Genomic DNA, 115,343 nt, shown 5'->3' on the forward strand with positions numbered 1-115,343 from the left:
GGTGAAAAAATCAAAACCGACTGGAAAGAAAAACTGGAGGAGATGATCCCAAGCTATGGCAAAAAATTAGCTGAGAATCCAGAATTAATCCAGCAAATCAGAGATTATTCTAAAGATAAATTACAATTAGAATACTAATGGAAACGATCGTTAAACCCATAATTGCAGAGGAACTACTGGAACAACTGCAATCTCAAACCGTGGTGGAGAAACAGGTGATTTTGCATTGCTGTTTCAAATCCGATTACATTACAGAAGAAAAAATCAGAATCTGGTCTTCCACCTATCTTGTTGATCGGAAATCTGAGCATATTTCCAAGCTTGTTCATTTCGAAAACATTAGTCTTTTTCCCAATTGGACAGATGTTCCGGTGGCAAAAGAATATTGGTTCACGCTTGTATTTGCCGGTCTTCCGGATGACTGCAAAGTTTTTGATTTTATAGAGTTGATTCCGCAGGCAGGCGGATTCTACGAAGAAGGAATCGTAAGAAACTCTTCCGATGTTTACAGAATTACTTTGGATGTATAAAAAAAGAAAGGTTCAGAAAACTCTGAACCTTTTTTAATGTTTTAAGAAAGTTTTTGCATTTCTGCTTTTATCTTTTCCTGAAGTCCTTCTGAAGCTGCTACCAGCGGAAGTCTCAAATAATTTTTAATCAATCCTTTCTCTGCAAGAATCGTTTTGATACCACAAGGATTTCCTTCTGCGAAAATCAATCTTGTAATTTCTACCAAAGCGTTGTGAATCTTGTATGCTTCGTCCACTTCACGATTTCTTGCCAGTTTTACCATTGTAGAAAATTCCTTAGGATAAGCTTGCCCAATGACAGATATTACGCCATCGCCACCAGCTAAGGTTACAGGCAAAGTATATTCGTCATCGCCAGACATTAGAGAAAAGTTGTCCGGTTTTTGTCTTAGAATATCAAAGTATTGAAGAATGTTTGGAGCGGCTTCTTTGATCATAAAAAGATTCGGAAATTCCTTGGCTAAGCGCAAAGTTGTAGAAGCTTCCACGTTTTGCCCCGTTCTTCCTGGAACATTATAAATGATGATTTTTTCTCCAGTCTCTGCCAACGCTTTGTAATGCTGATACAGACCTTCCTGATTTGGTTTGTTGTAATAAGGAGAAACCGACAATATTGCATCGAAATCGGACAAGTCAGATTCTTTGATCTGTTGCACTACTTCTGCCGTATTGTTCCCGCCTATTCCCAGAACCAAAGGCAATCTGTTGTTGTTGATTTTGGTAATGTGTGCAACCACTCTGTCTTTTTCGTCCTTAGAAAGTGTTGCAGCTTCCGCCGTTGTTCCCAGAACTACAAGAAAACTGGTTCCGTTGTCTATATTATAATCGATTAATCTCGTGATAGCATCGAAATCTATTGAAAGATCCTCGTTGAAGGGTGTTACCAATGCAACACCAACGCCTTTTAACTGACCCATTTTGATTTGAAATATTAAATTTCTCAAAGTTAATTTATTTTGATTAATCGGCAAGAATTATAATTGATAGGCACAATCAATCATTTGAACTTAAGTCTATTAAAATTAATAAAACAATAACTTTTCAAATTGTTATTCAGTTAGTTTTAAATCCCGAAAATCATTAGATTTGTATCCATATTATTTTTAAATGAAATCGTAGATTCACGAATTTCAATAATTAAAATAAAAATAGATGACTATAAATAAATTATTAGGTCTTGGTATCGTTGGTTTTCTATTGATTGGTTGCAAAACGCCGCTCAATATTGCGAACATCCATTCTGAAAAAAATATTACCATTTCAGATGCTTTGCCGGCAGATAAAGCTATGGAAGCGGTAATCCAGCCCTATAAACTAGAATTGGAGGGGAAAATGAACACTAAAATTTCTCATACCAATACAGAACTCAACAAGTCCGGTGACAACAGCAACCTGGGAAATTTACTCGCAGATTATACTTTTGAAGGTGCCGAAGAATGGGCAAAAAAAAATAATATTCCATCAATCGATGCTGCGGTTATCAACATTGGCGGCATCCGAACCATCATTCCAAAAGGAGATATTCTTACCAAGCAAATCTATGAAGTGATGCCTTTTGAAAATGAAATTGTCATCATCAAAATGAATGGTAAAGATGTGGAAGGTTTGTTTGATTATTACCTGAAAACTCAGAAGAACAATCCAGTTTCTCATTTATTCATCGAAACGGATGAGAATGATGTGATATCGAAGAAGTTAATCAATGGGAAATCAATTGACTATAATAAAATTTATTACATCGCAACCTCGGATTATTTGGCTTTAGGAGGCGACAATATGTCTTTCTTCAGCAAAGGCGAAGTGATTTCTACGGGACTTAAAATGCGTGATCTTTTCTTAGAGAAATTCAAACAGAATCCAGAGATTACTTCACCAGACGACATAAGATTGATTTTCAAAAATAAAAAAGTAAAAGAATAATGAAAAGGAAAGAGTTTCTAAAATACGTTGGAGGCGGAAGTCTTGCTTTGACGCTTGCTCCCAATCTTTTGCTTGCAGAACAATTTGATGTTTTAAATAAAAATTCAGCTCATAAACTGACCATTCTACATACGAATGATCAGCATAGTAGGATAGAACCATTCGATGTTTCTTACACAAAAAATCCGAACCAAGGCGGTTTTGCGAGAAGAGCGTCGTTGGTAAATAAGATCCGAAGTGAGGAAAAAAATGTTTTGCTTTTGGATTCCGGAGACATTTTCCAAGGGACACCTTATTTCAATTTCTTTGGTGGAGAGTTGGAATTTAGATTGATGAGCATGATGAAGTATGATGCTTCTACAATGGGAAATCACGATTTTGACAACGGTTTGGAAGGTTTCCAAAAAGTACTTCCGAATGCAAAATTTCCATTCATCTGTTCCAACTATGATTTTAAAAATACAATTCTGGACGGAAAAACCGAGCAATATAAAGTCTTCAACAAAAACGGAATCCGAATCGGAATTTTCGGAATCGGGATTGAGCTGAATGGATTGGTAGGTAAAAAAAGTTATGGCGAAACCATCTATCAAAACCCGATAGAAATGGCGCAGCATTACGCCGATTTTTTGAGAAATGAGAAAAAATGTGATTTGGTAATTTGTCTTTCCCACATTGGATTCGATTACAAAGATGATCCGAAGAAAATGTCCGATAAGCATTTGGCGGCAAAAACTTCCGGTATCGATTTGATTTTAGGAGGACACACGCACACTTTCCTTAAAGAACCTTTGAATTTCCAAAACAAAGATGGCAAGAATGTGATTGTGAACCAAGTAGGTTGGGCAGGGATTTTATTGGGAAGATTGGATTTTTATTTTGATAAAAGTAAGAATGTAAAAAATATTTCTTGGAATAATCAGTTAATAGATGAAAACATAATAGTTTAGAATGAAGAAAATTTTATTAATTATATCAATTTTTACAGCATTCGTTTCCCAAGCTCAGTCGAGCAAATGGAGCGATTTGTTCTCTTATAACAATGTTTTGGCCATTCGGGAAGATGGCGACAGACTGATTGCTGCTACTGAAAATGGTGTTTTCTATTATAATCCAAGCTCTGGCGAAATCAAGAAATTATCAAAAGCCAATGGTTTACACGAGGTGAAAATTTCAGCTTTCGATTATGATGCCACAACCCAAACTGGAATCGTAGGTTACCAAAACGGTTCTATGGACGTCATCACACCAAATGGTATTTTTTTGATTGTAGATATTCCGCTGGCAACAGGATACAATGGAAGTAAGAAAATCAATCATATTTCTATGAATGGCGATCGAGCGATAATCTCTGTAGGCTATGGCGTTTCTATTTTCAATGTTTCCCGCCGTGAGTTTGGTGATACAGCTTTTTCCAAGTATAAAGATCCTATTACTAATCAAGATAGAACAGATGTGGTATACTCTGCAGTAATAAAAGATAATATTGTGTATGCCGCAACAAGTTCAGGCGTGAAATATCATGAGATCAATGCCACATTTGCACTTTATTCTGAATGGAATTTTCCATCCAATATTATTGAATCAGGGGAGTTTACAAAAATTGATATCGGGAATACCATTGTGTATGCTAAAAAAATTATTACCAAGGCAGCAACACAAACAACTCCTGAAGAGTTCTATTACGAAGTGAAGTATAAATCTGGAAATTCGTTTAATACTATTAATAGACAATTTGTAAATGTCCAAGATTTGAAAATTACAGATAATCAAATCATTATTTCAGATAAGACTGATGTGTATATTTATGGAATTAATGGTGTTCAGCAGAGAGTTTTGAATATAGGCGAGAATATCAACACTGCTTTTGTTTATAACAATCAAGTTTTTACAGGAACAAAATTATCCGGAATTTATAACGAACAGAAAAATTCTTTGAAGCCTGATGGGCCTTATAATAATGCGTCTTATAAAATGTCTCTTCTTAATAATCAGATATGGGTTTCTACTGGAGGAAGAGAGAGTTATAATAATCCCGCAAATCGAGGCTTAGGGTATTATCATTATGATGGATCAAAATGGATCTATCCAGATTATTTTAAATCAAATCCCAATTTTAACATTCTAGATGTTGTACCAAATCCGTCTAACCCATCGGAGATTTTTTTTACTAATTTTGTTTTTTCTGGTCAAAAGGGGATTTATAAGATGACTAATAATGAGTTTTCAAAATCATATTTAACGGGTTCTCCTGCAGTAGTTTATGATAGACCTATTGGATTGATTTATGATGACCAGAATAGATTGTTCTGTAGTGTAATGACTTTAAATGGAGGTAATGGAACGGTTGGATATTACTTATATAATGCTACTTCGGACAACTTTTCATTAAAACCAATTTTGAATATTGGTGGAGCTCAAAAACCTATTGCTAAAAACGGTGTTTTGTATATTGGAGCGCCTTTCCCAAGTGATGGTGGTGTTTTGATGTATGATTATAACAATACGCCAGACAATACTTCTGATGACAAGGTGAAAGTTCTTAAAACAACTAATAATCTTCCTAGCAACGGCGTAGTTTCCTTAAGTGTAGATAATAACGAAGATCTTTGGATAGGAAGCAGAGAAGGCCTTAGAATTCTTTCAAATCCAAAATCTGCAATTTTAGAAGACAATCCGCAGGCAGATGAGATTATTATTGAGCAAAATGGATTGGCGGAAGAACTATTCAGAAATGCTAATATTCTCCAAATTGCCACAGACACAGGAAATCAAAAATGGGTTTCTGTAGATGGAGGAGGCGTTTTTTATATGAGCTCAAACGGAGATAGGACGATTTATCAATTTACAAGAGCCAATTCCCCGTTGCCAAATGACAGTGTCACAGACATCCAAATTGATAATAAAACAGGGAAAGTTTATTTTGCAACTTTAGATGGAATTATGGTTTATCAGGGTGATGTTGCCGAGGTGACTTCTACATTTGGAAATGTGTTGGTTTATCCGAATCCAGTAGTTTATGCTCAATACAAAGGCAATGTAAGAATCCGTGGTTTGGCTTCTAAAACGAATATCAGAATCACAGATGCCGCAGGAAACTTGGTGCATTCGGCAGTCGCAAATGGCGGTTATTTCGAATGGAATCTTGCCAACCAAAGAGGCGTGAGAGTAGCTTCCGGAATCTACTATGTTTTGATGACCAACGAAGACGGAACAGATACAGCAACAGCAAAAATTGCTGTAGTAAATTAAAACAATTCTTAATCTAACTTCTAAAATCTAATGTCTAACATCTGATTGATTTAATGACACAAGAAGTTTTTTTACTGTCTTACACAAAATATGGAGATCACGATGCTGTTCTCCATTGTTTTTGTAGGGAGAATGGCTTCGAAAGTTTCTTTGCAAAAGGCATCTACGCACCAAAGAATAAAAAGAAGGCTTTCCTTTTTCCATTGAATGAATTATTGCTTTTTACTTCCGACAAGAAAAAAAACATTCAAAATGTTCAAAAAATCGAGCAGAAAAATGTAGATTTTTTCAGTTCTGATATTCGGAAAAATTCGATTTTGTTTTTTATATCGGATTTGCTGAATCAAGTTTTGAGGAATGAAAATCAGAATGTTGGGATTTATTCTGAGATCTCTATTTTCTTGAGGCAGTTGCAGTTGGATAATTTCCAATCGCATTTGATTTTTATATTTAGATTGCTAAAACAACAAGGTTTGCAACCCTTATTCTCGGACAAAATGTTCCTCAATCCCGAAACTGGAAATTTCGAAGATGTAGAATCTCACCATTTTTTTGACAAAGATATTTCTGCCATTTGGAAAGAATTAATAGTTTCTCAAAATCCTTATGACATCAAACTAAGCCGATTTGGAAAACAGAATTTTTTGGATTCTATTTTAGTTTATTATCATTATCACTTCACCGATTTTCGTGAGCCAAGATCTTTGGAGATTATCAAAGAGATTTTTTAAATCTTTGTTAATTAATGTAAGAAAGCAACGAAGTTGCGACATCTCGGTAGAAAAATAAAAACATTAAAGTAAAAGGTGCGAAGCACCGATATGTTGGTTTAATTAATATTAAAACTTTAAAATGATAATTTCCAAAGCAACAGAAACAAATATTCCAGTCATTCAAGATTTGGCAAATAAGTCTTGGAACTCCGCTTACGCACATATTTTAGAGCAAAAACAAATTGATTATATGTTAGGTTTAATGTATTCTGAATCGACATTGAAAACCCATTTCGAAAACCCAAATTATCAATATTATTTAATTAATGAAGATGAGGTTTTCTTAGGATTTATCGGTTTCGAATTTCATAATGAGCCAGACACGACAAAACTTCACCGAATCTATTTTCTGAAGGAAGCACAAGGAAAAGGATTAGGAAAGAAAGCTTTAGAATTTGTAAAAAGTGAAACCGAAAAATCAGGCGACAAAAGATTGACTTTAACCGTCAATAAAAACAATAATGCCAAAAGATTCTACGAATCACAAGGTTTCAAAGTCTATGACGAAGCGATTTTTGATATTGGAAACGGTTATGTGATGGATGATTATCTAATGGAATTCATCATCGATAAATAACTTTTAAAGCATTTGCAACCCTCGCAGATGCTTTTTTTGGGATTGATTTTCTTCTTGATTTAATGTCAAAAATGAATGGATGATGAACAAATTCGAAACTTCAAATTTTAGTTTGTCAACTAAAAAAAATTCTGTTTTGATTTAAATCCTGATTTTAAGTTCATTAATAAAATCAAAAATATTCTAAAAATCAATATTTCAAAACAATGTTATGGCGATATTAATTCTCGTTGAAACTTCCCTGAATTGATTCTTAAGTATTATTAACAAAGGGATAATGATTCATTAAAGTTTGATATCAGGTATAATTTTAGATTTGTCGCAGAATGAAATCAAGCAAATGCCTGATAGTAATTTTTCTTCATATACTATTTTTAAATTTAAGAAGTCTGTTATCCGTAGCAGACTTTTTTTATTTTTCCCAAGGGAATTTTTCTATTAATCACAGTTGAGGCAATCCTCCGCCGTGATATTCGGAATTTGGATATTCTAAAATCCATTTTGCCGAATTTTCATCAACATAATATGTATACCAACCATCTTCGCTCACGCCAACCTTAGTTAGATGTTTTTGTTTTTCAATTAAATCTTTTCCAACTAAAATAGTATTCATAATATTTTGATTTCGATTTAAACCTAACTAATCTGCGACCACTTATTCTTCCCCTTATATTGCTTGATGTAATATTGCTTCATCATCTGATTGTCGGGACGCGTCAGTAGTGCATCTTGTTCCAATATCTTTTCCACAGCCAGTTTTGAAGCTTTGATGATGGCAGAATCCTCTATCAAACTCAATTTTTTAAAATCCACAACACCACTTTGCTGAGTTCCGAGAATATCGCCTGGTCCACGCAATTCCATATCGACCTCAGAGATTTTGAAACCGTCAGTCGTCGCTACCATCGTTTTGATTCTCGTTCGGCTTTCCTTGCTGAGTTTATCGCCCGTCATCAGAATACAATAACTCTGTTCTGCGCCTCTACCAACACGTCCCCGCAACTGATGAAGCTGAGACAATCCGAATCTCTCCGAACTTTCGATGACCATTACAGAAGCATTTGGAACATTCACACCAACTTCGATTACAGTTGTTGCTACCATAATTTGTGCTTGTCCGGAAGCGAAATATTGCATATTGGCATCTTTCTCCGCAGGTTTCATTCGGCCGTGAACCATCGTCACATTGTAGCTTTTGAAGAAGTTCATTACGCTTTCCAAACCTTCCATCAAGTTTTTGTAATCCAAAGTTTCAGATTCTTCGATTAATGGATAAACAAAATAGATTTGTCTGCCTTTTTCAATCTCTTCTCGACAGAAATTATAAACCGAAAGTCGGTCTTTTTCTCGTCTGTGAGCGGTGATGATTGGTTTTCTTCCAACCGGCATTTCATCGATTACAGAAACATCCAAATCGGAATAAAAACTCATCGCCAAAGTCCTCGGAATCGGCGTTGCGGTCATTACCAAAATATGTGGCGGAATATTATTTTTTGCCCAGAGTTTTGCCCTTTGTGCTACTCCGAATCTGTGCTGTTCATCAATAATTGCCAAACCAAGATTCTGGAATTTCACTTTGTCTTCCAAAAGCGCGTGCGTCCCAATCAGGATAGAAAGTTGTCCGTTTTCCAATTCTTCGTGGATGATTTTACGCTCGGCAGTTTTGGAAGAACCCGTCAAAAGTCGAACGTTGATATTCGTATTTTGAAGTAATTCTTTGATGGAATTAAAATGTTGTTGTGCGAGAATTTCTGTCGGTGCCATCAGACAAGATTGAAAACCATTGTCCATCGCAATTAGCATTGTCAAAAGTGCAACCATCGTTTTCCCCGAACCAACATCGCCTTGAAGCAACCGGTTCATTTGGGTCGAGCGTTTCATATCAATTCTGATTTCTTTCAGAACGCGTTTCTGTGCATTTGTAAGTTCGAACGGAAGATTATTTTCATAAAAACTGGTGAAATATTCGCCGACAATTGGAAACGGATTTCCGAATGATTTTGTTTTTTGATGAAGTTTCTTCAAGCCGTAACCAAGTTGGAAAAAGAAAGCTTCCTCGAACTTCAAGCGCCTGTTGGCTTCATCAAATTGTTTTAAATCTTTTGGGAAATGAATGAAATAAAAGGAATTAAGTCTTCCAATCAACTTCATCGATTTCATCAAATAATCCGGCAGATTTTCCTGAATTAAGTTTTGTAAATCTTTCAGCAGATTGAAAATTACGGTTTGAAATGATTTATTTGTAATGCCTCGTTTAGTCAGCTTTTCACTTCCAGGATAAACCGGGAGAAGCGTTCCCTGCAAAGCTTTTTTCTCATCAACCTCGATTTCCGGATGAGGCATCGAGAAGTTTCCATTAAAGAAATTGACCTTTCCAAAAATGAAAATTTCCTGATTCAATGGAATCGCATCTTTCATCCAATTCGTATATCGGAACCAGACCAAATCCATCGTTCCGGTCTCGTCCCGGAATTTCGCAGACAGGCGTTTTCCCTTCTCATAAACCACTTCTTGTATGTCCGTAATTTTTCCTTTCAACTGAATGTCAGCTTCAGAGTCTTTAGCTATATTCCCAATTTTGTGGATTTTACTTTTATCGATGTATCGGATTGGGTAAAAAGTGAGCAAATCTTCCACAGTCGAAATCCCCAACACGTTTCTGATGAGTTTTGCGCGTTCGGTGCCGATGCCTTTGAGAAATTCTATGGAAGTTTCTAATGTCAAGAAAGGAAAATTTGTTCCGACGAATTTCGGGAATTAAAATCTAACCACAAAAGTCACAAAAGAAAAACGCAATATTGTTATTCTGAAGGAATCTAATTTTACTTTTCTTTTGAAATAGTTTTAAAAAAAATATTAATCCTTAATCTTCGACTTAAACTTCTTCTGATAACCTTCCCATTCTCGTCGGGATTTGATGGTTTTGTAATCGTTGGACGCAATCATCGAGAAATAAGGCTCCACTTCTTTCGCTTTCAGAAATCCGGAAAGACTAGTAATCGGGTCGGTTTTTTCATCAAGGAAGACCATCGTCGGAATCATATTGATGTTCATATATTTGGAAAACTGATGAAGCGTTGATTTTCCTTTTTTTCCTTTGTATTCTGGATTTGTAAACTTGTGTCCAAGAAAATTAACGGTGGAATTTCCGTCGCTTTCAAACTTCACAGCGTAGAAATTTTCATTGATGATTTTTGCAATCTCGGGATGGTTGTAAGTGTTTTTGTCCATTTCTTTGCACGGCTCGCACCAATCTGCGTAGAAATCGATAAGGATTTTCTTCGGGTTGCTTTTCTGAGCTTCCAACGCTTGTGAAATCGTCATCCATTGGACTTGCGCCATTCCAGCAGTTGGAATCACGAAGAGAATCATTAAAATTAATATTTTTTTCATCTGTGTTTGGATTGTTGAAAAGGACTTTAGTTAAATCATTATCTCACTTCTTGCATTAGTTTTTTTACGAGAGGAGAAATCAAAATTAGCACAACGCCGGCAATTAAGGCGTATAAACCCAATTGTTTGTATCCATCGGTGTAAGTGATGAGGGCGTCGTAATTGTTGGCGCCGGTTTTTACTTTTGCCATTCCTGCACCGATTTGTCCTGCTACATATTGCCCGTAAGCAGAGGCCAAAAACCACATTCCCATCATCATTCCCTGCAGTTTTTCGGTGGAAAGTTTTGTCATAATCGATAATCCGATGGGAGAGAGGCACAATTCCCCGAAAGTGATGACCAGCAATGCGATTGTAAAAATATTTAGTGAAGTGATTCCTTGTAAAGTTGCAAAGAATTTGGTTGCAAAAAGCACGTAATATCCTAAACCAAGGAAGATGAATCCTAAACCGAATTTTATTAATGTATTTGGTTCCAATTTTCTTTTGCTCAGCCAAATCCACAGCAAACCAACGATTGGTGCCAGGAAAATAATAAAGAATGCACCTCCGGAATTGTTCACGCCATTCGGGTCTAATCCCAATAAATCTTTGTTCAGATTGTTCGCTGCGAAAATACTTAATGAACCTCCAGATTGCTCATAAATTCCCCAGAAAACGATTGAGAAAATGATGAAAACCAAGGCTGCCCAAAGTTTGTTTCTTTCGGATGAGCTTACTTTTGTCATTTCATAAAATAGATAAATCAGCGTCAAAGGGCCGACTGTCCACATAAAATAATCTGTATATTCTGGAACAGAAACCATTATCATAATTAATGGAATAAAGACGAGAGATAAAATATAAACGCTGTACTCATTCCATTTTGCTAAGGCTGAGAAAGTGCCGTCTGCATTTAGCCTTTGAGGTTGAAGTCCTATTGGACCTAATTGTCTTTGAGTGAAAATAAAATTAACCAAACTAATGACCATCACGATGGCCGCCAAACCGAAAGCCACATTCCATCTTTTGTGTTCTGGGATTAAGTGTGATAACATTTCGCCTTTTCCGATGGCAATGCAAAGATAACCACCCAAAAGTGCTCCCAAATTGATTCCTGCATAGAAAAGTGAAAAACCTGCATCGGTTCTGGTGTCTCCGGATTTATATAATTTTCCAACCATTGTGGAAATATTCGGCTTGAAGAAACCAGTTCCTACAACAGTAAATGAAATTCCGAGGAAGAAATATTCGTGTGGGTTAACAGCGAGAATCAAACTCCCAATAATCATTAAAATACCGCCCCAAAATAAAGATTTCCTGAATCCTAAAATTTTATCGGCAAAAAGTCCACCCACAAACGTAAATGCATAAACAAATGCTTGAATTGCAGCATATTGCAAATTGGCCAGTTCATCTTTTTCTGCAGGTTTTAAAGTGGAATTTTCAAAAATTACATTTATAATAAAGAATGTTAACATTCCACGCATTCCATAAAAGCAGAAACGTTCCCACATTTCGGAGAAAAAGAGTGACCAGATTTGTTTTGGATATTTTCCTTTGAAGTTTTGAATTTCTTCGAGAGTTAAGTTCATATTGATAAATGGTAATTGAGAATTAATTCAATTGTTGATTTAATGCGTTAACAATTGAGATTTACACCATACGAATTTAACAAAAAAAACCTCTGAAAAAATCAGAGGTTCGGATATTATTTTTAAAAATGTCTTTAGCTTACGCCGTGCATCATTTTCTTCAATCTTGGTGATAAAATCGCAAGAATCACAGCTGCAATTCCACAAAGTACAACGAATACCATAAAGAACTCAAACAAGTTATGAATTTCAACGCCAGCGAAAGTAGTGTTAGCGATTGGCAATTGTTCTTTTTCAAATAAAGCAACTTGCTCGGGTGTCAAGGTTACTTTTTTGTCCAAAACGTCTTGAAGATTTACGCCCAATTTTTCGGCTTTTACAAATTTGTCGCCTGTTGCAGGAATGATTGCTCCCAATGAACCAGCCAGTGCATAACCAGCCGCATTTGAAATAAAGAATACACCATATAATAAAGAAGCAAATCTTTTTGGCGCTAATTTCCCTACCAAAGATAATCCGATTGGAGATAAACAAAGTTCACCCATTGTTTGGATTAAGTATAATAACATCAACCATTTGATAGCCAATAATCCTGTGTTTCCAAGGTCTTTTACGTTGTAAGCGATAATGAAATAGGATAGAGCGATCAATGCTAGTCCCATTGCTTGCTTCATTGGAGAAACGGGTTCTTTTCCTTCTGCTCTCAATTTATCCCAAAGCAAACTGAATGGTAAAGCCAATGCAACTACGAATAAACCGTTAAAGATTTGAACCATTGATGGTGGCATATTCCAACCAAAAATATCTCTATCGGTTTGATTATCAGCGATGAAAGTTAATGATGAACCAGCTTGTTCAAAAGCCGCCCAGAAGAAGATAATAAAGAAAGAAACGATGTAGATCACCCAGATTCTTTGTCTTTCGATCTTATTTTCGGCAGAACTCATTATCAGAAATGCTAATGAAATCCCTGCAGCGTAGATGAATGGATAAATAATCCCTTTGATCAATTGTCCCATTCCTACAGAACTGAATCCAACCTCGCTTACCAAAATATATCTGAACACAAAGAATAGCGCAACGAACAACAAACCTGCGATTCCCATATTTTTTCCAGAGAATTGAGCTGTTTGTGTTTCGCCTTCTTCGAAATCTTCGCTCGTGTTGTTTTTTGGCAATCCACCAATTGGTCGGCCTTCCGGCGTTACTACATATTTGTTTTTAAGGATGAAGAAAGTGACAGTTCCTATCAACATTGCGATAGAAGCGGCCAAGAATCCCCATTTGAAAGCGAAGATATCTCTCACACCACCAGCATCTTTCACATCACCTAAATATGGGCAAATGAATTGTCCCAAGAACGCTCCGATGTTGATTCCCATATAGAAAATCGTAAAAGCAGAATCCAGTTTTGACTTCTCTTGCTTCGGATAGAGACTTCCAACCATTGATGAAATGTTCGGTTTGAAGAATCCGTTTCCGAAAATAATGATGAATAATGCCAACCACATCAATCCTTTTGCTGTACCAAGATCTGCTGAAAACGTTGAAGCACTGAAGAACAAAAGCAATTGTCCAATTGCCATCAAACTTCCACCCACCAAAATCGCATTTCTATTTCCAATGTATTTGTCAGCGATGAAACCGCCTAAAAGTGGGGTCAAATAACACAAGGCGAGAAATCCTCCATAGATGATTGCGGCATCTGCTTCCTTGATCAGGAGAGAGTTTACCATAAACAAAGTAAGCAAAGCTCGCATTCCGTAGAAATTGAAACGCTCCCACATTTCTGTTCCGAAAAGTACCCATAAACCTTTTGGGTGTTTGGTTTTCGCTTGAACGGCTGTATCCATATTTTAATTGTTAATTTTTAAAGATTAGCAAATATAGTTTTTTTTCCGAAACACAACGATAATTCCTGCTTTCTTGGAGCTTTAAGTTTGTTATTTTTGTAATAATTAATTCTACTAAAATGGAAATTAGAAAAGCAAAAGCCGACGAAATAGATTCTTTGATGGAAATGATAAACCATTCCCGAGAGTTGATGCGCCAAAGTGGAAACACAATTCAATGGACAAATGGCTATCCTCAGAGAGAATTAATCCTAAATGATATCAAGGACAATCAACAATTTGTAATCGAAGAAAATGGAGAATTGGTGGGCACTTTTTGTCTCATTATTGGCGAAGACCCAAATTATAAAATCATAGAAAAAGGAAATTGGCTGAATGACGAAAAATACGGAGTCATCCACAGATTGGCATCCAACGGAAAGGCAAAAGGCTTAGCCAAATTCTGCTTCGAATGGAGCATCCAACAAATTCCAAACATCAGAATAGACACCCACGAATCCAACATCGCAATGCAAAAAGTCTTAGAGAAACTTGGCTACGAAAAGTGTGGAATTATCTACGTTTCAGACGGAACTGCGAGATTGGCTTTTCAGAAAATAGATGATAATAGATAAATGATAATCGATTAGCTTTAAATCAATTATCATTTATCAACCATCAATTATAATTAATGTCCGCTTTCCTTCATTATTTTGTTCAGTCTCTTCAACATAGATACGCCTAACAAAGTAGCGAAAATCAGAAGTCCGAAATTAACTAAGAAATAATTGGCTTTGTTTTCATAATTGTACCAAGTGCTCGCAAGAATTCCAGATAATTTATTTCCCACGGAATTTGCTAAGAAAAATCCGCCCATCATCAAGGCTGTCAATCTTGCAGGAGATAATTTGGAGACGAATGACAATCCCATTGGCGAAAGACAAAGTTCACCAATCGTTACAACACCATAACCGGCTACAAGCCAAAGTGCGGAGACTTTTTCAGCGCCGTTGTTTCCGGCGTAAACTGCTCCAACCATTACCAAACAAGACAAACTGGTGATGAATAATCCTAAAACAATCTTCGAAGGCGTGAGAGGTTCTTTGCCTTTTCTTCTTAATAATGCCCAAAAACCTACAACAACCGGCGTGAGTGCAATCACCCAAAATGGATTGATAGATTGGAAAAGTTCTGTGTTATAAAGAAAAACAGGCTTGTCAATTTTAGCTTCCAGTTCTGCTTTTCTCTCAGCGGAAACATTTCTAAAGTAAATATCTTTTCCTGTCTCTTTCAAAGTTTTTCCATCAGCATCTTTTTGAGAACGGAATTGTTCATCAAAAACGGGAGTTTCTTTATTCGCATAACTTTTTTCTTCCACGAGATAAAGTGAAGCTAAAGGTTTTTCTACCGATTCGGAAACGCTTCTATCAGTGTAATAATTTGCCCAACGCGTCAGCGCAGTTCCATTTTGCTTGAAAACTGCCCAGAAAAACATACTGATCAAAAATATCGAAAGCAAAGCGCCAATCGCAGGTTTCTCCAAAGGATTGGATTTGAAATAAAGAGAAACATAAAAATAAATTACAGGAACACAAGCGAAGATAAATGCGTCTGTATTTGTACTACCGAAAATATTAGTTCCCAAAATCATTGTTGGAACAAACCAACCAATAACGCCTGCCACAATCGCTGGAACGAACACTTTCATCAAAATTTCAGACAGTTTCGTATCGCCTTCCTGACTTGGTTTCATAATCGCTGCGTGTCTGTAATGTTTGAGTCCAATTGTGAAAATTACCAATCCAAGCAACATCCCAACGCCGGCTGTGATAAAAGCCTCGCCCCAACCAAATTTGTTACGCATAAACGCCGCGATAATATTACAGATAAACGCACCAATATTGATTCCCATATAGAAAATATTGTAGCCGGAATCTTTGTTAGCCTTGTAAGGTTCTTCGGAATAAAGATTTCCCAAAAGTGTGGAAATCGTAGGTTTGAAGAATCCATTTCCGATGATAATCAATGCGAGTGAGCCATAAAAAAATGGCAACTCTTTGAATACACCAACGCCGATGTAACCCAACGCCATCAGAATTCCGCCAAGATAAATGGATTTGATATAACCCAAAACTCTATCTGCCAAAAATCCGCCAAGAAATGGTGTCAAATATGTAAGTGCAATGAAAGTCCCGAAAATATCGTCAGCATCTTTATCAGGAAATCCCAATCCTCCGGCGATTCCTTGTGGTTCAATCAAATAAAGAACAAAAATCCCGAGAATCAAATAATAACCGAAACGTTCCCACATCTCGGTAAAAAACAAATAAGGTAAACCTTTTGGATGTTTAGTTTTCATAAGTAGCTGTTTTCTGAATTCGTAAAAATAGGTTTTTATGTTCAATTGATGTAACAAAAATGTATTTCGGATTGTCTATTTCTTAAAGTTTAGCGGAATTTGACTTAAACCACAAAAGTCACAAAAGAAAAACTTGAGTAAGAGAAAAAAAAGCAAGCCTTTAAAAGTATGATTCTTTTTGAACTTTTCAAGATTGAAAAAAGGTCCTAACTATTGTGACTTTTGTGGTTTTAAAAAAATTAAATGAACATCAGTAACATTTTTTTTCTTGCTCATACTTATCAGCAAATTCTGAAAAGGATTGATAAAATAAATTAAAAACTAAAAGGTGATGAAAAAACTACTTTTTCTTTTGGCAATCGTACTTTCCACGATAACTTTTGCCCAGAATTCTCTGACTGGGAAAATCCTTGGGAAAGACAATTTGCCAATTCCGGATGTTCAGGTTTTGCTCATCAATGCTTCTAATGAGGAAACTTTGAAAGTTGTCATTACTGATAAAGAAGGAAAATTCGAAATCGAAAATGTAAAGTTTGATGAAGCTAAAATCGTTATCGAACAATCGGATTATGAGAAATATACATCAGATTTAATCAAACCTTCCGAAGCGAATATTAATCTTCCCGATATTAATTTGAAAAGCGGAACCAAATCTATTGAAGCTGTAACTATTGTGGCGAAAAAACCTTTTGTGACGCAGAAAATCGATAGAGTGGTCATCAATCCAGATGCTTTGATTAGCAATGCTGGGACAACGGCTTTGGATGTTTTGGGAAAATCGCCGTCGGTGAATGTGGATTTTAATGATAATGTTTCGCTTCGTGGGAAAAGTGGCGTTCAGATTTTCATTGATGACAAACCGACGTATCTCGCAGGTTCGGATTTGGCGGATTATCTCCGTTCGATTCCGTCGTCCAATATAGAAAGTATCGAGGTTATCCCAAATCCGCCAGCGAAATATGATGCTTCCGGAAATGCGGGAATCATCAATATTAGACTCAAAAAAACTTTGGCAAAAGGTTTCAACGGTGGTTTCAATTTGGCTTATGGACAAGGAAAATATATGAGAAGTGTGAACAGCGCCAATTTCAATTATAGAATTCAGAAATGGAATTTCTTTACCAATCTCAGTGTCAATAAAACCAGAAGTTATCAGGATTTGACAATTAAAAGAGAATATTTCACGCCAGAAGGCGAACGAACTTCCATTTTTACGCAAAATTCCTACATCACGCCAACCAACAGAACCAATTCTATGAAAATTGGCGCAGATTTCTATGCGAATGACAAAACGACTTTTGGAATTGTGCTGAATGGTTTCATCAATCCATCGGAAAGAAATACGATGAACAATGCGGTAATTCAGGATAATAATTTGCAGACAATCAATAAAATCGAGGCTAATATTCCAATGGATGTAATGTTCAAAAATGGTTCTGTTAATTTGAATATGACTCGGAAAATCAAAGATAAACAAGAGTTGAGCATCAATGCAGATTATATTAAATATGATTCGAAAATCGAGCAAAGTCAATTCAACAAAACTTTGAATCCGGATAATTCTGTTTTTGCAGATACGAGAATCGATTCCAAATTGCCTTCGGATGTGACGATTAAAGTTTTGAAAGCCGATTATAGTGGAATCAATTTATTTGGAGGAAGTTTCGACTTAGGCGCAAAATCAAGTTTTGTGAAAACAGGAAACGTCGCCGATTTCCGAGATGTGAAAGATGGAATTGAAACGCCCAATTACACTTTCTCCAACAATTTCGATTACAAAGAAAATATCCACGCCGTTTACACCAATTACGCCAAGGAATTTGATAAAATCTCGATTCAGCTTGGTTTGAGGATGGAATATTCTGACATCAAAGGTTATCAAAAAGGAAATCCAGTGGTGAAAGATTCTGCATTTACCAAAAGATATGCAAGCCTTTTCCCAACGTTTTTCATTCAATATCGTGCAGATTCTTTGCAAAATCACGTTGTAGGATTATCGCTTGGAAGAAGGATTGACAGACCAAATTACAAGGATATGAATCCGTTTACGTATCCGATGGATAACTATACTTTCTACGGCGGAAATCCGTTTTTGGAACCTACTTTTTCCTATAATGCAGATTTGAATTATACCTTCAAAAAGAATTATACGTTAGGCTTCAATTACAGTTATATCGACAATTTGATTTCCGAAACCAATGAGCAAAGAAACGGCATCTACTACAGCCGACCGGGAAATTTTGACAGACAGATTTCGTACGGATTTACTTTTAACAGTTCTACAAATATTACGAAATGGTGGACTTTTCAACTTTATACAGAGCTGATACACAACGCTTTCAAAAGTGATGTCTATACAGAAAAGCTGAATGATTCCAAATGGAATTGGTTTGTGATGCCGACCAATCAATTTACGATTAGCAAAAAATGGAGCGCAGAATTGGCTGGGCAATATCAAACCTCAATACTTTCTGGGCAATTCTTGATTTCGCCAATTGGTTCCATCCGCGCAGGAATCTCGACCAAAATCCTGAAAGACCAAGGAACGCTGAAACTGAATGTTTCCGATATGTTCTACACCAATCAAGTAGAAGGCGAAATCCGAAATATCCAGAATGCAAAAGCCGGCTGGTTCAGTTATATGGATTCCAGAGTCGTGACTTTGTCTTTCTCTTACCGCTTTAGCAAAGGAAATACTTTGAAAATTAGACAATCCGGAGGTTCTGAGACTGAGCAGAGTAGGGTGAAGATTTAGAAATTATCTATAATTTAGCTAAGCATAAAAAATCCGCAAAAGAAAACATCTTCTGCGGATTTTTAACTTCCGTCCTCGGACTTCCATCTTCCAACTTTCCTACAAATTCTCCAAAATAAAATTCGTCATTTTCTCATAAAGCTGAGGTCTGGTTTGTCCACCATAAATGCCGTGATTTTTGTCTGGATAAGCCATAAATTCGAACTGTTTTTTGTTTTGAATCAACGCTTCAGAAAACTCCATTGAGTTTTGGAAATGTACATTGTCGTCAGCTGTTCCGTGAATTAATAGGAATTTTCCTTTCAATAATTGCGCAAAAGTCGTTGGTGAGTTTTGGTCGTAACCTTCTGGATTTTCTTGTGGTGTTTGCAGGAATTTTTCTGTGTAAACGCTGTCATAATATCTCCAGTTTGTCACCGGTGCAACAGCAATTCCCAATTTGAAAACATCTGCACCTTTTGTCATCGCCAATGAACTCATATATCCACCATAGCTCCATCCAAAAATCCCGATTCTGGACTTGTCGATATAAGATTGATTGCCAAACCATTGTGCAGAAGAAATTTGGTCTTCGATTTCATATTTCCCCAATTGTTTGTAAATCACTTTTTTGAATTTCGCACCTTTAAAACCAGTTCCACGTCCGTCCACACAAGCTACAACGTAACCTTTTTGAGCCAGCATTTCGAACCAGATTGCGTTTCCGCCGTCCCAAGAATTTGAAACTTGTTGAGAACCCGGACCAGAATATTGGAACATAAATAATGGATATTTTTTGTTCGGGTCAAAGTTTTTCGGTTTAATAATCCAGGCATTCAGTTGGTCGCCTGCTGAATTTGGGATTTTGATGAATTCCTTTGTTACAAAACTGTCTTTCTGAAGTTTGGAAAGCAATTCATTATTGTTTTGAAGTTCCTTGATTTCCTTTCCAGAAGCATCTTTCAAGACATATTTATAAGGTGTTCCTGCGGTAGAATTTGTATTAATGAAATAATTAAAAGTCTTGCTGAAACTTGCCGAGTTATTTCCTTCAGGATAAGAAATCAAGGTTGTTTTTCCAGAATTGATATTCAGTTTTGAAACCACTTTGTTCAAGCTTCCTTTTTCTGTAGTTTGGATGTAAGCTTCTTTGGTTTTCGGGTTGTAACCATAGTAATCTGTGATTTCCCAATTGCCTTTAGCTACTTGTTTTTTCAGTTTTCCGGATTTGTCGTACCAATATAATTGTCTGTATCCATCACGTTCCGAAGCCCAAAGGAAAGAATTGTCATCCAAAAACTCCAATGTCAGGTTGTCTGTTTCTATCCAAGCGTTGTCTGTTTCTGAGAATAATTTGGTTAAGTTTCCTGATTTTGTATCCACTTTAATCAAATCAACTTTGCTGTGATGTCTGTTGCTTGTTGCAATGACGATTTCATTGGCGTCGTTCGTTTGCCAAAGTTGTGGAATGTAATGATTCTCAAAACTTCCAAGATTCAATGCTGTTGTTTTTGCTGAATTTAATTGATATAATTGAGCAGAAACCGTTGAGTTGGTTTCTCCGGCTTTTGGATATTTGTATCGCATTTCGGTTGGATAAAGCGATTTTCCGTAGATTGGAATATAGATTTCCGGAACTTTTGATTCGTCAAATTTTACGAAAACAATTGCGTCGCCCGCTTTGTTCCATTGATAATAATCTGCGTGACCAAATTCCTCTTCATAAACCCAATCGCCAAGTCCGTTGATGATAGAATTTTTCTTTCCGTCGTTTGTGATTTGAGTGATTTTTCCAGAAGTCAAATCTTGATAAAACAAATTATTTTCAACAATAAAAGCGACTTTGCTTCCGTCCGGAGAGAATTTTGGTTCTTGGATGTAGTTGCCATTATTAAGAGGCATTACTTTGTTTGATTTCAAATCCTTTACATCAAATTTCCCCAAAAATGAATGTCTGTAAATAGACTCACTTTCTTTTTGCAACAAGATTTTAGATTCATCGGCAGAGAAAATGTACGATTCGAATTTCCCATCCACGATGTTTCCGGATTTTTGAGACGTTTTGTAATTGTATTTTGCAATGCCATCTTTCTCGATGGTTGCGTAGTTTTCGCCGTCATTTAAGGATGCAATTCCTGCGATTCCTTTTCCGCGGTAGTAGCCGGAATAGATTTTATCGAGTGTAATTTCTTGAGCATAAGTATTTTGTGAGAAAACTGCTGTCATCAAAACAACAGATAAGAAAACTTTCTTCATTTTTAAGATTTTAATGACGTAAATATAATAAAGATATATCGTTTTGAACCTAATTATTGAAACGTGGAATTGCTAATGCGTGAGGGATAGTAGTGGAAATCCTTTTTTGCTGGGAATTGGTGTGGGGAAAAGATTGTAGCGGATAGCCCGACCCGAGCGGTGGCATTAGGGTTGGCGAGGGGCACGCCCAAATACTGATAACTGTCAACCGAAAACTTTCGACCAAATTTCTTATCTTTGCGCCATTATTTTTCTCACTTAAAACGTTTATAGCATGCAACTGTACAACACCTTGAGCGCAGAAGAAAGAGCCAGACTTATTGATGAAGCTGGTAAGGAACGCCTTACATTGTCTTTCTATGCGTATGCCAAAATTGAAAACCCAAAGAAATTTCGCGACGATTTATTTATAGCTTGGAACGCCCTGGATGCGCTCGGGCGAATCTATGTGGCGCACGAAGGAATCAATGCTCAGATGAGTGTTCCTGCGGACCAATTTGAGGCTTTTCGTGAAACTTTGGAAGCTTATGATTTTATGAAAGGCATTCGTTTGAATGTGGCTGTAGAGCAGGATAATCACTCTTTTTTGAAGTTGACGATTAAAGTTCGAAACAAAATTGTTGCGGATGGTTTGAATGACGAGACTTTTGATGTGACTAATAAAGGGATTCACTTGAAAGCTCAGGAATTCAATGATTTGCTGGCGAATCCGGATACGATTGTAGTGGATTTCAGGAATCATTACGAGAGTGAAGTGGGGCATTTTGAAGGTGCGATAACGCCGGATGTTGAGAATTTTCGAGAAAGTTTGCCGATTATCAATGAGCAATTACAGGATTTCAAAGAAGATAAAAACCTCTTAATGTATTGTACTGGCGGAATCCGGTGTGAAAAGGCAAGTGCGTATTTTAAACATCAGGGTTTCAAAAATGTTTACCAATTGGAAGGCGGAATTATCGAATATGCGCGTCAGGTAAAGGAAGAAGGTGTTGAAAGTAAGTTTGTTGGGAAAAACTTTGTGTTTGACCACAGATTAGGCGAAAGAATTACGGACGATATTATAGCACAATGTCATCAATGCGGAAAACCTTGTGATAATCATACAAATTGTGCGAATGATGCTTGTCATTTGCTTTTTATTCAATGTGATGATTGTAAAGCTGTGATGGAAAATACCTGTTCTTCAGAATGTCTTGAAATCATTCATTTGCCCGTAGAAGAACAATTGGCGTTGAGAAAAGGACTTCAGGTTGGTAATAAAGTATTTCGAAAAGGAAAGTCTGAAGCTTTGAAATTCAAAAATTCTGGCGATTTGACAGATAAACCTTTGGCTAAAGCAAATGATATTCGTCAGAAGATAAAATTGAAGAAAAGCTTGATTGGAAAAGCGGAACATTATTATACGAGGTCAAAGATTGCTCAGTTTTTACTTTCAAATGAACTTTTTGTTGGTGATAAAGTTTTGATTTCTGGGCCTACGACTGGAGAGCAAGAGATTGTTATTAATGAAATGGTTGTTGAAGGAAATTCGGTTCAAACTGCGAAAGCTGAAGACCAAATTACTTTTGAGCTTCCATTCAGAGTGAGATTGTCTGACAAATTATATAAAATCTTATAAAAATAAAGATGAATCTTAGTCTCACAAAAAGCGAACTTAGAACACTTTATAAAGCAAAAAGAATGGCCTTGTCTCAAGATGAGGTCAATTTTTTGTCTCAAAAACTGCTGAAAAACTTTATTTTACAATTTAATCCTATTGAAAATCAAAAGGTTAATGTTTTTATGTCGATTGAAAAGTTTAAAGAAGTCAATACTCAAGTTTTCATTAATTATTTTTTTCAGAATAAAATCAGAGTTTTTGTGCCGAAGATCCAAGGTGAAAAAATCATTTCAGTAGAGATTTTTACCAATTCTGAATTTGAAATTAACAGATGGGGAATCAAAGAACCTATTTCAAATATCGCTTCAAATGTAGAACTGGACTGTGTTTTGACGCCTTTGCTTTATTGTGATAAATTTGGAAATAGGGTTGGCTACGGAAAAGGTTTCTACGATCAGTTCTTTTCTGATTATCGAAATATTGAAAAAAAAGTAGGACTAAATTTCTTTCAACCCAATGAAATTATCACTGATGTTTATGAAAAAGATGTGCAATTAAATGCTTTGATCACGCCGGATCAAATTTTGAAATTTTAATTAAATATCTGATTTTCAATTATATTAATTTGTAAAATAATTTTACAGAGCTATTACAAGTTATTTTTTAATGATTTTTGTCAGACGGTGCTACTTTTGTCTTGTAATTATTACACAATAATTAATGAAACAATTCAATAATAATAATTAATTTAAAATTTTAGAACATGAAAAAGTCATTATTTGTAGCTGCTTTCGCTGCTATCGCTCTTGTAGCTTGTAAAAAAACTGATAACGTAGAAGCTGCTGCTGTTGACTCTGTTGACGCTACTGCTGATTCTGCTGTTGCTGCTATCGATTCTACAGCTACTGCTACAGTTGATTCTGTAAAAGCTACTGCTGATTCTGCTAAAGCTGAAGTAAAAGCTGAAGAAAAAGCTGTAAAAGAAGAAATCAAAAAATAATTAAATCCCAGATTTAATTAAAACAAAACCCGCTAATTAGCGGGTTTTGTTGTTTTTGTAGTATCAGATTCTTTTTTGTAAAAGCTATCAAAATAAAACTTAAACTCTTTCTTGAATTTTACCGGAGATGCTTTCAACATATATTGTGCTTTACGCTGGACTGTTGTAAGATAAGTTCTCTTTTTGTCATAATATTCAACATCAAAGTTGGCAAAATCCAAAGTGTCTTTTTCCACTACAGATTTCGAGGTGCTAAGATTGCTAACCTTTGCATAACGAACGTTCAGGCTGTCCATCTCTTTTAATAGTGGTTTCAGATTGTTGGAATCCTTTGTCAGAAAGTGCGCCTGCATCTGCGTATAAATCACGGAATCAATCTCTGTATCTTTGTTACCAGAGGTGTAGAGTGTAGAAAGATCCAACAAATCCTGAACTTTTTGAGACGTAATAAGATTAATGGCTTGCAAACTGTCAAGTTTTGATTTTGAGTAAGTTACGTTATTGTTGGCATTCCGGATAGTCTCCAAAGAATTGTCATCGCCTTCATATTTTTTATTGCAGGAGTGCATTCCTACTATTATCATTGGAAAAGATAATAGCCACCAAATATTTTTATTTAATTTTTTCATCTTCTGTTATTTTAAATTTAATCATTACAATTTTTCCGTTTTCCATTTGAGAGTCAATCACTTCTAGGTTCTCAAGAGAAGTCGTCGGAAGCGTAACCAGCGAGATGTATTTTTGCTTGTCCAAAGTTTCGATGCCGTAGATGTCGCTATCTACCACTTGATAAATCAAAGCTTTGTCACTTATCAATCGATTCAGTTGGTCTGTTTTTTTCTTAAAGTCTTTAATCGATTTTGAATAATAGAATAACTGAATAGCGTAGTCATTCGGTTTTAGCTCTATATTTTCGGATTCCGGTGCAGACTTAAGATCTCGCGTTACGGTGTCGGTTCTATAAAATGGTGATGAGATGACCATTTTCAAACTTTTACTTTTCGTTTCATACACAAACGGTGAATTTGGTTTTACTTTGAAAAGAATAGGCGATTCGTTTTGTCGAATGATTTTTACATCCAATTCCCCTTTGATAGATGAGTTTCTGTCTGCATCTGTAAAGGCGTAAGTGTATTTTTTATAGAATAAATTGTCATAAAAAACAAGGATCAAAACCGTTGCAAAAAGAAAGACCGAAATGCCCAACCAAAGATATCTACGCAGAAAACTCGGCTTCGTATTATCAAGGTCAATGTTTTGATTGATTTCGTCAAAAGCCTGGTTGTCTATGGATATTTGAGTCTTTTCGCTTTCTTTCTCAGTCGTTTTTTCTAGATCTACAGCTGGTTCTGTAGGAGTGTTGTCAAGAGTTTGGTGTCTCTTTTCTTCTGTAGTCTGCGGTATTTCCGCTTTCTCTTCCAACTCGATTTCGATTGGATTTTTCTTTTTAAATTCTGACCACGAGTTGTATCCTATGTAGATGGTTAGAATATTAAGCATATCAATTCTAGGAATTTTCTCCTGCGAATTGTTTTTGAAGTAGGTGTAAAACGTTTTTTCGCTGATGTTGCCTTTAGCCTTTTGCCGTAGATCTTCTTGGAAATAGATAATATCAATTCCTTTCCATTTAGAAATATCACTGTAAGACGGGGAATGAGTCTCAAGATATTTTTCCTGAACCGCTTTTTTTAAGGACTGAAAATGTAAAAATTCGATCTCGCTCAAAGTTGTGAAAATTCTTAATTTATTGATTTACAGTGATTCTTAATTGTAAATCTCGTTTTACAAATATATTACAATTAATATTCAAATGCAAGATTAATTTATCGGTGTACTTTTGTCCCGTTCAATTGAGAACAAATCTATTAACTAACAATTTTAAATTTAATTATTATGAAAAAGTCATTATTTGTAGCTGCTATCGCCGCTTTTGCTCTTGTAGCTTGTAAAAAAACTGAAACTGTAGATACTGCTTCTGCTGATTCTGCAAACGTTGATTCTGCTGTTGCTGTAGTTGATTCTGCTGCTACTGCTGGTGTTGATTCAGTTAAAGCTGCTGCTGATTCAGCTGTTGCAAAAGTTGATTCTGCTGCTACTGCTAAAAAATAATCTTAACCTAGTTAAGAATTTGAAACCGTTTCTTTCGAGAAGCGGTTTTTTTATTTCTCTAATTTCTGTCTAAGGATTTCGTAGCAAGTAATGGCCGCCGCATTACTAAGATTCAAAGAGTCGATGGTTCCTGCCATTGGAATCAGAACGTTTTCTCCTTTTTGTTTCCAGAAGTCACTCAAACCGGAGTGTTCTGTTCCGAATAAAATCGCCGATTTACTTTTCAAATCCTTTTCTTGAATATGTTTTGCATCGTCACTCATAAAAGTGGTGAAGATTTGATACTCATTGATTTTTAGGAATTCCAAAGTTTCTTCGTTCGAAGCTTGAAAGATATTCATTCCGAAAAGACAGCCAACACTCGAGCGAATCACATTTGGATTGTAGAAATCTGTTTTTGGGTCGGTGACAATTAGCGCATTGATTCCGAAAGCTTCGCAACTTCTGAGGATAGCGCCAAGATTTCCTGGTTTTTCTACACTTTCTAGAATAATAATTGCTGAATCTTTTTTCGGTTTGAAATCTTCTAAAGTTCTGGATTCCAATTTGTAAATCCCGATTATTCCTTCTGTCGTTCCGCGATACGCGATTTTTTCGTATAATTTTTCCGAAACGTAATGGATTTTTGTCGTTGGTAATTTTCCTTTGAAGATGTTTTCGCAGATGTAATATTCCTCTGGCAGATTTCCAAATTCCAAAGCGCGCTCGTTTTCCTGCTGACCTTCCACGATGAAAACGCCGGCTTTTCTTCTTTCCTGATTTTTGGTGAGAAGTCTGGTCAGTCTTTTGATTTTTTCGTTTTGAAGGCTTTCTATCAGCATTTTTGGAAATTTTTCACAAATGTACAATGTATAAAGTATAATGTAAAATGTATAATGTAAAAAGTACAATGTAGAAAGTATAATGTAAAATGTCCGTTGTTAAATGTTGTATGTTCAATCGGGGCGAAGCGCGTGAGGGATTGCAGTGGAAAGCCCGGAGCGAGGCAACGAGTGAGGACTTGCAACGGAAAGCCTGACCCGAGCGGTGGCCTTAGTGCTGGCGAGGGGCACGCCCAAATTTTTGTCATCATCGAAATATTTTCTTACAGTCTGTTAAAAAGTATGGAGATGAACTTCCAGCTTCCCTACTTCCAGCAAAAAATATATATCTTTGTTTTATGATTTTACGAGGAGAAAATTTAATCAAAGAATACGGACCGAAAAAGGTAGTGAAAGGCGTATCATTGGAAGTACAGCAAGGCGAAATCGTCGGACTTTTGGGACCAAATGGTGCGGGAAAAACAACTTCGTTTTATATGATTGTTGGATTGGTGAAACCGACTTTAGGAAACGTTTTCCTTGATAATCAAAATATTACGAAGGACGCGATGTACAAACGTGCGCAAAATGGCATCGGCTATCTGGCGCAGGAAGCATCGGTTTTCAGGAAGTTGTCTGTGGAAGATAATATTCTTGGTGTTTTGCAACTGACGAAGCTTTCCAAAAAAGAACAGCAGAAAAAATGTGACGAATTGATTGAGGAATTCCATCTGGAACACGTTCGTAAAAACCGTGGCGATTTGCTTTCCGGAGGTGAAAGACGTCGGACGGAAATCGCGCGTTGTTTGGCGACAAGTCCGAATTTTATCCTTTTGGATGAGCCGTTTGCGGGTGTTGACCCGATTGCGGTGGAGGATATTCAAAAAATCGTGAGGTCTCTGGTGGAGAAAAATATCGGGATATTGATTACCGACCACAACGTTCAGCAGACTTTGGCGATTACCAACAAAACCTATATTATGTTCGAAGGGAAAATCCTGAAAGAGGGAATTCCTGAGGATTTGGCGAATGACCCCGAAGTGAGACAGGCTTATCTTGGGGAGAATTTTAGGTTTGAGAAGATTTAGGTTTTATATATGGAAGATATTAAAGTTTGTCCAAATTGTTCCACAAAAGTAAAAGGTTTTTTTGCTAATGGACATATGTTGTCTCAAAATCAAATTGATTTTATAAATAAATATCATCAAGATAAAAAAGAGAGCTATTGTTCAGTTTGCTCTACTCCTATTCTGCAAAAAATAAATTCTACATTAATTGAGAGCAAAAATGACCTTAATAATAGATTAAAGACTTTAATTAAGTTCTTACCTATTATATCTTCCGAAGCACCAACGAATTGGGAATATGAAGTAATTGAAATGGTCTCTACTCAGCAAACTTCAGGAACTGGTTTTGCTACAGAATTGTCTAGAAGTTGGAACGATTTTTTTGGAACAGGTTCTAATGCAACAAATAAGAAAATTTATAACGCAACCGAACTTTGTAAAACTGATTTAAGAATTCAATGTGCAATGCTAGGTGGAAATGCAGTAATTTCAACAGATATTGATTTTAATGAAATTGGAGCAGGTTCGACTAATATGTTAATGGTATGTATGGCAGGAACTGCAGTGCAAATAAAGAATTTAGAAAAATCAAATATTCGAAACTATGAATATTTATCAGAAATTATTGAAATATCTGAACAACTAGATATTATAAATAATAAAGTAAAAGAAAAGAATGTTGCTTTAAATTCGTAAATAAAAATTTCTACTGACAAACAGCTGTCACAACCTCGCTGTACATTTGTATCAAATAAAACAAACTATTATGAATGCAACAGCCACAGTCCTCAGCTCACAACAACTGTTAATCCATTGGCAAGGTCACAGAAATCTGACAAGAAGAGTCATCGAAGCTTTTCCTGAAAAAGATTTATTCGAATTTTCAATCGGTGGAATGAGACCATTTTCGAAATTGGTTTTGGAAATGATTGCCATCGGCGGACCAGCTTTGAAATCTATTGTAGATGGAACAATCAATGAATTTGATGAGAAAGCTTTCCGGCCAACTACAAAAGCTGAAATCCTTACAAAATGGGATGAGCAGACAGAAATCATCAATGAATATTTCAGTCAGATTTCGGAAGAACGTTTTCAGGAGACTTTCAATTTGTTTGGTCAATATGAATTTCCGGTTTATCAGAATATTCTTTATTTTGTTGATAATGAGATTCATCACCGTGGTCAAGGTTACGTTTACCTGAGAGCATTGGGAATCGAGCCACCTTTTTTCTGGGAAAGAGAGAGATAAGATATAAGAGTAAAGTAAAAAGAATCAAGGAAGATTCAAGATTTAGCTTTGTCAAAGTTCTGAACTTTGACAAAGCTTTTTATTTTAATTTCTTTGTAATGTTGCCGATTAAAGTACTCATCGTATCCTTGAGATATTCCGGTTCAATAATCTCCGCATAATCCGCAAAGGTAATCAGCCAGCGCGGAAAACCCTCATCTATCCAGCTCGTTTCGAAGGTGATGAGCATTCCGTTTTCCGTTTCTTCATCGGCAGTCCAACCGTAATATTTCAGCGAGTGCATAATGTGAGGCATTACTTTCTTTTCGACCAAAAGCTTGACTTGGACTTTTTCCGTATTCGATTTTTGCTTGTAATCGGCGACCTTTCCATATTCCTGATGAAAAGGATTTTCGGTTTTAATGATTTTTAAAATACGGTCAACACGGAATTGTCAGTAATCTTTCCGCATCGTACAAAACGCCATCACATACCAATAATTGAATTCATAAAAAATCCCGACCGCTTCAATTATCCGTTCCGAAGCTTCGGTTTTTGCACTTTCATAATTGATTTTCAGTTGCGTTTTATCAGAAATACTTTCCAGAATGGTCGGAATAATATTTTTTATCGAATCCGTTTTTTCCGGTTGATAAGAATAGATGTTGATTTGATTTTCAATATCAGTCACGAGATTTTTCTCTGAACTTCGAAGGACAGATTTCACTTTTTCCATCGCTGAATTATAATGAGAACCGAGACTTTCGTGCGAGAAATTCTGCATCAGTTTTTCGGCCGTGATGAAACTGAGAACTTCCTCTTTCGTAAACATCACAGGCGGAAGTTTGTAACCATCCACCAAAGAATAGCCAGAACCAGCTTCTCCAAAAATCGGAATGCCAGCATTTTCTAAAGTTTTGATATCTCTGTAAATTGTTCTGACACTCACTTCGAATTTATCCGCCAAATCCTGCGCACGAACAATCGGTTTACTTTGCAATTGCACAAGAATCGAAGTGACGCGGTCTATTTTTTTTATGTAATGGTCTTCATTCATCTGTTTTAGTTTCTGTTAAATTGTTTCTCTCGCAGATTTAGCCGATAATGCAAATTTGTTTATCCGAAAATCTGCTGAATTTGTTAAATCTGCGAGAATGAAATTTATCAAGAAAATTTGTCTAATTTTCATCTTTATAAGTTTTCACCAATCTATCAAGATTCAAACTTCTTGCAGACGCATCGAAGATTTCACGGTAAGTTCCGTCTTTTTCATACAATTCTTCGTGTGTTCCGTTTTCCACTACTGCACCTTTTTTCATCACATAAATCATATCCGAATCCAAAATCTGCGACAAAGAATGTGAGATAATAACAACAGTTCTCCCTTGTTTTATGGCATCGAGAGAATTTTTAATTTGTTCCGTAGCAATGGCGTCCAAACTTGCAGTTGGTTCATCAAGGAAGATAATTGGTGGATTTTTTAGGAATAATCTGGCGATGGCAATTCTTTGTTGCTGACCGCCGGAAAGTTGCGTGGCGTCGTGGTTGTACGCTTCCGGTAAATCCATAATCTGCTCGTGGAGATAGGCTTTTGTGGAAGCTTCTTTTATCTCGTCAAATGTGGCGTGCAGATTTCCGTAACGGATATTATCCTCGATACTTCCTTTGAAAATATGATTTTTTTGAAGCACCAATCCAAGGTCATCACGCAGAAAGTCGTTATCAAAATCATTAAGATTGTTGCCATCCAAAAGGATTTCGCCGGAATCTGGTTCGTAGAATTTACAAAGCAAATTGATGATTGTCGATTTTCCCGCGCCACTGAGTCCAACCAAAGCGGTCGTTTTTCCATTTTCGATTTTCAGGGAAACGTTGTGAAGCGCTTTCATCCCGTTTGGATAAGTGAAATCCACATTTTTGATTTCGAAATTTCCTTTGATGGGAATGTTGTTGATGGTTCCGCTTGGTTCGGTTTCTTCGTCGGCATTCAGGATTTCAAAATAACCTTCGGCATAAATAAAGGCGTCATTCATATCATCATAAATCCTGTGAAGCTGGCGAATAGGCGCAGAAACGTTGTTGAACAGCATAATGTGAAGCATAATCGCACCAATCGTCATCTGCTGGTCGAGCACAAGGTAAACCGTCAAAAGGATAATCAAAACGACACCGAATTGCTCGATGAAAGTCTTTAAACCATCATAAATAAAACTGGTTCGTCTTGTGTACAATTGACTTTCCATCAGCTTCATTTGAAGATTGTACTGTTTGCTTCCCTCAAATTTTTCACGGACAAAACTTTTGATAACCATTATCGAATTAATCAAATTCAAAAGTCCGGAAGTTTTCTGCTCCCGTTGATTTCTGAGTGTTCGTCTTACATTTCCTAATTTTTTCGCCTGTCTTGATGTAACATAAAAGTAAATAGGAATTACAAAAGTAGAGACCAAACCAACGTAAATATTCTGCATATACATCACAATCAGCGCAATAATCGCCGTTGAAAAAAGCGGAAGAATATCGATGAAGAAATTTTGAACGAGTTTTGTTAAGCTCTCAATTCCTCGGTCGATTCGGATTTGAAGTTTTCCAGATTCGTGATTTTCGTCATTGTAATAGGCAATTCGGTAAGTTAGTATTTTGTTGATGGCTTCTTGTGCGAGTTCGGAACTGACATTAATTCTAATTTTTTCACCATAAAATTTCTGTCCAAACTGAATGAAAATATTCGCCAATTCTTTTCCCAAAAGGATGATTGAAATAAGCGTCAAAACGTGGATTCCTTGTTCCATTGGATTTGGAAGTTGGGTCAGTTTTGTCACTTCGTCCACCGTGTATTTCAAAACCAAAGGATTGACTTGGGCAAATAAAGCACCGATAAAAGTCAACAGCAATGTTACGAAAATCATCATTCGGTAAGGCTTGATGAAGCGTCGCAACTGCTGATAAATATGAATGAGATTGGTGGTTTTTTGAAATGGCTTTTTCATTTGTACAATTTAAGAAAAATATGAAAGCGATATAAATCTTAACCATTCAGTTTTAGATTAATTAACCACAAAAGGCACAAAAAATTTTTTGAGAGAAAAAAAAGATAATCTTGCAAACATTTTTCTTTTTTGCTCTTTTGAATTAATAAAAAGAGTGACTGCTTTTGTGACTTTTGTGGTTCAAAAATCTACGCGTTCAAAAATAAAAACCTTAATTTTAAACTTTCATAAAAACTAAAAATGAAAATATACACAAAAACCGGCGACAAAGGCGAAACCGGACTTTACGGCGGAAGTAGAATCTCCAAAGCCAGCGCAAGAGTAGAATCTTACGGCAACATCGATGAGCTGAATGCAAACATTGGCGTTGCAAAATCTCATATTAAAGATGAAGAAGTTATTTCTCAACTTAAGAAAATCCAATTTGATTTGTTTACAGTTGGTTCCGAAGCTTCAACACCGATTGATAAATTGTTTTTGGCGAATGGAAAAGCCAGATTACCATTGGTGATTTCAGACAAAGAAATCGAAGAATTGGAAACTTGGATGGATGCGATGGAAGAGAAAGTGGAACCTTTGCAATATTTCATTTTGCCGGGCGGTGGAAAAGCGTCAACGTTTCTTCACGTGGCGAGAACCGTTTGCAGACGCGCAGAACGCAGTTTGGTTTTCCTGAATCAGTCGGAAGAAGTGCGAGCGGAATTAATCAAATATCTGAATCGTTTGTCGGATTATCTTTTTGTTTTGGCGAGATATGTTTCAAAATTGAATAATGAGCCGGAGGAATATTGGAATCCGAATGATAGAAGTTAGATTGAAATATAGTCTATCAATGAAGAAATTTTTTCTGTTAATTATTTTACTTTGTTCAAATTTTATTTTTTCTCAGAAAGCTGACACAGAAAGTCTTGTCAACTCTTTCACAAAGGATTTTGTTTCTAAAGATTTTGAATATTATAATTTGTTAGATGAAAGTTTCAGTATTAATTTTGACGTTGATAATTTAAATGAAGCAATTGAAAGTTATGGACTTGAAAAAGAAATTTCATTTAAAAAACAAGATTTTATAATCTCAAAATCTAAAATAAATTGGAACGAATTTAATCTTAACAAAGCAAAAGTTTATTCCGATGATAAAATTCCAAAATTTAAAAGTTCATTTTATGAATATATTTTAGTTGATAAGAAAATGAGTCAAAAGAAATTTGATAGTATCATCAGTAATAAAAAATATAATCAGATTTTTGTGAGAGTCAATCCTAAATGGAATGAAGAAAAGAAAAGAAAGGAATGTCATATAGAATTAAAAAAGCAAGAGGGTAATATTAAAAAAGAAGACCAAGATTTTTATTCAATATCAACACCTATTTTTTCTGTAGACAAAAAATTTGCAATAATTTCTTTCAGAGATTGTTGTCATACTGTGGGATACTTGTATTTTTATTCAAATAAGAATTGGCAACAATATTTTGAATTTTATAGACTAGTAAGCAATTGAAAAAAGCACTTTTATTCATCAACGGCGAACCACCAAAAGAATTTCCAAATCTGTCAGATTATGAGTTAATTGCTTGTACAGATGGTGCTTTTCATTATTTGAAAGATTTGAATTTTCCATTAGATAAATTGGATTTTATTTCCGGCGATTTTGATTCTTACACAGAGTCCTTCGACTCCGCTCAGGATGACAGACAGTACGATTTTGAAATCATAGAGACGCCTGACCAGAACAAAACCGATTTTCATAAAGCAATAGAAATTATTCTTGAGAAAGGTTTTGAAAACATTGATGTTTACGGCGCAAGTGGAGGTGAGCAAGACCATTTTCTTGGGAACTTGAGTGTCGCTTTTGCTTTTAAAGATAAAGCAAATCTTCAGTTTTTTGATGATTATTCGTCATATTACTTTATCCCGAAAAAATTCACAATTTCTGATGTCAAAGGAAAAATGATTTCCTTAATGCCTTTTCCAATTGCCAAAAACATCGAAACCAAAGGATTGAAATGGCCTTTGTACAAAGAAGATTTGATTCTCGGAGAAAGAATCGGAACTCGAAATATTGCTGAAAATAAAGAGGTTGTGATTAAATATAAAAAAGGCGATTTGCTGATTTTTGTCGGGAATTAATTCATTAATTTTTATAGAATTATTAACGTATATATTCAGTTTTTTTAATCATTTTTGTACCGTAAAACAATTAAATTTTTTTAGCCAGAAATGAAAATAAAATATTCTGAACTAATTGACCAAACGCTCTATTTTCCTACAGAAGAATTCAATGTAGAAGAGAATAGTCTGAAATTTCACGACATCAACCTGATGGAAGTTGTGGAAAAATTCGGAACTCCTTTGAAGTTCAATTATTTACCAAAAATTTCTCAGAATATTGAAAGGGCAAAATTCTGGTTCAAGGAAGCTTTTGAAAAGAACGATTACCAAAAAACTTACAGATATTGCTACTGCACGAAGTCCAGCCATTTTGCTTTTGTAGTAGAAGAAGCGTTGAAAAATGACATCAGTCTGGAAACATCTTCCGCTTACGATATGGACATCGTGAAATCCCTTTATGACAAAGGAAAAGTGACGAAAGATATCGAAGTAATTTGCAATGGTTTTAAAACCGACGATTATTTGGTGAAAATTTCTGATTTGATTAATAGCGGTTTCGAAAATATCACACCGATTCTTGATAATTATAGAGAACTGGATAAGCTGACAGAAAGCATCGACAGAACTTTTAACATCGGAATCAGAATCGCAGCGGAGGAAGAACCGAAGTTCGAATTTTACACCTCAAGATTAGGAATAGGATACAAAGATATCATCCCATATTACAGTCAGAAAATCGCTGAACATCCGAATGCAAGGTTGAAAATGCTTCACTTTTTCATCAACACAGGAATCAAAGATACGGCGTACTATTGGAACGAATTGTACAAATGTCTCCGCGTCTATGCAAGATTGAAAAAAATTGCGCCGGAAGTTGATTCTCTTAATATTGGTGGTGGTTTTCCAATCAAAACTTCACTTAATTTCGATTATGACTATCAATATATGGTCAACGAAATTGTTTCTCAAATTAAAAAATTCTGTGAGGAAGAAGGTGTTGAAGAACCAAATATCTACACCGAATTCGGAAGTTTTACGGTTGGAGAAAGTGGTGGACATTTGTATAAAATCATTTCTCAGAAACGTCAAAACGACAGAGAAAAATGGAATATGATTGACTCATCATTTATGACGACTTTGCCTGACACTTGGGCGATTTCCCGTCACTTCATTATGTTGCCATTGAATCGTTGGGAAGATTCCTACGAAAGGGTTTTTCTTGGTGGATTGACTTGTGATTCAGATGATTATTACAATTCCGAACAGCATACGAATGCAATTTATCTTCCGGTTTTCAATGAGACAAAATCTTTGTACATCGGATTTTTCCACACGGGCGCTTATCAGGAAACGATTGGCGGTTACGGCGGTGTTCACCACTGTTTGATGCCTCAGCCAAAACATATTTTGATTGATAAGGACGAAGATGGAAACTTTACTTATGAATTGTTCCGAGAAGAGCAAAGAGCGGAAGATGTTCTGAAGCTTTTGGGATATTAAAATAGCAGATGATTTGAAATTCCAATCAATCAATTTCAAGTAGAGGAATCTAAATTCTAAACATAAAAAAAGGGCTTTTCAATCTGAAAAGCCTTTTTTCGTTAATAAAGAAAACCTATTTTTTAATGATTTTCTCTGTTGTTTTAGCACCATTGATATCGGTCATTATCAACAAATAATTTCCGCGTGCGATATTTGAAATATCAAATTCTCTTTCTTTTGCATCTAACGTTTTAATTATCTTACCAGTATAATCTGAAAGCTTAATTTCCGTGAATTTTTTATCTGTATCAATCTTCAAATAATTGGAAACAGGATTAGGATAAACAGTGATCTTGTTTGCCTTCAAAAGATTCTCTACAGCCAATGATTTATCTTTTACAATCACGATTTTGCCTGTTGTGACGTTGGTGCCGTAGTTGTAGGAGTATGTTGTGAAAGCATAGCAACCAGCGCCACAAGAAGTCATCGATTTTGTAGTTCCTTGAACGTTTGGAATTGGTGTACTGTCTTTCAGCAAGAAAGTATTTGGATTGAATCTCTTGAAAGTGATATTCCCGGAAGAATATTCAGAACTTGCATAGGCTACAGATTGAGTAGCTGTGTCAAAAGTATTTGCGCCTGTTGTATTTGTAAATTGACCCAGCAAGAATGGCGTTCCAGCTGAGATGTCAACTACTTTTCCGTCTGTAGAATACAAAAAATTACCTTCTCTTATAAAATCAATACTGAAGTTGGAAAAGAGATTGGGATAAACGGTGCCTTGTGTTGCTCCTGAAGAGGTAATGTTGACTTTTCTCAAGCCAAATTCAGTAGTTTCGTTATTATATCCCCAAAGTAGATTGTTGCTTGCGAATTCGATTCTGTTGCTTCCGGTGTGATCTTGGGTGGTAGTAGGTCTTCTTACATCGTTGTCATAGATTGCAACGCCTTCGTGTTTTGGAGAGAAACCCACATTCCTTCTAGAGATAGCAATTGTATTAGGGTTTCCTGGCATCACCTCCATGTCTTCTACAAACAAAGCTCCAAGCGAAGGATCAGCACCTAATGAGAATTGTAAGTTGACAGATTTGCTGGCTATGTCCCATCTTCTTACCAGAGAGGCGCTTTCAAAACCAACATATAGATATTGATTGTTATCAGAAATAGCTAGTACATTTGGTTCGCTGCCAATGAAATAAGTATTTTCAAGAGTTTGGCTTACTGGATCTATGACGCCGATGCTGTTTCCGTTTGCGCCATTTGCGCTTGGAATGCTGGCGTAGATTTTTTTCGCATTTGAGTCATAAATGACCTGATTTGCAATGATATCGAGGACTTTCACTTCTAACTGAGCGTTACAAAATAATCCTGCGAAGAGTAATGAAAATGATAGAGTTGTACGCATTAATTTTTTTTTGCAAAAATACAGTTTTTATCTATAAGTGAATGACTTCCGACTAAATTCTACGAACTTTAAATGTTAAAAAAAGCGTCCCGATATTTTCGGGACGCTTTTTTCTATTTATTTTAATTCTGTGATGAATTCTTCGTTTGGCGTTCTGTATTTTTTCAGATTTACCAGCCAGTCTCCGCTTGTGTCTCTGTAACCTAAAGGCAGAATCACAACGCTTTTGAGACCTTTTTCTCTCAAGCCTAAAAGTTCGTCAAGCGCATTCATATCAAAACCTTCCATTGGTGTCGCATCTACTTTTTGTTCAGCGGCCGCGGCAATTGCCAATGCAAAAGAAATGTAAGCTTGTTTTGCTGCGTGAGTTGCGTGCCATTCACTTCCAAGTGGTTCGTACATTCCCCAAAGTCTGGCTTTGTAGTCGTCCATCGCTTCGGTTGGAATTCCTCTTTCTGCAGTCGTTTTTTCGAAAACTTCAGAAATACTGTTGTGAGAATAGCCGTCCCAAGCTGCCCAAACCAAAAGGTGAGAACCATCCGTAATCTGAGCTTGATCCCAAGAGATTGGTTTTATTTTTTCTAATAATTCTCTGTTTGTGATTACGAAAATCCTGTAAGGTTGTAATCCTGAGGAAGAAGGCGCCAATCTTGCGACTTCCAAAATGTAATCTACTTTATCTTGAGGAACGATTTCTCCGTTCATTTTCTTTGTTGCATAACGCCAGTTTAAGTCTTCTAATAAGCTCATTTTCAATAATTTTTTAATTGAGAGTACAAAGGTAAAGAAGAAAAGTTTATATTTGTAATTAAGTTACAAAATGTTACTGTTACTAAAAAGTAACCTATTTGATAATTAATGAGTTAATAAATTGATAGAATGAAATTATAATCTTTATTTATGATGAAAAATACAGACGGTATGAAAATTAAATGTTGTAAAACCAATCTTCTTGCGGTTCAGGATACCATGGATATTTTGAAAGGTCGTTGGAAAGTCCAGATCATTGCAGCGCTGTGTTATAACAAAATGCGTTTTTCTGATTTGCAAAAAGAGATTGCAGGCGTTTCTGCAAAAATGCTCAGTAGCGAATTGAAAGATTTAGAAATCAATCAATTGGTGAGTAGAACTGTTCTCAATACGCAACCTATCAGTGTAGAATATGAATTGACAGATTACGGACGAACACTGAAAAAAATCATTGAACATCTTGCAGATTGGGGCGTTGAACACAGAAAAAAAATTATCGGAAAAGTAATGGAAAACTAAATGAGATTAATAATATAAATATTAGGCATAAAAAACTTCCAATTAGGAAGTTTTTTATGTAAGTCTAAAATTACTTAGAAGAATTTGCTTCTTCTGCCGGTTTTACATATTCGCTGTAACTAATCGGCGAATATACTTTTTGCTGAAGATTACTATATTTTTTCGCTTTCCAGAAATTTTCATCAAATTTTTTCGAAATCGTTACAGAACAAATAGGGTTATTTTTAGTGATTTTCAATTTGACTAATGTGATGTAATTAACGTCGGAATAGAAAAACTGAGGAATTTTTTCAGAAGATTCTTGTACTTCTCCGTTTGCGTAACTGACTGACCATTTGTATGTGTAACTTGTAGGATTTCCGTTGGGAAAAAAGGAAATGATAGATTCACTCACTTTCACGTCTTTGAAATCATCAACTGGGATTCCACAGCTATTTTCTATAATATTTTGCTTTGATTCTTTCACCGCAGGAGTTGCGGCGACTAGAGCTGGGACAGCAACATTTATAATCTTTTCACATTGTTGCAAACCTTGATTTGTAAAAACAGAAACGGATATGGTGCTTTTTCCAATCTGTGAACTTGAAACATCTATTTTGTTGGTTTTCGTTTTGCCATCAATTTTAATGTTAAGATCAGAAGATTTCCACGAGTAGCACTCATCACACTGTGCTTTTGCATCCACAGTTAGGGATGTTGTTTCATTGGGTTTGATGTTGTCATTTCCCGCAATAGTACATTGCGCATAAGTTGAGCTAGCCAGAAAACCGGCAGCCAGTAATAATAAATTTTTCATCGTTTTGTGTTTTTACTTTCCTAATTCATCATAGCAAAATTTATACCTGAATAACTCCGAGGTTAAATTTTTCTGTAATTGGGGAATGATTTGCTGCTTCTATTCCCATGCTTATCCATTTTCTTGTATCTAGAGGGTTGATGATTGCGTCTGTCCAAAGTCTTGCCGCAGCGTAAGTCGGTTGGAGCTGTCTGTTGTAATCTTTTAGGATTTTATCCAGAATTTCTTTTCTTTCCTCTTCAGAAATTTCTTTTCCTTGTTTTTTGAGCGATGATTCCTGGATTTGGAGCAAGACATTTCCGGCTTGAGATCCGCCCATAACAGCTAATTCTGCCCACGGCCACGCAACGATCAATCTTGGGTCGTAAGCTTTTCCGCACATAGCATAGTTTCCTGCGCCATAAGAATTTCCTGTGATGATGGTGAATTTCGGAACAACTGAGTTGGAAACTGCATTCACCATCTTTGCACCATCTTTGATGATTCCACCTTGCTCTGACTTGGATCCAACCATAAATCCGGTCACATCCTGAAGGAAAACCAAGGGGATTTTTCTCTGATTACAATTGGCGATAAATCTCGTTGCTTTATCCGCAGAATCTGAATATATAACGCCTCCGAACTGCATTTCGCCTTTTCCGCTTTTGACTAATTTTCTTTGATTGGCAACAATTCCCACGCTCCAACCGTCAACTCGAGCAGTACAGCAGATGATGCTTTTTCCGTAATCTGGCTTATATTCCTCATATTCAGAATTGTCAACCAGACATTTGATGATTTCGAAAGTGTCATATTGCTCGGATCTTACGGCTGGCATGATTCCAAAAATGTTGTCTGGATTCTCTTTTGGAGGAAAACTTTCTATCCTGTCAAATCCAGCTTTTTCATAATCACCAATGGACTTCATAATATTTTTGATTCTATCCAAAGCGTCTTTGTCATCTTTAGCTTTGTAATCTACGACGCCGGAGATAGAGCTGTGCATTGTTGCGCCGCCCAAAGCTTCATTGTCGATAGATTCGCCAATTGCTGCCTTTACAAGATAACTTCCGGCTAGAAAAATACTTCCTGTTTTATCTACAATCATGGCTTCGTCACTCATAATTGGAAGGTAAGCTCCTCCTGCCACGCAACTCCCCATAATTGCAGAAATTTGGATAATGCCGGACGAACTCATCTTCGCATTGTTTCGGAAAATTCTTCCAAACATTTCTTTGTCTGGGAAAATCTCATCTTGCATTGGCAGGTAAACGCCAGCAGAATCTACCAAATAAATGATTGGCAAACGATTTTCCATAGCAATTTCCTGCGCTCTCAAATTCTTCTTCCCTGTGATAGGAAACCAAGCTCCAGCCTTTACAGTAGCGTCATTTGCTACAACGATGCATTGCTTTCCGGAGACATATCCTATTTTCACAATCACGCCACCAGCAGGACAACCACCTTCTTTTTCATACATCTCATAGCCTGCAAATGCGCCAACTTCAATAGATTCCGAATTTTTATCGAAAAGATAATCCAATCTTTCTCTGGCGGTCATTTTTCCTTGATCTCGTTGTTTTTGAAGCGCTTTTTCACCGCCTCCCAATTTGATTTTTGTTAAGGTTTTTTTGATCTCAGAAAGTTTCAGTTTATTGATGTCCTCTCGTTTATTGAATTCTAAATCCATTATTTTTTTCTTTGGCGTCTAAGATAAACTTTTTTTAGAAAAATGATTACAGTTAAATGATGCAGATCAATGATGTGCTTTTTTTATGATGAAAAATCCATCCTACAGAAGCAAGATGGATTTTTTCAAAAACATTAATTTTTAAAGGATAACTTTTTTAGTTTTGATTCCAGTTTTTTGAATCACTTTCACAATGTAAAATCCTTTAGCAAATGAAGTTGTGTTGATATTAACATTCGCAGCGTTGTAATCTTTTGACAAAACAAGTTTTCCAGCAGCATCATAAATCTCAACTTTATTAATGTTTTGAGAATCTCTAATTACCAATCCTAAACTATTTTTTGCAATGATGAGTTGATACTTTGTAATGTTATCCGTTCCTAAAACAGAGTTTTGATAGATAATTTTGAAACGGCTATTGTCTTCAATGGCATCTGTGAAGAATGTATAATGCCCATCTTGCAAATTGTGAATATTCCCGTTAAAATTATCTTGTAAATAAATAGCTTGGCTAGCATCTTGTGAGAAAATACCGTCTTTTCCGTCAATTGCTATCACATGGTTTCCAGCTGTTGAGCTTTTAATTCCAAGATCAACAATGTCATTGGTCTCAAAAGGATTTGCTCTAGCTTGTATTTGCAGTCTGTGAGCACCAACGTTTGAGAAAAAAGAATCATTTCCAACACTTAGAAGGTCTGCGTCGTAATCTGGATCATAATCATTGGTTGCGTTGTCGTTGTAGGCAACTAAGATTGTATTACCTACATTTTGAGGTGATACTAATTTCAGCCAATATCTATTCAAAGTTTCTGGCTCTTCTTCTTCTTCTTCTTCTTCAGATTTGTTCGATTGATTCTTATTAAAAAATATAGAGTCTGATGTATTGGAAGATCGGATATTATTATTGAAAAGCAATGGAGCATTATCATATTTAGCTTGCACAATAAAGCCTTGTCCAACTTTGGTAAAAGCTAAAGGTCTTAATGACACCACTTCTATGCTTGTTGAGATGTAAGTTGGACCTACGCCGCCAACGCCAGCAACATATGTTGCGTAATTATTCCCTGCATAGCTCGATCCTTGTTGCGATTTTACTTCATTCAGATTTGTCCAAAACCATTGTTTGTTATAAATAGAATTTCTGTTATTGCTGTAATTGAATAAACTGCTGAAATTAATATTAGATGGGTAAGGATTTCCTACAAGATTATAGCCCTTGTCTGCACCAGCACTTCTTTTTAGATTGATACTTATCAATCCTGAATTTGGAACGCCTGTGAAAGTGAAATTCTCATTAGTTGGTGTCGCGACTGCGTAACTGTTTTTACCTCGGATTGCATAACCAATTCCAGCTTGGAAAGTAGAACTAGCATCAAGTCCTGTCGCTTCAAGTAGGTCGTTTACTTCATTATAACGATAGAAGCGATTGGTTGGCGTGCCTACCGAGAAATTAAAAAGATTTTGCCCAGAAACAGGTGAACTCCAGTAGTTGTAATCCATCCTTTTAAGATTTGCTCTTCTGTGAACAATGGCATTGCCGGATCCCGAGTAAATATCTCCTAATTCCTGTAAAAAGGTAGCGTTGTTTTCTACTACCAAAGTGCCATTGTTTACAACATTTCCATATGATTTTAAAGAAAATCCTTCTGCAATGGTTACGATATTACCGGAATTAATAGTCATATTGTCTGTAGCGAAGACACTGTTAATGTTAAGATTTCCGTTTATAATGGCGTTGGTCTGGCTTCCAGGTTCACCATTGTCCCAAGAACTTCCATTCCAGGTAGAGTGATCTACAATGGTAAAATTAGCTTTGTAGGTACTTCCGCTGTTATTAAGAAGTACCGTTCCGGAACCTGTAGTCATTTCGTAGTATATTTCAATGGTGTAAGTTCCTGCAGTTTCTACGACGCTGTTAGGTGGACCAGCAGAGATAGCAATTCCATCGCCGCTTTCTATTTTTCTCCAAGTCTCATTTTCTCCTCCACATCCGTTAGCAGCGCCGCTGATTCTTGCATAGCTCAATGCTGTGAATGCGCCAGGTGTAGTTCCAACTTTAAAAGCTCTGTAATGCATTGTTACCGCAGAGATAGTTTCGGATGTGCACCTAGAGACTTTAGCTTCTCCACCCATCAATCGGAGTGAGTGTTTTCCTAAGAGTGATGTTCCAAGATCTGCTGCGTCATAAACGGTTCTTCCGCTGCAACCTCCACCATTATCGATGCAGTAATATTTAATCGTGCCTGCAGATGCGCCTCGTTGTTTGAAAGCGGGAAATCCACCTGTGAAAGTTTGGGAATTCAATAAACCAAAAGTGATGGTTCCTAATAAGAGTAAAAATATTTTTTTCATAACTATTTGTTTTTACAAAAATAATCAATATGTATTAATTGTGAAAAAAAATATTCATATTTTGAATTCTAGATAATTATTAGTTATTTAATGAATTAGTTAATTTAAAATAAACGATTATTGTTGTGTTTAAAGTTGAAATAATTTAAAAATTTTAATTAATTATCAAAGGATTAAATTTTGGAGAATAGACACTTTTTGGGGATATTAATTTATTTCAAAACAATACAATAATCCGATGAATTCTACGTTTGTAATTGAGATAGATATAAATTTTTAGTTAGTTTATGTTATTTTTAATAAGTTCTTATTAGAAGATCCGCATAATTTATTATGCGGATTTTTTATCTGAAAAATGCAATTAGGCCTTAAGTTATTTTTATAAATCAAGTCTGTAAATTTTATCTTATTTTCGCTCATAGAAAATCAATCGTTTCCAATGAAGAATTCTTACTTGCTGAAGTTGCATTTTGTTGTGTTTTTATGGGGGTTTACAGCAATTTTAGGAAAACTGATTTTAGCGGACGCCAATGTCTTGGTATTCTACAGAATGTTATTCGCAGCGGCTTTTCTTTTTGTTTATCTAAGATTCGTAACAAAAGAAAGTATCAAAGTTTCCTGGAAATTATTATTCAAATTGGTTGCAATTGGAAGTGTGATGGCTTTTCACTGGTTGTTTTTCTTCCAATCCATCAAGGTTTCCAACGTTTCTATTGCTTTGTCTTGTCTTTCATTGTCTACATTATTCGCAGCTTTGATAGAGCCATTAATTTTCCGTCGAAAACCCGATTGGGCAGAATTGATTATCGGAATCATCATTGTTGTTTGTATTTCACTGATTTTCAATGCGGAACTGAAATATAAAGAAGGCATTATTTATGGAATTCTATGTGCGCTTTTCGGAACAATATTCTCAGTTTTCAATGGTAAAATTTTCGGAAAAACCAGTCCAGGGAATATTATTTTTTACGAGATTGCTGGTGGTTGGCTGGTTGTCAGTTTATTTTTTCTTTTTACAGGACAAATTTCATCAGTTGGCGAAATAACTTACACAGATCTTGCGTTAATAGTATTGCTGGCTTCTGTCTTTACGGCTTATCCAATGCTAGAAAGTGTGAAGCTGATGAAGTTTATTTCCCCATTCACATTGATCCTAACCGTAAATCTGGAACCTGTTTATGGGATTATTTTAGCTTTCTTTATCTTTGGAGCGACAGAGCATATGAGTCCGATTTTTTATGGTGCTTCGTTTGTGATGATTGCATCAATTGTAGTCAATGGTGTCATCAAATCCAGAAGGAAAAAAGAAAACGCAATTACAGATTCGAAATCTCTGTAAACACTTATTAATGAAAAGATTTTTATTTTTTTTACTGATTATTTTCACACAATTTTCTGATGCACAAATCATCAGAAAATACTCCAATGAATTTTTGAATATTGGCGCAGGTGCAAGAGGCCTCGCAATGGGTGGTGCAGTGGTTTCCAATCAGGACGATGTTTATTCCCCAATGTGGAATCCAGCTGGTTTGATGAAAATCGAAAATGACTGGCAAGTTGCCGCAATGCACGCAGAATATTTCGAATCCATCGCCAAGTACGATTATATCTCTTACGCGAAACCTTTAGATTATGGGAATGGTGTTTTTGCGATTTCTCTCGTAAGATTAGGCGTCGATAATATTTTGAATACCACTCAATTGATTGATCCCGAGGGAAATGTCGATTATGATAAAATCAGTTCTTTCTCCACATCAGATTATGCCGCTTTGTTTTCTTACGCTTTCCATCCAAATGGTAATCAAAAATTAGACGTTGGAGCAACTGCGAAAGTGGTTTACAGAAATGTTGGTAAATTTGCCAGCGGTTACGGTTTTGGGTTCGATATTGGCGCAGTTTATCGCACAGACACCGATTGGAATTATGGTGTTATGCTAAGAGATGCGACAACGACTGTAAACTTCTGGACCGTGAATCAGAAAGAATTATCAACGGTTGTGAATGGAGAAGAATTCAATCCCGCTCCGACGGACAAGATGGAAATCACGATGCCAAAACTTAATTTTGGAGTCAGCAGAACTTACGAGTTCAACAGAGATTTGAAACTTTTACCGGAATTTGGTCTTAATGTCGATTTTGCAAAAACTGCCGCTTTGGTTTCTACAGATTTCGCCAGCATCACGCCTTACGCAGGTGGTGAATTGATTTTCCAAGATATGATTTTCGTGAGATTAGGTTTCAATAGATTTCAAACCATTTCTGATATTGAGGATTTAAAAAGGAAAGTTTCCTTTCAACCAAGTGCAGGAATTGGAATCAAATATAAAGGCTTAACTTTGGATTATGCGATTACAAATTCTGGAGTTGGCGGTTCTAATTTTTATTCTAATTTCTTTTCTTTGAAGTTGGATATGCAAGGTTTCAGAAACTAAAATCAATTTTTATGAAAAAACTATCACTTCTATTTTCAATATTTTTAATTGTATTAATAAAATCTCAAACCGTTTCCGATTACAAATATATTGTGATTCCAACTGAGTTTGCAGACTTCAAAGGCACAAAATCTTTTGGATTGAATACATTGATAGAAAAATCATTGAAATCAAAAAAATACACAGTTCTTCCCGAAACAAAAAGCGATTGGCCTTCTGAAGCGCTTCAGAATCCTTGCGCGATTTTGAATGCAGATCTTTCTGATGACAGCAATATGTTCAAAAACAGAGTGATTTTGCATTTCAAAGATTGTAATAATAAGGTTCTTTTATCACAAAAAGCAAATAGTTCAATCAAAGATTTTGAGCCAGGATATCAAGATGCTGTCAAAAATGCATTGGTTTCGATTCCAGTTTCGAATCCAAATTTGGAAAAGCTAGCAGGAACAAAAACTATAGAAACAAAACCTGTAGAAGAATTCAAAACAGTAGAAGCGAAAATTGAAACGACATCTGCTCAAAAATTCACAAATGGAAAATTGAATCTTCAAAAAATTCAAATCGATAATTCCCAATTTATTTTGGTTGATGGAAATAGTTCTGTTCCGTTTGCAACTTTCAAATCAACGACAAAAGCCGATGTTTTCCGAGTTAAATTAAGTTCAGGCGAATCTACAATTGGTTATTACGAAAATGGAAATATCGTCATCGAGCTTCCAAAAACCAACGGAGAATTTTCAAAAGAAATCTACAAAGCCAATTAATTTTAGAATTAATTCAATTTAAAAAAAACAAAAATGGTCAGAAGCAATTCCGACCATTTTTTATTTAAAGCAAAGAGCCAAAAGCCATTAGCGATAAACCATTTGCTATTTATTCGGCTGAGGTGTATATCTCAAATAAGGTTTCACAACAGTCACGCCTTTCGTGAATTTTTTCTCAGCATCTTCCTGCGAAACTGCCGGCGGAATAATCACATCTTCACCATCTTTCCAATCAACTGGCGTTGCAACGCCATAGCCATCAACCAATTGCAAAGAATCCAAAACTCGCAGGATTTCAGTAAAATTTCTTCCGGTAGAAGCCGGATAAGTAATGATGAGCCTTACTTTTTTATTTGGATCGATGATCAAAAGTGATCGTACTGTCAATGTTGCGCTCGCATTTGGATGGATGAAATCGTACAGTTCTGACACTTTTTTGTCTTGGTCTGCAATGATTGGAAATTCCACTTCCGTATTCTGAGTTTCGTTGATATCCGATATCCAGCCTTTGTGATTGTCGATGCCATCAACACTTAGAGCCAGAACTTTCGTATTTCTCTTGTCAAATTCCGGTTTCAATTGCGATGTTTTTCCTAATTCTGTGGTGCAAACGGGCGTGTAATCTGCAGGATGGGAAAAAAGAATCCCCCAAGAATTGCCAAGATATTCGTAAAAATTAATATTTCCCAGACTGCTTTCTGCATCAAAATTCGGAGCAGTGTCGCCAAGTTTTATAGACATATTTTTATTTTTTTGATTAATGTATAACAAATTTAATAATAAAAATTCAATTCATACTCGTTTGGTATAAATTAAATTTAACAACAAAAAAAACCACAAATGAATGTGGTTTGATTTATTTTGGAATTTCAAATTACAATTTTCCGATTTTGCTATCATCAATATTGTACAATCTGATTACTTCTTCGTAGCTCAATTTTCTAGGATCAACAGAACTTTTTCCGCCAAAGACCGCAGGAACCAAGACAATTCTGAAAGTTTGTCCATTAAGGTAAGTCGCTCTGAAATTATTATCTTGTTTTAAAGTAAGATCAAACTCAGAATTTAAGTCAATCTGCACATCGGCCGTTGTAAAATTGAATGTGTAATCCATTTCTCCTTCGTTAAAAAAATAAGTTTTAGGAAGTGGTTCCCAAACTGGACTGCTTTGCGAAGGATTATTTTTTCGATACACCAAAACAAGGTCTTGATTTAGTAAAGCACGATTAAACTCTACATTATAACCGAAATAGTTTGGCGCGTTTTGAACTAAATTTACATTGATGTCATAAACCGTTGGATAGTCAACTTCAACTTGAACAATGTCGTCGTTATCATCTTTACAACTGAAGATAAATATACTGGAAATCAGTAGTAATACGAGGGGAAGGAATTTTTTCATAAGTTTAATTATTTACGTTAAGATTTTAATTACAAATAACAGACCATAAAAATAGCCATTTTCAGCGGATTTAATATCTTTATGGAAAGTTTTCTAAAATTTAGATATCAAAAAAATGAAAAGGTTAAGTCTTATAATAATAACTTTTGTTTCGCAATTTTATTTTCCTCAGTACCAGCCAAAAAATCTCTCCAGTTCCGATCTCAAAAAAGCAAACGATTGGGTTGATAAAACCTACAACGCGCTTTCACAGGAAGAAAAGCTCGGTCAGCTTTTTATCGTTGCACTTTATACAAATAAGGACGAAGCGCACATCAACCAAATCCGAAATATCGTTTTGAATGACAAAATTGGTGGATTGATTTTAATGCAAGACGATGCGGCGAGAGAAATTAATTTAGTGAATGAATTCCAATCCAAGTCAAAAGTGCCGTTGATGATTGGGATGGATGCAGAATGGGGTGTTTTCCAGAGGATTGCAAAAGCGCATAAATATCCGTGGGCAATCACTTTGGGAGCTATTCAAGATAAAAATCTGATTCACGATATGGCGTCCAAAATTGCTGAAGATTGCAAGCGAATGGGCATCAATTGGGATTTTGCACCCGTTGTAGATGTGAATACAAATCCAAACAATCCAATCATTGGGAACAGAAGTTTCGGTTCTGATGTCAATAATGTTGTGAATTCCGCTTTGGCTTATTCCAATGGTTTGCAAGACAACAAAGTTTTGGGAGCGATTAAACATTTCCCTGGTCACGGCGATACGGACAAAGATTCTCATTTGGATTTGCCTGTTGTTTCCCACAATATGGAACGATTGGAAAAAACCGAATTGGCGCCTTTCAAAGCCTTGATGGATAAAGGAATTGGTGGCGTGATGGTTGCGCATCTGTACGTTCCAAGTCTTGAAAGCGAAAAGGGAATTCCAGCTTCCATTTCTAAAAAAATTATCACTGGATTATTAAAAGAAAAATACGGCTATAAAGGTTTGATTATCACGGATGCGCTTAATATGGGCGCGGTGGCAAACAAATTCAAAGCGGGGGAATTGGATGCGCTGGCTTTCAAAGCAGGAAATGATATTATGTTGTTTTCGCAAGATGTTGCAACCGGAAAAAGATTGATTCAGAAAGCTATTGATAATAAAGAAATTTCTCAAAGCAGAGTAGAGGAGAGCGTGAAGAAAATTCTGTTGACCAAATATTTTTTAGGTCTTGAGAAATATTCTAATATCAATCCGGAAAACATCAATGGAGATTTGAACAACGCTTCACATTCCGAAATTGTTCAGAAAATGTACTCCAACGCTTTGACATTAATTAAAGATGACAAAAAACTGTTGCCACTTGATTGCAAAGAAACTTATTATTACGTTCCGTTGGAAGAAGCGCCTTACGAAACTTTCCTCAATCAATTGAATACTGGAACAACTGTAATTTTGAAAAAAGCTTCGGAAATCAATTCAATTCCAGCCAACTCAAAAGTGATTGTTGGTTTCCATAAAGATAATTCCACAGCTTACAAACCATATAAAATCTCAGATTCAAGCAAAAAAATTCTTTCAGATTTAAGTAAAAACCAAACTGTGATTCTGGATGTTTTCGGAAGCCCTTATGCTTTGAAAGATATTGATATTTCTAAAGTTTCCACGGTCCTAGTTTCATATGAAAATAATGACGACGCAATGAAAGCCACAGCAAACGGACTTTTAGGTCAAACAAAAATCTGGGGAAGATTGCCAGTTTTAGTAAATGACAACTTAAAATTCGGAATGGGAATGGATATTGACGCAAAAATCCCAACCAATCAAACCGATAGAAAAAATAGTTCAGAATCAAAAAATTCTAAGACGGTAATTGAGTAAATTTGAAATGTTATTTTTAGAATAAAATCAGATAAAAAGTCTTGCTACTTTTTACATAATACATTGTACAAAAAGAAATGAAAATAGGAATACTTTGTTACCCAACTTACGGCGGAAGCGGAATTGTGGCAACTGAATTAGGAATGAGTCTGGCCGACAAAGGCTATGAAGTTCATTTCATAAGTTCTGCATTGCCGGCACGTTTGGACGTTACCAATCCGAACATTTTCTTCCATAAAGTGAATGTTCAGACCTATCCGCTGTTCCAATATCAGCCTTACGATATCGCGTTGTCATCGATGATTTATCGCGTTGTCAACCTATATAAATTGGATATTCTGCACGCCCATTATGCGATTCCTTATGCTTACGCAGCGTTTACGGCGAAGCAAATGTTGAAGGCCGAACACAAAGATGTGCCTTTGGTGACAACACTTCACGGGACAGATATTACCTTGGTTGGTCAACATCCAAGTTACAAACACGCTGTCGAATTCTCTATAAATCAGAGTGATACGATAACTTCGGTTTCCGAAAGTCTTAAAAAAGACACATTGCAATTTTTCAATATTCAGAAAGAAATCCAGGTGATTACCAATTTTATTGATAATTCTGTTTTTGATGATTGCACAACTTGCCAACGTGAGCAATTTGCGACGGATGACGAAAAAATTCTGATTCACGTTTCCAATCTTCGTCCTGTCAAAAGGATTCAGGATGTTTTGGAGATTTTCAAGAATGTCAATAGAAAAGTACAATCCAAACTCATCATCATTGGAGAAGGTCCGGAAATGGAGAAAATCAACCAATTCTTGGAAGAAAATCCAGAACTGATTGGTAAAATCAAATTGCTTGGAAAAGTCAACGACCTTTATAGAATTCTACAACTTTCAGACGTGTTTCTTTTACCTTCCGAGCAGGAAAGTTTCGGATTGGCGGCTCTGGAAGCAATGGCGGCAAAAACGCCCGTAATCAGCAGTAATGCTGGTGGAATCCCAGAAGTCAATATTCAAGGTGAAACTGGTTTCTTGGCAGAAATCGGCAATGTGGAAGCGATGTCCAACTACTGCATCAAACTTTTGAGCAATGAAGACCTTCTTGCCGAAATGAAAAAGAACGCCAAAGCACAAGCACTGAAATTCGACCTAAAAAATATCCTGCCAATCTACATCGAGATGTACGAAACGACGATTGCGAAGTTTGAAGAAGCAAAGTTGATTGACGCAGGGAATTAAGATAATTTGACTTTAATAAGCAAGTTTTGGGCAGCTTTTCCGCCTTCCGCTCCCAAACCTAACGAAGTGGTTCGACGAAGTCAATCTTTTTTGCAGACGATTTCAGTTTAATTAGAACTTGAGTAGAAGCAAAAAAGGATTTCCGCTCAAGTCGGGCTGCATATTCGGTATATAACAACATTAGTCCTAAAAACCAAATTTTGTCATTCCGTAGGAAACCTAACGAAGTGGTTCGATGCAGTCAATCTAAACTTCGCTGTCGAGATTCCTACGGAATGACAAATAGGTCTTGAAATTGTCTCTCTTCTTTGATGAGTTTTACGTCTTTGCGAATCTTAAAATATTTTCAGCAATTATAAACAAATCTTTGCGGGCTTTGCGTTAAACTTTATTACCGCTTTTCGCTGTCAAAATAATTAGAAATTTCCAAAATTTTTATAACTTAACCCTTTCGAAGTCTCGTATTTTGAAGGGGTTTTTGTTTAACGAAAATCAAACACACAAATGAATGAAGAAATATTACAATATCTCTGGAATTTCAAAAAATTCCGGCGTTTCGATTTTGTTTCCGTCGATGGAAAGAATATCGAAATCTTAGACTTTGGCGAATGGAATAAGAATTCGGGACCGGATTTTTTGTTTGCAAAGATTAAAATCGACGACATCATTTTCGCCGGAAACATCGAGATTCACACCAAAGCATCCGATTGGTTTTTCCACAACCATTCCGGAAATCCTGAGTTTGGAAATCTGATTCTTCACGCCGTTTACATCAACGATTGCGACATTCCCGAACTGAAAAATCAGCAGATTCCGACTTTGGAACTCAGAGATTATATTGATGAAACCTTAATTCAAAAACATCAGAATTTGAGGGAAGAACATTCATTTATTCCTTGTGAAAATTTGTTTGATAAGGATAAAATTCCATTGTTTTTTGAAGAAGAAGTTTTGCTCAAAAAATTGGATTTCAAATCGGAATCTTTGGAATTGTCCTTAAAGAAAAATCAAAATAATTACGAAGCTGTTTTGTTCCAACAATTGGCTTACACTTTTGGATTGAAAGTTAATGCGGAGATTTTCCTACAATTAGCTGAAAGTTTGGATTTTTCTCTCATTCAAAAAATCAAACAGAATAAACTGCAGTTGGAAGCTTTATTATTCGGGATTTGTAATTTTCTGGATGAGCCAAAAGATGAAATGATGAAAGTCTGGAAACGCGAATTTCATTTTCTGAAGATTAAATTTAATTTGAAGGAAGTCAGAATCGCTCCGAAATTCTCAAAACTTCGTCCACCAAATTTCCCTACGATTCGCCTTTCACAATTGGCGAATCTTTATCATTCTCAACCGAATCTATTTTCGAAGATTATTGAGGCGAAAACGATTGATGATTTGTATTTAATTTTCGAGAACATTTCAGCTTCGGAATATTGGGATAATCATTTTAATTTTGGGAAGATTTCGCCGGTTGAAAGTCAAAAATTATTAAGCAAAGATTTCATCGATTTGATTATCATCAATGCGATTCTGCCGATTAAATATTTTTATCAAAAGAATCACAACCCGGAAATCGTGGATGATATTTTTGAATTCTACAAACAGCTGAAACCGGAGAAGAATTCTGTTCTTGATGAATGGAAAAACTTGGGTATGAAATTTGAAAATGCGTTGAAGACACAGGCTTTTCTCTACCAATACAAAACGTTTTGCACTCAAAAAAAATGCTTAAATTGCAGTATCGGTTTTCAGTTGTTGAAGAGCCAAGATTAAAGTAATAAATCCAAAATGAAAGAGCCAATTGTAATCAACGGAATGCGCCACAAAATGGAAAGAGAATGGTTTGGCGTGCTCACACGATATGGAACCAAACTCGGAATTCCGGTTTCGAAACTGCGTGTGTTCTTTATTTATTCAACGTTTGCGACGGCTGGGATTTTCTTTTTGTTTTATCTTGGATTGGCGTTTATGCTTTGGATAAAGGATTGTATTGTGACGAAGAGGCCGAGTGTTTTTGATCTGTAAAAAAAATAATCTCGCAGATTTAGCAAATTTTGAAGACAAACTTTGTATTTATAGACAAATATTGTTTTTATGCAGAATCCCGCAGCCCGGCTTGAGTGGAAATCCTTTTTTGTGGCTGGAAAAGCGGTGGCAAAAAGATTGGGAACGGAAGACGGAAACAGCTGCCCAAATAATAATCCACAAAAAAATCCGATTGAAAAACTCAACCGGATTTGTATTTTGAAATATTAGTCTAAATTCTAATATCTAACTTCTAAAATCTAGATTATGGATTTGCAGTTTTAAGGTTTGCAGATGCATATTCTCTGTTCATTCTTGCGATGTTCTCTAGAGAGATTCCTTTCGGACATTCTACTTCACAAGCGCCGGTATTGGAACAGTTTCCGAAGCCTTCTTCGTCCATTGCTTTTACCATATTCAGAACTCTTCTTGTAGCTTCTACGCGACCTTGTGGCAACAATGCGAACTGAGATACTTTTGCACCCACGAACAACATTGCTGAACCGTTTTTACAAGAAGCAACACAAGCTCCACACCCGATACACGCCGCAGCATCCATCGCTTTGTCAGCGTCTTCTTTTGGAACTAGGATTGCGTTGGCATCCAAAGTGTTTCCGGAAGTATTCACAGATACGAATCCGCCTGCAGCCATTACTCTGTCAAAAGCACTTCTGTCAACCACCAAATCCTTAATTACCGGAAAAGCAGCACTTCTCCAAGGTTCGATGTGGATGGTTTCGCCATCTTTGAAATGACGCATATGCAACTGGCAAGTTGTGATTCCTGTATCTGGTCCGTGCGCTCTACCATTGATGTAAAGTGAACACATTCCGCAGATTCCCTCGCGACAATCGTGATCGAAGGCAACAGGATCTTGTCCGTTGTTGATCAACTGCTCGTTTAGGATATCCAACATTTCCAGGAATGAAGAATCCGTGGAAACATCGGACAGTTTGTAGCTTTCGAACTGACCTTTTGTTTTATTATTTTTTTGTCTCCAAATTTTCAGCGTAAGATTTAAGCCTTTTTTTGCACTCATTTTTATATATTTTTGAATGGAGATTATTTGTAACTTCTTGCTTTAACTTCGATGTTTTCGTACACCAAATCTTCCTTGTGAACCACAGATTGGTTGATGTCCATCCCTTTATATTCCCACGCAGCAACGTATTTGAAATTCACATCGTCACGTTCCGCTTCACCTTCCGGTGTTGCGTGGTCTTCACGGAAATGTCCTCCACAAGATTCATTTCTGTTTAGTGCATCAATTGCCATCAATTGTCCTAATTCCAAGAAATCAGCAACTCTGAAAGCTTTTTCCAATTCAGGATTCAAATTGTCTGCGTCACCAGGAACTCTTACATCTTTCCAGAAGTTGTTTCTTACTTCTTCGATTTCTTTGATAGCTTCTCTTAGTCCTTCAGGAGTTCTTCCCATCCCAACTTTGTTCCACATAATGTGACCCAATTGTTTGTGGAAATGATCTACCGTATGTGTTCCTTTATTCGTCAAGAAGAAATTGATTTTATCCTTGATTTCTTTTTCAGCCTCGTTGAATTCCGGAGTTTCTGTTGAGATTTTTCCAGTTCTAATATCAGCAGAAAGATAATCTGCAATGGTGTAAGGTAAAACGAAATATCCGTCTGCCAAACCTTGCATCAAAGCAGAAGCTCCAAGTCTGTTTGCTCCGTGGTCTGAGAAGTTAGCTTCTCCAACAACGAAACATCCAGGAATTGTAGATTGCAAATTGTAATCTACCCAAACGCCACCCATCGTGTAGTGAACGGCAGGATAAATCTTCATTGGCGTTGTGTAAGGATCATCAGCAGTGATTTTCTCATACATTACGAATAAGTTACCGTATTTTTCCTCGATCCACTTTTTACCAAGATCATAAATCTGTTGCTCGGATGGATTGTGAATATTTTTTTCGATAGCGGCTTCTCTACCTTTTTTCATAATTTCTGTTGAGAAATCTAGGTAAACGCCTTCTTTCGTATCATTGTTTTCGATTCCGTAACCTGCGTCACATCTTTCTTTTCCAGCTCTGGAAGCAACGTCTCTTGGAACCAAGTTTCCAAATGCAGGATATCTTCTTTCAAGATAATAATCTCTGTTTTCTTCTGCGATATTTTCTGGTCTCAATTTTCCTTCTCTGATGGCAACAGAATCTTCAATATTTTTAGGAACCCAGATTCTTCCTGAGTTTCTTAGAGATTCTGACATTAAAGTTAATTTGGACTGCTGAGTTCCGTGAACAGGAATACAAGTCGGGTGAATCTGAACATAACAAGGATTTGCGAAATACGCTCCTTTTTTATGAATTTTCCAAGCTGCAGAAACGTTTGAACCCATTGCGTTTGTTGAAAGGAAATAGACATTTCCATAACCTCCAGAAGCAATTACAACAGCGTGAGCAGAATGTTTTTCAATTTCTCCAGTTACAAGATTTCTTGCGATGATTCCTCTTGCTTTTCCATCAACGATTACTAAGTCTAGCATCTCGTGACGGTTGAACATCTGAATTCTACCTTTACCGATTTGACGGCTCATTGCAGAATATGCTCCTAATAATAACTGTTGTCCAGTTTGTCCCTTTGCATAGAAAGTTCTTTTTACCTGAACGCCACCAAATGAACGGTTATCTAATTGTCCGCCGTACTCACGTCCGAAAGGAACACCTTGAGCAACACATTGATCAATGATGTTTGCAGAAACTTCCGCTAATCTGTAAACGTTAGCTTCTCTTGCACGGTAATCTCCACCTTTGATCGTATCGTAGAACAATCTGTAAGTTGAATCCCCATCACCTTGATAATTCTTAGCAGCATTGATACCACCTTGAGCAGCAATAGAGTGTGCTCTTCTTGGAGAATCCTGATAGCAGAATGCCTTTACATTGTATCCTTGCTCGGCAAGAGTCGCAGCAGCAGAGCCACCGGCCAATCCTGTTCCAACAATTATGATATCTATTTTGTCTCGGTTGTTTGGAGCAACCAAGTTCATATGATCTTTATGATTTTTCCATTTATCCTTAAGTGGACCGTGAGGAATTTTTGAATCTAAACCCATAATTTATTTTATGATTATTGAGTAACGAAATGATAAACAGCGATGATGATAAATCCAAGTGGAATGATGATAGAATACCAATTTCCGAATGCTTTGATAGCAGGCGTGTACTTTGGATGTCTAGCTCCAACAGATTGGAAAGAAGACTGGAAGCCGTGCGCCAAGTGCAAACCTAACAAAACGAAAGCCACTACATAAAGCACAACTCTCCACAAATCGTGAAACTTGTGATGCAACTCTTCCCAATATCTCATCTCATCTGGATTGTTACCTTGGATGTACTTGTAGCTGATCTCTGGAAACCAAAAATCGTAAAAGTGCAAGGCAATAAATGCTAAGATCACAGCGCCCGAAATAATCATATTTCTGGACATCCAAGTGGAGTTTGCAGAACCTTGGTTCATTGCGTACTTCACAGGTCTTGCGCTGTTGTTTCTGATTTCCAAAACGAATCCCATCACAAAATGGAAAACGACTGCGAAAATCAAAATCGGTTGCATCAGAAACTGAACCGCCGGATTGTATCCCATAAAATGTGAAGCCGCGTTGAACGCATCCTCGCTAAAAATGGAAATCATGTTGGTGGATAAGTGCATCACCAAAAAAATCAGCAAAAACATTGCTGAAATTGCCATAGCATATTTTCTGCCTATAGAAGACGTAATCCCTGCCATAATTCTATTGTTATTTTGAATTTTCACAAATTTAGAAAAATGTTGACTGACTTAACATTGAGAAATGTCAGAAAAATACAGTTTGTAATCTTTCTAAATAACTTTAATAGAATGTTAACAATATTTCTACTTTAATAATCATTCTGTATTAAATATTAATAAAAAACCTCGAAAAATAATTCCGAGGCTTTGTTTTATAACTCTTTTCTCAATCTTGCGACTGGGATGTTCAATTGTTCTCTGTATTTTGCAATCGTTCTTCTGGCGATGTTGTAGCCTTTTTCTTTCAAGATTCCTACAAGAGCATCGTCTGTGTAAGGTTTTCTCTTGTTTTCTTTGCCAATCGCTTCCTGTAAATGTTGTTTGATTTCTTTTGTGGAAACTTCCTCGCCGTCATCGTTTGTTAATGAATCTGAGAACAAATTTTTCAAATAAACAATTCCGTTTGGCGTGTCGGCATATTTGCTTTTTACCACTCTGGAGATTGTAGAAATATCAAAACCGGTAATGTCGGCAACATCTTTCAAGATCATTGGTCTGATGTTTTTCTCATCGCCAGAAATGAAATAATCTTTCTGAAGTTTCACAATCGCTGTAATGGTTTGCAACAATGTGTTTTGTCTTTGATTAATAGCATCGATGTACCATTTTGCTGCATCCAGTTTTTGTTTGATGAAAAGGGCAGCTTGCTTGTGTTCAGCAGATTTCTTATCGTGAGAGTAAGTTGTTAAGATTTCTTTGTACTCATCAGAAACTCGAAGGGAAGGCGCATTTTTATTATTTAAAGTCGGAATCACTTGATTGTCCTTCACTTGGATCATAAAATCTGGAATGATCTCTTGGTTGATTGTAATCGTTTGAGTATCAAAGTTTCCGCCAACTTTTGGAGATAATCTGGAGATTTCATCCAAAGCATCTTTCAAATCTTCTTCTTCTATGTCGTATTTCTGAAGAATCTTGTTATAATGCTTATTCGCAAGGGCGTCAAATTGATTTCTTAAAATGTTGCCTGCTAAAATAACAGTTTGATCTGAACTTACTTTTTTCTCGATTTGAAGCAAAAGACATTCTCTTAAATCTCGCGCGCCAACGCCTGGTGGATCTAATTTTTGAACATAATTTTCAAGAATGTCGGTCACTTTTTCTATCGTGGTGTAAATGCCTTGTGAAAAAGCTAAATCATCAACAATAGATTTAATATCTCTTCTCAAATAGCCGTCTGTGTCGAGGTTTCCGATAACGTATTCGCAAATTTTCAAATCTTCTTCATCTACGCTTGACAGACGAATTTGCTCCAAAAGATAATCATAAAGTGTTTGTCCTTCTGTTAAAAGTGATTGGTTGTCAAAATCTTCGTCGTCTGCAGAATAGTTGCTGGAAGCGGTTTTGTAGCTTGGCTCATCATCGTAAAGATATTCATCAACATCAAAATCTGTTTCTATGCTTTCGCTCCCTTCGCTTTCGTACTCTTCGTCCGCTTTGGAATATTCTTCCTCAGAATTTTCGTCCGCAACCTTTTCTAAAGCTGGGTTTTCTTCTAGTTCACGTTCAAGTTCTTCTTCAAATTCCAAAGTATGAAGCTGTATGAGTTTCATCAGTTGAATCTGTTGAGGAGCGAGCTTTTGCCCGAGTCGCATTTGTAGATTTTGCTTTAGCATAATTTTTGACGTTTATCAATAATGATTAACTTTTACGAAGTTAGAAATTTATTTTCAAAAAACAACAAGTTTAGCACGATTTTTGATGAGTTAATAAAAGTTAACAAAAAAACCTTCAGAATGTTCTGAAGGTTTTTTTTGTTTTATTACCAGATTTTGATTCTCTTTTCCGGAGCTACATATAGTTTGTCTCCGGGTTTAACATCAAAGGCTTTTTGGAAAGAATCCATATTCACCAATGGTCCAAAACTTCTGTAATAACCCGGCGAATGCGGATCTGTTTTTACTTGATTGGTCATATATTTATCTGTGGATTTGGTTCTCCAAACCGTTGCCCAACTCATAAAGAATCTTTGATCTTGAGTCAAATCGCTTATTTTTCCTGGATTTCCGTGGTCTTTCAAATACATTTGTAGCGCTGTGTAAGCGACATTAATTCCGCCTAAATCTCCAATGTTTTCTCCGCTGGTAAATTTTCCATTTACGAAACTTCCTGTCACTGGTTCATATTTATCATATTGCGATGCCAATTGTCCAACTTTTTCGTCGAAGTTTTTTCTGTCACTTTCTGTCCACCAATTGTTTAAGTTTCCGTCTCCGTCAAATCTAGAACCGCTGTCATCAAATCCGTGAGAAATCTCGTGACCGATAACGCCACCAATTCCTCCAAAGTTAACTGCAGGATCTGCATTGAAATTGAAAAACGGCGGTTGCAAGATGGCCGCTGGGAAAACAATTTCATTATTAGATGAGCTGTAATAAGCGTTCACCGTTTGTGGTGACATTCCCCATTCCGTTTTATCTACTGGTTTTCCTATTTTGTCAAGGTTTTTTGCGTAACTCCACTCAGAGATTTTCTCGAGATTGTTGTAATAAGTTCCATTGTTGGAAGCTAATTGTAAATTTAATTTAGAATAATCTTTCCATTTGTCCGGATAGGCGATCTTCACTTTGAATTTTGATAACTTTTCCAAAGCTTTTTCTCTCGTTACCGGAGACATCCATTCCAGATTTTCTATATGAACTTTGAAAGCTTTCTTGATGTAATCTACATAAGTTTCCATCTTTTGTTTCGCTTCTGGTGAGAAATTTTTCTCTACATAAAGTTTTCCAAAAGCTTCACCAAGAACACCATTTACCAAACCAAGTCCGCGTTTTTCCATAGAACGTTGCTCTTGCTGGCCTTGCAGATATTTGGAATAAAAATCAAAACGAATGTTATCCAGATTCTGATCAAGATTTCCCGCATTGCTGTTCAAAAGGTCATATTTCATATATTCTTTAATCAGACCGATGTTTTTATCCGTCATCCAAGAATCCATATTTTGGTAATATTTTAATTCCCCAATGATAACTTTGTCAGTATTGGCACCAACTGTTTTAAGATAGTCAGGAAGATTAACATTTTTTACCAATGGTTTTAGTTCCGCAACAGTTTTAGGATTGTATCGCAAATTCGCATCACGACCTTGTTCCAAAGTCAAAAGATCCTGAGCTAGTTTTTTCTCAAAATCAACAATTTGCTGAGCTGTCGCATCTGGAGTTTTGCTTCCAAGAACTGTTTGTAGCTTGGCAACGTAATTTTTATATTCGGCTAATGTTTTGGTGTTGGCTTCGTTGGCTTTTTGATAATAATCTTTACCCAAGCCTAAACTTGGTCCGCCAAGATAAACAGCGTTCATTACAGAGTTTTTCATATCTGCGCCAACTCTCCATCCGTAAAAAGGATTGTCGCCGGAAGGAGTAGCTTCGATAAGATAGTTCTGCAAATCTTTTACATTTTTAATCGCATCGATTTTTGTCAGTTGAGATTTGATTGGAGTAATCCCTTCTGCGTTTCTCTTGTTCCAATCGATGAAAGTGCCATATAGCGCTTGGATTTTTTCGCCTTCGGAATTAGAATCGAATTTTTCTGAAAGTACTTTATTCAAAATATCCAATGACGCAACATCCACATCTTCCCTCAAAGCATTGAATGAGCCCCAACTTGGTTTGTCCGAAGGAATTACCGCGGTTTTCATCCAGCCACCGTTTACATAATTATAGAAATCATCTTGAGGTCTTACACTTGTGTCCATATAAGAAAGGTTGAGTCCTTCTTCTTTAATGGTTTTCGGAACTTCTGATTCTGTTTTTGGTTGTTCTGCTGTAGTTTTTTGTGATGTGGAGCAAGATTCTAAGTAGAATGTTGCAGCAATCGTCATCACGTAAATACTGATCTTTTTCATTGAGATTTATTTTAATACTTTCAAAAGTATGGAATTTTAATTTTTTAGAGGTCTTCTGAAATGAAAAATCCCACTCGATATGAATGGGATATACGAAATACTGTATTTATAGTTCAAGATTATCTGGGTTTCTTCTGTTGTCCCAAAAGGCTAAAATTTCGATTTTATCATTTTGAAATCTGAAGAATAATGAATAATATTTAAGGATTTTAATTTTATATATTTCATCAAAGGCAGTCTTTATTCCAATTTTAGGATTTTCAGATAGCTCTAATTGTTTTTTCTTGACTTCAAGTCTTAATTTTTTCGAAAAAGTTTCGGATGAATTATGAATATTCCAATATTTTAAAGTTTCTGCTAAATCTAGCAAAGCTTTTTTCGTCCATTTTATTTGAAACATTTATCAAGAATTTTTTCAGCTTCATCCTCAGTGAAGAATTCACCTTGATTGGCTTGTTCAATGCCTTCTTGCAATTGTTTTCTCTGCCAATCTGTTAACTTTTCTTTTTTTGAAACCTCAAATTTTATATTCAATTCCTTCAGAAGCGCTTCAATTAATTTTAATTGATTTTCTGACTCGTTATGTAAAGTGATGGTGCTCATTTTTAAAATTTAAGTAAAGTTAATAAAAAATTCCTTCAATTAAAACTGAAGGAATTTGCTTTTTTATATTTAATTAATGCTTAGAATTCTGCATTTTTAGGTGTTCTCGGGAAAGGAATCACATCTCTGATGTTCGTCATTCCAGTTACGAAAAGTACCAATCTTTCCAATCCTAAACCAAATCCAGCGTGCGGAACAGAACCGAATTTTCTAGTGTCAAGATACCACCAAAGCTCGTGTTCGTCAACACCGAAGTCTTTCATTTTCTCTAGAAGAACATCGTGTCTCGCTTCTCTCTCAGAACCACCGATGATTTCGCCAATTCCTGGGAAAAGAACGTCCATTGCGGCAACTGTTTTTCCGTCGTCATTCAGTTTCATATAGAAGGCCTTGATTTCTTTCGGATAATCGAAGAGGACAACTGGTGTTTCGAAGTGTTTCTCTACCAAATATCTCTCGTGCTCAGACTGCAAATCGGTTCCCCATTTCTCAATCGGATATTGGAATTTGCCTTTTTTATTTTCTTTTGAGTTTAATAAAATCTCAATCGCTTCCGTATAAGAAACTCTCTTGAAACGCTTCGCAACCACGTTAGTGAGTTTTTCAATCAAGCCTTCTTTAGCTCTGTCTTTTTCAGGTTTTCCTTTTTGCTCTTCTTCGAAACGCTTGTCAAGGAACTCCAAATCATCTTTGCAATTGTCCAAAACGTACTGAATCACATATTTCAAGAAATCCTCTGCAAGGTCAATATTATTTTCAAGATTGTTGAACGCAACTTCTGGCTCAATCATCCAAAACTCAGCAAGGTGACGCGTCGTATTAGAATTTTCTGCACGGAAAGTCGGTCCGAAAGTGTAAATTCTTCCCAATCCCATCGCTGCAGTTTCACCTTCCAATTGTCCTGAAACTGTCAAGTTGGTTTTCTTTCCGAAAAAGTCTTGAGAAAAATCGATGTCTCCTTCTTCGGTTTTAGGCATATTATTAAGGTCAAAATTTGTAACGCCAAACATTTCTCCAGCGCCTTCTGCATCAGCTCCAGTGATAACCGGCGTGTTGATGTAGAAAAATTGATTTTGATTGAAGAACGAGTGAATCGCAAAACTCACCGAGTGACGGATTCTGAAAACCGCTCCAAAAACATTAGTTCTGAATCTCAAATGTGCCTGCTCACGCAATTTCTCCAAACTGTGTTTCTTTGGCTGAAGAATCGTGGATTGCAATTCCTCAAAGAAATTGTCGCCCAGAATCGTGATTTTTTTTGCAATGATTTCCACGGTTTGTCCAGCGCCTTGGCTTTCCACCACTTCACCTACAATTTTCAAAGACGAAGCCGTATTGATTTTCTTGATGGTTTCCTCATCAAAACTTTCAAAATCAACCACGATTTGCAAATTATTAATCGTAGAACCATCATTTAGCGCGATAAAACGATTGGAACGGAAAGCCCGAACCCAACCTTGAACGGTAATGTCGTGATGTAATACTTTTTTGTAATCTGCTAATAGGTCTTTAATTGTCTGTCGTTTCATTATCAAAAATTAGTGAGTGCAAATTTACGAAAAAACGTTGTAAATAGATATTAGATATTGGACTTTAGATGTTAGATTGAAAATTAATGATTAAAATTCTCAATTATTTGAAATTTTTAATTCAACAAAACAGATTTTTTCAACATTTTTCCGTTTCGGATTTTCCAGGCGTGATAGGAACTTGGAACATCATATTGCCATTTCGGTAAAATTAAAATAATCAAAATAACATCCAAATGCGAGATAAAACCCAAAATCACGCAGAGATAAAATGCCCAGCCAGCCTCAGAAAATCCAATGAGAGAAGTGAAAGCGATGAGTAAACTCAATCCCCAAAGTTTGGAAAGCCAAGCGTGCGTGCAAGTTTCCTTCCCGAATTTCCAAAGACTGACGATGTAGCATAAAGCTTCCATTACGAAAATCAAAGCGATATTTTTCCAATGTTCTTGGATGATTTCGGGATTCAGAAAATAAGTGGCGAAACCGATTGATAACCAAAAAACCAAATCGGTTTGGCTGTCCAATCGTCTTAGTTTTTCTGATGAAACACCGACTTTTCGAGCGATGATGCCATCAAGAATATCGGTGAACAATCCGAAGTACATTAATATAAAAATTAAATTCCGAGAATTTTCAATTTCAAAATAAGCCAGCAGAAATATGATTGGCGCAAGTAGAAATCTTGTCGCGATGAGAATGTATGGTAATTTTTTCATAATTAATGTTTTAAATATTATTGAATACGGTTGAATTTCTCTGCGTAATTAATCGTTCTGCCGGCCCACATAAGAAAAAGGAAAGAACCGTTGTTGTCGTTGTAGCTGTGAATCACGAGATTGTTATCTGCCGTCAAACCGATTCTGGATTGGGAAACTTCGCATCCACCAAGAAAGTAAGGGATTCCGGTGCATTTTGTCGTTCGGTTTTTCAAGGTCAAGATTCCGTTTTTCAAAGTGGCGTTCAGCTTGTAAGAATGTTTTACAGAATCATTTTTGAATAATGTCAATTCCAATTCGTAGAGTTTGCTGTCCATTTTTTTTAGATTTAATTTCCAAAAAATCGCAATCTTCCAAATCTTGATTTTTCAAATCCAACATTCTGGCAATTCCGATGGATTCTACAGGTTTTGATAATAATGAACTTGAGTTGTCGTAACCTTTGAATTTATACTTTCCTTCGATTGATTTCCCGTTGTTTTCGGAAATATTTGTCAAATCGTTTTTGATTAATTTTCTGTCAAAGCTGACGCAGGAAGTGAGCGTTGTCAGAAGAATGGCGAGTCCTAATAATTGCGTTTTCATAATTATATCTTTTAATGATGATGTAAAATTATATTCGAAACTCCACCTTCTCAATGCGGAAAAGAATTAATATTTTTTCTAAATTTGTGAAAATCGCAAAAGATGTATCAGGAACTTTTATTGAAAGAAATCAGAAACAAAATCGGAGACAAATCTCTGAATGATGAATTAGCGAATGTCCTCAACATTAGTTATGATGCTGCGCACAGAAGAACATCGATGAAGTCTAAATTTTCTCTAGAAGAAAGTTTACAGCTTGCGAAGTTTTATAATATTTCTTTAGATAGATTTCTTGAAAATAGCGACAATCTTTTGGTAAAGAAGACGAAAGCCGTTAGTAAAACGGAAGATTTGCATTCGTTTTTTGATAATACTTTGGATATTTTAAGTTCAATTCAATTTTCAGAAGATTCTGTGATTTATTATTCGGCGAAGGATATTCCGTTTTTTTATACGGTTTCGGATACGCTTTTGTCAAGATTCAAAATTTATGTTTGGATGAATCTTCTGAATTCTAAACAGGTTTTTATCCCGTTTCAGGATTTTCAGCCACCACAATTTGATTCAAAAACAAAAATTCTGAGAGAGATTTACGAAGAACAAAATGTAATAGAATTATGGAATGATATGACGATTTCCAGCATTCTTTTGCAGATTTCGTTCTATTTTGAAATTGGACTTCTCAAAAAAGAAGATGCTGTAAACATACTTTCAGAACTGGATGATTTGATTCGTTACATCGAAAATAAAACGGAAACTAATCCTCGTTTTCAAATTTATCAAAACGAATTGGTTCATCTTTCCAATGATATTTTTGTTAATAATGGTCAACAATCTACCTTAGCAATTCCGTGCAATATGTTTGGTTATCTGTTAATGAATGATTCCAAAACTTGCAAAGAAACGATGAACTATTTTGAACATCAAATCAAAAATTGCAAATCTCTGAACACGGCCGGAAATCGTGATAGGAAACTGTTTTTCAACAGGATGTATCAGAAAATAGAAATACAGAGAAAATCTATAACAGATTTTTAAAAATTACTCATCCTTTTTAGAAGGAACCAAGAAAACATCCATCAAGCCTTCTGGCAAAAACATTTTGATGAATTTCTCCTCACGGTTCACTTGTAGAATCCAATCTCTGATTAGTGGAATGATGATTTCTTTTCCGGCAAGATTAAGGATGAAATAATTTTGAGCAGTCTGGTCATTGATGGAAACGATATTTCCACAAGATTTCCCATCCTCTTCACGGATTTCAAAACCAACAACCTCGTGATAATAGAATTTTTTCCCCGTCAACGGCGGAAGCGTAGAAAGCGGAAGATAAACACCTTTTCCAATCGATTGATTCACCAATGCTTCGGAAGAATTTTTGAAAGTAATGATTTTAGTATCGCCTCTGGACCAAGATTGTTTTTCCACAAAGAAAGGAACCAACAAACCATTGATATCTAAAAAAATCGATGTCAGTTTATCATACATTTCAGGTTGGTCTGTATCCAGTTTTAGGATCACGTTGCCTTGTAGGCCGTGTGTTCTGGTAATGGTTCCTAAAAAATAGCAGTCTTCTTTTTTCATTATTTCCGGTGGTAAATTTTATTAAACAACAAAGACACGAGATTATCGTGTCTTTGAGATTGTATCTTTTGTAAAGAATTAAGCCTGAGTTTCTTCAGTCCCTTCTGCTTCAGCAGTTGGCTCTTCAGTCGCAACTTCTTCTGTTGCAACTTCTTCAGCAGGCGCGTTAGCAGCCTCTTCAGCAGCTTTTGCATCAGCTTCAGCTTTCGCAGCAGCATCAATTCTTGCTTGGTTTACTTTAGCCTCAGCTTCCAAAGCCGCTTTTTTAGCGTCAGATTTTGCTGTAGATAAACCTTCTACTTTACCTTGTACTTTAGCATCTTTTGCATCAACCCAAGCAGCGAATCTCTTCTCAGCTTCAGCCTCGTCAAAAGCACCTTTAGCAACACCACCTTGAAGGTGTTTTTTGTACAAAGCACCTTTGTAAGAAAGGATAGCTCTTGCAGTGTCAGTTGGCTGAGCACCGTTGTTCAACCATTTAACAGCAGAATCAACGTTCAAGTCGATAGTTGCTGGGTTTGTAATTGGGTTGTAAGTTCCTAGTTTCTCGATGAATCTACCATCTCTTCTAGCTCTTGCATCTGCAACTACGATGTGGAAGAAAGGTTTCCCTTTAGACCCGTGTCTTTGTAATCTGATTTTTACTGACATATGTTTAAAAATTTTGGGAACACGTCCCGGTTAAATATTAAGTGTGCAAAGATAATAAAATTTTTTGGTTACAAAAATTTTTGTCAGAAGTTGGAAGTCAGATGTCAGAAGTTTTTCAAACCTCGAATTTTGAACAAATAAGACGTTGAATCTTTGGAGCCGGGAACCTGCTTTCCGTTGCAATTCCTCGCGCCTTGCTTTTCCCATCGCTTACTGTGGGATTTCCACTGCAATCAGGGCTATGGGTTTTGTCATCCAATCAAGATTTGTCAAAATTTAGATAGTTATCAAAAATTCTAATAAAATGATTAAATCAAAAAAAACGAAGATTTCAGAACTTATGTGTACTTAACTGCACTACCTCACAAATCTTATCATCAACTTAAGTGTTAAAAACTTTTGCGTCTTTTGTGGTTAAAAACATCCGTTTAAAGCTTTCTTATAAGTCTCCAAAGCCCTTTCCCTAGCAAATTTATGCTCCACGATTCTATTTTCAATAACATCCTTTTCAAAATCAGGATTCCATTTTCGAATATATTTCAAATCCTTATCAAACTTCTTCGTTTGCTCATCCGGATTGAAAACCCGGAAATATGGCGCCGCATCGCAACCGCAACCTGCTGCCCATTGCCAGTTTCCGTTGTTGGCTGATAAATCATAATCCAAAAGTTTTTTAGCGAAATAAGCTTCGCCCCAACGCCAATCTATCAGAAGATGTTTTGTGAGAAAACTTGCGACCACCATTCGGATTCGGTTGTGCATTCGTCCGGTTTGGTTCAGTTGGCGCATTCCGGCATCTACGATTGGATAGCCAGTTTCGCCGTTGCACCATTTTTCAAATTCGGATTCGTTGTTTCGCCACGGGATATTTTCATATTTCTCTTTGAAACAATAATTGACCACTTTCGGAAAATGAAAAAGGATTTGCATAAAGAATTCCCGCCAAATCAATTCATTCAGCCAGGTTTCGTTGTGACTAAGGGCAAATTTCACACACTTTCGAACTGAGATTGTTCCAAATCGAAGTGCAATTCCCAGATTTGTGGTTCCATTTTGTGCTGGAAAATCACGTGTTTCATCATAATTATTAATGATTTTTGATTCCAACTTAGGTTCTTCAAAATCAAAATCTGTTTTCTCAAATCCGATTTCTTTCAGACTTAATATTTTCTTCGAAGGTAGTTTAAGAAAATGGGTTTTATCAATTTTAACCGAAGCGTAATCTTTTTCAGTCAGAAGTTTTTTCCATTTGTTGGAGAAAGGCGTGTAAACTGTGTAAGGCTCGCCGTTATCTTTAGCAACTTCATTTTTGTCAAAAATCACTTGGTCTTTGAAATCACGAAAATCAATCTTTTTTGAATTAAGAAATTCCCTTATTTTCTCATCTCTTTTGATGGCTGACAGTTCATAATCCCGATTGCAATAGACGGATTGTAAATCATAATCTTTCTGCAATTGTTGGAAAATATCCATAGGTTTTCCGTGGAAAGTCAGAAGATTGCTTTCGGATTCCTTCAGTTCTAGATTTATTTTTTCTAAAGCCTGATGAATATAATCGACTCTTCGATCGTATTTATCTTCAAGCTGACCCAAGATTTCTTTATCGAAAATAAAAATCGGAATCACTTTCTCGCCGGAATTCAAAGCCTCGGACAAACCTTTGTTGTCTTCCAAACGAAGGTCACGCCGAAACCAGAATATTGAAACTTTTTGCATTGATAATTTTATAAACAATCAATAAAAATTATTCTAAACTTCCCATATAAAACAATCCCAAACATTGTTGGTTTTCTTCGATGGTCAAAGAGTCTTTCAGTTGTTCAACGATTTTTGGGGAGCTCCAGTAACAGCCGATATTATTTGCCGTGCAGGTCAAATACATATTCTGAACCGCCATAGAAACAGCTGATACTTCCTCCCAATCCGGAACCAATCCGCTGAAGTTGACAACGATTGAAATAACAACATTTGCTTTCGAGATTTTGAATCCAATATCATCATATTTCTTCTGCAAAAACTGAGCTTCCGCCGTCGAATTTTTATAAATGTTTTGAAGTTCCAATCCCAATTTTTGTTTTTCCTCGCCTTTGAAAGTTTTGAAACGCCAAGGTTTTGTGTGCTTATGATTTGGAGCAAGGACGGCGTTGCTTAGGATTTCGTCAAGAATATGTTGTGAGATTTCTTTGTCGGTGTAATCTTTTGGGAAGATGCTTCTGCGCTCTTCTATGATGTTTTTTAAAATTTTAGCGTTTTCCATAGTTCAAAGATACGGGAAGAAAGATAAAAGAGCAAAGAGGAAAGAAACAAGAATAAAGTAAAAAGAGTCAAGTATTAACCAGCCCGTAAAAAATTTTTCAAATTTTCGCCACCCCTCCAGAGGAGGGGAATTTTTTAGAAAATCTCTATAATTTCCTGCCCGATTTTATTGAGGACAAAAGAATCGCCTGCTTGCATTCCCATCATCGTTTGTGCCATTGGACTTTCTGGCGAGATGGCGTAGAAACGGTCGCCTTGAAAGAAAAATTCCCCCAAAGAAACCGAAATATAAAAACGTGCTTTGTTTGTGATGACCAATGAACCGAGTTTCACTTTGTCGGAAACGGAGTTCAGAACTCTTCGCATTTCGCGTTGCATATTTTTCAACGAAACCATTTGCTTGTCCAAAAGATAAATTTCCTCCTGAATTTCCTCTCTTATCGAATCGTATTTTGAAGTTTTCTTGATGTCTCGGCTGGCTTCCAGAGAGAAATTGAGGTAAAACTCAAGCGTTTTCACTTTCCCCGAAATGCTGTCATTCACAAAATTGCGCAACTCACTTTTATCGTAAACCGTCTTCTGCATAAATCCAATTTTGAATAAAGATAATAATTAATAAAACAAATAAAAAACCTCTCTAAAAATATTTAGAAAGGTATATTTCAACTATGAAAATCATAAATTATTCCAAAACCAACGCTGTTTATTTCTTGATAAAATAATTCCAAGTCGCTCTTGTAATATCTGCGATGATTTTCTCCGTGTCTTCCCTTGATTCGGTAATGTTTTTCAGATAAATGGAAAGGATAAAATGTTTTCCATTCGGAAGTTTAATGATTCCTATATCGTTCATTGAAACGCGAAGGTTTTTATCATTAGTTCCGGAAATTCCTGTTCTGTGCGCCAATTCGGTTCCTGCGGGAAGTCCGGCTTTCATCCAGGTTGTGCCTCGGGAACATTCGACCATTATTTGGTAAAGGTATTTTGTAGTGGTTTTTTTCAAAACTTTTCCGTTGTAGAATTTCTCTAACAATTTTGTCGTGGCAATCGGCGTTGTGGTGTTGATGTAGAGATTTTCCCAAGTCCGCATTTGGTCTTCATTCATTTTGATTGTAAAATCCTTGATGCCGTTTTTATTAATGAATTTCTGAACCGTTTCTGTTCCGCCAATCAATTCCAAAAGAATATCGCAACCGTTATTATCGCTGTGAGAAACGGTGTAGCGCAACAATTGGTCTAAGGTCAAATCCATATTTCCATTGGGAAATTCCTCACGGATTGGGCTCCAAGTATCTTCCTTCAAATCTTCTTTTTTAATAAAAATTTTCTGATTCAAAGCAAGTTTTCCTCTGTCCACTTCATTCAAAACTGCCAAGGCAATATGGAATTTGAACACGCTCATCATTGGCATATTCATATTTCCATTGATGCTTAACGTGTCTTTGTTTTCGATTCCTTTTAATGAAATTCCGACCGTTGCATTCTTTGTTGAGATGATTTGATTAAGTTCTTTCCGAAGTTCAACTAAGTTTTGAGCAAACGATTGAACCGAGAAAAGAGAAAGACTGAGAATTAATATTAATTTTTTCATCGGATATTAATTCAAAAGTTTAGAATCCATCACAATCTTTCTGATTTCCTGCTCGAAATAATAAGCAATATCAAAATTTTCATTCGCCACATTTTCCATTACGATAACGCTCGTTTTGGTCTTAGGATAATATAAATTGACCGCCGTAAAACCTTCACCTGGATGAAAACCTGTGTGCCCGATTTCATTAATGTCAGCTTTGTCATTGATTCTCAAACCGTATCCATAACCAATCGGATTTTTGCCGAAAAGTTGATGCGTTGCGGTTGTGGAATAATTGGTCATCAATTTATAAGTTTCCGGTTTCAAGAGTTTGCCGTTGTGCAGACATTCGTTCCATTTGGCTAAGTCTGGGGCAGTTACAATCAGATGACTTCCAAAATAGTAAGAAGTATCAAAGCCTGATTTTTCATTCAGTTTAAAACTTCCGTCTTTTCTGATGGTATGACCTTTTACCAGAAATTTGCTGTTGGTCTCATTAGGATAAAAACTGTCATTCATCTTGCATTTTTTGAACAATGCCGTCACCAATTCCTTATAACTTTTCCCGCTTTGCTTTTCCAAAACCAACCCTGCGACAGAATATCCAACATTAGAATAACTGAATTCCGTTCCAGTTTTCAATTTCAAATTCGGTTTCAAATCATCGCTGTAAAGTCCCGAAGTGTGATTCAGCAAATGATGAACAGTAATGCTATCTGCCCAAGAATATTTGAAATCCGGTAAATATTTTCGAATTGGTACGTGTAAATCAATCGTTCCTTTTTCCACTTCCTGCAAAATCAATGTCGCTGTAATCTGCTTTGCGATGGACATTGTCGAAAATTTATCAGTGGTTTTCAAAGGTTTTTTCTTGTTGAAATCAACATTGCCAAAAGCTTTCGCATATTTTTCCTTCCCGTTTTGTTGAATTAAAACCACGCCGTTGAAAGTTCTTGGATTAATGTTTTTTATTAAGCTGTCAATTTGTGCTGAATAATCGTTTTTCTGTTGAGCCGATGAATTACAGGAAGTGAATAACGTAATAATAGCAACCGAAGCCAGTTTGAAAAAGTTTTTCATTGATGTTTTTAAATTAAGGTTTATGGTAATTAGAAAATTTTATTTCAGCCATTTTTCAATCGATTCAAGAAATACTTGCTGTTGGTCGACAAACAAATAATGAGAACAATTATCAATGATTTTGAAATTATTTTTTGTTACAATCTTCTCCATATCATCCAATTGTTTGACGGAAAAAATATGGTCTTGTTGTCCGTAGATTGCAAATATTTTTATCTTCTTTTTCAATTTTTTCAGAATTGGTTTTGTGTCAATATTATTTCTGCTTTCATTTTGATAGAATAAAATGGGTGCATTATCATTTCGGATATTATTTTTTCCAAATTCGCTCGCTTCATACTCTTCCCGAAGTTGATTGGCATCTGCTGTTGGAAACGGCATTTTAAAATAATTATTTTTACTCGCCACTTCATAAACTTCTTTTCTGTATTCAGCAGAGTTTTTCGGAAGTTTTTCTATTCCCGAAATTTTAGAAAGCATCAAACTGTCTTTAGTTTTTTGATAATTTTTTCTGGTTGAATTTAAAATATGGTCGTAAGTTTCTTGCTGAGAAAATAATGCGCCGGCTAAAATTAATGATGATACTTTTTCAGGATTTTGTTCTGTGAAAATTGTTGAAACCAAACCTCCAAAACTATGAGCGATGATATTTGCTTTGCCGATGTTGTGGGTTTTGTACAGCTCATTCAAATCATTATTCGCTTCCTGAAAAGTAAAAGTTGCAGTTGAGTCTATAGAACGTCCTTCGCCACGTCTGTCATAGACAATAACGTAAAAACCTTTGTCGGCCAAGTTTTGAGCAGTGGTTCCTTCAAAAAGTGTGGAATTTCCTCTCGGTCCGCCGTGAACAAAAATAATCGCTGGATTTTTTCTGTTTCCGTAAGCTTTAGAATAAATTTTTATACGACTTTGGGAGATGGATTTTAAAGAAGAATTGTCTTTTTGTTGAGCTTGAGAATTAAAATTAATTAATAAAAAAGCCACAACAAAGAAAGGCAGTTTGAAAAAATGTCTCATTTGTTTTTTGAATTTGGTTAAGTTTTTTTAGTTTGATGAAAAGGATTTACTCCAAAAGGTCAGGTCGCCTTTCCTTCGTCACTCTCACCGCTTCATCGTGCAACCAATCCTCAATAGCTGATGTATTGCCACTTAATAAGATTTTCGGGACAGATAATCCTTTGTAAGTTTCTGGTCTTGTGTAGATTGGTGGCGAAAGTAGATTGTCCTGAAAACTGTCTGTCAATGCACTTTGCTCGTCATTCAAAACGCCAGGCAAAAGTCGAATTACGGAATCTGCCAAAACGCAGGCCGCCAATTCTCCGCCTGTCAAAACATAATCGCCGATGGAAATTTCTTTTGTGATATGAAGGTCACGAACACGTTGGTCAACGCCTTTATAATGTCCACAAAGAAAAATTAGATTTTTTTTGATAGAAAGTGTATTGGCAATTCTTTGATTCAAGGTTTCGCCTTCTGGTGTGAGATAGATGATTTCGTCGTAGTCTCTTTGGGATTTCAGTTCAGAAATACAAAGGTCCAAAGGTTCCACAGTCATTATCATTCCTGCGCCGCCACCGTAAGGTTCATCATCTACTTTGCGGTGTTTGCTGGTGCTCCAGTCTCGTATATTGTGAAAATGCACTTCTGCAAGTCCTTTTTCCATTGCTCTTTTCAGGATTGAGGTTTGGAAAGGGCTTTCCATCAGTTCAGGGAGTACACTTATGATGTCTATTCTCATATAATTATAAATGATAATTGATAAGCGATAAATGATTATCTATCAATCATCATTTATCTTTATATTATTGTTCTGTCGGATTTTTTCTTGATGGCGCAATAATCAGCCTTAGTGAAGAATCTTTGTTGATATAGCTCCACATCCAGTTGAAGAAAATTGCCAGTTTGTTTCTGACGCTCAGAATCAGCATCAAATGTAAGAACATCCACAAATACCAAGCAAGAAAACCTTGAAATTTGAATTTCGGAAGGTCAACAACAGCTCTGTGTTTTCCAATGGTTGCCATAGAACCACGGTCGATATATTCGTATTCTGTCCAGTCTTTTTCAGAATCTTTTTTGAAATTTTTAGCCAAATTTTTGCCTTGGTTAATGGCGACATTCGCAACCTGTGGATGGCCTTGCGGATATTTCGGCGTTTCCATATAAGCGATATCGCCAATGGCAAAAATGTTATCGAAACCTTTAACCTGATTGTAACGATTAACTATATATCGATTTCGAACCAAGTTTTCTTTATTAAAATCATCAATGATATTTCCGGTTACTCCAGCTGCCCAAATCACATTATTTGTTGGGATTGAGTTCCCGCTTGCCATATTGATAACTTCTCCGTCGTAATCTGTAACGCGTTCGTTTTTTAGAAATTTGACACCGAGTTGTTTCAGATAATCTTCCGCAGCATCCTGCGATTCCTGACTCATTGCTTCCAACGGTTTGTCGCCTGCGCTTATTAAAACAATATTAAGGTCGTCAAAGTTCATCCTAGGATAATCTCTTGGCAGAATGTGGGATTTCATTTCAGAAAATGCACCAGCTAATTCCACTCCGGTTGGTCCGCTTCCGACGATTACGAGATTCCAGTTGCCATCGTCGCTGGATTTTCTTTCGATAATCATCTTTTCGAATGTCATCAAAATGTGATTTCGAATGGTGATGGCTTCCTGCGTATTTTTCATTCCCAAAGCCAAGTTTTGCATCTTTTGGTTTCCGAAGAAATTGGTTTTGCAACCTGTGGCGATCACGAGTTTATCATAAGTGAAAACGCCATCATCGCCAATCACTTTGTTTTCAGACGGGATGATTTTCTTAACCTCCGTCATTCGAAACTGAATATTTTTTGACCTTTGGAAGATTTTTCTGAAAGGAAAAGAAATGTTGGATGGTTCGATTCGTCCAGTTGCCACTTGGTAGAACAACGGCTGAAACATATGATGGTTCATCTTGTCGATGACCATTACTTTATATTTGCCTTGATTATTAAGATTTCTGGCGAGTTGCAAACCTGCAAATCCACCTCCGATAATAACAATTTTTTCCCGCATCACGAATTTTTTACAAATTTAAGACTTATTTTTTTCGAGATTGAAGAAATGCAAAAATTGTGCTTAAAATTTATGAAAAGTATAATTTTTTAAAAATAAAAAAGCCTTGCCAAAAAATCTTGACAAGGCTTGAAAATTTCAAATGATGAAATTTAGTTTTTATATAAACCACCAGCAATGATGCCTGCTGTAAATGATTTTTGAAGTGCGCCACTCAATGAGTAAACGGAAACTTTTGAAGCTTCTTGATAATCCTTGGCATCGGAAATGAAAATTTTGCCATTTAAAATTTCCAATGCATAGATGGTAGAGAAATCTGCAAAAGGTGCAATCGTGAATGCTGGAGCCGGAGTTGCTGGGCTTGAAACTGTAGTCACGTATACATTGCCTTTGGAATTAAAAACAACTTGATTATTTTCAACGCTCAAGTTTTCTCCGTTTGCGATGCCTGCATATTTGGTTTCTTTTGCGATATTGCCTGCCGCATTGATTTGATAAAGATAAGTGTCTGTTCCGTCTTGCGTTAGCGTGTAAACAAAATTGTCAGAAGCAACTGTTTTGCTGATTTGTCCGTGTGGAAGCGTGATGGTTTTTTCTACCTCATTTGTATTATTGATGACAGAAATAGTGTTGCCAAATCCATAAGACGCGTGCTGAACGAAAACTTTGCTTCCAGCCGAAACGATTCTTTCCACCGTATCTGTGAACGGAACCTTTTTTATAAAACTGTTGTTTGCAGCATTATAGATTGCAACATATTGCTCTCCCAAATAAGTGCTGTTGGTTACATAAAAGTTGTTGTTTGCGAAAGTGACGTAACGTGGTTGCTTCACATTGTCTGTGATAGTCGCTGTCTTCGTAAATCTGAAACGGTTTACCACTTCAATTTTATTAGAATTGTTAACGATAATGTAAGCCTGGTCTCCTGAGAATCCAATATTGTTCACAACATCACCTAACGCTGTGTTGTTTACGGTTTTGTAGATGTCATTCTCGATGGTCGAAATATCAGATGGGATAAAAGAAACGCTTCCACTAGGCGTTCCAAAGTTCCCTTCATTGGTTACAAGAATTCCACTATACGATTTTTCCTGATTGTCCAAATCAAAATCATCGTCGTTACAAGATGCTACAAACAAAAGCGTGGATGCAAAAACTGCGGTTAAAAATTTGTTGAATTTCATAATATTTTTATTTATTGTTTTTTATTTGAATTATGTTTATCGCTGATGCGAGTTCATAATATTTTTATTTATTGTTTTTTATTTGAATTATGTTTATCGCTGATGCGAGTTCATAATATTTTTATTTATTGTTTTTTATTTGAATTATGTTTATCGCTGATGCGAGTTCATAATATTTTTATTTATTGTTTTTTATTTGAATTATGTTTATCGCTGATGCGAGTTCATAATATTTTTATTTATTGTTTTTTATTTGAATTATGTTTATCGCTGATGCGAGTTCATAATATATTTATTTATTGTTTTTTGCTCTAAAAGTTTAGTTTAAGATTAACAGCATAATTTCTCTTCGGCATAAAGTAGTAATTCACCGTTTCATAAATCTGATTAGCAATATTATTCACTTTAAAACCAACTTGAATATTTTTGATTGGATTAATATTAATTCCAGCATTCAAAACTAAGAAATCTTTCAGAAAGTTGCTTTCGGTATTATTTGTAAATCGCTTGCTGTTGTACAAAGCTTGGAAAAATAATCCGACGATTTTGTATTGATAATTGGTGTTGAAATTAATCTGATGAATCGGAACATAACTTAGCTGATTCTTCGTTTCTTGGTCTATGGCTTTCGTGTAAGAATAGCTGATTTGAGAATTTAATTTTTGATTTGTCCAGTTTTTATTGAAGGACAATTCCGTTTCCAAACCATAAAAATCCACTTTATCCACATTGATGGGCGACCAAATCGCGGGAGTCACCGGAACCCATTGGATCATATCTTTCATTTTTATATAATAAGGCGTGATTCCCAATTTGAAATTTTGATAACTTAAATAATGCGACATCTCCGCCTGATAAGACGTTTCCGCTTTCAAATCAGGATTCCCACCAGGCGTCCAAAACAAGTCATTGAAAGTTGGAGCTTTGAAATTTCTGGAAATATTGATGGAAGTCTGATACCAATCATTTACCTTGTACTTTCCGCTAGCTGAGAACAAAAAAGGACTTTCATAGCCTTCTACAAAATCATATTTTGCACCAAGTTCCCAATAGAATTTCGCAAGTTGTTCATTTCTGTAAAGCAAAGAAAGATTGACTTGATTTCGTTTCGGATTCTGGATTCCCGATTGATAACCTTCGCCTTGATTGTATTGATATTCTGAAATTAAATTGAATGAAGATTTGTTTGAAACAAAATAATCGAAGTCATTCCGAACGATATATTGTTTCCCGATTCCACCATTGGATTTTGCTTTATTAATGTCGCCAAAATATTGAAAATTGTCTTCCAGATAAACCAATTTCAAATCATTTTTTATTTTATTTGAATGTGATTTCCAGCCTGCCAAACTCCTGAAAGTTTGAACTAAATATTTAGTTTTGGTTTGATTTTCATCAAAAATAGGGTAGTGCTGATCGCTGTCGTAATGTTGAGTTTGCCAATAGAATTCGTTGTTTTCATTAATCTTATAAGCCAATCCAAGATTGAATCCCGTATTTTGATATTCACCATTTCTATTAATAAATTTCTTCTCCGCAACTTCATAATCATTATCACTTTTCGAATGATTTGCAGAAAAACTGAAACTCAATTTTTCGTTGCTGAATTTGGTTTTAATGAAAGAGTTGAGCGTTCCAAAAGAACCAAATTCCGAAAACAAACTTCCGTGAAAACCTTTATCAAAATCCAAAGTATTATTCAGGTGAACCGAACCTCCAATCGCACCACTTCCATAAATCACACTTCCGCCACCAAATTTGATTCCGACGTTTTCATAACTCAGAAGATTCAAATTATTGATGTCACCTTGACCTAAAAAAATCGAATTCACATTAATGCCATTCCAAACAAAAGCCGTTCTCTGCGCACCAGTTCCGCGGAAAGATGGCGAAGAAGTTGCGCCTCTACCATTTTCTTTGATGTAAATATTAGATTGAAATCTCAGAAGGTCCGAAAGTGATGTCGAATTTTCTAAAATCTTCTCAGAATTGATCCGAGATATTTTCGCCGTTTTCCCTACTTTATTGAATTGATTATCAATAAAAACCGTATCTATCAAAGATTCCTGAGCGGAAAATTGATGCAAAATTACCAAAGAAAGAAGTGTAAAAAGTCGTTTCATTACAATCTGCCTTTCCTCCGAAAGCATTTAGTTTTAATTTTCTCTGGCAGGTCTCCTGACTTTCGCTGATTTTGCGCCTTCTCACGCGCCTATGGCGGGCAATGGCAAAGATTACAAAATCTCTTTTTTTGCGATTTACAGTTGCGGGGACAGTTGAAGAATTACGCTCCATTCCCATTTAATCCCGAATCTTCGGGAACCAAATTCTCGGCAAATATAATGAAGTTCAAGCAACAATATCAAGATTCATTAAAAAGGCAATCTTCCAATTTCTCCAACATTTCGTTTTTTATAAAAAGTTTCCAACGGTTTTGGAAAAGATTTTTCGTCCGCCAATTTTTCATCAACAATTAAATATTCATTATCCGAAGCGAATTTCTCCAATGCTTTTTTCGATTCCAATTCAATAGTGTTGATTTCAATCGTCATATTCTTATGTGTCAGTTTATGATTGATTATCTTTGAATTCATAATTAATTCTTCCCATTCTGCGGGCACAGAAGTCGGAAATTCATACAATTTCTTCCAGATAAAATCATTTCCTCTTTGTTTAATGAGAAACTGGTTTTGAAATTTGATGAAGTAATATTTCAAACTCAGGTCTGTGACTTTTGCTTTCTTGGTTTTCATAGGAAATTCCGAGATTCTTCCCGTTTGATAAGCGATGCAATCATCATTCACAGGACATTCGCCGCAAAGTGGATTTTTTGGTTTACAAATTTCCGAACCAATGTCCATAATTGCTTGGTTAAAATCCCCAGGTTTGTCTTCCGGCATTATTAATAAAGCCAAATCCGTGAAATATTGAAACGCCTTGGAACTCGACATATCAAAATCATCCGCAAAAATCCGTGACAAAACCCGATAGAAATTCCCATCAATTGCCGGAATCTTTTCATCAAAACAAATACTTGCGACTGCCGCAGCTGTATATTTTCCAACGCCTTTCAGTTTCAGAATGTCTTGATAATGAGTAGGGAATTTACCATCAAATTCCTCGATGATTTGATGTGCTGCCTTGTGAAGATTGATAGCTCGGGAATAGTAACCAAGTCCTTTCCAGTACAGTAAAACGTCATCCTCAGAAGCCTTGTGAAGTTCTTTGGCTGTGGGAAATCTCTCGATAAATCTGAGGTAATGGCCAAGGCCTTGCTTTACCTGAGTTTGTTGTAAAACAATTTCGCTGATCCATATATTATAAGGATGTTGGTTTTCTCTCCAAGGAAGTTGTCTGGCATTAGTCTGATACCACTTTATGAGCTTTTTTCCAATGTGAAGAAAATCAGCATTTTGTTTGTTTGTTTTCAAAAATATATCTTATATTTGCACACCAAAAATATAAAGAATTTTAGAAAATGACAAAGGCAGAATTGGTAAATACCATCTCGAACAAGCTGGGAGTAGAAAAGAATGATACACAGAAAGTTATAGAAGCTTTCATGCAGGAGATCAGAACATCTATGTATAACGGAGATAACGTTTACTTAAGAGGTTTCGGGTCTTTCATTATCAAAACTAGAGCGGCTAAAACAGGAAGAAATATTTCTAAGAATACAGCGATAGAGATCCCTGCTCACAATATTCCGGCTTTCAAACCATCAAAAACTTTTGTAGAAAAAGTTAAGACCAAAGTTGCAGTTAAATAAGAATAAAATAATATAACGTATAAAAATATAAATTATGCCAAGCGGAAAAAAAAGAAAGAGACATAAGGTTGCAACTCACAAAAGAAAGAAAAGAAGAAGAGCAAACAGACACAAGAAGAAATAAGATTTTTTTTTAACGTCTTACACATATAAATATAGTTGGTTCTATTGCCAACTATATTTTTGTTTTATATTTACAACCTAATTTTAGTAAAAACCCTTTTATGGCGTTATGAAGAAAGAACTGATAATTTCCAATGAGGAAGATGCTTCAAAGATTGCATTGTTGGAAGATGGACGCCTTTTTGAACTTCATGAGCAGAAAGCCAAATCCGATTTTGTAGTTGGGGATCTTTTTTTAGGGAAAATAAAAAAACTAGCTCCTAATCTGAATGCAGCTTTCGTAAGCATAGGAACAGATAAAGATGCATTCTTGCATTATCAAGACTTGGGTCCGCAGTTTCTTTCTTATCAGAAATTTCTGAAAAATACCATTGCAAAGAAACAACAGACGTCTAGCCTGAAAACAGCTGAGCGAACCAAAGACATAGATAAACTGGGGACAGTTGATAAAGTTTTGACAGCCGGCGACTTGGTTCTGATTCAGATTACAAAAGAGCCAATCTCTACGAAAGGTCCAAGGATTTCTACACAGATTTCTCTCACGGGACGTTTTTTGGTTCTGATTCCTTTTGATAATAAAGTTTCCATTTCCAAAAAAGTGAGCGACGGCGCTGAAAAAGAACGCCTCAAAACTTTGATTGAAAGCATCCGTCCAGAAGGTTTTGGTGTCATCATTAGAACTGTAGCGGAAGGGAAAAAAGTGGCTGAACTTCACAATGATATGAATCAGCTGGTGAAAAAGTGGGAAACGACTTTCAAGAATATCCAGAAAAATAAAGTTCCTAGTAAGATCTTGAGTGAAGAAGATAAAGCTTCTTCTATTCTAAGAGACAACTTCAACCAGGATTTCGTAAGTATCATTTGTGATGATGAGAAAATGGTGGAGGATATGAAATCTTACATCGAGGTGATTGCGCCGGAGCGTAAGAATATTGTCCAATTCTATGATTCTCACATTCCTTTGATGGAATATTACAACGTTGAAAAGCAACTGAAGCAGAGTTTTGGTAAACACGTTAATATTCCGGCTTCCAAAGGAGCGTATCTCGTGATAGAGCATACAGAAGCGCTTCACGTGGTAGATGTGAACTCTGGAAACAATATTTCTTCTGCCAATACCAATAAAACGCACGCTTTGACGGTCAACAAAATGGCGGCCACAGAAATCGCAAGACAACTTCGTCTTCGTGATATGGGCGGAATCATCGTGGTGGATTTCATTGATATGGTGGATGCGGAACACAGGAAGGAATTGTACGAGCATTTCCGAGATGAAATGAAGCGTGACAAGGCAAGACACAAAATTTTACCACCTTCCAAGTTTGGTCTCATCCAGATGACAAGACAGCGTGTCCGCGCAGAAAAAAACATCGAAACCAACGAAGAAAATCCGAACAAAGATGGCGAAATCATCGCTCCAATCGTGATTATCGAAAAGATGGAAGATTCCATCAGAACTATTATGGCGACAGAGAAAGGGAAACTTTATCTGCACGTGCATCCATTTGTAGAAGCTTATCTTACGAAAGGTTTGGCAAGCATCCAAAACAAATGGTTTCTCAAATACAAAAAATGGGTAACTATCATTCCTAGAGATTCTTTCAAGATGTTGGAGTTCCATCTCTACAACGCTCAGAAAAAGGAATTGATAAGCTTTTCCAATTAAAAAATTTAAAAACTTTGCTAAATATTTGGCAAAGTTTTTTGTTTGTATTAACTAATATTTAACGCACACATTCTGTTATTTAAAATATAATTATGATATTTTGGTCATACTTTTGATACTTAAACTTAAATTAAAAAATATATGTCAGGAAAAATTTTATGGATCGATGATGAAGTAGATTTACTCAAACCTCATATTGTCTTTCTGGAAAACAAAGGTTATAGTGTAACACCAGTGAATAATGTGAATGAGGCTTTGGAATTGATTGAAAAAGAAAAATTTGTTCTGACTCTTCTTGACGAAAATATGCCCGGAATCTCCGGTCTGGAAGCGATTCCAATGATTAAAGAAAAAGATAATGCGCTGAAAATCGTAATGGTCACCAAAAGTGAGGAAGAGCACATTATGGAACAGGCAATTGGTTCTCAAATAGAGGATTATATTTTGAAACCTGTGAATCCAAATCAGGTTCTTTTGTCATTAAAGAAAATCCTTCAAAGCGAATCTTTGGTTGAGCAAAAAACAATCGTGGATTATCAGCAAGAATTCCGAAACTTGAGTATGGAATTATCTTATCTTAGAACTTACCAAGATTGGGCAGAATATTACAAGAAAATCCTGAATTGGGAAGTGAAATTTGACAAAGTTTCGGACAATGAATTTGGTGATTTGCTTCAAAATCAAAAAGAAGAAGCCAATATCCAATTCTCGAAATTCATCGAAAATAATTACGAAGATTGGCTTCACGGCAACGAGAAACCGATGATGAGCCACACGCTTTTCAAAGACAAAGTGAAACCGGAATTGGAGAAAGAAAAAGTTCTGCTCTTGATGGTCGATAACTTGAGATATGACCAGTGGAAAGTCATAGAACCGCTCTTCACAAAGTTCTATAACAAAACTTCAGAAGATTACTATTTCAGTATTTTGCCAACCGCCACGCAATACGCTCGTAACTCATTCTTTGCAGGATTGATGCCATCAGAAATCGAAAAAAGATTCCCAAACAATTGGTTCAATGATAACGAAGAAGGCAACAAAAACGAATTCGAAAGAGACTTCCTAGAAGATCAAATGAAACGTTTGGGCTTATCCAGCAAATCAATGAAATATCTGAAAATCCTAAATTCAGATTTCGAAAAAAAGATTTTAGAAGATTTCAATCAGCATAAGAACAATGATTTGTTGGTGATTGTTTACAACTTCATCGATATTTTGTCCCACGCAAAAACCGACAACAATATTGTAAATCAACTGATTAGAGACGATAAAACTTTCAGGTCATTGACTTACAACTGGTTCGAGAATTCATCATTATTGAAAATTATCAAATTGGCATCAGAAAATGGATTCAAATTGGTGATTACGACCGATCACGGCACAATTTATGTTAAAAAACCTAGTAAGGTGGTTGGCGACAGAGAAACATCTACCAACATAAGATACAAAACCGGACGAAGTTTAACCTACGAAGACAAAGACGTTTGGGCAATCAATGATCCTGGAAAACTCTTTCTACCAAAGGGAAATCTGAGTTCAAAATATATATTTGCGAAGAATAATATTTTCCTCGCATATCCAAAAAACTATAATCACTTTGTGAATTATTACAAAGAAACTTATCAGCACGGTGGGATTTCCCTCGAGGAAGTCATCATCCCGATAAGCATATTAGAACCCAAGTAGTTTTTTCATAGTTTATTTGATTTGGGTTTACTGGGCGGAAAGAGGCAACTTTTTCCGCCTTTTTATAGATTAGGAGCAAGAAGTTTGGCTATTCTTTTCATCATTCCAACCCGCTTTCCACTATATCTTTTTTGCTTTCAGAACGTTTTGTCATCCAAAGAAAATTTCCCAAAAAAGCAAAAAAGGATGCCGTTGCAATCGGGGCTATGTTGAGGTTTTTCATTTCTTTTCACGATTTTATTCAATGCCCAGCCTTGTCAAGGTTCAAAACCTTGACAAGGCTAATTTCAACATTTCCTTTCACAATTCAAATCAAAATCCCGAACTTTGCAGACTAAAGTAATTTCAATACAAAGACACAAATGTAAATGAGAAATCTTCGTAATTAAGCCACAAAGTTTTAACTTCGTTAAATTGAAAAATCTCGGATTTTCCTAGTGCCTTAAAAACGCATATTAAATAAAATAAATCTTTGTGCCTTTGTGTTAAAGTAAGCAAATCATTTATCAACCATCATTCATCAATCATAAAAAAATGAGAATCATTTCCTACAACGTCAACGGAATCCGCGCCGCTTTTACAAAAGATTTTTTGGGTTGGCTCAACGTCGCCAGTCCGGATGTTATCTGCATCCAGGAAAGCAAAGCAGGAAATGACCAAATTGATATAGAAAGTTTGGAGAAATTAGGCTATCACAGCTATTGGCATTCCGCAGTGAAGAAAGGTTACAGTGGCGTAGGAATCGCCTCCAAAGTAAAACCAAATCACATTGAATATGGTTGTGGCATCGAAAGTTATGATAACGAAGGCAGGATTATGCGTGCAGATTTCGAGGGATTTTCTGTCATTTCAGTTTATGTTCCGTCTGCTTCCAATATCGAAAGATTGGAATTCAAAATGCAATTCTGTTTTGACTTTTTAGAATACATAAAAGAACTCAGAAAAACCATCCCGAATCTCATCATCAGTGGAGATTTCAACATTTGTCATCAGGCGATTGATATTCATAATCCAGTTGGTTTGGCAAACACTTCCGGATTTCTCCCGATGGAAAGAGAGTGGATGACGAAGTTTATGAACGAAAATAGTTTGACAGACAGTTTCCGACATTTCAATGACCAACCGGACCAATATTCCTGGTGGAGTTACAGAGCTGGTTCGCGTGCAAGGAACAAAGGCTGGCGTTTGGATTACAACTTCGTCTCGGAACCTTTGAAAGAGAAAATGACCAGAGCCGTAATCCTGCCAGAAGTCAAACATTCCGACCATTGCCCGGTAATGGTTGAGCTATCAATATAAATGATATGCGATGAGTGATAATTGATTTCATTCAGTCGCAATTTATCATCCATCATTTATCAATCATCAATTATAAAAATCCGTGCACGAACAAATCAATCTTATCATAGAAATCTTGGGAACCATTTCCTTTGCAATGTCGGGCAGTTTTGCTGCGATGCAAAAACGCTTGGATCCTTTTGGCGTTTTGATTATTGCATTTGTAACATCGGTTGGTGGCGGAACTGTTAGAGATTTGCTTTTGGATGTTCCGGTTTTTTGGATGGTAGATCTTTTGACATTTGTGCTGATACTTTCCACTTGTGTTTTGTCTATGATTTTCAAATCGATTGAGAAGAATTTCAAAGTCACCTTATTTATTTTCGATAGTTTTGGATTGGGACTGTTTACAATCATTGGAATACAAAAAGGTCTGACCTTGGGTTATCATCCTTTGATTTGTTTGACTTTGGGAACCATCACGGGTTGTTTTGGTGGAATCATCCGGGATATTCTACTAAACCGAATTCCATTGATTTTCCGAAAAGAAATCTATGCTACGGCTTGTATTGTTGGCGGTGGAATATTTTTGTTATTTGCCAAATTTTCTACGCTATCTTACACTTTTGTTCAGATTTTCACGATTCTTTTGATTGTAACGATCCGAACTTTGGCGGTAAAATACCATTGGAGAATCCCGAAATTCTATGGCTACGAAAGTAATCAGGAAATGTAAACGACTCGAATCATAGCCCTGATTGCAACGGCATCCTTTTGTGATGAGGAACGAAGAGCAAAAGATATAGTGGAAAGCAGGTTCCCGGCTCCTAAAAAATAAAAAAGGACTGAAAATAGATTCAGTCCTTTTAAATTATTCCTTAGTTGAATTTGCCTCGCATCCTCATATTCGGATTGTGCATATGTTTTTGCATCGTTGGCATTTTCAATTGATCTTTCATCATTTTGATTTGGTCTGTCATCATTCCTGCAGAATCCAGCTGTTTGGCTTCTTCCAGAAGTTTTTGAGCTTCGTTTTTTCTGCCTTTGGCAAGTGCTGATGCGGCAAGGTTCAACTTTGCCATTGCTCGGTCGTGCTTCATATTCAGGCCGTAATCTAATGCTTTTTTCATCAGTCCTTCTGTTTTGGTTGGATGATCTTGCGCCGATGTCAAAGCCTGCAAATAGTGGAAGTAACCATATTGACTCTTGTGAAGTTGAGATGTGTAATTGGTAATGCTACCAAGAAATTTCTCGGCTTTTTCCATATTTTGTTTTCTCAATTGCCAAAAAGCCAAAAGAATGTATTCGTTTTTGAAGAAAAGCGCAATTGGAATCGCAGACAAAATCACCAAAACTACGCCCCAGCCAATGTTTCGGTTGAACATCAAGTAAACGCCCAAAGCGATAATGATTGCAGCAATTACGAATTTTATGTACTTGTTCATTTTTAAAATTTAGGTTGCAAAGATAATGATTCGCGACCGAATTTCCGAATCAATGATTGATATTGTTGAAGGTGAATTTACTAAGAATGATTAGTTTTTCAAGAATTAAAAAACGTCCAAACCACTTTAGCTTTCACTTTTCCAAGGATTTCTTCCAAGGTCACTAAGTCTGCTTCTTTGATTCTTTTGACGGATTTTAGTTTTGTCAATAGCATTTCTATGGATTTTGGACCCACGCCTGGGATTTGTTCCAGTTCAGATTTTATAGTTGAGTTTGTTCGTCTTGTTCTGTGATGTTTCACGCCAAAACGGTGTGCTTCGTCTCTCACGCGTTGAAGGATTTTCAGCGTTTCTGCTTTTTTATCAATATACAAAGGAATCGAATCCTCTGGGAAATAGATTTCCTCAAGGCGTTTTGCAATGCCAACGATTGTGATTTTTCCGTAAAGTCCAAGCAATTTCAAACTTTTTACTGCCGAAGATAATTGTCCTTTTCCACCATCAATTAGAATCAATTGCGGCAACGGTTCGCCTTCTTCCAGCAATCTTCGGTAACGGCGGTAGATGACTTCTTCCATCGTTTTAAAATCATCCGGACCAACCACAGTTTTCGGATGGAAAATTCTGTAATCTGCTTTGCTAGGTTTCCCGTCTTTGAAAACGACGCAAGCCGAAACAGGATTAGTTCCCTGGATGTTCGAGTTATCAAAACCTTCGATGTGTCTTGGTTCAACCGGCATATGCAGGAGTTTTTGCATTTCTGCCATTATTCGGTTGGTGTGTCTTTCTGGGTCGATGATTTGGACTTGTTTCAGTTTTTCCAGTCTGTATTCTTTCGCATTTTTCTCGGAAAGTTCCACGATTCTTTTTTTGTCGCCGACTTTGGGAACAATCAATTTAACATTCGGAATTTCTAATGTTAAGTGAAACGGAATCAAAATCTCTTTAGAAGTGGAATCAAATTTCTGACGAATCTCCACCAAAGCTTCCTCCAACATATCTTCATCGGTTTCTTCTAAAACTTTTTTAATTTCAGTTGTGAAACTTTGAACGATGGAACCATTTCTGATTTTAAAATAATTGATATAAGCTGCCGTTTCATCGCTCGTCATTCCAAAAACATCCACGTCATCAATGCTTGGATTTACGACGGTATGTTTTTCCTGATAATTTTCGAGAGACTCAATATTATTCTTAATCATCTGAGCTTTTTCGAACTCAAGATTCGATGCAAAACGGAACATTCTTTCTTCCAGATATTTCTTGGCAAAACGGAAATCTCCTTTGATAATTCCTCTTATCGCTTCTACCTTTTCATCGTAATCTTCTTTGGATTCAAGGTCTTCACAAGGTCCATTGCAATTTTTAATGTGATATTCCAGACAAACGCGGTATTTTCCTTCAGCGATTTTTGATGGAGCCAAATTCAGATTACAAGTTCTGATTTTATAAAGATTCTTAATTGTATCAAGCAGAACTCGCGCAGGTTTTACTTTAGCGTAAGGGCCAAAATATTCCGAGCCGTCTTTTATTTTGGTTCGGGTCAAAAAAATTCTTGGAAAATCCTCATTTTTGATGCAAATCCACGGATATGTTTTGTCATCCTTCAACATCACATTATAGAAAGGTTGATGCGCTTTTATCAGATTATTTTCCAATAAAAGTGCGTCATATTCGCTGTTTACAACGGTTGTCTCCAATCTGTGAATCTTCGAAACCATAATTCTGGTTCGGTAGCCATTTTGATTTTTGTTGAAGTAGGAGAGAACTCTTTTGTTGAGGTGTTTTGCCTTTCCTACATACAAAAGCTGGTCGTTCTTATCATAATAACGATAAACGCCGGGTTCCGATGGAAGTGTTTTGAGTTGAAGTTCTAAGTTGGGATTCACAGAGCAAATTTACGGAATATGAATTATAAATGTGAGGCTTGTTCTAATTTTTAAAATCTCACTGATGTCGCAGATTGAGCAAATTTTAAACCTAAAAGGAATCTGCGAATTTACTCATTCAACAATAATATTATTTTTTAAAATTATCGATTAATTTGTACCTTGCCTTTACGAAACCGAAATATTATGAACGAAATCATTTGTCCAAATTGTCAAAAAGCCTTTAAAGTGGACGAAGCTGGATTTGCTGAGATTCTGAAACAAGTTCGCAATCATCAATTTGAGGAAGAATTACAAGAGCGATTGAGAATTGCCGAAAGAGAAAAGAACAGTGAGATTGAACTTAATAAAGAAAAATTCAAAAGTTATCTGCAAGAGCAACTTTCCAAAAAAGATGCTGAAATTTCGCAGTTAAAGTCGGTGAGTGAGCTGGAGATGACGGGCAAAGTTTCGGAAAAAGAAAAGGAAATTCTGGAACTGAAAGCGAAAATTGAAAAAGCTGAAACTGAAAAAAAATTGGCGATTTCGGAAGCCGTTCAGAAAGTTGAAAATGAAAAAAACAGTATCGAAAACGAAAAAAATGAACTGAGTAATAAATTGAAAAATAAAGATTTAGAAAAAGAACTTTCGGAAAAATCTTTGAAGGAACAGTTTGATGAAAAGCTCAAATCCAAAGATATCATCATCAAATATAAGGATGAAGAAATCGACCGTGTGAAGGAGATGAAGGCCAAACTTTCTACAAAAATGGTTGGAGAAACTCTCGAACAGCATTGCGAAATTGAGTTTAATAAATTGCGTGCGACTGCATTTCAAAATGTCTATTTTGAAAAGGATAATGATTCGAGGTCGGGAAGTAAAGGCGATTTCATCTATCGTGAAGTTGATGAATCTGGCAATGAAATTATTTCGATAATGTTTGAAATGAAGAACGAAGCCGACCAAACGGCGACCAAAAAACGAAATGAAGATTTCTTTCGCGAACTAGATAAGGATAGAACTGAAAAAAAATGCGAATATGCAGTGATGGTTTCATTATTAGAAGCCGAAAACGAATTTTATAATACAGGAATTGTAGATGTTTCGCATCGATTTCCGAAGATGTATGTTGTTCGGCCACAGTTTTTTATACCAATTATTACACTTCTGAGAAATGCGGCAATGAATTCCTTGCAATATAAAAAGGAAATCGCTTTGATGAGAAATCAGAATATTGATATTACCAATTTTGAAGAGAAAATAGATATTTTCAAACAAGGATTTGCGAAAAATTATGAATTGGCAAGCCGACAATTTAAAACTGCAGTTGACGAAATTGATAAAACGATAAGCCATCTTCAAAAAACAAAAGACGCTTTATTGTCATCAGTAAACAATCTCCGTTTGGCCAACAATAAAGCAGAAGATTTGACCATAAAAAAACTGACTTATGGCAATCCGACTATGAAGGCAAAATTTGATGATTTAGAATAAAGAAAATTGTTTTAAATCTTCCTGTTCTTCGCCAACATCGGAATCGAAATCAAGCCCATTACGAGCATAATGATGATTTGAAGAGGCAATGTGATGAAAGAGTAGGCGAGTCCCAATTCTCCGCCTTCTATAGCATCTTTTCCCATTGAAATGAACAAGGCAGTGAAGCCAAATTTCATTGCCAGGTTGAAAGCGCCGATTCCGCCACTTGCAGGGATTATCATTCCTAAAGTTCCGACTACTAAAATGAAACAACCGTCTGCTGGCGTAAAATTAGAAGTTTCGGGAAGAGCAAAGCAAACTAAGTATGAAGCAAAGAAATAGCAAATCCAGATTCCTGCTGTGTAAAGGATGAATTTTCCTTTTTGTTTTAAGGTCAAAATAGATTTTAAACCTTCGATGATTCCTTTTCCGAAGCCAATAACTTTATTATAAATAGAAAGTTTTTGTAGTGATTTTCTAAAAGCGAATAATAATATCAGGATAAAAACTACACAGCCTAAAATAATGTAAGTCAGGTTTGAATCTGATTGAGGTTTTGTCTGATTTTTTTGTTGTGTTGCTGCCTTGTAAAAAGCCAAAAGCGCATCATATTTGAAAATCAAAGTCAATAATGCGAAGATTCCCATACAAACCAAATCAACCACTCGTTCCAAAATAATTGTTCCGAAAGACTTGTCTACAGGAACTTTTTCCACCCCATAAAGCGCCGTTGAACGGGCAACTTCGCCACTTCTTGGAATCGTCAAATTCATTAAATATCCGAAAGAAAGTGACCAGAGAGAATTGGTACTAGAAATCTTGTGGCCCATTGGTTCCAACAGAAGATTCCAACGGATGGCTCTGAACCAATAAGCCGTCACTCCGAAAAATCCTGCAAAAAGAACCCAAAGATAATTGGCTTTTTGTAATGAACCTTTGATTTTGTCAAAGTCCAATCCCTTCAGCGCAAGCCAGAGAAATAATCCGGCAATTGCTATGGAAATTACAACTGTGAGAACGTTTTTGAGCAGTGATGGTTTCTTTTCTTCCAAGATGTTTTTATGTTAGAAGATTGGTTTTTTCGTCTGGGAAAACGATTTTTGGCTGGAAATCCTTTGCCTCTTCCGGCGTCATCTGTCCGTAAGCAATGATGATAATGATATCTCCCTTCTGGACTTTTCTCGCAGCTGGACCGTTCAGACATATTTCACCGGATTTTCTTTTCCCTTTGATGACATAAGTGTCGAAACGCTCTCCATTATTGACATTTACAATGTAAACGCGCTCTCCAACGATTAAACCTGCGGCTTCTATGAGATCTTCATCAATGGTAATGCTTCCAATATAATCTAAGTCCGAAGCTGTGACGCGGACCCTGTGGATTTTCGATTTAAAAACTTCGATAAACATAGGTGCAAATTTACATTAAATATATAAAAGAGTAAAAATTATGTATTCAAAAAAGTTATTGTAATTACATATGATTTCATACTTGTATTTTATGAATTTATGAATTTTAATAAAATTCTAATTATTTGGTTCGATTGTTGATTAATAGTGGCGAATCTTTGAAACTGAATCATAAAAAAATGAGTGTTTTCGTAAAATATTGATTTATCAAAAATTCATCATATCAAATCGAAACATAGATTTTTATCTAAATATTATAAAAATATTTGCACGATATTAAAATTGTCTTATATTTGCTATAACAACATAACTTTAATTAATAAATATTATGAACAAGTCTGAATTAATCGACGCTATCGCGAAGGATGCAGAAATCACAAAAGCTGCTGCTAAAAAAGCTTTGGAATCATTTGTTGCTAACGTAACAGAAACACTTAAGAAAAAAGACGGTAAAGTTTCTCTAGTAGGATTCGGTACTTTCTCTGTATCTGAAAGAGCTGCAAGACAAGGTATCAACCCTGCGACTAAGAAACCAATCCAAATCGCTGCAAAAACTGTTGCGAAGTTTAAAGCTGGAGCTGATTTAGCTACTGCTGTTGCTGGTCCTGCTACAGGTAAGAAAAAATAATTTATTTGAGTTTATTCAAATAAAAAAACCGTCGCAAGACGGTTTTTTTTATTTTATGTCATTAAGAATTTTCGTCATCCAAAAGATGTCCGAAAAAGTCTTTCTTGGTTTTAAGATAAGATGCGCTGGACAAGTTTGATTTAATCTGCAAAGGAATTCTCGAATTGAAGTTGATGTCACTATCCTCAATGATTTTAATCTTTTCCGGATTGTTGGTCATTAGATTTACTGATTTTACATTTAGTTTGTTCAGCATTTCTATAGCAATGTCGAAATTACGATCGTCAGCTGGTAATCCTAATTCAAGATTGGCTTGAACAGTGTCAAAACCTTTCTCTTGCAAAGCATATGCTTTTAGTTTATTAATGATTCCTATGTTCCTACCTTCCTGTCTTAGATAGATTATCATTCCACCATTGTCCTGCATATATTGCATTGCGGAATTAAGTTGTTGTCCACACTCACATTTTTGGGAATGGAAAACTTCTCCGGTGATACATTCGGAATGGATTCTTACGTTAACGGGTTTGGTTAAGTCGGTATTTTTAGCAATCAACGCCATGTGTGGCATCCAGTCTTTCTCATTTTCAGAAAAAGCCATCATTCTGAATTCCCCAAAATCTGTGGGAACATTCGATTCTGCTTGTAGTTGTAACATCAAATAGAAAGGTGGTTTAGTTAGAAGACATAGATCCTGCCTCTGCGGTCTTGCTCTGTGCCGCTTCCAAAAGATTCATGTTGGTTTTGATCTTAACCATGTATCTGTTCAAAACTTCGTCATCATCCTTTGTCATAAACTTTCTGAGTTTCTGAATACTTTTGTAATTCTTCTCAAAATCTTTCAAAGATTTGGTTTTCGAAGAAATGTTAAGTTCTCTCACAGAGTTCAAATAATCTGTAAGTGCACTTTTTAGATAAGAAACTTCTTTATTCACCGCATCATTTTTGAATTTGGGAAATGTAGAAATCAAATTACTGATGGAAGACGCATAAACAATAGCTTCTGGTGTAAGATATGCGTAAGTATCAGACAATAGATCAGAATGAACCTGTTCCGACGCTGCTGAATTTGTAGAACAAGAATTTAAAATTGCTGATATTGCGATTGCCGATAAAAGCTTGGCTAAACTTTTCATTTTTTCTGCATTTTTTGATACAGGATTGGATTAAGACTTTCATCATTGTACATCTTCATCTGCTTATAGAGCTTCATCTTAACTTTACCATTCTCAATATCAGAAAGCAACTGATCTATAGCTGTAGAAAGATCTTTTTTCTGTTCCAAAAGTACATTTAGTTTTTGAGAACATTGTAATTTGTGATCTTCAGAAGCCTCTTCCCGAGAAGCTTCGATAGACATATGAAATATTTTCAAGGATAAAATCGAAAATCTATCTATGCACCAAGCTGGCGTTTCGCTGTTTATTCTGGCATCCGGATTCGGAGTTATGGTCTCGAAGTTTTTGTAAAACCAAAAATCGATTTGCTCTACCAAATCTGTTCTTTTTTGATTTAATTTATCAATTCTTCTTTTGATTTTTAAAGCTTCCGAAGGGTCGATATCTTCTTCTCTGATAATATCTTCCAAATGCCACTGAACGGTATCAATCCAATTCTTAGAATACAAAATCCATTCCAAAGAGTTGACCTGGAATGGATTATTTTCTTCAGAATTGACATCGTCTTTGATGTGATAATCTTTAATAGATTGATTAAAGATTTCCCACGATTTTTCTGTTAAACTCATTTAATGCTTCAGATTAAGAAGGATCATTATTGGTAGATGAAGCGTCTTTTTTCTTGTCATCTTCTTTCACAGCGTCTTTGAACTCTTTCACTCCAGAGCCAAGTCCTTTCATTAGTTCAGGTATTTTTTTACCTCCAAACAACAAAAGCACGATCAAAGCAACTATTAAGATATGTTGCCAAGAAATACTTAATAAAACGGTGGATATTATCATCTTAAATTTTTTACAAAGTTAAATTATTTTTTAATACGAAACCCAACCAAGAGGATCTACCGGATTCTCTCCGTTCCAGATTTGGAAATCCAGTGTGATAGAATCATCAAAATCACTGCCAACTTCTCCAATTAACGTTCCAGCAGAAACTTGCTGGTTGGCTTTTACCAAGGTATTGGCAAGATTGGAGTAAACGGTGAAGTAATTTCCGTGTTTCACAAAAACCGTACGACTTCCGTTGATAACCTGAATAGTGGAAACCACGCCAGGGAACACACATCGTGCTTTTGTACCTTTAGTAACAGCAATTTTTATTCCCGTATTTTCTTCCACAATATTTTTAAAAACAGGGTGTGGCTGTCTTCCAAATCTGTGTGTAACTGTTCCTCTTTCTACCGGAAAACCGATTCTACCTTTGTTGTCCGCAAAATTACTTCCTACGGTAGATCCAACGCCGTAACTTTTCATTACCTTTTTCTCGGCTTCATCTTTTGCGTCGTCGTTCTTTTTGTTGACAACGGCTTCATTTGCTTTGGCGGCAGCTAATTTTTCATTAGCAGCTTTCACTCTTTCTGCTGCTTCTCGGCTGGCTCTTTCAGCCGCTTCTTTTTTCTCAACAGCCTTGTTGGTTTCTGCTAGTTTTCTTTCTTCTTCTACTTTTTTGGCTGCTAATTCGTTGGCTCTTTTCGCTTCGTTTTCCGCACGTTTTCTTTCGGCTTCTGCTGCTGCAAGCTTAGCTCGGTTTTCGGCTTCTATTCTTTCTTTTTCTTTTTTGGCGGCTATGTCGGCTAATCTTTTTCTCTCCGCTTCGGCTTTTCTCTCCGCTTCTTCCTTGGCTTTAGCAAGTCTTATTTCCTCTGCAATGATATTGGCAATCTGCTTTTGCAAAGATTTTTGTTGCGCTTGCTTTTGACGCAATTCGGCAGTTAATTGCACTTCATTCTTTTTGAATTCATCCAGTAACTGCTGTTTTTGTTTTCTCTCCACTTCTATCGTAGAAAGGTCTTTTTTCTGAGTCAATAAGAGATTGTCTTTTTCAGTAACTGATTTCTTTTTCAGCGAAATGTTTTTCTTGATTTCTGTCGCTTTATTAGAAATTTCTGCAGCTTTTTTGTCCTGATACTCAGAGTATCTTTTTAGATATTCTATTCTATTAAGCGCTTCACCAATATTTTTGGAAGATAAGATAAAGGTAACTTTGTTCTGAACACCTTTTGTTTTGTAAGCTTTTACAAGAATTTCAGCATAGTTTTTTCTAAGGACTTCCAACTCACGATTGTTTTTATTAATTTCTAGCTGACGTTTGTAAATATCATCTTCTATAAATCTTTTCTCTTTCTGAGTATTGTTGTAAACCTTTTCGCGCAAAGCTAATTTTTGGTTTACAGCATTTAGGTAAGCAATCGATAGTTTTGATTCTTGTTTGGTCTGGTTCAAAGTTGCATTGAGAGAGGAAATTTGTTTCTTAAGATCGGCATTTTGCTTTTGCAATTGCTCTTTATCTTTCTGTCCAAACGCACTTCCGAAAAGGATAATACTTATAAAAAAGCTTAATTTCTTAATCATTTAATCTCTGTCTTTTTGTAATTGGCAGGAACGGAATAAGGCGTCTCCATTCGGGAAAAATCAAATTTCGTATTTTCAATTAATATTTCGTCTGTTTTGTTTGCTTTTATAATTATTTTAACACTTTTTGGAAAGCTCTCGTTACTCAAAATTTCTCTGTTTGAATAAGTGATTTCCAATTGGTCATTGTTTGCCAAATTCGTTAGTAAAACGTGGCTTAAATTGAAATCCGCATCGTAATCCAAAGCAATTTTATACTCAGAAGTTTTCCCATTTTCTGTGATTTTTTGAGTTTGTTTTGATGTTAATGTGTAGCCGGAAATATTCTGAGTCAGATTATAATCATTTTCGGAAACAGGAATGAAAGTTTTTCCTAATAATAAATTTTGCAAAGCATTATAATCAATGAAATTGACATTCAGTAATTTATTAAGATATCCAAAATCTGAATCAATATAAGTTTTGTCAAGCTTGTAATAGCCTTTGATGCCTTCTTGTGTTGCAACGCCTCTCGCAGCTTGGAGAATGACGGCTGTGAGATTCATCCAAACTTTTTGACCATTTTCTATGTAAATCACAGCATCCAACGTGGGAATGAAAGAACCTGTTTTTGCATCAATTTTACTGTTGATTTTAACGGCATCAAAAGTTGATTTTTTATCAATCGCTGAAAAAAAACTAGCATTGTTGGAAATTGGTTTCGTAGTGCTGACAGGCGTCGTAGTTTGATTATTCTGAACTTTACAAGAGGTAACAGCCAGCGCAGAAAGTATGATAAGAATGTATTTTTGCATAACTTTTTATGGTGAAACTTACAATATTAACGCCAAAAATGAATTAATATTTTCAATGTTGATTGAGCTAAAAAACAAAAACTTTGTCAAAGTTCAAGCCTTGACAAAGTTGATATATTATTAAGAGTGAATTTAATCTTTCGAAAGAAAATCAAGAACGGAATAATCTCCCAAAGAAATTTCTCTTGCCACACCAAAGTATTTTGCAGAGTTTCCAATCATTGAGTTGCTCAGATTTCCGTGATCGATGATTGTGTTTTCTTGGATCAATGAGTTGTCAATGTTAGAATTAATTACCACAGTATTATTTCCAAGAGAAACATTAGGTCCAATTTTCGAATTCAAAATCTTCACATTTTCACCAATGAAACAAGGCGGAATAATCATGCAATTTTCGATATTCGCAGAGCTTGGATAGGTTGCCATACATTCTTTTTCGTATTCCAAAATCTTGCTGTTGGTTTCCACGGTCGCATTTTTGTTTCCACAATCCATCCAGTCATCTACTTTTCCAAGAGAGAATTTAGCGCCTTTTGCTCTGAGGTTTTCTAATGCTGTTGTCAATTGATATTCCCCACCTTCCATAATTTTGTTATCCATAATATGGTCGATTTCTGCCATCAATTTTTCAGCAGAGTTGAAATAATAAATTCCGATAATGGCAAGATCAGAAACAAATTCTTTCGGTTTTTCCACAAAATCTGTGATGAAACCATAATCATCCAATTTCACAACACCAAAAGCAGAAGGATCTTCTACTTTTTTAACCCAAATTACTCCATCAGCATTAGTGTCCAAATGAAAATCAGCACGGAAAAGTGTGTCTGCGAACGCAATAATTACCGGTCCACTCATACTTTTTCTCGCACAGTTAATGGCATGCGCTGTTCCAAGAGGTTCGGTTTGGGTATAAATGCTTCCTTTTGCGCCAAGATTTTCCGCTACTTTGATAAGGGAAGCTTCAACCTCTGGTCCGAAATCTCCAATAATGAAAGCGATTTCCTCGATTGGCTGATTCGCTACTTTTGCAATGTCTTCAACCAGCCTTTGTACAATTGGTTTCCCTGCTATCGGAATCAGAGGTTTTGGAACTGTTAAAGTATGTGGTCTCAGTCTGGATCCACGTCCAGCCATAGGTACGATTATTTTCATAAAATTGTTTTTAAATAATTGGTTATCAGTTGGTTTTTAATTTGTTTGAGTTTTTATTTTTTTTCGAATTTACTTAAAATTTTATTAGGAATCATATTTTCTTTCTTAAGTAAAACGGTTGCCAAAAGTATAAATATAAGATTACCCAGCCAAATGTTTTGTTTTAAATATTGATAACATAGCAAAGATGCCAACATTGTTATTAAAATGACAATCGAGTTTTTATAAATATTGTAAGGAACAGGATATTTGTATTGGCCCCAAATGTAAGATATGACCATCATAGCAAAATAACTGCCAATCGTTGCCCAAGTCGAGGCCCAATATCCATATTTAGGAATAAAATAAAAATTAATTATTATGGTTATTAAAACGCCAATGGTAGAAATGTAAGCACCAATGATGGTTTTGTCCGTCAACTTATACCAAATGGATAGGTTGAGATAGATTCCCAAAAACAAGCTTGCAAAAAGCAAAATTGGGAGAATCGAAATTCCCTCATAATATTCCGGATTGTTGATGTAAATTTTTGCAATCCAATCCAAATTAACGGATAAAAATAAGACAATCAAACAATTGATGGCGATGAAAATGTCCATCAGTTTGACATACATTTCTTTCGCATTTGCATTTTTCGAATTACTGAAAAAGAACGGTTCGATTCCCAAAGAGTAAGCTTGTCTGAACAAAATTACAAACGTCACCACTTTCGCAACACCGCCGTAAACGCCCAATTCGTGTCTTCCAATTTCGTCTGGCAAAAGGAATTTAAGGAACTGTCTGTCAAAGGTCTCATTGATGATTCCAGCTAAACCTGCTATGGTAATTGGCCAAGAATATTTTATCATTTTTTTCCAAAGTTCCCAAGAAAAATGCTTTATCCTTGCAATTAATAATTCTTGAGACAACATCAAAAAAGTGACAGCACTTGCAACCAGATTTGCGACAAAAACGTAACCAATTCCAAATTCAGAATTATATTTCAAACCGAAAATTCCTTCTGGATATCTTGGAAGAATGATGATGAAAAATACAACTAATAGGAAATTGATAATCCCATTAGTGATTCGGATTCCGGCATATTTTAAAGGTCTTTCGTTTTTCCTTAGCATTACAAAAGGCATTGCGGAAAAAGCGTCTAATGCCAGAGTAACTGTAAGAATTGCCAGTAAATCCACTTGGTCAGGCGTTTTGAAAGCAATTGCTAAAGGCTGTCGGTAGAGTAATGTGAAAAATAAATAGATTAATGTTACTGTCAAAACGCTGAAAAAAGCAGTCGAAATCAGTTTTCTGTCATCTTTTTCATCCAAGGCAAATCGGAAAAAAGTGGTTTCCATTCCGTGGGTCAAAAGTACGGCGATAACGCCCGCTACAGAATAAAAATCGGCAAAAGGTGAATAAGCTGTAGGACCAAAAGTTCTCGTTATAATTGGATTAATGACGAATGGAAACAGCCTGATAATCACAGTTGTTAATCCATAAAGCGCAGTTTGTCCAAGTAATTTCTTCAATTCAAAAATTTTTGCAAAAATAATCTATTCTGACAAGAATCCGATTTATTTCTTCAACTTATAATTCATAAAGAAAACCAATTTTCCACCTTTCATAATGTCGTCGTGCTTCAATTTGTAGCCTTCAAACGGTTTTCCATTCAGCTCGATTCTTTCGATGTAAACATTCTTTTCTGATTGATTTTTAGCTTCGATTTCAAAGGTTTTTCCGTTCTCCAAATTCAATTTTGCGTTGACGATACTCGGACTTCCAATCCAGTATTCATCGGAACCTGGCGACACGGGATAGAATCCCAAACTGCTGAAAATATACCACGCGCTCATCTGTCCGCAATCGTCATTTCCTCCCAAACCATCTGGTTTTGCTTTATACTGCATTGTCAGGATTTTTCGGATTTGAGCTTGAGTTTTCCAAGGTTGTCCAGCAACATTATAAAGATAAGCCACGTGATGCGCCGGTTCGTTTCCGTGAACATAACCGCCGATAATTCCTTCTCTGGTAATATCTTCCGTATCCGCAAAAAACGCGTCAGGCAAATGCATTGAAAATAGTTCATCAAGATTTTCCCCGAATTTCTTTTGTCCACCCATCGATTTCATCAATTCCTCAGGATTGTGCGGAACGAAGAAGCTGTAATTCCAGGAATTCCCTTCGATGAAGCCTTGTCCGTGTGTGCTCATCAAATCAAATTCCTTTTTGAAACTTCCGTCAGACAATCTCAGTCTCATAAATCCGATGGATTTATCAAAGACGTTTTTCCAGTTTTCGGAACGTTTTAGATATTCATTATAAATATCAGTTTTGTCTAATTTCTTAGCAATTTGAGCAATCGCCCAATCGTCGTAAGCATATTCAACAGTATTGGAAACCGACGTTCCATTTTTCTCCGAAGAGATGTAACCTTTGTCGATGTATTCGCCGATGCCTTCGTAATTTCTTTTGCTGGAAGTCGCAATGCAGGCCTTCAGAGCTTCGTCCGGATTTCCAGTGTAAGTGCCTTTGATAATCGCATCAGCAATCAATGAAACCGAATGATAACCGCTCATACACCAATTTTCGTTGGCGTAATGTGACCAGATCGGCAACATTTTCAAACTGAATTGGTCGTAATGCGCCATCATCGATTTAATCATATCATTGTTCCGTTTTGGCTGAATGATATTGAAAAACGGATGCAACGCGCGATAAGTGTCCCAAAGTGAAAACGTCGTGTAATTCGTAAAACCTTTGGCTTGATGTACGTTTTGGTCAAGACCTTTGTATTCGCCGTTCGCATCCATATAAGTGGTTGGATTAATGAACGTGTGGTACATCGCCGTATAAAAATTCACTTTGTCATCTTCGGAAAGTGTGTTGACAACGATTTTATTCAATTCCTTATTCCAATAATTTTGAGCTTGAGATTTTATTTTTTCGAAGTTCCAATCCGGCGTTTCTTTGGTTAAATTTTCCAAAGCATTGGCCTGACTGACTGGCGAAATCGCAAATTTGATTTGAACTTTCTCATTCTCCTGCGTGTCAAAATCAAAATGCATTCTGATTTTCTTGCCGGCAATCTCTGGGAAATTTTCGTCCTGATTCCATTTTCTCCAGAATCCGCGGTAAGCTTGTTTCGTATCAAAATTTTTCTGACCATAAGATTTGAACGGCTTTGAAAATTCCATTGCAAAATAAACTGTTCTCGTTCTTGCCCAACCGTTGGTTTGTCGATATCCAGTGATTCTGTGGTCGTTTTCAATTCTCACATAAGTCCAGACATTCTTATCGTCATAATTATAAATTCCTGCCATCAAATCCAAAATAATATGCGCATCATCCGATTTCGGAAATGTATATTGATGAACGCCAACTCTCGTTGTAGCGGTCATTTCTGCCAAAATATTATAATCGTCAAGCTTCACTTTGTAATAACCTGCTTCCGCTTTTTCGTTTTGATGAGAAAATCTGGAACGGAATCCACTTTCTGGATTTTGCGCCGTTCCGGGATTTAATTTTAATTTTCCAACTGTTGGCATTATCAAAAAATCGCCCAAATCCGAATGTCCCGTTCCGCTGAAATGCGTGTGCGAAAATCCAACAATCGTTTTGTCTTCGTAGCGATAGCCAGCGCAATATTTATAAACATCAGGATTGTATTTTCCATTGACTTCATAAGAAAGTGAATCAGTTTCCGGACTTAGCTGAACGGCACCAAAAGGTACAATTGCTCCCGGAAAAGTATGTCCCATTTTTTCGGTTCCAATGATTGGATTCACGAATTTTGAGAGCTTTTCTAATTTTTGAGAACTGAATAATGAAACGAATAAAACGGGCAGAATTAAAATGTATTTTCTTGGAGACATTCTTTGGAATTTTGAAGCAATTTAGTTAAAACCACAAAAGACACAAAAGTTTTCTTGACTTTAGAAATCCTAAATAATGAAAAACTTTGTATTCTTTGACCTAATTAATGAAGATTGCTTTTTTCTTTTGTGACTTTTGTGGTTTATTAATTCAAAAACTTAATTTTGTTTCTATCTAAAAAAGTAAAATGAAAATTCTAATAAAAAATGCCCAAATCGTAAATGAAAATCTGGTCTTCGAAAGTGATATTCTGATTGAAAATGATTTGATTTCAAAGATTTCAAAAAATATCTCTGAAGAAAATGTTGACCAAATCATCGATGCTTCCGGAAAATATCTTTTGCCTGGAATCATCGATGACCAAGTCCATTTTCGCGAACCAGGTTTAACTCACAAAGGTGATATAGAATCTGAATCCCGTTCTGCAATCGCAGGTGGAACAACCAGTTTTATCGAACAACCGAACACAGTTCCAAATGCGGTCACTCAGGAATTGTTAGCTAATAAATATGAAATAGCTTCTCAAAAATCATTCGCCAATTACGGATTTATGATGGGCGGAACGAATGATAATCTTGAGGAAGTTTTAAAAACAAATCCAAGAAATGTTCCCGGAATCAAATTGTTTTTAGGTTCATCCACAGGAAATATGTTGGTTGATAATCCTGAAACTTTAGAAAATATTTTCAGCAATACCAGAATGCTGATTGCTGTTCATTGCGAAGATGAAGCGACCATTCGGGAAAACACAGAAAAGTACAAAGCGGAATACGGCGAAGATATTCCAGTGAAATTTCATCATCTCATCAGAAGCGAAGAAGCTTGCTTTAAATCTTCCTCAAAAGCTATTGAACTGGCAGAAAAAACAGGCGCGCGTTTACACGTTTTCCATTTGTCAACAGCGATTGAAACAGAGCTTTTTAGAAATGATATTCCATTAAAAGATAAAAAAATAACAGCCGAAGTTTGCGTTCATCACTTGACTTTCACGAATGAAGATTACGAAACAAAAAGCGGATTAATCAAATGGAATCCAGCCGTAAAAACGCAGAAAGACAAAGACGGACTTTGGGAAGCTTTGCTGGATGACAGAATCGATGTCATCGCAACCGACCACGCGCCTCACACTTGGGAAGAAAAACAGAATGTTTATACAAAATGTCCATCAGGAGCGCCGTTGGTTCAGCATTCTTTGGTCGTGATGCTGGAGAATTTCCGAAACGGTAAAATCACTTTGGAGAAAATCGTTGAGAAGATGTGTCACAATCCTGCGATTCTGTTTAGAATTGAGAAAAGAGGTTTTATAAAAGAAGGATATAAAGCAGATTTGGTTTTGGTTGATTTGGATCAAAACTGGACTGTTGAAAAAGAAAATATCCTGTACAAATGTGGCTGGAGTCCGTTGGAAGGAATGAATTTCAGTTTTAAAGTGACGCATACTTTCGTGAACGGAAATCTGGCTTATGAAAACGGGAAAATTAATGAAGAGAAATTCGGGGAACGATTGCTTTTTGAAGTTCAGGAATAACAAAAACGACTGCAAATTTGCAGTCGTTTTTTGTTTTTAATTAAAAGATTGCCTAAATTCCAAAGGCGACATTTTCGTTTTCTTTTTAAAAAGTGTACTGAACGATTGCGAATGTTCAAACCCCAATTCATAAGCGATTTCACTCACGGATAATTCAGTCGTAGAAAGTTTCTCTTTCGCTTTGCTAATCAACTTTTCGTGAATGTGTTGCTGAGTATTTTGTCCGGTTTGAATTCTTAATAAGTCACTTAAATAATTCGGAGAAAGATTCATCGCTTCGGCAATCTGATGAACGGTCAATAAACCTTTTTCGGATGATTCTCTATCAAAATAATCATTAAGAAACGATTCAAACTTCGTCAAAAGCTGATGACTCCCGCTTTTTCTGGTAATGAACTGTCTTTCATAAAACCGTTTGGAGTAATTCAGCAACAATTCAATTTGAGACAAAATAATTTCCTGCGTGTGCTGGTCAATGTGCTGACATTCCTTATCAATTTTATTTAAAATTTCCAGCAAATCATTTTCTTCATCCTCAGAGAGATGTAAGGCTTCATTTACAGCATAAGAAAAAAATCCATAAGACGAAATGGTCATTGCCAAAGGCTGTTTCAGCAGGAAATCTTCGTGAAAAATTAATAGATAACCTGTGTTTTCACAATCCATCGTTTTCAATTCCAGATATTGCACCTGATTTGGCGCCGTGAAACTCAAAACACCTTTGTCATAATCGTAATGTTGCTGGCCATACCTCATTTTTCCGGTCGCATTCCGTTTGAGCGCAACGCAGTAATACCGGCTCACAAAACCCTTCCAAACCTCATCCTCAATAAAGACACTTTCAGAAAGATTGATAACGCTGACCATCGGATGTTTCGGCTCCGGAAGCGACAGTAATCTGTGAAAAGCGGAGATGGATTTTATCGTGTTCATAACTTAAAATTCTAAATATTAAAGGTAATAATTTGACTCGAACCACTTTGTTAGGTTTGGGCGCCTTTATCCGTCTTCCACTCCCGCTTTTTTGCTCGTCGTACCTCCTCACAAAAAGAGCTCCGTTCAAGCCGGGGCGCAATCGTATTGCGTTTTAAACAAACCTTGAAGGTTTAATGTTTTTTAAATTAAAATTCGTGCATTTGTGGCAAGAACTAATAATCCAAAAGTCCCATCCCAAACTCATCATAAGTCGCTCCGGTGTCTGTTCCCAAAGGTACGATACTTTCCAGCTTCTGAACATCAGCTTCGCTCAAGACAATTTTGCTGGCTTCAATATTCTGTTCAAGATAAGTTCTGCGTTTCGTCCCTGGAATCGGAACAATTCCTTTGCTGATAATCCACGCCAAAGCCAGTTGGGAAGAAGTGATTCCTTTTTCTTTCGCCATATTTTCAATCGCTTCCACGAGCTCAATATTTTTATAAAAATGCTCCTCCTGAAATCTCGGAATTGCTCTGCGGAAATCATTTTCTGCCAAATCATCAATCGAACGGATTTGTCCCGACAAAAATCCTCTACCCAACGGAGAATATGCCACGAAACCAATTCCCAGTTCGTTTAAAGTTTTAATAACACCTTTTTCTTCAACCGTTCTTTCAAACAGAGAATATTCACTTTGTACCGCTGTAATCGGATGAATTGAGTGCGCTTTTTTCACCGTTTCAGAAGAAACTTCCGACAGACCAATGTACCCGATTTTTCCTTCCTTCACCAAATCGCTCATCGCTCCAACCGTTTCTTCAACCGGAACATTTTTATCAAGACGGTGCATATAATAAAGGTCGATGTAATCTGTTTTAAGGTTTTTCAGTGAACGCTCAACAGACTTTTTCACATAATCTTTTTGTCCATTAATTTTCCACGTAATCTGTTCGCTGTCATCAATTTCCCAACCGAATTTCGTTGCAATAATATATTCATTGCGGTTTCCTTCAATGGCTTTTGCGATGAGTCGTTCATTTGTAAATGGCCCGTAAAGGTCGGCAGTGTCGAGAAAATTTCCGCCCAATTCCAGCGAACGGTGAATGGTGGCAATCGCTTCTTTTTCGTCGTGCTTACCGTAAGTGTCGGCATCTCCAAAGCTGGTCATTCCCATACATCCCAAGCCGATATTCGGAATGATTAATCCTTGATTTCCTAATTTTACCTGATTCAATTTCATAATGTTGATTTTTATTGATACAAAATTCAGCAGAAATTAGAAGTCTGATGTATTCAAAATGAAGAATATTGTATGCAGATCACGGTTCATATTTCTTGCATAACTTTTGTTAATTCTTATCACGAAATAAAAATCTAATTTTACCAAAGACACAATTGATTTTAATTTTAATCTCAAAAGCATTTATTTAATGAATCCATATTCACAACCAATGTTGCGCGAAGACGCACTCAAAGATAAAGTGGCCATCGTAACAGGTGGCGGAAGCGGACTAGGAAAAGCAATGACCAAATATTTTCTTCAGCTCGGCGCAAAAGTCGTAATCACTTCCAGAAATCTTGAGAAACTCCAAGGAACTGCAAAGGAATTGGAGGAAGAAACTGGCGGAAAAGTCCTTTGCGTAGCCTGCGACGTCCGAAACTGGGACGAAGTGGAAGCGATGAAAGAAGCCACGTTGAAGGAATTCGGGAGGATTGATATTCTTTTGAACAACGCCGCTGGAAACTTCATCTCACCAACCGAAAGACTCACGCATTCCGCATTTGATTCTATTTTGGATATTGTTTTGAAAGGAACCAAAAACTGCACACTTTCCATCGGGAAATATTGGATTGACAACAGAGTGCCTGGAACCGTTTTGAATATTGTAACTACTTACGCCTGGACAGGTTCGGCTTACGTCGTTCCATCCGCTTGTGCAAAAGCTGGCGTTTTGGCTATGACAAGAAGTTTGGCTGTAGAGTGGGGGAAATATAACATCCGCTTCAATGCGATTGCGCCAGGACCATTCCCTACGAAAGGTGCTTGGGACAGATTGTTGCCCGGAGATATGAAAGATAAATTTGATTTGGCCAAAAAAAATCCGCTCAAAAGAGTAGGGGAACATCAGGAATTGGCCAATCTTGCGGCTTATCTGGTTTCAGATTTTTCATCTTTCGTGAATGGTGAAGTCGTGACCATCGATGGTGGCGAATGGCTTCAAGGTGCCGGCGAATTCAATATGCTGGAGGATATTCCGCAGGAAATGTGGGATATGCTTGAGAATATGATTAAAGCGAAGAAATCGAATTAAAATCATATTCAATTTAGCACATAGTTAAAATTACCACACTTGCCGTCACTCAACGGCAAGCTTGTCAAGGATCGAAACCACACTTGCCATCATTTGATAGCACGCGTGGTTTTTTTATGAAGTTGCTTATACTTCGTTATAATGATGTAACAAGTTTCGGATTTTATTGACTAATTTTATTTATCACTAAAATTTTCCATCAATGAATTTCAAACTTCCAACACTCTTTTCCGCTGTTGCGATATTTGCATTTACAACAAATGTGTTCGCGCAGGAATCGCCAAAGTACAGTTACACTGAAGCTTTTAAACCTTTATTTTATCCTCAAAGCGGAACAGAAACCCGCTCGGCAAGCGGACAACCGGGACACAAATATTGGCAGAACTCGGCAGATTATCAACTCAATGTGAGCCTCGATGAAAATAAAAACGAAATCACGGGAACTGCAGAGATTATTTATACCAACAACAGTCCAGATCTGTTAAGTTTTCTTTGGTTGCAATTGGATCAAAATCTATTTGCAAAAGATTCACGCGGCAATGCTTTGATCCCACTTTCCGGAAGTAGAAATGGAGCGAAAGGTCAAGACTTTGATGGTGGCTACAGAATCAAATCTGTGAAATACGATGGAAAAGATGTCAAATACACCGTTACTGATACCAGAATGCAAATCGATCTTCCAAATGATCTGAAAGCCAATGGAGGCGTTGCAAAATTGAAAATCGAATATTCTTTCCTTTCCCCGAAATACGGATCTGACAGAATGGGAATCGAAGATACCAAAAATGGGAAAATCTTTACAATGGCGCAATGGTACCCAAGAATGTGCGTTTATGATGACATTTTGGGATGGAACACAACACCTTACTTAGGTGCGTCGGAATTCTTTTTGGAGTATGGAACTTTATCAGCAAACATCACCGTTCCGGCAAATCATTACGTAGTAGCTTCGGGAGAATTGCTTAATGAAAAAGAAGTTTATTCCAAAGAAGAGATCAGCCGTTGGAATCAGGCAAGAACCAGTGAGAAAACCGTGATGATTCGTCCGGAATCAGAATTGGGTAAAAACACCAAGTCGGGTACAAAAACTTGGAAATTCAAAATAGAAAAATCAAGAGACTTTGCTTGGGCTTCATCTACAGCGTTCATCTTGGATGCCGCGAGGATCAATCTTCCAAGCGGTAAAAAATCTTTGGCAATCTCGGCTTATCCAGTAGAAAGTGCTGGCGAAAAAGCGTGGGGGAGATCTACGGAATATACCAAAGCTTCCATCGAACATTATTCTGGAAAATGGTTCGAATATCCGTATCCAGCAGCAACAAACGTAGCAGGAAATGAGGGCGGAATGGAATATCCAGGAATTGTCTTTTGTCATATGAACTCCAAAGGAGAAGGACTTTGGGGCGTTACAGATCACGAATTTGGTCACACTTGGTTTCCGATGATCGTGGGTTCCAACGAAAGACTTTTTGCTTGGATGGACGAAGGTTTCAATACTTTCATTAATGAACTTTCTACCGAAGCATTCAACAAAGGAGAATACCACCGCAAGCAGAATATTGCACAAATGGGAGCTTACGTCCTTAATGATAGTTTTGAGCCAGTGATGGTTGGTCCAGACAATATGAAGGAGAGAAGCATTGGGGTTTTAGCTTATTTCAAACCTGGATTGGGACTTGGCGTTTTGAGAGAAAGCGTACTTGGACCAGAGAAATTTGATAAAGCTTTCAAAACTTACATCAACAGATGGGCTTACAAACATCCAACGCCGTGGGATTTTTTCCATACGATAGAGAATGTTTCCGGAGAGGAGCTCAACTGGTTCTGGAGAGGTTGGTTTATGAACAAATGGAAAATAGACCAAGCCGTGAAAAACGTAAAACCTGTGAACGGCGATTTCAAAAACGGTGCGCAAATCACGGTAGAAAATCTTGGACAATTGCCAATGCCGACTACGGTGGAAGTGAAATTCAAAGATGGAACAACAGAAGTGGTGAAACTTCCAGTGGAGGTTTGGAAACGAAACACAGAATGGACTTTCCAAATAGATTCTACGAAAGAAGTGACTCAAGTAAAATTGGATCCTCAATCTACAGTTCCAGATGTGAATGCTAAAAATAATGTTTGGCCAGGGAACTAAGACTGATAGACAATAGACGAATAGATAATAGACAAAAAAGCGTTCCAATTGGAGCGCTTTTTTATGTTATATAATAATGATAAAAGTCTATCATCTATTCGTCTATTGTCTCTTAGTCTATAAAGCCACCATCTCCGTCACTTCAACATCATAACCAGAAATAATTGGTTTGATGCTAGGATTCTGTGTGATCACTTTAAATTTATTAATACCCAGATCCTTCAATATCTGCGTTCCAATTCCATAATCGCGGAAGTTTGGGGCAATGGTAGGAAGTTCGCTCGTTCCATCCTGATAATTCAGGAAATGCTGAAGTTTACTCAATGTATTTTCTTTGTTCGAAACATTATTAATGAAAACCACCGCACCTTTTCCTTCAGAATTGATGAGATCCACAACACGTTGCATCAACGGATGTTCGCCATTAGAAAGTCTGCTCAAAACATCGAAATAAGAACTCGAAGATTGAACTCTCACAAGCACGGATTCGTCTGGCGTCCAAGTTCCCGTCGTCAAAGCAAAATGAATCTGCTCCGTCGGCTTTTCCTCAAAAACATAAAACTTGAAATCCCCGAAATGTGTCTTTATATCACGCTCCTCGATTCTTTCTACAAGGTCGCCCTGTCTCAGTCTGTAGTGGATGAGGTCTTCTATGGAAACGACTTTTAGGTTGTGTTTCTTTCCGAATTCCAAAAGATCTGGAAGCCTCGCCATATCGCCATCGTCTTTCATAATTTCACAGATTACGCCACCTTCTTTTAGTCCGGCTAATCTTGTCAAATCAATGGCAGCTTCTGTATGTCCTGCTCTTTTTAAAACACCGCCTTCTTTTGCACGAAGTGGGAAGATGTGTCCAGGTCTCATCAGATCGCCAGGTTTGGTGTTCTGATCCATAATGGCCAAGATCGTTTTTGCACGGTCACCGGCAGAGATTCCGGTTGTAGCACCTTTTCCAAGCAAATCCACAGAAACCGTAAACGCCGTTTCTTTCGGATCCGTAGAATTGGCAACCATCGAGTTAAGTTCCAGTTCGTCACATCTCTTTTCGGTCAGCGGCATACAGATCAAACCTCTTGCGTGGATCGTCATAAAGTTGATGATCTCCGTCGTGGTCAGTTCTGCAGCAGCAAGAAGGTCGCCTTCGTTCTCACGATCCTCGTCATCTACCACGATGATCATTTTCCCGTTTTTGAGGTCTTCTATGGCTTCCGCTATCGTATTAAGTTGGATCTTATCCATTGTACTAAAATTTTTTTGCAAAGATACTTATTTAGAACCTAAATAAAGATTGTAAAAATCGATTAAAGATATGCAAAACCTGTATATTTTTGAGGAGCCGGGAACCTGCTGTCCATTGCAATTCCTCGCGCCAGGCTTTGTCCATCGCTTGCTGTGGGATTTCCATTACCATCAGGGCTAGGAGACGTTTGGCCTATCAATCAACATTTTACAAAGGCTAAAAAAAAATTTTGAAATAAAGGGCCATTAAAATTTGAAATTAGAAAAATTTCATTAAATTTGCACTCCAACAAAATGGTGCTTTGGCCGAGCGGCTAGGCAGTGGTCTGCAACACCATCTACAGCGGTTCGAATCCGCTAGGCACCTCACTGGTAAACCCTAATTCATTTATTATCAATGTTTTAGGGTTTTTTGTTTGCTGATAATTCCAACCAAATTCCAACCATTTGAAAAAAGTGTGTTTTATTTCTTTTTTATGGACTCCGAAAATTCCGAAACATATTGAAACATTATTACATCAGTTAATTGTTAGATTTGTCTAACTTTTTATATTTTACTCACGGGTGTACAGATAGTGGAATATAGATAATTACATCAAAAAAGACCGTTCAAAATCTTCAATACTTGTATTTTCTTTTTGTCCTATCAGTTTCATTAACTTCAAATATCTTTTTGTTGGTTTTCCGTTGTAATGTGTTTTAAAATGTTTGCTGTACAATTGTTGATAAACCTCATCATTTAGCATAATTCCAAACATTTTGCTCCATTCTCGCATTTTCTTAGATTCTAATTGTTTTTCGTACATTAAATTTGGATTGGCGGAACGGTGTACAAAATAACCATTTATCAAATGTAGTTTTCTGCAAACTCTTCCTGTCTTTGGACAAACAAAAAACCATATTTTGCCTTTTCCTAAATTGGATGGCTTTGTTATAAGTAGGGCGGTGTAGTTGATTTTATCTACATCTCTATATGTGTAATCAAATGTAATTATGCCGTTATTTTGTTCTGTTTTAATCGAGACAGATATTGAACCGTTATTTTGATTAGTACTTTGGTTTGTCCAATTAATAGATGTACTAATGAAACTATCTGGATTTAATATTTTCATTCGTTTAAGGTCTGTAATTGAAATCATTTTTAATCTTTCAATCTCTGTTGGATAGGTGGCGTATTTTCCCATAATTGGAACTGTTTTAAACCTAAATTATTAGGGAACTTGAAAATAGATTCAATTTGATTATAAGTTAGGAAATTAATTAAAAAAGAAATTTAACTGTTTAGATAATCTTAGTATTTTTGAAAAAACTTTACACTATGAAAAAAATACTTTACTTTTTATTGCTCTGTTCTTCATTTGTTTTCTCTCAAGAGCAATTATCTTTTGAAAAGATTGTTGTTGTTGATTCTACAATTACCAAAGAACAACTTTTCAATCGAGTTAACAATAAACTAATTTTAATATTTGGTAGTAACTTTAAGTTTGAAAGAGATGTTGTTATATCTGATAAATCGCAAGGTATTATTAAGGTTAAATTTTCAAAACCATATCCTGAGGAGGGTTTCAATAGTTTTGCTGGTGGTTACGTGGAATTTTTTATGACGTTTTTATTCAAAGATGGCAGATCTAAAATATCTTTAACAGACTTTAGGCATAGTAGTAATGCCAGTATGGGTGTAGTATTAAACACCGATTTATATCCCTACAATAATTATAAAATGTTTAAAAAAACTGCAGATAAGAATTGGTTAAAGTTGCGAAAATTTATTGATAGTTATCAAACTGAGTTATTTCAAATCGGTGAAAATTTGGTGAAAAAACCTGCTGAAACAGAGTCTAATTGGTAAAATCTTTAAAATATCTACCTATCTGTTCGTGCGTATAAATTGACAAGTTAATTATTGGTTTTTTATCTAATTTTTAAATACTAATATTGCTAACCGTCAATTAAAATCGATTTCCATCTGTAAGTCATTATAATTCCTTTTATCAAATCTCTTTCGGCTGTGTTTTGGGTTGTGTATTGGGTTCGTTTTTGTGTTTCTAATGTTGTGAGCGATGTAATAAATTTGGCTGTCTGTATCTCGAATTTTCATCTTCTCAGACAAAAATCTATTTTCGAGGTCTTTGTAAATATTAGGTTCAAATTCTTTGTAATATTTCAAACCTCCAAAACACAAAAATTTACTCCCTTTTCTCTGCATAGAAATATCCAATTCAGTCACTAAACAAACTCTGTTATTTTCGTTAGGTGGTGCATATTCCAAGTTTATCAGTTGGATGGGTGTTTGTGGTAAAACTTCTTTTCTCGTGTTAATAGGGTTTCCCTGTGTGGAATTTGCACCACTTTGGTAAGAATTGAGTTTGTCAATAATTTGTAGTTTGATGAGGTTGTGCAGATTGTTTTTCCCTTTCAGTAATCTGTAATATTTTTCTTTGTACCGATTGAATTTATTTCGGTTTGAATCATTCTTTAAATCATCCCAAAAATCAATTTTATTTCCATTTCTGATAAATTGTACCTCATCGGTTTTTAAGTTGCTGAAATCAGGCGTTTGATTGATTAATAGAACATCTTCCCATTCGTCTAATATTGTTTGAGTGAGTATGTTGTAAATGTCAAGTTTTGTCAAGTCGTCTGCATTCCAGATTCCATAATTTTTAATATTCTTTGCCTCTTTACTCTTCACTTCAAAACGGAAAGTATTTGGATTGATACCATACTGTGGGAACTCTAAAAACTGCAATCCTTTGGCGTACGCCTTTATTTGTTTGTAATTGGTTGCATCTGTTTTTTTGAAATAGGGAAACGCCCCAGTTTTGAAAGGTGTTTTTTTGCAGAAATACAATCCATCAATCAAATTTTTAATATCAGTTTCGGGAATGATATTTAAACCAAATTCAATATTCACTACTTTCAGCTCGTTGTATTCTTGTTGTTCTATTCCCAAATAGTTCAGAATCTCAATAATTGTTTTAATGCTATTTTCGGGCGTGAAATCGTTGCCGTTGTGCTGGTATTGGTTAAAATGATAATGTGGACTTACATTAATCTCCAAATGTCCATAACCAATTACATTTCCGTTCTCTACTGCCTTGCGAAAATCCAAACTCAATTTTACTCCGTGCGTTCTATGTTTCAAAGAATGATAATAGTTTGTTTTTGGTCTGCATACTACAAAATCAGGATGCAATAACATCCTGTTTATTATCTCAATATCTGTAACGGAAAACTTTGTATTGTCTAACATTTGCCTATATTTGCTCTGTTGTAATGGTTGCCACTATTACACATTTGAACAATTAGGGAGCGGTTTTAATCGTTCCCTTTTTCGTTCATATCGTTTAACATTACTTTGATGATTTCCTTTACTATTATCGTGCGGTCTGCTATGATGAATGGATAGAACTGCGGACAAATGCGGATATAAATTGTTTCCCAATCTTCGGGGATGAATGCGACAAACAGAGATTTTTTTTCCTTTACTTGTAAATCTGCATAGTAAAATCCCTTTGTTCCTGCTGGGCGTAATCCTGTAATGGTGCATTTGCTCCAGTTGGATGTATCTCGAATTTTTAAAAAGTTGTCCGCTCCTATGGTAGAATTATGACCGTTGTTTTTCTCGGTGCGTATCAGTTCGGAAAATGCTATCTTTTCGTAATTGGATAGTCTGTATTGCCTGAATGTTTTTTTAACCTCATCTAGGGTGTAGAACATCGGATAATGGTCGGGTGTGTAAGTGGTTGCCGTTTTCATATTAACTCAATTTGTTTTGGTTAATAATCTGCTCCACTTCGTTGCGTTTGAAGTACACACGGTTGCCAAATCCATAACTCGGAATCATTTTTTCCTTGCGCCATCTGTGAAGTGTGGATAGGTCGATTTTGAGAAGTTTGCAGACTTCGGAACGTGTGAGGTATTCCGTTGGTTGGATGGGTTGGAATTGGGCGGAAAGTTGCGCCTTCAATTCAGGTATCAAAGAATTTTTTAATTCTGTGATGAGGTCGGTCGGGTTTGTGCCGATAAATTGGATTGTACTCATTTGCAATATCTTTTGTTTGTTATTGATATTGCAAAGGTGGGAATGAGTTGTTCGGCTAATATTCCGCAGATATTAGTTTTTTATTCGGATACTACGGAATAAGTTTATTTTTTGGAATTGTTGTAATTGAGTGCGAGGTTTTCGAGTTGCGTTAAATGTTTTTGTGTACCCATTGATATTTCACGGTTGAGGTAATCAAAATTAAACAAGTCTTTTATCAGATTCTTATACGCTCTATGTTCAATGTTGTAATCTCTTCCCTCGTTTAGAAATCTATAAATTTGATTGTATTTTGTAAGTTCATTAAATCTTATACCTGATGAAGTAAAATTATCTGAAAGATATTTTAATAAATCAATATCAATTTGGTTTTGTTTGAGCGCAGAATTTTTGTTTTGAGTAATTTCGCCAGTATCTACAATTTTATTTATTATTTTTTCGGGTGTGTTTATTTTTTTATTTATTAGATTCTTTAAACTGTATAAGTTATAAAACTCAAAAGGAAAAAGTAATTCTTCCTTATTCAGAATTTTAGCGTCACCAACAATTCCGTTTGGCGTTATCTTGTGATAAGGAATTTCAAGACCTTTATTATTTCTTTCTTCAATTGCATTATCAATATCTTCGGGGGTAAATTCTGATTCCTTTTCGTCACGTTCTACAAATAGATAATAATCTAAATCATATAGAATTGACCGTAAAATATCAATGTCAAAATTGTGAGATAGTTCCTTTAATTTCATCAAAATATCAGTACGTCCAAAATCTTCATCCTTTACTTTATCAAAGAAATCATAAATTGTTTGCGTCTTTACGTGCAAAGCTTCATAATTCTTAGTGATATTATGTTCAATTTCAATATTTTGAGTTTGATTGGTGTTGTTTTGAAATTTAAATAAATTAATTTTCTCCCTATCAGTTTCATTCTCTAAAAATTCTATGATTTTATCTAATTCCAGAATCTTCGAAAATGTGTTTAAGTGCAAAATCATAAGTGCTGATTTATCAAACTCACTTCCATCTAGTTCATAATTTTCTAATGCTGTATCTTTACATAATATTCTAAATAAATCATTAAATACCTCTTCGTTAGGCGAACTAATAAATTCCTTAAATTCTTTGTAGATTTTAAGTTGCTGGTTACTGTACCACAATAATGTCCCTCTACTAGATTGTACATTTTCAAAATCAATTAAATAATTCTCTTTAAAATCCGTGTAGTACAGATATTTCGGTATCTCCATATTTTGAACATTTGTAAGTGGTTGCCTTTTTGGTTAATTTCTTTGAAACATTGAGTTGTGAAACATAAAAATATTTTCCAACCATCTGATATAAACTTGTTTTTGTGTACTTATTGGCTGTTGTAATAAATTCGAAAATGGACGTTTCCAACTTTCCAAATATCCTATTTTAAACGGAATGTCAGTATTAACAATTATTTCAAAATCTACATCATCCATTTGTTTTATTTCTTTTTCTATTCTCTCAAATTTCCTTTGATATTCATAGGGAGTATATTTTCGGTAAACGTCAGGGATAACTTTTTCCATAATTTTACTTTATCCCACTTTCAAACTCAATCCCAATGCATTGATGATTTGGGTAAAATTAGAAATCTGCAAATCTGTTTTGCCTTGTTCTATTTTGGCAATGTAGGCACGCTCTTTTCCTATTTTGTCGGCAAGTTCCTGCTGGGTTAGTTTTTGCTCCTTTCGGGTTTCTTTTATCAGTTCTCCGTAGTAGTAGGCTAGTGCCTTTGCAGAAAACGCTTCACGTTCGGGCGTGCCGTGTTTACCATATTTTTCGGTTAAATAGTCGTTTGCGGTTGGTAGTTCTCTTTTTATTTTTTCTATGTCTAATTTTGGTCTGTCCATTTTTCTAAAATTTTAATTGCCTTTTTTATTTCTTTGTCGTAGTCTTTTGTTGCCTTTTTCATAAATCCCGAAATCAATAAAATGGTTGTTGCCTGATTGATGTTTTCGTGGTCGATAGAAAAAGTTAATATCCGATATTCGTTTTCTGTTTGTATTCTCAATTCATACAAATTTGTATTCGTGAGTTTCTTGATTATTTTATTATTTATAACTGTTTGCGTTTCCAAAATATCAAAAACATAAAGGATTTTGTTTCTAAGTCTTTCGTTTGAATTTTCTACAAACTCATCAAATTCGGGTGTTCTAAATAATATTCTCATATCAATTACTATGCAAATGTAACAAATTAATTACATTCTGTTTTTAAGATATTTTCTGGTTTGATAGTTTTTTGAAAGTCTTTGCGGTCTGCATTGCCCAATCGTCTGCGGTTCTGCCTATATAGTTCAGAAACATATTTTCTGTTTTATGTCCTGTGATACTCATCAATTGAGGTGTGGTAAATTCTTTATTCCCGTAGAAATTGGTAGCAAACGAACGTCTGCAAACGTGGGAACTTACCAAATTGTATTTTTCCGTTTCTACAATTTCGTTTTTCTTTTTGTCTTCGTTGTACACTTTGCCTTTTATCATTTCGTCAATTCCTGCAAGTTCGCAAACCTTTTTGATGTAGCGGTTAAACAGTACGGCGTTGGAATCAAAATTAATGGCAAGTATTGGCGGAAAATCTCCGTTGTATTTCTGCAAAATGGTTTCCACCTCATCGTGGATTGGTATCACAACTTTTTCACCTGTTTTCTGCTGTTTAATCTCAATGAATCGGAATGTGTTCCCCTCGCTATCGGTTTTGGTGTAAATCATTCGTTTGTTCATCCTCAAAAGGTCTGAAACTCTCTGTCCAAGATAACAACCAAGTACCAACCAATCTCGGGCAATATTCCAATCCGTATTGAGTGTAGTAACATTTTTTATTTTCTCAATCTCATCAAAGGAAAGGAAAACTTTGTACTCTGTGTTGGTTGTTCCTGTACTGAATCCTCTAATGGAATAGTGAATAGATTTGCCATTTTGTTCAGCATCAAACAAAACTGTTTTCAGATTTTTAATAAATCTTACGGCTGTGGTTTCCATCAAATTGCAATCTGTGATGAGATAGTTTTTGAAATCAATTAAGATTTTGGAACTCACATCCTGCAATAGAAAGATTTTCTTTTTCTTCTTTTGATAAGATAGAAAACGGTCTTTCAGGTTGTTGTACTTTTTTAAAGTGGATTCTGTATAGGATGCCGTACTGCGTTTGAAGTCTGTGAAGTTTTGCAGATAGTTTATGAAAACAGTATCATCTTCTTTTAT

Annotated in this window: 112 protein-coding genes, 1 tRNA gene and 1 riboswitch (2 of these 114 cut by a window edge); of the genes, 42 read left to right on the forward strand and 71 right to left on the reverse strand. The window is 36.1% G+C overall.

The window, feature by feature from the left end:
- Together mqo and B0I22_RS12525 are read left to right on the forward strand one after the other, a co-directional pair.
- Positions 1 to 138: the final stretch of a malate dehydrogenase (quinone) gene (mqo, locus tag B0I22_RS12520; RefSeq protein ID WP_133945380.1), read on the forward strand. 1,344 nt of this gene lie to the left of the window's left edge; only the last 138 of its 1,482 coding nucleotides appear in the window; its start codon lies beyond the left edge, outside the window; it ends in the stop codon at positions 136 to 138.
- Positions 138 to 530: a hypothetical protein gene (locus tag B0I22_RS12525; RefSeq protein ID WP_133945382.1), complete on the forward strand. Its 393-nt coding sequence runs from the start codon at positions 138 to 140 to the stop codon at positions 528 to 530. The genes mqo and B0I22_RS12525 overlap by 1 nt, the downstream gene beginning before the upstream one ends.
- A gap of 41 nt (positions 531 to 571) precedes the next feature.
- Here B0I22_RS12525 and dapA read toward each other — a convergent pair whose 3' ends face one another.
- Positions 572 to 1,447, reverse strand: coding sequence for a 4-hydroxy-tetrahydrodipicolinate synthase (gene dapA / locus B0I22_RS12530; RefSeq protein WP_133945384.1), 876 nt, complete (start codon positions 1,445 to 1,447; stop codon positions 572 to 574).
- A 235-nt stretch (positions 1,448 to 1,682) separates the two neighbouring features.
- Here dapA and B0I22_RS12535 point away from each other — a divergent pair, with 235 nt between their 5' ends.
- The 5 genes from B0I22_RS12535 to B0I22_RS12555 all read left to right on the forward strand — a co-directional run bounded on the left by B0I22_RS12535 (position 1,683) and on the right by B0I22_RS12555 (position 7,052).
- On the forward strand, positions 1,683 to 2,450 hold the full coding sequence (locus B0I22_RS12535) for a 5'-nucleotidase C-terminal domain-containing protein (protein WP_133945386.1): 768 nt from the start codon (positions 1,683 to 1,685) through the stop codon (positions 2,448 to 2,450).
- Positions 2,450 to 3,400 (forward strand): bifunctional metallophosphatase/5'-nucleotidase, encoded by a 951-nt coding sequence (locus tag B0I22_RS12540; RefSeq protein WP_133945388.1) that lies wholly within the window; start codon positions 2,450 to 2,452, stop codon positions 3,398 to 3,400. Before B0I22_RS12535 ends, B0I22_RS12540 begins: the two co-directional genes overlap by 1 nt.
- A gap of 1 nt (position 3,401) precedes the next feature.
- Entirely contained in the window at positions 3,402 to 5,702 is a 2,301-nt protein-coding gene (gene porZ / locus B0I22_RS12545; RefSeq protein WP_133945390.1) for a type IX secretion system anionic LPS delivery protein PorZ, read from the forward strand.
- Between the two features lie 53 nt (positions 5,703 to 5,755).
- Positions 5,756 to 6,433 (forward strand): DNA repair protein RecO, encoded by a 678-nt coding sequence (gene recO / locus B0I22_RS12550; protein WP_133945392.1) that lies wholly within the window; start codon positions 5,756 to 5,758, stop codon positions 6,431 to 6,433.
- Between the two features lie 121 nt (positions 6,434 to 6,554).
- On the forward strand, positions 6,555 to 7,052 hold the full coding sequence (locus tag B0I22_RS12555; protein ID WP_133945394.1) for a GNAT family N-acetyltransferase: 498 nt from the start codon (positions 6,555 to 6,557) through the stop codon (positions 7,050 to 7,052).
- A 442-nt stretch (positions 7,053 to 7,494) separates the two neighbouring features.
- On the opposite strand, the gene B0I22_RS12560 is transcribed toward B0I22_RS12555, so the two are convergent.
- The 5 genes from B0I22_RS12560 to B0I22_RS12580 all read right to left on the reverse strand — a co-directional run bounded on the left by B0I22_RS12560 (position 7,495) and on the right by B0I22_RS12580 (position 13,872).
- Positions 7,495 to 7,665, reverse strand: a complete 171-nt coding sequence (locus tag B0I22_RS12560) for an Imm27 family immunity protein (RefSeq protein WP_133945396.1) — start codon at positions 7,663 to 7,665, stop codon at positions 7,495 to 7,497.
- Positions 7,666 to 7,688: 23 nt separating this feature from the next.
- A complete protein-coding gene (recG, locus tag B0I22_RS12565) occupies positions 7,689 to 9,776 on the reverse strand; it encodes an ATP-dependent DNA helicase RecG (RefSeq protein ID WP_133945398.1) in 2,088 nt (695 codons plus the stop codon).
- Between the two features lie 132 nt (positions 9,777 to 9,908).
- On the reverse strand, positions 9,909 to 10,445 hold the full coding sequence (locus B0I22_RS12570) for a thioredoxin family protein (RefSeq protein ID WP_133945400.1): 537 nt from the start codon (positions 10,443 to 10,445) through the stop codon (positions 9,909 to 9,911).
- Positions 10,446 to 10,483: 38 nt separating this feature from the next.
- Complete coding sequence (locus B0I22_RS12575; protein ID WP_133945402.1) at positions 10,484 to 12,019, reverse strand: peptide MFS transporter; 1,536 nt, start codon at positions 12,017 to 12,019, stop codon at positions 10,484 to 10,486.
- 134 nt (positions 12,020 to 12,153) lie between these two features.
- Entirely contained in the window at positions 12,154 to 13,872 is a 1,719-nt protein-coding gene (locus tag B0I22_RS12580; protein ID WP_133945404.1) for a peptide MFS transporter, read from the reverse strand.
- A gap of 119 nt (positions 13,873 to 13,991) precedes the next feature.
- Between B0I22_RS12580 and B0I22_RS12585 the strand changes: the two genes are divergently transcribed.
- Positions 13,992 to 14,486 carry a GNAT family N-acetyltransferase gene (locus B0I22_RS12585; RefSeq protein ID WP_133945406.1) on the forward strand — a complete coding sequence of 165 codons (495 nt, stop codon included), beginning with the start codon at positions 13,992 to 13,994 and terminating at the stop codon, positions 14,484 to 14,486.
- 53 nt (positions 14,487 to 14,539) lie between these two features.
- Here B0I22_RS12585 and B0I22_RS12590 read toward each other — a convergent pair whose 3' ends face one another.
- A complete protein-coding gene (locus B0I22_RS12590; RefSeq protein WP_133945407.1) occupies positions 14,540 to 16,210 on the reverse strand; it encodes a peptide MFS transporter in 1,671 nt (556 codons plus the stop codon).
- Between the two features lie 331 nt (positions 16,211 to 16,541).
- On the opposite strand from B0I22_RS12590, the gene B0I22_RS12595 reads away from it, so the two are divergent.
- Entirely contained in the window at positions 16,542 to 18,965 is a 2,424-nt protein-coding gene (locus B0I22_RS12595; RefSeq protein ID WP_133945409.1) for a TonB-dependent receptor, read from the forward strand.
- A gap of 99 nt (positions 18,966 to 19,064) precedes the next feature.
- Here the strand turns inward: B0I22_RS12595 and B0I22_RS12600 are convergent, their stop codons facing one another.
- Positions 19,065 to 21,200 carry a S9 family peptidase gene (locus B0I22_RS12600; RefSeq protein ID WP_133945411.1) on the reverse strand — a complete coding sequence of 712 codons (2,136 nt, stop codon included), beginning with the start codon at positions 21,198 to 21,200 and terminating at the stop codon, positions 19,065 to 19,067.
- Positions 21,201 to 21,474: 274 nt separating this feature from the next.
- Here B0I22_RS12600 and trhO point away from each other — a divergent pair, with 274 nt between their 5' ends.
- From trhO to B0I22_RS12615, 3 genes are all read left to right on the forward strand, one after another.
- A complete protein-coding gene (trhO, locus tag B0I22_RS12605; RefSeq protein WP_133945413.1) occupies positions 21,475 to 22,818 on the forward strand; it encodes an oxygen-dependent tRNA uridine(34) hydroxylase TrhO in 1,344 nt (447 codons plus the stop codon).
- 8 nt (positions 22,819 to 22,826) lie between these two features.
- Positions 22,827 to 23,396, forward strand: a complete 570-nt coding sequence (locus B0I22_RS12610) for a 5-formyltetrahydrofolate cyclo-ligase (protein ID WP_133945415.1) — start codon at positions 22,827 to 22,829, stop codon at positions 23,394 to 23,396.
- Positions 23,397 to 23,563: 167 nt separating this feature from the next.
- The gene (locus B0I22_RS12615) at positions 23,564 to 23,800 is read left to right on the forward strand and encodes a hypothetical protein (RefSeq protein WP_133945417.1); all 237 of its coding nucleotides are present in this window, start codon (positions 23,564 to 23,566) and stop codon (positions 23,798 to 23,800) included.
- A 32-nt stretch (positions 23,801 to 23,832) separates the two neighbouring features.
- On the opposite strand, the gene B0I22_RS12620 is transcribed toward B0I22_RS12615, so the two are convergent.
- Together B0I22_RS12620 and B0I22_RS12625 are read right to left on the reverse strand one after the other, a co-directional pair.
- Entirely contained in the window at positions 23,833 to 24,429 is a 597-nt protein-coding gene (locus B0I22_RS12620; protein ID WP_133945419.1) for a hypothetical protein, read from the reverse strand.
- On the reverse strand, positions 24,413 to 25,525 hold the full coding sequence (locus tag B0I22_RS12625) for a hypothetical protein (protein WP_133945421.1): 1,113 nt from the start codon (positions 25,523 to 25,525) through the stop codon (positions 24,413 to 24,415). Before B0I22_RS12625 ends, B0I22_RS12620 begins: the two co-directional genes overlap by 17 nt.
- 168 nt (positions 25,526 to 25,693) lie before the next feature.
- On the opposite strand from B0I22_RS12625, the gene B0I22_RS12630 reads away from it, so the two are divergent.
- Entirely contained in the window at positions 25,694 to 25,909 is a 216-nt protein-coding gene (locus B0I22_RS12630) for a hypothetical protein (protein ID WP_133945423.1), read from the forward strand.
- Between the two features lie 50 nt (positions 25,910 to 25,959).
- Here the strand turns inward: B0I22_RS12630 and B0I22_RS12635 are convergent, their stop codons facing one another.
- On the reverse strand, positions 25,960 to 26,730 hold the full coding sequence (locus tag B0I22_RS12635) for a TrmH family RNA methyltransferase (protein WP_133945425.1): 771 nt from the start codon (positions 26,728 to 26,730) through the stop codon (positions 25,960 to 25,962).
- A gap of 338 nt (positions 26,731 to 27,068) precedes the next feature.
- Here B0I22_RS12635 and lptB point away from each other — a divergent pair, with 338 nt between their 5' ends.
- The 3 genes from lptB to B0I22_RS12650 all read left to right on the forward strand — a co-directional run bounded on the left by lptB (position 27,069) and on the right by B0I22_RS12650 (position 29,025).
- Complete coding sequence (lptB, locus tag B0I22_RS12640) at positions 27,069 to 27,797, forward strand: LPS export ABC transporter ATP-binding protein (protein ID WP_133945427.1); 729 nt, start codon at positions 27,069 to 27,071, stop codon at positions 27,795 to 27,797.
- Between the two features lie 9 nt (positions 27,798 to 27,806).
- Positions 27,807 to 28,472 carry a heavy metal-binding domain-containing protein gene (locus B0I22_RS12645; protein ID WP_133945429.1) on the forward strand — a complete coding sequence of 222 codons (666 nt, stop codon included), beginning with the start codon at positions 27,807 to 27,809 and terminating at the stop codon, positions 28,470 to 28,472.
- A 70-nt stretch (positions 28,473 to 28,542) separates the two neighbouring features.
- Positions 28,543 to 29,025, forward strand: coding sequence for a DinB family protein (locus B0I22_RS12650; protein ID WP_133945431.1), 483 nt, complete (start codon positions 28,543 to 28,545; stop codon positions 29,023 to 29,025).
- A 79-nt stretch (positions 29,026 to 29,104) separates the two neighbouring features.
- Here the strand turns inward: B0I22_RS12650 and B0I22_RS16480 are convergent, their stop codons facing one another.
- From B0I22_RS16480 to B0I22_RS12660, 3 genes are all read right to left on the reverse strand, one after another.
- Positions 29,105 to 29,338 carry a hypothetical protein gene (locus tag B0I22_RS16480; RefSeq protein WP_484083216.1) on the reverse strand — a complete coding sequence of 78 codons (234 nt, stop codon included), beginning with the start codon at positions 29,336 to 29,338 and terminating at the stop codon, positions 29,105 to 29,107.
- 120 nt (positions 29,339 to 29,458) lie between these two features.
- Positions 29,459 to 30,061 carry a helix-turn-helix transcriptional regulator gene (locus tag B0I22_RS16485; protein ID WP_484083217.1) on the reverse strand — a complete coding sequence of 201 codons (603 nt, stop codon included), beginning with the start codon at positions 30,059 to 30,061 and terminating at the stop codon, positions 29,459 to 29,461.
- Between the two features lie 121 nt (positions 30,062 to 30,182).
- Positions 30,183 to 31,913: an ABC transporter ATP-binding protein gene (locus tag B0I22_RS12660; protein ID WP_133946559.1), complete on the reverse strand. Its 1,731-nt coding sequence runs from the start codon at positions 31,911 to 31,913 to the stop codon at positions 30,183 to 30,185.
- A gap of 321 nt (positions 31,914 to 32,234) precedes the next feature.
- Here B0I22_RS12660 and B0I22_RS12665 point away from each other — a divergent pair, with 321 nt between their 5' ends.
- The 4 genes from B0I22_RS12665 (at position 32,235) to B0I22_RS12680 (ending at position 35,603) form a co-directional block, all read left to right on the forward strand.
- Complete coding sequence (locus B0I22_RS12665; protein ID WP_133945433.1) at positions 32,235 to 32,807, forward strand: cob(I)yrinic acid a,c-diamide adenosyltransferase; 573 nt, start codon at positions 32,235 to 32,237, stop codon at positions 32,805 to 32,807.
- Between the two features lie 19 nt (positions 32,808 to 32,826).
- A complete protein-coding gene (locus B0I22_RS12670; RefSeq protein ID WP_133945435.1) occupies positions 32,827 to 33,492 on the forward strand; it encodes a hypothetical protein in 666 nt (221 codons plus the stop codon).
- On the forward strand, positions 33,489 to 34,121 hold the full coding sequence (locus tag B0I22_RS12675; protein ID WP_133945437.1) for a thiamine diphosphokinase: 633 nt from the start codon (positions 33,489 to 33,491) through the stop codon (positions 34,119 to 34,121). Before B0I22_RS12670 ends, B0I22_RS12675 begins: the two co-directional genes overlap by 4 nt.
- Positions 34,122 to 34,211: 90 nt before the next feature.
- Complete coding sequence (locus B0I22_RS12680) at positions 34,212 to 35,603, forward strand: type III PLP-dependent enzyme domain-containing protein (RefSeq protein ID WP_133945439.1); 1,392 nt, start codon at positions 34,212 to 34,214, stop codon at positions 35,601 to 35,603.
- A 115-nt stretch (positions 35,604 to 35,718) separates the two neighbouring features.
- Here B0I22_RS12680 and B0I22_RS12685 read toward each other — a convergent pair whose 3' ends face one another.
- Positions 35,719 to 36,990, reverse strand: coding sequence for a T9SS type A sorting domain-containing protein (locus B0I22_RS12685; RefSeq protein ID WP_133945441.1), 1,272 nt, complete (start codon positions 36,988 to 36,990; stop codon positions 35,719 to 35,721).
- A 117-nt stretch (positions 36,991 to 37,107) separates the two neighbouring features.
- Positions 37,108 to 37,740, reverse strand: a complete 633-nt coding sequence (locus tag B0I22_RS12690; protein WP_133945443.1) for a nitroreductase family protein — start codon at positions 37,738 to 37,740, stop codon at positions 37,108 to 37,110.
- A gap of 150 nt (positions 37,741 to 37,890) precedes the next feature.
- On the opposite strand from B0I22_RS12690, the gene B0I22_RS12695 reads away from it, so the two are divergent.
- Entirely contained in the window at positions 37,891 to 38,259 is a 369-nt protein-coding gene (locus B0I22_RS12695; RefSeq protein WP_246022233.1) for a winged helix-turn-helix transcriptional regulator, read from the forward strand.
- Between the two features lie 70 nt (positions 38,260 to 38,329).
- Here B0I22_RS12695 and B0I22_RS12700 read toward each other — a convergent pair whose 3' ends face one another.
- The 3 genes from B0I22_RS12700 to B0I22_RS12710 form a co-directional block, all read right to left on the reverse strand.
- Positions 38,330 to 39,055, reverse strand: a complete 726-nt coding sequence (locus B0I22_RS12700) for a hypothetical protein (protein ID WP_133945446.1) — start codon at positions 39,053 to 39,055, stop codon at positions 38,330 to 38,332.
- 40 nt (positions 39,056 to 39,095) lie between these two features.
- Entirely contained in the window at positions 39,096 to 40,724 is a 1,629-nt protein-coding gene (locus B0I22_RS12705) for an acyl-CoA carboxylase subunit beta (protein WP_133945448.1), read from the reverse strand.
- 141 nt (positions 40,725 to 40,865) lie between these two features.
- Positions 40,866 to 43,076 (reverse strand): T9SS type A sorting domain-containing protein, encoded by a 2,211-nt coding sequence (locus B0I22_RS12710; RefSeq protein ID WP_133945450.1) that lies wholly within the window; start codon positions 43,074 to 43,076, stop codon positions 40,866 to 40,868.
- Between the two features lie 439 nt (positions 43,077 to 43,515).
- On the opposite strand from B0I22_RS12710, the gene B0I22_RS12715 reads away from it, so the two are divergent.
- Genes B0I22_RS12715 through B0I22_RS12725 form a run of 3 tightly spaced genes read left to right on the forward strand, consistent with a single transcriptional unit; the run spans position 43,516 to position 46,272 of the window.
- Positions 43,516 to 44,415, forward strand: coding sequence for a DMT family transporter (locus B0I22_RS12715; protein WP_133945452.1), 900 nt, complete (start codon positions 43,516 to 43,518; stop codon positions 44,413 to 44,415).
- 10 nt (positions 44,416 to 44,425) lie between these two features.
- Positions 44,426 to 45,508: a putative type IX sorting system protein PorV2 gene (locus B0I22_RS12720; RefSeq protein ID WP_133945454.1), complete on the forward strand. Its 1,083-nt coding sequence runs from the start codon at positions 44,426 to 44,428 to the stop codon at positions 45,506 to 45,508.
- Between the two features lie 11 nt (positions 45,509 to 45,519).
- The gene (locus tag B0I22_RS12725; protein ID WP_133945456.1) at positions 45,520 to 46,272 is read left to right on the forward strand and encodes a hypothetical protein; all 753 of its coding nucleotides are present in this window, start codon (positions 45,520 to 45,522) and stop codon (positions 46,270 to 46,272) included.
- A gap of 105 nt (positions 46,273 to 46,377) precedes the next feature.
- On the opposite strand, the gene B0I22_RS12730 is transcribed toward B0I22_RS12725, so the two are convergent.
- Both B0I22_RS12730 and B0I22_RS12735 read right to left on the reverse strand, forming a co-directional pair.
- Positions 46,378 to 47,013, reverse strand: coding sequence for a peroxiredoxin (locus tag B0I22_RS12730; RefSeq protein WP_133945457.1), 636 nt, complete (start codon positions 47,011 to 47,013; stop codon positions 46,378 to 46,380).
- 133 nt (positions 47,014 to 47,146) lie between these two features.
- Positions 47,147 to 47,674, reverse strand: a complete 528-nt coding sequence (locus B0I22_RS12735; protein ID WP_133945459.1) for a hypothetical protein — start codon at positions 47,672 to 47,674, stop codon at positions 47,147 to 47,149.
- Between the two features lie 115 nt (positions 47,675 to 47,789).
- Between B0I22_RS12735 and B0I22_RS12740 the strand changes: the two genes are divergently transcribed.
- From B0I22_RS12740 to B0I22_RS16160, 5 genes are all read left to right on the forward strand, one after another.
- Entirely contained in the window at positions 47,790 to 49,541 is a 1,752-nt protein-coding gene (locus B0I22_RS12740) for a glycoside hydrolase family 3 protein (RefSeq protein ID WP_133945461.1), read from the forward strand.
- A 77-nt stretch (positions 49,542 to 49,618) separates the two neighbouring features.
- Entirely contained in the window at positions 49,619 to 50,776 is a 1,158-nt protein-coding gene (gene bshA, locus B0I22_RS12745; RefSeq protein ID WP_133945463.1) for an N-acetyl-alpha-D-glucosaminyl L-malate synthase BshA, read from the forward strand.
- A 504-nt stretch (positions 50,777 to 51,280) separates the two neighbouring features.
- Complete coding sequence (locus B0I22_RS12750) at positions 51,281 to 52,549, forward strand: DUF2851 family protein (RefSeq protein WP_133945464.1); 1,269 nt, start codon at positions 51,281 to 51,283, stop codon at positions 52,547 to 52,549.
- A gap of 15 nt (positions 52,550 to 52,564) precedes the next feature.
- Positions 52,565 to 52,801, forward strand: a complete 237-nt coding sequence (locus B0I22_RS12755; RefSeq protein ID WP_034969986.1) for a hypothetical protein — start codon at positions 52,565 to 52,567, stop codon at positions 52,799 to 52,801.
- A gap of 69 nt (positions 52,802 to 52,870) precedes the next feature.
- Complete coding sequence (locus B0I22_RS16160; RefSeq protein WP_166668236.1) at positions 52,871 to 53,032, forward strand: hypothetical protein; 162 nt, start codon at positions 52,871 to 52,873, stop codon at positions 53,030 to 53,032.
- A 34-nt stretch (positions 53,033 to 53,066) separates the two neighbouring features.
- Here B0I22_RS16160 and B0I22_RS12760 read toward each other — a convergent pair whose 3' ends face one another.
- The 11 genes from B0I22_RS12760 to B0I22_RS16375 all read right to left on the reverse strand — a co-directional run bounded on the left by B0I22_RS12760 (position 53,067) and on the right by B0I22_RS16375 (position 63,866).
- Positions 53,067 to 53,840, reverse strand: coding sequence for a succinate dehydrogenase/fumarate reductase iron-sulfur subunit (locus B0I22_RS12760; protein WP_133945466.1), 774 nt, complete (start codon positions 53,838 to 53,840; stop codon positions 53,067 to 53,069).
- 23 nt (positions 53,841 to 53,863) lie between these two features.
- A complete protein-coding gene (locus B0I22_RS12765; protein ID WP_425459597.1) occupies positions 53,864 to 55,873 on the reverse strand; it encodes a fumarate reductase/succinate dehydrogenase flavoprotein subunit in 2,010 nt (669 codons plus the stop codon).
- Between the two features lie 14 nt (positions 55,874 to 55,887).
- Entirely contained in the window at positions 55,888 to 56,547 is a 660-nt protein-coding gene (locus B0I22_RS12770; RefSeq protein WP_133945470.1) for a succinate dehydrogenase cytochrome b subunit, read from the reverse strand.
- A 194-nt stretch (positions 56,548 to 56,741) separates the two neighbouring features.
- Positions 56,742 to 58,205 (reverse strand): RNA polymerase factor sigma-54, encoded by a 1,464-nt coding sequence (rpoN, locus tag B0I22_RS12775; RefSeq protein ID WP_133945472.1) that lies wholly within the window; start codon positions 58,203 to 58,205, stop codon positions 56,742 to 56,744.
- Between the two features lie 146 nt (positions 58,206 to 58,351).
- Positions 58,352 to 60,433 carry a M13 family metallopeptidase gene (locus B0I22_RS12780; RefSeq protein WP_133945473.1) on the reverse strand — a complete coding sequence of 694 codons (2,082 nt, stop codon included), beginning with the start codon at positions 60,431 to 60,433 and terminating at the stop codon, positions 58,352 to 58,354.
- Positions 60,434 to 60,539: 106 nt separating this feature from the next.
- Positions 60,540 to 60,833 (reverse strand): type II toxin-antitoxin system RelE/ParE family toxin, encoded by a 294-nt coding sequence (locus B0I22_RS12785; RefSeq protein WP_133945475.1) that lies wholly within the window; start codon positions 60,831 to 60,833, stop codon positions 60,540 to 60,542.
- Entirely contained in the window at positions 60,821 to 61,036 is a 216-nt protein-coding gene (locus B0I22_RS12790) for a DUF2683 family protein (protein ID WP_133945477.1), read from the reverse strand. Before B0I22_RS12790 ends, B0I22_RS12785 begins: the two co-directional genes overlap by 13 nt.
- A gap of 80 nt (positions 61,037 to 61,116) precedes the next feature.
- Positions 61,117 to 62,565: an asparagine--tRNA ligase gene (asnS, locus tag B0I22_RS12795; RefSeq protein ID WP_133945479.1), complete on the reverse strand. Its 1,449-nt coding sequence runs from the start codon at positions 62,563 to 62,565 to the stop codon at positions 61,117 to 61,119.
- A gap of 116 nt (positions 62,566 to 62,681) precedes the next feature.
- On the reverse strand, positions 62,682 to 63,281 hold the full coding sequence (locus tag B0I22_RS12800) for a CDP-alcohol phosphatidyltransferase family protein (protein ID WP_133945481.1): 600 nt from the start codon (positions 63,279 to 63,281) through the stop codon (positions 62,682 to 62,684).
- Positions 63,282 to 63,298: 17 nt separating this feature from the next.
- The gene (locus B0I22_RS16370; protein WP_246022235.1) at positions 63,299 to 63,598 is read right to left on the reverse strand and encodes a hypothetical protein; all 300 of its coding nucleotides are present in this window, start codon (positions 63,596 to 63,598) and stop codon (positions 63,299 to 63,301) included.
- Complete coding sequence (locus tag B0I22_RS16375; RefSeq protein WP_246022237.1) at positions 63,552 to 63,866, reverse strand: hypothetical protein; 315 nt, start codon at positions 63,864 to 63,866, stop codon at positions 63,552 to 63,554. The genes B0I22_RS16370 and B0I22_RS16375 overlap by 47 nt, the downstream gene beginning before the upstream one ends.
- Before the next feature lie 102 nt (positions 63,867 to 63,968).
- Here B0I22_RS16375 and B0I22_RS12810 point away from each other — a divergent pair, with 102 nt between their 5' ends.
- Entirely contained in the window at positions 63,969 to 64,904 is a 936-nt protein-coding gene (locus B0I22_RS12810) for an XRE family transcriptional regulator (RefSeq protein WP_133945482.1), read from the forward strand.
- A 3-nt stretch (positions 64,905 to 64,907) separates the two neighbouring features.
- Here B0I22_RS12810 and rimM read toward each other — a convergent pair whose 3' ends face one another.
- The 13 genes from rimM to mutY form a co-directional block, all read right to left on the reverse strand.
- A complete protein-coding gene (gene rimM / locus B0I22_RS12815) occupies positions 64,908 to 65,450 on the reverse strand; it encodes a ribosome maturation factor RimM (protein WP_133945484.1) in 543 nt (180 codons plus the stop codon).
- A gap of 78 nt (positions 65,451 to 65,528) precedes the next feature.
- Positions 65,529 to 66,101, reverse strand: coding sequence for a 30S ribosomal protein S16 (locus B0I22_RS12820; RefSeq protein WP_133945486.1), 573 nt, complete (start codon positions 66,099 to 66,101; stop codon positions 65,529 to 65,531).
- Between the two features lie 414 nt (positions 66,102 to 66,515).
- Complete coding sequence (locus B0I22_RS12825) at positions 66,516 to 67,817, reverse strand: cryptochrome/photolyase family protein (RefSeq protein WP_133945488.1); 1,302 nt, start codon at positions 67,815 to 67,817, stop codon at positions 66,516 to 66,518.
- Between the two features lie 28 nt (positions 67,818 to 67,845).
- Positions 67,846 to 68,358: a nitroreductase family protein gene (locus B0I22_RS12830; protein WP_133945490.1), complete on the reverse strand. Its 513-nt coding sequence runs from the start codon at positions 68,356 to 68,358 to the stop codon at positions 67,846 to 67,848.
- 134 nt (positions 68,359 to 68,492) lie between these two features.
- Entirely contained in the window at positions 68,493 to 68,942 is a 450-nt protein-coding gene (locus tag B0I22_RS12835; protein WP_133945492.1) for a hypothetical protein, read from the reverse strand.
- Between the two features lie 118 nt (positions 68,943 to 69,060).
- Positions 69,061 to 69,948, reverse strand: coding sequence for a class A beta-lactamase, subclass A2 (bla, locus tag B0I22_RS12840; RefSeq protein WP_133945493.1), 888 nt, complete (start codon positions 69,946 to 69,948; stop codon positions 69,061 to 69,063).
- A gap of 6 nt (positions 69,949 to 69,954) precedes the next feature.
- Positions 69,955 to 71,010 carry a serine hydrolase domain-containing protein gene (locus tag B0I22_RS12845; protein WP_133945495.1) on the reverse strand — a complete coding sequence of 352 codons (1,056 nt, stop codon included), beginning with the start codon at positions 71,008 to 71,010 and terminating at the stop codon, positions 69,955 to 69,957.
- Between the two features lie 39 nt (positions 71,011 to 71,049).
- Positions 71,050 to 72,027 carry an alpha/beta hydrolase gene (locus B0I22_RS12850; RefSeq protein ID WP_133945497.1) on the reverse strand — a complete coding sequence of 326 codons (978 nt, stop codon included), beginning with the start codon at positions 72,025 to 72,027 and terminating at the stop codon, positions 71,050 to 71,052.
- 46 nt (positions 72,028 to 72,073) lie between these two features.
- Positions 72,074 to 72,748, reverse strand: coding sequence for a tRNA (guanosine(37)-N1)-methyltransferase TrmD (trmD, locus tag B0I22_RS12855; RefSeq protein ID WP_133945499.1), 675 nt, complete (start codon positions 72,746 to 72,748; stop codon positions 72,074 to 72,076).
- Between the two features lie 64 nt (positions 72,749 to 72,812).
- Complete coding sequence (locus B0I22_RS12860) at positions 72,813 to 74,072, reverse strand: NAD(P)/FAD-dependent oxidoreductase (protein ID WP_133945501.1); 1,260 nt, start codon at positions 74,070 to 74,072, stop codon at positions 72,813 to 72,815.
- A 152-nt stretch (positions 74,073 to 74,224) separates the two neighbouring features.
- Complete coding sequence (locus B0I22_RS12865; RefSeq protein WP_133945503.1) at positions 74,225 to 75,256, reverse strand: YncE family protein; 1,032 nt, start codon at positions 75,254 to 75,256, stop codon at positions 74,225 to 74,227.
- Positions 75,257 to 75,567: 311 nt separating this feature from the next.
- Complete coding sequence (locus tag B0I22_RS12870) at positions 75,568 to 77,379, reverse strand: TonB-dependent receptor plug domain-containing protein (RefSeq protein ID WP_133946561.1); 1,812 nt, start codon at positions 77,377 to 77,379, stop codon at positions 75,568 to 75,570.
- Positions 77,380 to 77,407: 28 nt separating this feature from the next.
- Positions 77,408 to 77,598, reverse strand: a riboswitch (cobalamin riboswitch).
- Positions 77,599 to 77,628: 30 nt separating this feature from the next.
- Positions 77,629 to 78,687 (reverse strand): A/G-specific adenine glycosylase, encoded by a 1,059-nt coding sequence (mutY, locus tag B0I22_RS12875; protein ID WP_133945505.1) that lies wholly within the window; start codon positions 78,685 to 78,687, stop codon positions 77,629 to 77,631.
- Between the two features lie 47 nt (positions 78,688 to 78,734).
- Between mutY and B0I22_RS12880 the strand changes: the two genes are divergently transcribed.
- The 5 genes from B0I22_RS12880 (at position 78,735) to B0I22_RS12900 (ending at position 84,514) form a co-directional block, all read left to right on the forward strand.
- Positions 78,735 to 79,025 carry an HU family DNA-binding protein gene (locus B0I22_RS12880; protein ID WP_027383593.1) on the forward strand — a complete coding sequence of 97 codons (291 nt, stop codon included), beginning with the start codon at positions 78,735 to 78,737 and terminating at the stop codon, positions 79,023 to 79,025.
- A gap of 232 nt (positions 79,026 to 79,257) precedes the next feature.
- Positions 79,258 to 80,814: an Rne/Rng family ribonuclease gene (locus B0I22_RS12885; protein WP_133945507.1), complete on the forward strand. Its 1,557-nt coding sequence runs from the start codon at positions 79,258 to 79,260 to the stop codon at positions 80,812 to 80,814.
- Positions 80,815 to 80,955: 141 nt separating this feature from the next.
- On the forward strand, positions 80,956 to 82,500 hold the full coding sequence (gene porX, locus B0I22_RS12890) for a T9SS response regulator signal transducer PorX (RefSeq protein ID WP_133945509.1): 1,545 nt from the start codon (positions 80,956 to 80,958) through the stop codon (positions 82,498 to 82,500).
- Positions 82,501 to 83,034: 534 nt separating this feature from the next.
- Entirely contained in the window at positions 83,035 to 83,799 is a 765-nt protein-coding gene (locus tag B0I22_RS12895) for an exodeoxyribonuclease III (RefSeq protein ID WP_133945512.1), read from the forward strand.
- Positions 83,800 to 83,881: 82 nt separating this feature from the next.
- Positions 83,882 to 84,514 (forward strand): trimeric intracellular cation channel family protein, encoded by a 633-nt coding sequence (locus B0I22_RS12900; protein WP_133945515.1) that lies wholly within the window; start codon positions 83,882 to 83,884, stop codon positions 84,512 to 84,514.
- Between the two features lie 142 nt (positions 84,515 to 84,656).
- Here the strand turns inward: B0I22_RS12900 and B0I22_RS12905 are convergent, their stop codons facing one another.
- Positions 84,657 to 85,223: a DUF2892 domain-containing protein gene (locus B0I22_RS12905; protein ID WP_133945518.1), complete on the reverse strand. Its 567-nt coding sequence runs from the start codon at positions 85,221 to 85,223 to the stop codon at positions 84,657 to 84,659.
- Positions 85,224 to 85,321: 98 nt separating this feature from the next.
- Positions 85,322 to 87,112, reverse strand: coding sequence for an excinuclease ABC subunit UvrC (gene uvrC / locus B0I22_RS12910; RefSeq protein WP_133945521.1), 1,791 nt, complete (start codon positions 87,110 to 87,112; stop codon positions 85,322 to 85,324).
- Positions 87,113 to 87,298: 186 nt separating this feature from the next.
- On the opposite strand from uvrC, the gene B0I22_RS12915 reads away from it, so the two are divergent.
- Entirely contained in the window at positions 87,299 to 88,585 is a 1,287-nt protein-coding gene (locus B0I22_RS12915; protein ID WP_133945524.1) for a DUF2130 domain-containing protein, read from the forward strand.
- Positions 88,586 to 88,596: 11 nt separating this feature from the next.
- On the opposite strand, the gene B0I22_RS12920 is transcribed toward B0I22_RS12915, so the two are convergent.
- Positions 88,597 to 89,622 (reverse strand): lysylphosphatidylglycerol synthase transmembrane domain-containing protein, encoded by a 1,026-nt coding sequence (locus B0I22_RS12920; RefSeq protein WP_133945526.1) that lies wholly within the window; start codon positions 89,620 to 89,622, stop codon positions 88,597 to 88,599.
- Between the two features lie 4 nt (positions 89,623 to 89,626).
- On the reverse strand, positions 89,627 to 89,977 hold the full coding sequence (panD, locus tag B0I22_RS12925) for an aspartate 1-decarboxylase (RefSeq protein WP_133945530.1): 351 nt from the start codon (positions 89,975 to 89,977) through the stop codon (positions 89,627 to 89,629).
- Positions 89,978 to 90,305: 328 nt separating this feature from the next.
- On the opposite strand from panD, the gene B0I22_RS12930 reads away from it, so the two are divergent.
- Positions 90,306 to 90,605: an HU family DNA-binding protein gene (locus tag B0I22_RS12930; RefSeq protein ID WP_133945533.1), complete on the forward strand. Its 300-nt coding sequence runs from the start codon at positions 90,306 to 90,308 to the stop codon at positions 90,603 to 90,605.
- Between the two features lie 61 nt (positions 90,606 to 90,666).
- Here B0I22_RS12930 and ribA read toward each other — a convergent pair whose 3' ends face one another.
- The 9 genes from ribA to B0I22_RS12975 all read right to left on the reverse strand — a co-directional run bounded on the left by ribA (position 90,667) and on the right by B0I22_RS12975 (position 99,932).
- Complete coding sequence (ribA, locus tag B0I22_RS12935) at positions 90,667 to 91,263, reverse strand: GTP cyclohydrolase II (protein WP_133945536.1); 597 nt, start codon at positions 91,261 to 91,263, stop codon at positions 90,667 to 90,669.
- A gap of 16 nt (positions 91,264 to 91,279) precedes the next feature.
- Positions 91,280 to 91,741 (reverse strand): hypothetical protein, encoded by a 462-nt coding sequence (locus tag B0I22_RS12940; protein ID WP_133945539.1) that lies wholly within the window; start codon positions 91,739 to 91,741, stop codon positions 91,280 to 91,282.
- The gene (locus B0I22_RS12945; RefSeq protein ID WP_133945542.1) at positions 91,738 to 92,352 is read right to left on the reverse strand and encodes a DUF4254 domain-containing protein; all 615 of its coding nucleotides are present in this window, start codon (positions 92,350 to 92,352) and stop codon (positions 91,738 to 91,740) included. The genes B0I22_RS12940 and B0I22_RS12945 overlap by 4 nt, the downstream gene beginning before the upstream one ends.
- A gap of 13 nt (positions 92,353 to 92,365) precedes the next feature.
- Positions 92,366 to 92,566, reverse strand: a complete 201-nt coding sequence (locus tag B0I22_RS12950) for a twin-arginine translocase TatA/TatE family subunit (RefSeq protein WP_133945545.1) — start codon at positions 92,564 to 92,566, stop codon at positions 92,366 to 92,368.
- Positions 92,567 to 92,596: 30 nt separating this feature from the next.
- A complete protein-coding gene (locus B0I22_RS12955; RefSeq protein WP_133945548.1) occupies positions 92,597 to 94,132 on the reverse strand; it encodes a murein hydrolase activator EnvC family protein in 1,536 nt (511 codons plus the stop codon).
- Positions 94,129 to 94,926, reverse strand: coding sequence for a lipoprotein insertase outer membrane protein LolB1 (gene lolB1, locus B0I22_RS12960; RefSeq protein WP_133945551.1), 798 nt, complete (start codon positions 94,924 to 94,926; stop codon positions 94,129 to 94,131). The genes B0I22_RS12955 and lolB1 overlap by 4 nt, the downstream gene beginning before the upstream one ends.
- A 132-nt stretch (positions 94,927 to 95,058) precedes the next feature.
- Entirely contained in the window at positions 95,059 to 96,078 is a 1,020-nt protein-coding gene (locus B0I22_RS12965) for a sugar phosphate nucleotidyltransferase (protein ID WP_133945554.1), read from the reverse strand.
- 53 nt (positions 96,079 to 96,131) lie between these two features.
- On the reverse strand, positions 96,132 to 97,589 hold the full coding sequence (locus B0I22_RS12970; protein WP_133945556.1) for a lipopolysaccharide biosynthesis protein: 1,458 nt from the start codon (positions 97,587 to 97,589) through the stop codon (positions 96,132 to 96,134).
- Positions 97,590 to 97,634: 45 nt separating this feature from the next.
- A complete protein-coding gene (locus B0I22_RS12975; RefSeq protein WP_133945559.1) occupies positions 97,635 to 99,932 on the reverse strand; it encodes a GH92 family glycosyl hydrolase in 2,298 nt (765 codons plus the stop codon).
- 188 nt (positions 99,933 to 100,120) lie between these two features.
- Between B0I22_RS12975 and B0I22_RS12980 the strand changes: the two genes are divergently transcribed.
- Positions 100,121 to 101,461, forward strand: coding sequence for a dihydroorotase (locus tag B0I22_RS12980; protein ID WP_133945562.1), 1,341 nt, complete (start codon positions 100,121 to 100,123; stop codon positions 101,459 to 101,461).
- A gap of 36 nt (positions 101,462 to 101,497) precedes the next feature.
- On the opposite strand, the gene B0I22_RS12985 is transcribed toward B0I22_RS12980, so the two are convergent.
- Complete coding sequence (locus tag B0I22_RS12985; RefSeq protein ID WP_133945565.1) at positions 101,498 to 102,394, reverse strand: helix-turn-helix domain-containing protein; 897 nt, start codon at positions 102,392 to 102,394, stop codon at positions 101,498 to 101,500.
- Between the two features lie 215 nt (positions 102,395 to 102,609).
- Positions 102,610 to 103,617 (reverse strand): aldo/keto reductase, encoded by a 1,008-nt coding sequence (locus B0I22_RS12990; RefSeq protein ID WP_133945568.1) that lies wholly within the window; start codon positions 103,615 to 103,617, stop codon positions 102,610 to 102,612.
- 190 nt (positions 103,618 to 103,807) lie between these two features.
- On the opposite strand from B0I22_RS12990, the gene B0I22_RS12995 reads away from it, so the two are divergent.
- On the forward strand, positions 103,808 to 104,689 hold the full coding sequence (locus B0I22_RS12995) for an SDR family oxidoreductase (RefSeq protein ID WP_133945571.1): 882 nt from the start codon (positions 103,808 to 103,810) through the stop codon (positions 104,687 to 104,689).
- A 202-nt stretch (positions 104,690 to 104,891) separates the two neighbouring features.
- A complete protein-coding gene (locus tag B0I22_RS13000; protein WP_133945574.1) occupies positions 104,892 to 106,829 on the forward strand; it encodes a M1 family metallopeptidase in 1,938 nt (645 codons plus the stop codon).
- Between the two features lie 117 nt (positions 106,830 to 106,946).
- Here B0I22_RS13000 and ribB read toward each other — a convergent pair whose 3' ends face one another.
- Both ribB and B0I22_RS16165 read right to left on the reverse strand, forming a co-directional pair.
- Positions 106,947 to 108,068: a 3,4-dihydroxy-2-butanone-4-phosphate synthase gene (gene ribB, locus B0I22_RS13005; RefSeq protein ID WP_133945576.1), complete on the reverse strand. Its 1,122-nt coding sequence runs from the start codon at positions 108,066 to 108,068 to the stop codon at positions 106,947 to 106,949.
- A gap of 62 nt (positions 108,069 to 108,130) precedes the next feature.
- A complete protein-coding gene (locus tag B0I22_RS16165; RefSeq protein WP_166668237.1) occupies positions 108,131 to 108,268 on the reverse strand; it encodes a hypothetical protein in 138 nt (45 codons plus the stop codon).
- 96 nt (positions 108,269 to 108,364) lie between these two features.
- On the opposite strand from B0I22_RS16165, the gene B0I22_RS13010 reads away from it, so the two are divergent.
- Positions 108,365 to 108,435: transfer RNA gene (locus tag B0I22_RS13010), tRNA-Cys, on the forward strand.
- Positions 108,436 to 108,658: 223 nt separating this feature from the next.
- On the opposite strand, the gene B0I22_RS13015 is transcribed toward B0I22_RS13010, so the two are convergent.
- Positions 108,659 to 109,252, reverse strand: coding sequence for a hypothetical protein (locus B0I22_RS13015; protein ID WP_133945578.1), 594 nt, complete (start codon positions 109,250 to 109,252; stop codon positions 108,659 to 108,661).
- Between the two features lie 134 nt (positions 109,253 to 109,386).
- On the opposite strand from B0I22_RS13015, the gene B0I22_RS13020 reads away from it, so the two are divergent.
- Entirely contained in the window at positions 109,387 to 109,917 is a 531-nt protein-coding gene (locus tag B0I22_RS13020; protein WP_133945579.1) for a DUF4468 domain-containing protein, read from the forward strand.
- Positions 109,918 to 110,013: 96 nt separating this feature from the next.
- Here the strand turns inward: B0I22_RS13020 and B0I22_RS13025 are convergent, their stop codons facing one another.
- The 8 genes from B0I22_RS13025 to B0I22_RS13060 form a co-directional block, all read right to left on the reverse strand.
- Positions 110,014 to 111,321, reverse strand: a complete 1,308-nt coding sequence (locus B0I22_RS13025; RefSeq protein WP_133945581.1) for a hypothetical protein — start codon at positions 111,319 to 111,321, stop codon at positions 110,014 to 110,016.
- A 65-nt stretch (positions 111,322 to 111,386) separates the two neighbouring features.
- Positions 111,387 to 111,827 carry a hypothetical protein gene (locus B0I22_RS13030; RefSeq protein WP_133945583.1) on the reverse strand — a complete coding sequence of 147 codons (441 nt, stop codon included), beginning with the start codon at positions 111,825 to 111,827 and terminating at the stop codon, positions 111,387 to 111,389.
- A gap of 1 nt (position 111,828) precedes the next feature.
- Entirely contained in the window at positions 111,829 to 112,113 is a 285-nt protein-coding gene (locus B0I22_RS13035; protein WP_133945585.1) for a helix-turn-helix domain-containing protein, read from the reverse strand.
- 104 nt (positions 112,114 to 112,217) lie between these two features.
- Positions 112,218 to 113,357 carry a hypothetical protein gene (locus B0I22_RS13040; protein ID WP_133945587.1) on the reverse strand — a complete coding sequence of 380 codons (1,140 nt, stop codon included), beginning with the start codon at positions 113,355 to 113,357 and terminating at the stop codon, positions 112,218 to 112,220.
- Positions 113,358 to 113,390: 33 nt separating this feature from the next.
- A complete protein-coding gene (locus B0I22_RS13045; protein ID WP_133945588.1) occupies positions 113,391 to 113,666 on the reverse strand; it encodes a hypothetical protein in 276 nt (91 codons plus the stop codon).
- A 9-nt stretch (positions 113,667 to 113,675) separates the two neighbouring features.
- Entirely contained in the window at positions 113,676 to 113,990 is a 315-nt protein-coding gene (locus tag B0I22_RS13050; RefSeq protein ID WP_133945590.1) for a helix-turn-helix domain-containing protein, read from the reverse strand.
- Positions 113,972 to 114,310, reverse strand: a complete 339-nt coding sequence (locus B0I22_RS13055; RefSeq protein WP_133945592.1) for a type II toxin-antitoxin system RelE/ParE family toxin — start codon at positions 114,308 to 114,310, stop codon at positions 113,972 to 113,974. The genes B0I22_RS13050 and B0I22_RS13055 overlap by 19 nt, the downstream gene beginning before the upstream one ends.
- A 43-nt stretch (positions 114,311 to 114,353) precedes the next feature.
- Positions 114,354 to 115,343, reverse strand: partial view of a tyrosine-type recombinase/integrase gene (locus B0I22_RS13060; RefSeq protein WP_133945593.1) — the 3' portion only. Its footprint extends 303 nt past the window's final position; the window shows 990 of its 1,293 coding nt (coding positions 304-1,293); its start codon lies beyond the right edge, outside the window; the stop codon is at positions 114,354 to 114,356.

It is taken from the genome of Epilithonimonas xixisoli (genome assembly GCF_004365655.1).
Lineage (GTDB): Bacteria > Bacteroidota > Bacteroidia > Flavobacteriales > Weeksellaceae > Epilithonimonas > Epilithonimonas xixisoli.

What these genes read in the sequence shown, in the direction of transcription:
- B0I22_RS12615 (WP_133945417.1), top strand. Translation starts at nt 23,564, where the DNA reads ATGAAAAAGTCATTATTTGTAGCTGCTTTCGCTGCTATCGCTCTTGTA.
- B0I22_RS12950 (WP_133945545.1), bottom strand. Translation starts at nt 92,566, where the DNA reads ATGATAATATCCACCGTTTTATTAAGTATTTCTTGGCAACATATCTTA.
- B0I22_RS12525 (WP_133945382.1), top strand. Translation starts at nt 138, where the DNA reads ATGGAAACGATCGTTAAACCCATAATTGCAGAGGAACTACTGGAACAA.
- B0I22_RS12710 (WP_133945450.1), bottom strand. Translation starts at nt 43,076, where the DNA reads ATGAAAAAAATATTTTTACTCTTATTAGGAACCATCACTTTTGGTTTA.
- B0I22_RS12665 (WP_133945433.1), top strand. Translation starts at nt 32,235, where the DNA reads ATGAAAATATACACAAAAACCGGCGACAAAGGCGAAACCGGACTTTAC.
- trmD (WP_133945499.1), bottom strand. Translation starts at nt 72,748, where the DNA reads ATGAGAATAGACATCATAAGTGTACTCCCTGAACTGATGGAAAGCCCT.
- B0I22_RS12680 (WP_133945439.1), top strand. Translation starts at nt 34,212, where the DNA reads ATGAAAATAAAATATTCTGAACTAATTGACCAAACGCTCTATTTTCCT.
- B0I22_RS13050 (WP_133945590.1), bottom strand. Translation starts at nt 113,990, where the DNA reads ATGGACAGACCAAAATTAGACATAGAAAAAATAAAAAGAGAACTACCA.
- B0I22_RS12780 (WP_133945473.1), bottom strand. Translation starts at nt 60,433, where the DNA reads ATGAAAAAGATCAGTATTTACGTGATGACGATTGCTGCAACATTCTAC.
- B0I22_RS12785 (WP_133945475.1), bottom strand. Translation starts at nt 60,833, where the DNA reads ATGTTTCAAATAAAATGGACGAAAAAAGCTTTGCTAGATTTAGCAGAA.
- B0I22_RS12790 (WP_133945477.1), bottom strand. Translation starts at nt 61,036, where the DNA reads ATGAGCACCATCACTTTACATAACGAGTCAGAAAATCAATTAAAATTA.
- B0I22_RS12975 (WP_133945559.1), bottom strand. Translation starts at nt 99,932, where the DNA reads ATGTCTCCAAGAAAATACATTTTAATTCTGCCCGTTTTATTCGTTTCA.
- B0I22_RS12880 (WP_027383593.1), top strand. Translation starts at nt 78,735, where the DNA reads ATGACAAAGGCAGAATTGGTAAATACCATCTCGAACAAGCTGGGAGTA.
- B0I22_RS12940 (WP_133945539.1), bottom strand. Translation starts at nt 91,741, where the DNA reads ATGAAAAGTTTAGCCAAGCTTTTATCGGCAATCGCAATATCAGCAATT.
- rpoN (WP_133945472.1), bottom strand. Translation starts at nt 58,205, where the DNA reads ATGCTAAAGCAAAATCTACAAATGCGACTCGGGCAAAAGCTCGCTCCT.
- B0I22_RS12865 (WP_133945503.1), bottom strand. Translation starts at nt 75,256, where the DNA reads ATGAAATTCAACAAATTTTTAACCGCAGTTTTTGCATCCACGCTTTTG.
- B0I22_RS12705 (WP_133945448.1), bottom strand. Translation starts at nt 40,724, where the DNA reads ATGGATTTAGAATTCAATAAACGAGAGGACATCAATAAACTGAAACTT.
- B0I22_RS12915 (WP_133945524.1), top strand. Translation starts at nt 87,299, where the DNA reads ATGAACGAAATCATTTGTCCAAATTGTCAAAAAGCCTTTAAAGTGGAC.
- B0I22_RS12995 (WP_133945571.1), top strand. Translation starts at nt 103,808, where the DNA reads ATGAATCCATATTCACAACCAATGTTGCGCGAAGACGCACTCAAAGAT.
- B0I22_RS13055 (WP_133945592.1), bottom strand. Translation starts at nt 114,310, where the DNA reads ATGAGAATATTATTTAGAACACCCGAATTTGATGAGTTTGTAGAAAAT.
- bla (WP_133945493.1), bottom strand. Translation starts at nt 69,948, where the DNA reads ATGAAAAAATTAATATTAATTCTCAGTCTTTCTCTTTTCTCGGTTCAA.
- B0I22_RS12585 (WP_133945406.1), top strand. Translation starts at nt 13,992, where the DNA reads ATGGAAATTAGAAAAGCAAAAGCCGACGAAATAGATTCTTTGATGGAA.
- B0I22_RS12610 (WP_133945415.1), top strand. Translation starts at nt 22,827, where the DNA reads ATGAATCTTAGTCTCACAAAAAGCGAACTTAGAACACTTTATAAAGCA.
- B0I22_RS12770 (WP_133945470.1), bottom strand. Translation starts at nt 56,547, where the DNA reads ATGGCAGGGATTACGTCTTCTATAGGCAGAAAATATGCTATGGCAATT.
- B0I22_RS12820 (WP_133945486.1), bottom strand. Translation starts at nt 66,101, where the DNA reads ATGTCAGTAAAAATCAGATTACAAAGACACGGGTCTAAAGGGAAACCT.
- B0I22_RS12765 (WP_425459597.1), bottom strand. Translation starts at nt 55,873, where the DNA reads ATGGGTTTAGATTCAAAAATTCCTCACGGTCCACTTAAGGATAAATGG.
- B0I22_RS12690 (WP_133945443.1), bottom strand. Translation starts at nt 37,740, where the DNA reads ATGAGCTTATTAGAAGACTTAAACTGGCGTTATGCAACAAAGAAAATG.
- B0I22_RS12760 (WP_133945466.1), bottom strand. Translation starts at nt 53,840, where the DNA reads ATGAGTGCAAAAAAAGGCTTAAATCTTACGCTGAAAATTTGGAGACAA.
- B0I22_RS16485 (WP_484083217.1), bottom strand. Translation starts at nt 30,061, where the DNA reads ATGAATGAAGACCATTACATAAAAAAAATAGACCGCGTCACTTCGATT.
- panD (WP_133945530.1), bottom strand. Translation starts at nt 89,977, where the DNA reads ATGTTTATCGAAGTTTTTAAATCGAAAATCCACAGGGTCCGCGTCACA.
- porX (WP_133945509.1), top strand. Translation starts at nt 80,956, where the DNA reads ATGTCAGGAAAAATTTTATGGATCGATGATGAAGTAGATTTACTCAAA.
- B0I22_RS12600 (WP_133945411.1), bottom strand. Translation starts at nt 21,200, where the DNA reads ATGAAGAAAGTTTTCTTATCTGTTGTTTTGATGACAGCAGTTTTCTCA.
- B0I22_RS12755 (WP_034969986.1), top strand. Translation starts at nt 52,565, where the DNA reads ATGAAAGAGCCAATTGTAATCAACGGAATGCGCCACAAAATGGAAAGA.
- B0I22_RS13000 (WP_133945574.1), top strand. Translation starts at nt 104,892, where the DNA reads ATGAATTTCAAACTTCCAACACTCTTTTCCGCTGTTGCGATATTTGCA.
- B0I22_RS12955 (WP_133945548.1), bottom strand. Translation starts at nt 94,132, where the DNA reads ATGATTAAGAAATTAAGCTTTTTTATAAGTATTATCCTTTTCGGAAGT.
- B0I22_RS12685 (WP_133945441.1), bottom strand. Translation starts at nt 36,990, where the DNA reads ATGCGTACAACTCTATCATTTTCATTACTCTTCGCAGGATTATTTTGT.
- B0I22_RS12725 (WP_133945456.1), top strand. Translation starts at nt 45,520, where the DNA reads ATGAAAAAACTATCACTTCTATTTTCAATATTTTTAATTGTATTAATA.
- lptB (WP_133945427.1), top strand. Translation starts at nt 27,069, where the DNA reads ATGATTTTACGAGGAGAAAATTTAATCAAAGAATACGGACCGAAAAAG.
- B0I22_RS12700 (WP_133945446.1), bottom strand. Translation starts at nt 39,055, where the DNA reads ATGAAAAATTTATTATTACTGGCTGCCGGTTTTCTGGCTAGCTCAACT.
- B0I22_RS12715 (WP_133945452.1), top strand. Translation starts at nt 43,516, where the DNA reads ATGAAGAATTCTTACTTGCTGAAGTTGCATTTTGTTGTGTTTTTATGG.
- B0I22_RS12575 (WP_133945402.1), bottom strand. Translation starts at nt 12,019, where the DNA reads ATGAACTTAACTCTCGAAGAAATTCAAAACTTCAAAGGAAAATATCCA.
- rimM (WP_133945484.1), bottom strand. Translation starts at nt 65,450, where the DNA reads ATGAAAAAAGAAGACTGCTATTTTTTAGGAACCATTACCAGAACACAC.
- B0I22_RS12980 (WP_133945562.1), top strand. Translation starts at nt 100,121, where the DNA reads ATGAAAATTCTAATAAAAAATGCCCAAATCGTAAATGAAAATCTGGTC.
- B0I22_RS13030 (WP_133945583.1), bottom strand. Translation starts at nt 111,827, where the DNA reads ATGAAAACGGCAACCACTTACACACCCGACCATTATCCGATGTTCTAC.
- B0I22_RS12930 (WP_133945533.1), top strand. Translation starts at nt 90,306, where the DNA reads ATGAACAAGTCTGAATTAATCGACGCTATCGCGAAGGATGCAGAAATC.
- B0I22_RS13020 (WP_133945579.1), top strand. Translation starts at nt 109,387, where the DNA reads ATGAAAAAAATACTTTACTTTTTATTGCTCTGTTCTTCATTTGTTTTC.
- B0I22_RS12830 (WP_133945490.1), bottom strand. Translation starts at nt 68,358, where the DNA reads ATGGAAAACGCTAAAATTTTAAAAAACATCATAGAAGAGCGCAGAAGC.
- B0I22_RS12985 (WP_133945565.1), bottom strand. Translation starts at nt 102,394, where the DNA reads ATGAACACGATAAAATCCATCTCCGCTTTTCACAGATTACTGTCGCTT.
- B0I22_RS12825 (WP_133945488.1), bottom strand. Translation starts at nt 67,817, where the DNA reads ATGCAAAAAGTTTCAATATTCTGGTTTCGGCGTGACCTTCGTTTGGAA.
- B0I22_RS13040 (WP_133945587.1), bottom strand. Translation starts at nt 113,357, where the DNA reads ATGGAGATACCGAAATATCTGTACTACACGGATTTTAAAGAGAATTAT.
- B0I22_RS12620 (WP_133945419.1), bottom strand. Translation starts at nt 24,429, where the DNA reads ATGAAAAAATTAAATAAAAATATTTGGTGGCTATTATCTTTTCCAATG.
- B0I22_RS12835 (WP_133945492.1), bottom strand. Translation starts at nt 68,942, where the DNA reads ATGCAGAAGACGGTTTACGATAAAAGTGAGTTGCGCAATTTTGTGAAT.
- asnS (WP_133945479.1), bottom strand. Translation starts at nt 62,565, where the DNA reads ATGAAACGACAGACAATTAAAGACCTATTAGCAGATTACAAAAAAGTA.
- B0I22_RS12695 (WP_246022233.1), top strand. Translation starts at nt 37,891, where the DNA reads ATGATGAAAAATACAGACGGTATGAAAATTAAATGTTGTAAAACCAAT.
- B0I22_RS12740 (WP_133945461.1), top strand. Translation starts at nt 47,790, where the DNA reads ATGAAAAGGTTAAGTCTTATAATAATAACTTTTGTTTCGCAATTTTAT.
- B0I22_RS12905 (WP_133945518.1), bottom strand. Translation starts at nt 85,223, where the DNA reads ATGAACAAGTACATAAAATTCGTAATTGCTGCAATCATTATCGCTTTG.
- trhO (WP_133945413.1), top strand. Translation starts at nt 21,475, where the DNA reads ATGCAACTGTACAACACCTTGAGCGCAGAAGAAAGAGCCAGACTTATT.
- B0I22_RS12945 (WP_133945542.1), bottom strand. Translation starts at nt 92,352, where the DNA reads ATGAGTTTAACAGAAAAATCGTGGGAAATCTTTAATCAATCTATTAAA.
- B0I22_RS12570 (WP_133945400.1), bottom strand. Translation starts at nt 10,445, where the DNA reads ATGAAAAAAATATTAATTTTAATGATTCTCTTCGTGATTCCAACTGCT.
- ribA (WP_133945536.1), bottom strand. Translation starts at nt 91,263, where the DNA reads ATGTTACAACTACAAGCAGAATCGAATGTTCCCACAGATTTTGGGGAA.
- ribB (WP_133945576.1), bottom strand. Translation starts at nt 108,068, where the DNA reads ATGGATAAGATCCAACTTAATACGATAGCGGAAGCCATAGAAGACCTC.
- B0I22_RS13035 (WP_133945585.1), bottom strand. Translation starts at nt 112,113, where the DNA reads ATGAGTACAATCCAATTTATCGGCACAAACCCGACCGACCTCATCACA.
- bshA (WP_133945463.1), top strand. Translation starts at nt 49,619, where the DNA reads ATGAAAATAGGAATACTTTGTTACCCAACTTACGGCGGAAGCGGAATT.
- B0I22_RS12800 (WP_133945481.1), bottom strand. Translation starts at nt 63,281, where the DNA reads ATGAAAAAATTACCATACATTCTCATCGCGACAAGATTTCTACTTGCG.
- B0I22_RS12735 (WP_133945459.1), bottom strand. Translation starts at nt 47,674, where the DNA reads ATGAAAAAATTCCTTCCCCTCGTATTACTACTGATTTCCAGTATATTT.
- B0I22_RS12730 (WP_133945457.1), bottom strand. Translation starts at nt 47,013, where the DNA reads ATGTCTATAAAACTTGGCGACACTGCTCCGAATTTTGATGCAGAAAGC.
- recO (WP_133945392.1), top strand. Translation starts at nt 5,756, where the DNA reads ATGACACAAGAAGTTTTTTTACTGTCTTACACAAAATATGGAGATCAC.
- B0I22_RS13045 (WP_133945588.1), bottom strand. Translation starts at nt 113,666, where the DNA reads ATGGAAAAAGTTATCCCTGACGTTTACCGAAAATATACTCCCTATGAA.
- B0I22_RS12645 (WP_133945429.1), top strand. Translation starts at nt 27,807, where the DNA reads ATGGAAGATATTAAAGTTTGTCCAAATTGTTCCACAAAAGTAAAAGGT.
- B0I22_RS16160 (WP_166668236.1), top strand. Translation starts at nt 52,871, where the DNA reads ATGCAGAATCCCGCAGCCCGGCTTGAGTGGAAATCCTTTTTTGTGGCT.
- B0I22_RS12580 (WP_133945404.1), bottom strand. Translation starts at nt 13,872, where the DNA reads ATGGATACAGCCGTTCAAGCGAAAACCAAACACCCAAAAGGTTTATGG.
- B0I22_RS12590 (WP_133945407.1), bottom strand. Translation starts at nt 16,210, where the DNA reads ATGAAAACTAAACATCCAAAAGGTTTACCTTATTTGTTTTTTACCGAG.
- lolB1 (WP_133945551.1), bottom strand. Translation starts at nt 94,926, where the DNA reads ATGCAAAAATACATTCTTATCATACTTTCTGCGCTGGCTGTTACCTCT.
- B0I22_RS12670 (WP_133945435.1), top strand. Translation starts at nt 32,827, where the DNA reads ATGAAGAAATTTTTTCTGTTAATTATTTTACTTTGTTCAAATTTTATT.
- B0I22_RS12555 (WP_133945394.1), top strand. Translation starts at nt 6,555, where the DNA reads ATGATAATTTCCAAAGCAACAGAAACAAATATTCCAGTCATTCAAGAT.
- B0I22_RS12810 (WP_133945482.1), top strand. Translation starts at nt 63,969, where the DNA reads ATGTATCAGGAACTTTTATTGAAAGAAATCAGAAACAAAATCGGAGAC.
- B0I22_RS12595 (WP_133945409.1), top strand. Translation starts at nt 16,542, where the DNA reads ATGAAAAAACTACTTTTTCTTTTGGCAATCGTACTTTCCACGATAACT.
- B0I22_RS13015 (WP_133945578.1), bottom strand. Translation starts at nt 109,252, where the DNA reads ATGGGAAAATACGCCACCTATCCAACAGAGATTGAAAGATTAAAAATG.
- B0I22_RS16370 (WP_246022235.1), bottom strand. Translation starts at nt 63,598, where the DNA reads ATGGACAGCAAACTCTACGAATTGGAATTGACATTATTCAAAAATGAT.
- B0I22_RS12720 (WP_133945454.1), top strand. Translation starts at nt 44,426, where the DNA reads ATGAAAAGATTTTTATTTTTTTTACTGATTATTTTCACACAATTTTCT.
- B0I22_RS16375 (WP_246022237.1), bottom strand. Translation starts at nt 63,866, where the DNA reads ATGAAAACGCAATTATTAGGACTCGCCATTCTTCTGACAACGCTCACT.
- B0I22_RS12885 (WP_133945507.1), top strand. Translation starts at nt 79,258, where the DNA reads ATGAAGAAAGAACTGATAATTTCCAATGAGGAAGATGCTTCAAAGATT.
- B0I22_RS12965 (WP_133945554.1), bottom strand. Translation starts at nt 96,078, where the DNA reads ATGAAAATAATCGTACCTATGGCTGGACGTGGATCCAGACTGAGACCA.
- B0I22_RS12535 (WP_133945386.1), top strand. Translation starts at nt 1,683, where the DNA reads ATGACTATAAATAAATTATTAGGTCTTGGTATCGTTGGTTTTCTATTG.
- B0I22_RS12990 (WP_133945568.1), bottom strand. Translation starts at nt 103,617, where the DNA reads ATGAAATTGAATCAGGTAAAATTAGGAAATCAAGGATTAATCATTCCG.
- B0I22_RS12635 (WP_133945425.1), bottom strand. Translation starts at nt 26,730, where the DNA reads ATGCTGATAGAAAGCCTTCAAAACGAAAAAATCAAAAGACTGACCAGA.
- B0I22_RS12870 (WP_133946561.1), bottom strand. Translation starts at nt 77,379, where the DNA reads ATGAAACGACTTTTTACACTTCTTTCTTTGGTAATTTTGCATCAATTT.
- B0I22_RS12650 (WP_133945431.1), top strand. Translation starts at nt 28,543, where the DNA reads ATGAATGCAACAGCCACAGTCCTCAGCTCACAACAACTGTTAATCCAT.
- B0I22_RS12850 (WP_133945497.1), bottom strand. Translation starts at nt 72,027, where the DNA reads ATGAGACATTTTTTCAAACTGCCTTTCTTTGTTGTGGCTTTTTTATTA.
- B0I22_RS12845 (WP_133945495.1), bottom strand. Translation starts at nt 71,010, where the DNA reads ATGAAAAACTTTTTCAAACTGGCTTCGGTTGCTATTATTACGTTATTC.
- B0I22_RS13025 (WP_133945581.1), bottom strand. Translation starts at nt 111,321, where the DNA reads ATGTTAGACAATACAAAGTTTTCCGTTACAGATATTGAGATAATAAAC.
- B0I22_RS12895 (WP_133945512.1), top strand. Translation starts at nt 83,035, where the DNA reads ATGAGAATCATTTCCTACAACGTCAACGGAATCCGCGCCGCTTTTACA.
- B0I22_RS12660 (WP_133946559.1), bottom strand. Translation starts at nt 31,913, where the DNA reads ATGATTTTCGTAACATTGCTGTTGACTTTTATCGGTGCTTTATTTGCC.
- B0I22_RS12860 (WP_133945501.1), bottom strand. Translation starts at nt 74,072, where the DNA reads ATGCGGGAAAAAATTGTTATTATCGGAGGTGGATTTGCAGGTTTGCAA.
- B0I22_RS12560 (WP_133945396.1), bottom strand. Translation starts at nt 7,665, where the DNA reads ATGAATACTATTTTAGTTGGAAAAGATTTAATTGAAAAACAAAAACAT.
- B0I22_RS12750 (WP_133945464.1), top strand. Translation starts at nt 51,281, where the DNA reads ATGAATGAAGAAATATTACAATATCTCTGGAATTTCAAAAAATTCCGG.
- B0I22_RS12540 (WP_133945388.1), top strand. Translation starts at nt 2,450, where the DNA reads ATGAAAAGGAAAGAGTTTCTAAAATACGTTGGAGGCGGAAGTCTTGCT.
- B0I22_RS12630 (WP_133945423.1), top strand. Translation starts at nt 25,694, where the DNA reads ATGAAAAAGTCATTATTTGTAGCTGCTATCGCCGCTTTTGCTCTTGTA.
- porZ (WP_133945390.1), top strand. Translation starts at nt 3,402, where the DNA reads ATGAAGAAAATTTTATTAATTATATCAATTTTTACAGCATTCGTTTCC.
- dapA (WP_133945384.1), bottom strand. Translation starts at nt 1,447, where the DNA reads ATGGGTCAGTTAAAAGGCGTTGGTGTTGCATTGGTAACACCCTTCAAC.